Here is a 115,343-nt window from a genome sequence, read left to right as displayed (position 1 = left end):
CCAATCGACGATATCCTGTTCCCGATTCATCACGGGATTCTGTACCACCCGGGCTTCGACGTGTTGCCGCCGTTCTTGATCTATCAGACCGGCAAGATGGACCAGGCTCGCTACACAGCCACTTGCGAAACACTGGGGCAACGTCTGGACACGCTATGGACGGTGTCGCCCATTCCATTTCATCCGCAGAATGGCGGGGCATACGAGATTCCCGCCCTCACGTTGCGCGACGATATCGCGCCCGGCAAAGCGGGATTTGCCGCGCATCTCGGGTAAAGATTACCCTCATGCATTGACCCCGGTCAATTCCGACAGTCGCGCCCTATGCGTGATGCGTCATATTTACGAAATATGCTGCGTTATTACATCGCCTTTCGCATCGAGAAAATATTTCTGATCCCTATTATGCTATAACCGGAATGTGAGCCAAAACTAGCGATCACTCCGATCTCGATGCGATATGGCGTTTTACTATGTCGAACCAGAAGTGGCTGGCGGCCTTGGAAAGAATACGGTGCTGGAGCCAGACATCCATCCGCCAACCGTCATCAAACTGCACTACCGGATCATCAATTGGCTGGGCGATGCGCTACTGGAGAGCTTCCCTGCGTTGATCATCACGCGCGAAGCCGCCAATGCGCTGAATGAGGCCGGTGCAAGCGGATTCGAATGCCGCGAAGTTGAAATTACGGTTAGCGACTCCTTTAAAGAAATTTATCCCGAGCGGATATTGCCGGAATTTCTATGGCTATCCGTGACGGGCACGGCGGGACGCAACGATTTCGGCATTGCCGACGACTCGCGGCTTGTCGTCTCCGACCGCGCGCTCAAGACCTTGAAGACATTCGGCCTCGATAACGCCCTTGTCGAAGATTACTGAAGTCGCGCATTGCGGTCCGCCAAAAGCCAAAGGCCCGTCAATCGACGGGCCCTGGTTGCCTTTTTTGAAGAATAACCTTGAAGCGCTGCTCAGAAGCGATACCCGACCGACACAAATGAAACGATAGGATCCACGTGGAGTTTCGACGTGCTCGTCACCGTGCCGACGCTCGAATGTGTGGTCAGCGTTGCGCGCGTCGATAGCCACATGTAAGACAGCGACACGCCCGCTGACCAGTGCTTGTTGAAGTTATACGTGAAGCCCGCGTTGATGACAGGCGCAAACGAACTGCTCAACTTCGCCGATGTCTGCCCTTCGAGCGCGGTGCCATACGTCGACGAGTAAAGAAATGCGCCGCTCGACATCGCCGAACCGAGCTTCACGCCGCTATACCAGACATAGGCCACGCCCGCACCGAGATAAGGACGGAAATGGCTTTGCGCATCGTTGAAATAGTACTTCAGCAATAGCGTCGGGCTCCACTCATACGCCTTGCCCAGTTCGCCGAGTCCCGCGAGCGTGCCCGTGCCCGACAGCGTGAATTTCGGCGGCACGCCGAACACGCCTTCTGCTGCGATATGGTCGGTGATGAAATACGTCGCAGTCAGCCCCACGGTATCGGCGCCGTCGACACTGGCGCCCGACCCGCTCGCGGTCGTCGTCGAGCCGAGCGCACTGATGCTGAACGGTTGGCTCGACGATTGCGGCGCGAGATGGAACCAGCCGACATTCGCCACGAAACTTCCCGCGCTCTGCGCATGCGCGGCCGAGCCCGTCAGCAAGGCGGCCGCAAGGGTGATAGCCCGATATGGCCTCATCGATCTCCTCCTTTGTTGTGTTGGTCTGGAGGCGATTCTATGCGTACGACCGTGCTAATCGGTAGGGCGAGTCTGGTGAGTTGTCTCTGGAATCTGGTAAGGATTGGCCCTGCTAACCCGCCAGTTCGCGATGCAGCGCCAGATACTCCAGCGAGAGCTTGTGACGCGGGTCGAGGTGGATCACGGGCTTCGCATGCTGGTGCGATTCCTTGATCTTGACGGACGACGACAGCCTCGCATCGAGCACGGGCAAGCCTTCGGCCACCAGTTCGGCGACCAGTTGCTGCGGCAGGCTCGCGCGCGGCTGAAACTGGTTGATCACGATGCCTTCGACGTGCAGTGCATCGTTGTGGTCCTGCTGGATTTCCTTCACGTTATCGAGCAGCGTATAGAGCGCGCGGCGCGAGAAGTCGTCGCAGTCGAACGGAATCAGACAGCGCTCGACAGCAATCAGTGCGGAGCGCGTGTAGAAATTCAGTGCGGGCGGCGTGTCGATGTAAACCGCGTCGTACATGTCGAGCTCGTTGAGTGCGTCGCGCAGCTTGTAGATCTTGTAGCGCGATTCGAGCTTGCCGTGCAGCGTGTCGAGATCCGCGTGCGCGGGCATGATGTCCAGATTGTCGAATGGCGTCGGATGAATGAACGACGTCACGTCGACGGGCTTGAAGCTGAACGTCAGCGCCGTTTCGAAGAAACCGGCCACGGTAGGATTGACTTGGCTCGCCCGCGAGCCGAGCAGATACTGGGTCGAATTGCCTTGCGCATCCAGATCGATGACGAGCGTGCGCAGCCCTTCACGCGCGCTGATCGCCGCCAGGTTGCATACGATCGTCGATTTGCCGACACCACCCTTCTGATTGAATACGACGCGCCGCATATGTCCCCTCTTGCTGTCGATCTGCCCGAAAAACCAGCAGCATACATCAGCCGCACTACCGGGCGAGACGCGCCATAAAACGTGTGAACTACATGCAGGTCGTGCGACGCGTTTTCATGGCCTAGAATCGTTTCAGGCGCATCGCGGCCGAACGTCTGCGCAACACTGTGCCGGGCCTCGGTCATGCTGGATGTGCGCCATCTATCGCGCGAATTTTCAGGAGGTCACGATGAAATCAGATGAAAAGGGCCATGTGCAAGCCTTCGTGCAAACGGCCGAACAGGCGGGCGATTATGTGTGGGTGATTGCGCTGATCGATTTCGGTGCACGCGAAGTGAAGCGCACGCTCGTTTCCGACGAAAAATACTCGACCCGAGCGGCTGCGAAAGACGCAGGCGACGCCCGCCTGAAGGCCATCACCGAGGACCGTCACGCGCACGCGTAACAGCCCTCGCCCGCTGCGGCGGACAAGACCCGCACGACGCGCTGTTCGAAGCCGGCGTCGGCCTCGACGGCTCGTCGTGCTGCCGAATCAGAAGAATCACAACTGTGACGGACACGGACATGCCGATGATCAAGTTCTGCGTCCGCCTCGCGCTCGTCGCGTACCTGGTCGCGCTGATCGCGCTTTACCTGATGCAGGATCGCATGCTGCTGCCTGCGCCGCTCGATACCACCGGCACGCCGACAGGGCATCACGGCGCCTACGACGTCGAGCCGTGGCATGTCGACGGACTCTACGCGGGCTATGTCGCAACGCCTGCCGCCGCCGCGCCGCGCGGCACGTTCGTCCTCTTTCACGGCAATGCCGAGACCGCGGAGAACAAACTGCCCGTCGCCGAAGTCTTTGTCCGCGATGGTTTTCGCGTCGTGATGGTCGAATATCCGGGGCAAGGCAACCGTCAAGGCAAGCGCACGATGCTGGCGGCACTGGCGGCATCGCGAGACGCGCTTGCCGCAGCGCGCGCGCAATGGAGCGGACCCGTTTATCTGGTGGGCGAATCGCTCGGCGCGGGCATGGCGGCACAGGCCGTGAAAGGCAATGAAGCCGTGGTTGCGGGCGTCGCGCTCATTACTCCATGGGACACGCTCGCGAGCGTCGCAGGAGAAAAGTACTGGCTGTTTCCCGTGCGCTGGATGCTGCACGATCCATTCGATTCAGTGGCAGCCCTCCAAAGCTATAACGGACCGCTTGTCGTGATCGGTGCGCAGCAAGACTCGCTGATTCCCATCGTTCACGCGCAACGGCTGGCGAGCGCGCGTCCCGGCGCCCAGTTGATGGTGTTGCCCGATGCCGGTCACGACGACTGGTTTAGCGCCATGCACGATATGCAATGGCGCCAGGTGCTGCGCTGGCTGCATGCGGATTGAACGCGCTTTCGGGGCGTGTCAGATGCGCCACGCTCCGCGCACGCGCTCGCGGATATCCGCAAGACGCTCGACGGATTCGTTGGCGAACACGAAGCGCAGATACCGTTGCGCTTGCGGGCCCCAGCCGTTCATCGGCGTCGCGGCGACTTCGCCTTTTTCGAGGAGCAGCCGTGATGCATCGGGCGGCGCGATGCCGAGCTGCGCCGTGTCGACAAGCAGCGACCATCCGCCATCGGGACGTACCAGCGGCAGATCGCCCAACGCATTGAGCAGAAAATCGCGCCGTGCCTGCCAGACGGCGACCGCCTGCGCGACGCCATCGTCTGCGCAGGTCAGCGCCGCCGTCGCGCCGGGCATGCCGATACCGACCTGGCAAACAACATTCGACAGACTGGTCAACCGCACGTCGTGCATGATGCGTTCGGGACCGACGATCCAGCCCACGCGCCAGCCGATCATCCGGTACTCCTTGGATACGGAGCCGACCGTGAAGGTACGCTCGCGCATCTGCGGCAACGACGCGGGATGAATCACGCTGCGCCCGTCGAACAGGATGCGCTCCATTGCGGCGTCGTAAACGAGCCATGCGTCCGCGTGGCGGCAATGCCCGGCGATTGCATGCCACTCGGTCTGGTTGGCCACGAAGCCGCTCGGCATCGACGGCGACATGATGAGGATGGCGCGCGTGCGCGGCCCCACGGCGCTTGCCAATGATTCGATGTCGAGCCGCCAGCCATCGTCCGAAGGCAGGAGCCGCGCGAACTTCGGCACACCGCCCGCGAGCAGCACGCGATTGATGAGGCCCGCGTACGTCGGGTCGGTCAGCACGACTTCGTCGCCCGGTTCGAGGATCGACAACAGCACGTTGAGAATGCCCGCAAGTCCGCCAGCGGAAACGATGCACTCGCTGCTGGCGTCGTAGTCGATGCCCGTCGACTGCTTCATCCGCGCAACGACGGCCTGACGCAATGCCGTCTGGCCTGTGAACGGCAGATAGCTGTTGGCGTCGTCATCGTCGACGGCCTCGTGCGTGCGGCGGATTGCTTCGGCGGGCGGTCTCAGGTCGGTGTCGAGGTTCTCCAGCCGCAAGAGGTTGCGATTCTTCGTCGCGTCCGCAGCGTCGCCCATTCTGTCGACGCCGATGCCCGGGATGTTGCGCAAACGGGAGACTGTCACGGTGCCCTCCTCGCATCAGGCTGAGTTGATCGATGAATCAACGGATATGCGGGGTAGCATACTATTGCGTGAGGATGTCCTCGTGATCGGCGCGTTGCAAGCGCCCCTACCCGCGCCTCGCCATCAACTCATTGCGAATCAGCGCGTGCAGATCGTCGGCACTCGGCTGCGTGCCCCAACTGCTCGCGCCCGCCACCGATGCAATCGCGAACCACGAATGCGGCGGAAACCATTCCTGCACCATCACGCCGTCCTGTCTCAGGCACAGTTGCCCCGTCAACTCGCTGTATTCGGCCGACATCGACTTGCCGTCCGCCTGCACCGTCACGCATGTGCCTTTCGACGACGGTTGCTCCTCGACGCTGACGACCATGTCGCCGTCAAATAAATGTTCGTATGCGCCCGCCATGATCAGCAGCGTCCGGCAAGTGCGCTTCGACGCGGGCGCGCGGCCATCGTCAGGGTGATTGTTGCTTTCATCGTGCTCTCCCAGCTTCGGATCTCGGGAGACACTCTATGCAAATCGCACCGCGAAGATGTGTGCGTGTGTAAGCAAACGTGAATTCCGCGCCGCGAATCGCCGTGTGCGGGCGGCAAGTGTAACGTCGGCGCTCAATTGCCTTGCCTTGTGTGCGCCGTTACAACACCCGCGCCGGCCGCAAACGTGCAAGCGTCGTGATCGGGCTGTCACAGCGAGGTAACAGGTTTGGGAATATCGTGTCGCCGGAATCACGTTTTCTTCCCGTTCCTTTCCGGCGCCGACGCGCCTGCGCCGCAGCCTGTCCGCGCGTCGCTTGCCCTTCCGAAGCGAGAACAACAGACATGTCGAAAAACAACGCCCCCGACACAACGCCCGACGAACCGGACAACACGCCGTCCGCCACCCAGTCCGCCACTTTTTCGCGCCGTGGCTTTCTGAAGCTCGCGGGTGCGTCGGGATTCGCGACGGCCGCCAGCACGTTTGCGGGCTCGGCCAAAGCCGATCCGTCGACGCCTGACGGCACGCCGGAGCAGGTCCATCTCACGTGGGGCGAAGATCCGACGAACGAAGTCGTGGTGTCGTGGGCATCGATGGCGGCTGCGGCGAATCCGCACGTGCGCTTCGGCGCGGCCGGCGACAGGAAGGACATTGTGCATGCCGTTCAACGCACCTACACGGACGGCCTGAATGGCGAAGTCGTGTTCACGTATCACGCGCGTCTGCACGGCCTGAATGCGGGAACCACGTACGAATACGAAGTCACGGCCGATAACGACAGCCGTGCGGGCACGCCCTTCTCGGCGTCCTTCAAGACGGCGCCGCGCGGCCGCGCGCCGTTCCGCTTCACGAGCTATGGCGATCTGGCGACGCCCAACACAGGATGGGTGCTGTCGTCGCCGCAAAGCCGCTTCGCGGTGCAGGCCGTCGAGCGTTTCCAGCCGCTCTTTCACCTGCTCAACGGCGACCTGTGCTACGCGAACCTGAACCCGGCGCAGCAACCGGCTGTGTGGCGCGACTTCGGCAACAACAATCAGACGTCGTCGGCGAATCGTCCGTGGATGCCGTGTCCCGGCAATCACGAAATCGAATTCAACAACGGCGCGCAAGGCTTCGATTCGTACCTCACGCGCTACACGCTGCCGCACAACGGCACGCGCTTTCCGGGCCGCTGGTACAGCTTCCGCGTGAGTTCCGTGCTGTTCATTTCGCTCGATGCCGACGACGTCGTGTATCAGGACGCAGCGGCCTTCGTCGCGGGCCCGGCGCCGCTGGTGCCTGCCGCGAGCACGGGCAACCCGGCGATTGTGCCGGGCACGTCGTTCTATGTGCGCGGCTACAGCAACGGCGAGCAGACGCGTTGGCTGGAGAAGACGCTGCGCCATGCCGCCGACGACGACGATATCGACTGGATCGTCGTGCAGATGCATCAGGATGCGCTCAGTTCGTCGAAGACGGGCAACGGCTCCGACAAGGGCATCCGCGAGGCATGGCTACCGCTCTTCGACCGCTATGGCGTGGACCTCGTGCTATGCGGCCACGATCACGACTACGAGCGCAGCTATCCTGTACGCGGCTGCAACCATCACGCGGGCATCGACGCGGTCACGGGGGAGAAAGTCGACACGCTGCAACCGAAGCCCGTGGTTCACTCGCACGCGAGCAACGGCAACGCGTTCGACACCAGCCACGGCACGATCCACCTGATACTCGGCGGCGGCGGCACGAGCGCGCCGCTCGACGTGTACGGCGTCGACACGGGCAACGGCAATCCGCAGGCGAAGGTGTTCACGAAGCCCAACCGGCCGATGCCTGGCACAACGGCGGGCACGTTCACGCGCGCCAGCGCCGACGCCCTCGAAGATGCGATCTGGTCGGCGCAGCGCGACACGGGCACGGGCTACGGCATCGCGGTATTCGACTACGAGCCGGGTCCACACGGCGGCAAGACGACAATCACGATGAACTACTATCACGCGCCGGGCGCCGACCAGACGCCGACGGCGAACTACGAGCTATTCGAGACGATCACAGTATCGAAGCACCGGCGGAGATGACCGTCACGCGTGGCGCGAGACGCCACGCTACCCACCCCGGAGCGGCACGCGCCCGACGAGAAAGCCTACACACAGTTTGCCACCTGGGCGGCGGCGAACTGTGCGGCACGGCGTGCTGCGACGCGGGCACAGGAAGTGGGTGAGGCGTACAGAGAGAACGTTGGCAACGACCGCGAACAGGTGCGCTGCGGTGTGAAGCGCGGGGACGTTGGGGGCCCGTGGGAAAACGTCAAGCACTGGCGGTGTGAGCCGCTTTCTTTTGCCTACTTTTCTTTGCGGCGGCAAAGAAAAGTAGGTGCCGCCCCGCACAGGGGCAACGCGTGAAGCACGCTAACGAATCGCGGATGCCAGCGAAAGCGAAAGCAAAAGCAAAAGCAAACCGCGTATGCCCGCACCGCAAAGGCGCCCTCATCCGTACGATCGAAGTAAATCGGCGTCACCGAAACGCACCCGGCCGCGACCACGGCGGTTTCGAAATCAGCCGAATTCTCCCGCGCTCCGCGCTGAACCCGCAACCAGTGATACTCGAGCCCCCGCGGGTTGACTTTCGGCAACAAATCAATCCCTTCTACGAGCCCTACACCCTGCTTAGTGGGCGTCAGCGGCCCGGCATCTACCGCATCCACATCAGGAAAATTCACATTCAGGCAAACACGCAGACGTACACGCCGATAAACAGAACAGATGGCAAGCGAATCAAGTCACAATGGGTTGTGAAGGCGTTGTTGCGCGATCATGAGCGCCGTTATACTGACCAGCCGATGAGTAGAAACACATGAACGAGACAACCCAGCGAGCGATCGTGCAACTGGCACAATACGCTCGTCAATGGCGAAGGCGCGTGCGTCGACGCGCTCATGAAGGAACACAGGCATTTATCGAAGGAAAGCCTCAATCTGTCGCTGCCCACGCTACATCTGATCGCAGGCGCGGCATGATGGCGATGGCGATGACGATGGCGGCTTTTAGTACTTTTTTGTGACCCATTCCGTGAGCAGCAACGATCTTCTCAACATCGCGCAGCTGCGCGCCTTCAAACTCGTCGCGGATACGGGCAGTGCAACGCGCGCGGCTTCCGCGCTATTTCGTGCGCAATCGGCCGTGACGCGCTCGGTGCAGGAACTCGAAGCCGCGCTTGGCGAACGGCTGTTCGACCGCAAGCCTTCCGGCATGCTGCCGACACCCGTCGGCCGCGCCGTGCTGCATCGCTGTGAACGGCTTTTCACGGAACTCGAAGAGCTCGCGCAATGGTGCGACGCGCGCCAGGCGCGCCGCCGTCCTGCCGCCGAAACTTCATTGCCCGCCTATCTGCTCAATACGCGGCGGCTGCAACTGTTCGCGGCGCTCGCGCGGCATCGGCATATGCCGAGCGCGGCAAAGGCCTTCGGCATCAGTCAGCCAGCCGTGAGCACCGCGATTCGCGTGCTCGAAAGCGGCTCGGGACTGCAACTGTTCCATCGCCATCCGCGCGGCATCCTGCTGACCACGGAAGGCGAAACGTTTCTGCTGCACGTGCGCCGCGCGCTGAACGAATTGCGCAACGTACCCGACGATATCGCCGCGTTGCACGGCTACATTCAGGGCGCGGTGACCGTCGGCGCGTTGCCGCTGGGGCGCACGCTAATTCTGCCGAAAGCCATCGCCAGCATGAGCGCGAAACATCCGGGCGTGCGCATCATCACCGACGAAAGCGCGTACGAAACACTGGTCGCGGGACTGCGCGCGGGCGACATCGATTTCGTTCTCGGCGCGTTGCGCGAGAACGATGCTTCGAGCGGGCTGCTGAACGAGCGTTTGATGTCGGACGATATGGTCGTGCTCGCGCGGCGCGCGCATCCGCTAGCCAATGCGCGCAGCCTGACGCTCGCCGATCTGCAGAAAATGCAATGGATCGTGCCGCGCAGCCACGCGCCTGCACGCGGACTGTTCGAAGCGCAATTCAAACGGCTCAGACTCAAGCCGCCCATGCCGTCCGTCGAAACGGCAGACCTCGCGGTGATTCGCGGGCTGCTGCTCGGCACGAACATGCTCGCGGCACTGTCCGCGCAGCAATTGCACTACGAGTGTCAGTCGGGTGAACTGGTCGTGCTCGACGTGAAGCTGCGCAACACGCGGCGCGATATCGGTCTCACGATGCGCAGCGCGGGCACGCCGTCGCCGGCCGCGCGCGCATTGATCGACGCGATACGGCTTGCCGTCGTCGAAGTCACGCGCACGATCAGCATGGCGGAAGCGTGAGCGGAAAAGCCGCGCGATGCACCGCGCGGCAGTTGCCCGACATCAGCGCCGCACGCGCGAGAAGCGGCACCAGCTATGGTGATCGAGATTCTTCAGCAATTCCGCGCGCGAGCGCTCGCGACGGTAGTGCTGCACCACCGACAGCAACGCAATCAACAGCACGGATCCCCCAAGCGCAGTCACAATCCATGTTTCGTTCATTGCCATCCCCTGTAACAACTACGCCAGCAACATCGCCCCGTGTTTTCAGAGCGGGCATTGCCCCGCCTTCGGACAATTGCCTGCACTCATGCATTGCTCGAAAACCAGTTCGCGGTATCGACCGGCATCGCGATCCGCAGGCGTACGCGGCCCGAAAGTCCGGTTCACGACGACGATCTGGTTCGTGCACCGGCATTGATAAAGCTGTTGTTTTGTCTCCACCACTTCTTCCTTATCGGGCCCTTTCCGCTTTCTTCGGACTTGCGTGGACCCTGTTCCTGTCGATACAGAATCAGTTCATATGCTGGCCGCCGTTCACGGCCAGGTTGGCACCCGTAATGAAACCCGCGTCTTCCGAACACAGGAACGCGACGAGCGCGGCCACTTCTTCCGGCTTGCCCAGGCGGCCGGCGGGAATCTGCGGCAGGATCTTCGTGTCGAGGATTTCCTGCGGAATCGCCGTGACCATCTTCGTGGCGAGATAGCCGGGCGAAATCGTGTTGACGGTCACGCCCTTGCGCGCCACTTCGAGCGCGAGCGCCTTCGTGAAGCCGTGCATGCCCGCCTTCGCCGCCGCATAGTTGGTCTGCCCAACCGAGCCCTTCGAGCCATTCACCGACGAGATATTGATCACCCGTCCCCAGCCGCGCTCCATCATCATTTCGCACACCGGCTTCGTCATGTTGAAGACGGAATCGAGATTCGTGCGCATCACGGCGTCCCAGTTAACCTTGTCGAGCTTGCGCAGCGTCATGTCGCGCGTGATGCCCGCATTGTTCACGAGGATGTCGACAGGACCGATCTCCGCCGTGATCTTCGCCACGCAGGCGTAACACGAGTCGTAATCGGCGACGTCGACGGAATACGCGTAGAACGCGCGCCCCGAGGCTTCCATCGCGGCGAGCCATTCGTCCGAGCACGTGTTGCCGGGCGAGCACGTCACGACCACGCGATAGCCGGCATCGTGCAAACGGACACTGATAGCCTCGCCCAGACCACCCATACCGCCCGTTACCACAGCAATTCGATTAGTCATCCTTTGCACCTGTCAGTCGTTCATTGCGAAACTTCCCGATCGTCAACCGGCTGGTTCGCAGATACAGCCGTTAACTGGTCTCCCCGACTGATCCTTTTATGCCGCCGCTCACTGCGGCGCGCGCGTTTCGCGAGTCACTGCGACGTCGCGTGTCGGTAGATGGTTCGGCGTGTGCCTGTGCTTTGGTGATTAATCGACAACCGCTTTGTGGGGACGCGTATCCGCCTCGGTTCGCGCAGCGCGCGCGATCGCCTCATTAGTTTGCTGTTGCGCGAGCGCTTCGGGCGTTGGCGCAGTGGAAAGCGCCGTCGCGACAGCCGACGTCATGGCAGATGCAGCCGCTTGCGTGCGGCTCTGGAATGCATCGACGGCGCAGCGCAACTGGATGTCGTTCTTTTTCGCTTGTGTTTGTCCGACTTCCTGAAGCGCCACATTGAGCCGCGAAACGATACGGCCCAATTCATGGCCGTACTCCGCGAATAGCGACACGCCGCTATTGACCGCACTCCGATGGATAGCGGCCCATGCGTCCGGCGTGCGAGCGTTGCTGACCATGCTCATGGTTTTCAGCGCTTCGCCATTCAGTTGGCTAATCGTCTGCAGATTCAGCGCGACGATGGATTGCACTTCGCGAACGAAGGGATTGGCCCATGCGTGGAGAGCGGAGATGCCCGGCTCCCACGCCGAAATGACACCTACGGAATTCCGTGTGTTCATTGACGCGACTCCGTTAGTCTTACTAATTAGATTAATGCCACATGCACAGCGGGGCCGCGCTGTTTCATGCGAATAGCATGTGTGTTCGCAATTAACGCTTGTTTGTGCGAAGCACAATTTGAAGCGTCATTCTAAACACATCATTTGACAATTAATAAATGGTCTTTTGTAGGTAGTTACCCTAGGTTTTAGGGCCCATTTCCCACATGTTGATACAAAACATGGCTGATTACGTTTCAGCGGCACGTTATAGATGCATCCAATACATCTCAGGAATGGCCCGATCTTCGTCGGATAGAAAAGGATTATCCAGACGAATGATTTTTCGACTCGCCAGATTGGTTCGCTTTAACGCGTTCTGGATATACGGATGTGTGTTGAATAACTTCAGATACGAGCCATCGCGCCAGGCCGCCGCGAAGCCTCGTGCGATCGTCGCCGCGAGCCGCTCCTGATTGGGCGACACATAGAACAGAAAATCCGAGCGATACGCGAGCAGCAAACGGTTCTCGACAGCGAGGCTCGACTCGGTCTCCTTGCGCGACTCGATCTCCGGATACGCTTCGATCACGCCGCGCGGAAAATAGTCGACGCGCCGGCCTTCGACCATCTTGAAGATCGTTTCGTAACTCGATGTCGTCTGCACGGCGAGACCTGCGTTGCGCATGATCTCGGTATCGATCCAGCCAAGCCCTTGAACACCCGTCATCGAACGCAGATCGTCGAGCGTTTCGATCCGGTCGAAATCGGGCTGCCTGTCCTGCCGGATCAGAAACACCCGGTACCCGATCAAGCCGCGATGAATCGGAATATGCACGACGTTCAGGCCGCGCTCGGCCTGCGCGTCCATGCTGGTCCAGTGCAGATTGATGGTCGTGCCGCTCGCGAGTTCGGCGAGCGCACGGCCGCGCTCCATCACGATTTCGACCTGCCGTGTCGAATAGGACGCGTTGGCCGCTTTCATCGCGAGATCGAGCGTGGCGAGCGCGAATGCGGCATGCACGTCCCTGCCCGGCCGGATCTGTGGATAGATGATTTCGAAGTGCTCGCCCGGTGCGGCCAGTGCAGCGAGCGAGGCGCCCGCAGCACTGGCCGCGGCGAAAAGGAAACGCCTGCGATGCATAAGTACGAGTGACGAATACGGGAACGTGCGGATCGCGCGATATCGAGCCCTGCTCAGATCGTGTCACGGAGCATGGCGGCATCGACATTCGGACAAACCCGCTGACATATTGCAAACGCAATATTTACTCGAAGCCTTCAATCGCTTCGGGCATGTGCAAGCTGTTTCTGGCGCTATTCGACGATCAGCCCGTGACGGATCGCGTAACGGATCACCTCGGCGTTGTTGGCGAGCCCGAGTTTCTGCATCAGCCGCATCTTGTGGGTACTGATCGTCTTGGCGCTGAGCGCGCAGGTGTCGGCGATTTCGTTGATGCTCTTGCCCGCCGCCAGCATCTGCAGCACCTGAAATTCACGGTCGGACAGCACTTCATGAGGCGGCATATCGCCGCGATGCGTTTCGAACACCATCGCGTCCACGAGCTTCGGGTCGATGAAGCGTCCGCCGTCCGCGAGCTTGCGGATCGCCGCGAGCAGGACATCGGGATCGCTGTCTTTCGTCAGATAGCCCGTCGCACCAGCGCGAAGCGCGCGCGATGCGACCTGCGCTTCGTCGTGAATGCTCAGCACCAGCACGGGCAATGCAGGCTGCTCGGCACGCACGCGTCGAATCAGATCGACACCGCTGATGCCCGGCATCGTCATGTCGAGCAACAGCAGATCGACGCCGCAACTGCGCAACTTGTCGACGACTTCCGCGCCGTGCGCTGCTTCCGCCGCGACGATCATGTCGCTCGTGGTCGCGATGATCTGCCTGAGTCCGCCGCGCACGATCGCGTGATCGTCTGCAATGAGTATCCTGATCATGGTTTGAGTCCGCCATCGAGCGGAATGTGAATCGAAACTGTCGTGCCGGTGCCCTGCGCGCTGTCGATCGACAGCGTTGCGCCGATCAGCCGCGCGCGCTCGTTCATGCCGAGCAGGCCATACGAATAGTCGCGGTGCGCCGCCTGCAGGTCGAAGCCGCAGCCGTTGTCGCGCACCTGCAGTTCGAGCCTGTCCGCTGTTGAAATCAGCGACACGTCGACACGCGTCGCGTTCGCATGACGCGCCACGTTAGTCAGCGACGCCTGCACGATGCGGAACACGGCCGTCGCGTGTGCGTCCGACAGCGCGGGTTCGCCGCCTTCGATGCGCAGTTCGCAGGGAATCGCGTTGCGCCGGTTGAATTCGTCGACGAGCCATTCGAGCGCCGACACGATCCCGAAGTTGAGCGCGGCGGGCCGCAAGTGGCTCGCGACATTGCGCACCATCCAGATCGTGCCTTCGACCAGCTCGCGCATGTCGTCGGCTTTTTTCAGCGCTTCCGGGTCGTACGCGAGGCGCATTTTCAGCAGCGACACGTCCATCTTCAGTGCGGTCAGCAACTGGCCGAGTTCGTCGTGAATCTCCATCGCGATGCGCTTTCGCTCCTCTTCGCGGATCGCCTCCATGTAGGCGGAAAGCTCGCGTTGCTGCTCGCGCGATTCGACCAGTTCCTGCTCCATCTGCTTGCGCCCGGTAATGTCGTTCAGCCCGACATAGATGGCGGGCGAGTCGTCGTAGGTCGCGACGCGCGCGGTCACCATCGCCCAGAACTGCGTGCCGTCCGGGCGGCGGAACCGGACCTCGGTATCGCGCAGGCTGCCCTCCGTTCGCAGATGCCCGATCAGCCGCTCGCGCGCCGCCGGGTCCGCGTAGAAGTCGGCGATGTTGGCGACATTCAAGGCGGTGCGCTCGCCCATGCCGAACAGCGCGCGCATCGGCGCGTTCGTGTACAGGATGCGTCCATCCGGCATCGACGTGATGCACAGCGGCACCGGACTCGTTTCGACGATCGCACGAAAGCGCGCTTCGCTCGCCTGCAGGCGCGCCTCCGCGCGGCGGCGTTCGTCGATCTGCGCCTGCAGGTTGGCATTGGCGCGCGCCAGTTCTTCGGTGCGCAACGCGACGCGCCGTTCGAGATCGTCGCGTACCTGTTCGAGCGCCGCTTCCGTCTCCTTGCGCACCGCGACTTCATCCAGCAGTTGCCGGTTCTGCGCAACGAGTTGCTTGTGCATCGCGCGCAGTTCGAGATGCACGCCGACGCGCGCGAGCATCTCGTCGACGCGCAGCGGCTTGGTCACGTAATCGACACCGCCCGAGGAAAACCCTTCGACGCGGTCTTCATGGCCCGTCAGCGAGGTCATGAAGATCACGGCGATATCGCGCGTGCGTTCGTCACGCTTGAGCCGCCGGCAGGTTTCGAAGCCGTCGATGCCGGGCATCTTCACGTCGAGCAGAATCAGATCGGGCTGCGCGAAGGCCGCGCGTTCGAGCGCCTCCATACCGTCGAGCGCAACCAGTACGCGGATGCCGCGCGCCTCGAGACTGTCGACGACCACGCCGACATTGGCGGGCGTATCGTCGACGATCAGGATCGTGCCCGACGGCACGGCGGACGCAGCGACGTGGCTCATGATGCCGTGTTCCCTTCGAGATAGCGCTCCACCAGTTGCAGGATCGCCTTCGACTGCCAGGCACGCGCCAGTTGATGCAGCCGTGCCGCAAAGGCGGCGTGCGCCGGATCGCTCGCCGCCATCCGCTCGGCCCATTGCACGATGCCGCTCATGTTGCCGTCGCGCGCAAGCTGATGCAGCTCGCTCATTGCGTCGGCGGGAATGTTGACGGGAAAGGTCGCCGGCATCGGCGCCCCGGCGGGCGGCTGGACAGCCTCGCGAATCCAGTCGATACCGAGCAGCGCCGCGATTCGCGCGAGCAGCACGTCGAAATCGAGCGGCTTGCTGATGAACGCGTTCGCGCCCGCTTCCAGACTCCTCGCGCCGTCCACGCCGAACGGCGACGCCGAGATCGCGATGATCGGCGTGCGCGCGAACGCGGGCATCGCGCGGAAGCGGCGCGTCACAGTCAGACCGTCGATGCCGGGCATCACGATGTCCGTGAGTATCAGATCGGGAGATTCCGTTTGCGCAAGCGCGATGCCATCGGCGCCGCTCGCGGACTCCACGGTGTCGAAGCCGATCCGCGTCAGCAGCTCGACGATGACCGCGCGGTTGATCTGCACGTCGTCGATCACCAGCACCTTGCGGCGCGGACCTTCGTAACCTGTGATGATCGCGGCGCCGCTCGTCACGTGGAGAATGCGCGGTTCCACGAGCGCGGGCGGCAGTTCGAACCAGAACACGCTGCCACGCCCGACGTCGCTCTCGACCGTCACCTCGCCGCCCATCGCGCGCACGAACTGGCGGCTGATCGCGAGGCCAAGCCCCGTGCCGCCCGCGCGGCGTTCGGCGCCGCCTGCCTGTTCGAAGGGCATGAAGATCTTCTCGTGATACTCGGCGGCGATGCCGATGCCCGTGTCGTGCACCTCGAAGCGGGCCGCGCCGTTTTCCGCGCGCCCGATGAACAGGCGCACGCTGCCTTCATCGGTGAACTTCACCGCGTTCGACAACAGATTGAGCAGCACCTGGCGCAAGCGATGCTCGTCGGCTCGCACGCCGCCCGGCGCATCGGCCGCAACCGTGCATTCGAACGCGAGCTTGCGCTGTTCGGCCTTCACGCCGATGATCTCGCGAATCGTATCGACGAGGCCCGCCAGCGGCACGTCGCAAATCTCGATGCGCAGCTTGCCCGCTTCGACCTTCGCGAAATCGAGCGTCTCGTCGATCAGCGCCAGCAGGTGCTCGCCGCTCTGCTGGATCACGGCGACGCCGTCGCGCTGACGCAGGCTGAGCGTGCTGTCGCGCCGGAGAATCTGCGCGTAGCCGAGAATGCCGTTGAGCGGCGTGCGCAATTCGTGGCTCAGGTTCGCGAGGAACTCGCCTTTCGCGCGATTGGCCGCTTCCGCCATGTGCCGTGCTTCGCGCTCGACGGTTGCTTCGCGTTCGTCGAGATACGCGCGATGCAGCCGCATCGCCATTGCGTTGAACGCCGACACCACGCGGTCGAGCTCGTCCGGCTCGCGCGGCGGCTTGCGTTGCAGAACGAACGGCGAGGGCGGCTCGTGGAAATCGTAGTCGCTGACGCTGCGCGCGATCGCCGCGAGGTGCCGCGTGAGCAGCCGCCACAGAATGTAAAACGTGAACAGCGCGACGAGAAACGTATTCGCGCCCTGGCTCACCAGTATCACGAGCGCCGTGCGCGTCAGATCGTGATAGAGGTTGGCGAGTGTCGCCTCGACATACAGCGTGCCGATCTGCTCGACCTTGTCCTGCACGCGGTACACGATCGGGAACTCGCGGGCGACTGTCATGCCGGGCATGCGCCGGCCCACGCTCACGACCATCGCGGAGCTGACGGAAGGCAACTCGCGCACTTCCGCCGCGCGGATATCGGCGAGACGCAGCATGCCTTCGAGTTCGAGCTGGAGTTGCGGCTGGTCGAGCCGCCAGAGCGCTTCGCCAAGACTGTCGCGATAGCTGCGGTCGATATCGACGAGGCGGTTCTCGATCTGCTCGACGCCGCGCTGATAGTCGCGATACAGCTGCACGGCCGTGAGGATCAGCGTGATCGCGCAACTGAACGCGAGCACCGTCCCGAGCAGCCGCAGCACTACGCTGCGCCGCACATAACGGAGTCCGCTCCACCCTGCGTCGAACCTGTCGAGAGCCATATCTCCCTTCGAGTGCTGCCGTTCTGGTTGTCTTATTCTGCACTCGATGCCAAAGCGCGGTCCACCGGCCGGCCCACCGGACATGCGGCTGAAACGTCTGTCCTGCTAACCCGCCGGTTCCGGCAGTTCGCCAGGCACCCTCAGTCTGACCGTGCCCACCGGCCGCCCGACGAGTTCGTCGATCAGATCGGCCATTTCGCACAGCACCTGAAAACCGTGTGCATCGAGCTGGTCCGGGTGATAACGCCGCAAATCGCACATCGTTTCGCCCAGCCGTCTCAGCGCGGCGGGCGTGCTTTCGATCAACGGCCAGCAGTGCATCAGATACGCAAGCGCCGTCACGCTGCGCGATTCGCACCATGTGTCGAACAATTGCAGACAGAGCGAGTTGACCTGCTCTACGACGTTCTCACGCTCGGACAGATAGGCGATCATGAAGCACCGGCTCGACGTTGCATTTCAATGGCTCACATGATCCGCGACCACTATTTGTGTCACAGTCAGCACGCGCTGCAAAACCCGCGTGTGACATCCTGATTCGCGCGTCAGGAAATCCTTAACGCCGGGGCGCGCCGGCAAGCCGCCGCCGATACGTAAAAACCCTTGTACGCCAGCGATTCGTGCTGCGCTTCCCAGGGAAATCCTGACGCTGCAAATCAGCATTTCCTGAATACACAATCCGCCGCCGCCGATTGGTCCTGCATCGCATTGGCCCTAGCATTGGGTCATCGGGCATGGGGGGAGACGCACATGTATGACGACGCTTCGAACGCACTGCCGCTGTACGTGATCGATTTGCGCGCGTGGATCAGCGACTGGTACGACCATGCGTTCAAGGTGGGACTCGTTCACCCGCCGTTTACGCTCGACGAATCGACGGCCGACCGGCTCGAAGGATATTTCAAGGCTGGACTGACGCCAGCGGAGGGCGCGATTGCGTTCTTCGGCGTCGTGCACTGAGGGCCGGGCATGAGATTCGACGAATTCGACGCGCGGCTGTCGCGGCTGCTACGGGCGATGCCCGACGGAACCATTGCCGAATTGACGGACGGCATGATCGCGTGGTGGGACGGCGCGCGGACCGTCTACGCCTGGATCGGCGACGGCGACCGCGACCATCCGGGCGGGCGCGAACTGGATCTTGCCGACGACTGGGGCCAGTTTCACGACTGGCTCGCGGCATGGATCGACGAGCCGCGCTTCAGCACGCGGCCCGAGAAACTCGGCCGCGATACCGCGCAAACGGGCGCGTAAGGCGCGTTCCGCGCAACGCGCGTTCTTCACGCGCTTCACGCACTTCACGCGCCGCGCCTGCGTTTCCGGCTTCACACGAACGGCGCTTCATCCGCCGCATGCTGCGCGGTCTTTGCGACGCGCTTCTTCATCGACGCCGGATCGCGCACGATCGTCACCGCACATGGCGCGTAGGCGAGCACCTGACGCGCGACGGAGCCGATCAGCCAGCGGTCGAACGGCGTATGCCCGCGATGGCCGACGACGAGATGATCGATGTCGTGCTGCTCCGCGTAGAGCACGATCTCTTTCGCCGGCTGGCCGATCACGAGATCGAACTCGGCGCGATCGTTGGATGACGTGAGCTTCGCCTTGATGTCGTCGAGCACTTCGTTCGCGTGACGCAACTCGTAGTCGACCATTTCTTTTCTTTCGAGCTCGATGGCGCCCCAGTCCGGCGCGCGCGCGACGACGAGCACATGCAGGCGCGCATCGAAGCGCTTCGCCAGATCGACCGCGAACGCGACGGCGTGCCGTGCGGACGGCGAGCCGTCATAACCTGCCAGGATGTTCTGCATGATTCGCTCCCTTCCGGTTTGAACCGGTGCGAGCCTTGATTGAGCGGCAGCCTTCGCTGCTGGTCAGTTGTCGTCGCTGCGGGTCGGAAGATGCTCGTGCGGGACGGGCTCGGCCGCGTCGGCGTCGGGAAGGTCGTCTTTCGCGGGCCTGGCGGGCTGCGTGCCGGCTACGGTTTGCGCGGGGTCGAGAGATTGGGCGGTCGGCTCAGCGGACGGATCGGAGGGCATGGTGTGCTCCTGCGCTGATGGGTATCGTAGTTCCATGATAGACCGCATTGCGGCGGCTGTTTGCGCGAACCACGGAGCCAGGCACGATGCGCTTTGCTGCACTGCGTAAGACGGCCTGCACGGATGCGCAGATGAACGGCGTGCGCCTGTCGTAGCAGGATCGTCCTAGCCTTCGCGCCGACCCGATGCCAAAGTGACGGGCGTGTCCAGCCAGAGGAGCTTTCGTGTCCACGCCCGAACCGCTTTCCGCCCATTCCAAGCGTTCCACCTTCGCCACTGTTACCTTGCGTCCCTTCGCGCCGGACGACATCGCTGCTGCGCACGCGCTGTCGCTGGAGGTCAAGTGGCCGCATCGCGCCGACGACTGGCGGCTGGTCGCCGATGCCGGCAGCGGCTTTGTCGCGTTGAGCGAGGGTCGCATCGTCGGCACGGCACTGTGCTGGAAGTTTGGCGAGCATGGCGCGTCGCTGGGGATGGTGATCGTCTCGCCGGACCAGCAAGGCCGAGGCATCGGACGCGAGTTGATGGGGCGTCTGCTCGAGATACTCGGCGGACGGACCACGGTGCTGCATGCCACGCCCGCTGGCCAGCCGCTGTACGAAAAGCTCGGCTTCCGTGCTATCGGCACGATCAACCAGCACCAGGCCACCGATTTTCGCATCCCGAAGATCGTGCTGAAACCGGGCGAGCAACTGCGCCCGCTGCGCGCCGCCGACACGCCCCGTCTGATCGATCTTGCTTCGCGCTCGAGCGGGCTCGATCGCAGCGCGCTGTTGCCTGCGCTGCTCGACGTTGCGCAAGGCGTTGCGCTGGAGCGGGATGGCGAAGTGTCCGGCTTCGCGTTGTTGCGGCCGTTTGGCCGTGGACACGCGATCGGGCCGGTTGTCGTCGAGCACGCCGCAGACGAATCGACACGTCGTGCGCAAGCGCTGATCGCGCATTGTCTTGCGGCGAATGCGGGCGCATTCACCCGCATCGATACGCCCGGCGACGGCGGCATGACGCCCTGGCTCGAAGAACTGGGCCTCAAACGCGTCGACACCGTCATCAAGATGTCCCGCAACGGTGCGCCCGCGGGCGATCCTTCCGTCGTGCAGTTCGCCATCGTCAATCAGGCACTGGGTTAAATCATGACGCTTCTCTACAAGGCCGATCCCGAACGCGGCAAGTTGTGGGCGCAGCACTTCGCGCAAAAGGCGCCCGAGATTCCGTTTCGCCTGTGGCCGGACGTCGGCGATCCGGCGGCCGTGCGTTATCTCGCCGCGTGGCAGCCGCCTGACGACCCGGTGCGCACGCTGCCGAATCTCGAAGTGATCTTTTCGGTAGGCGCGGGCATCGATCAGTTCGATCTGTCGCGGGTACCGCCGCATATTGCCGTGGTACGGATGATCGAGCCGGGGATCGTGGAAGGGATGGTGGAGTATGTGACGCAGGCCGTGCTGACCATTCATCGCGATCTGTTCGATTACGCTTTGCAGCAGCGACAGCGGGTGTGGCGTGAGATGCCCGTGCGGGCGGCTTCGACGCGGCGCGTCGGCGTGCTCGGGCTCGGGATGCTGGGCACTGCCGTGCTGGAGCGTTTGCGCCTGTTTGGGTTTCCCTGTGCGGGGTGGAGTCGCTCGGAGCATCGGATCGAGGGTGTGGAGTGTTTTGCGGGCGTTCAGGCGCTCGATGCGTTTCTTGCTCGTTGCGATGTGCTTGTCTGTCTGCTGCCGCTTACCGATGCGACGCGCGGGCTGCTCGACAAGCGTCTGTTCGGCAGGCTGCCGAAGGGCGCTTCGTTCATTAATGTGGGGCGCGGTGCGCAGGTCAATCAGCAGGATCTGCTCGAGGCGCTCGATAGCGGGCAGTTGCAGAATGCCATTCTTGATGTGACGGATCCGGAGCCGTTGCCGGATTCACATCCGTTCTGGACGCATCCGCGGGTGAGGGTTACGCCGCATATTGCTAGTGCTACTCGGCCTGAGGGCGCTGTTGATGTGGTTTTGGAGAATATTCGGCGGCGGAGTGGTGGGTTGGCGATGGTTGGGGAGGTTGATCGGGGGCGAGGGTATTAGGTTTTTTTTGTCTGCGACGCTAGGGCGTGGGTTTTGGTTTTGGCTGCGCAGGCGGTCTTTTTTGCGTTTGCGGTGGAATCCGCGATTTGCTTTTTGCTGTCGCTGGCATCCGCGATGCGTTAGCTCGCTTCACGCGTCGCCCCTGTGCGGGGCGGCACCTACTTTTCTTTGCCGCCGCAAAGAAAAGTAGGCAAAAGAAAGCGGCTCACACCGCCAGACCTTGTTCTTGCCTGAGGGCCCCCAAAGGGTCTTACGCTTCACACGGCAATCACGTGACACACGTTCGTTGCCAACGCTCTGAATGAGCGCCTCACCCACTTCAAGCACCCGCGTTTCGGCATGCCGCGCCAGCCAGTCCACCGCCGCCCAGGTGGCAAACTGTGTGTCGGCCCTCGGTGCTCCACACGCTTCACTCCAGACCGATTGCGCATGCATCTCACCCTGTAAGAGCGCCAGGCTATACGACGCGACAACCTACACACAGTTTGCCACCTGGGCGGCACATACCATTCGCTGCCGCTGGCTCATGTACGGGTGTTTGAAGCGGGTGAGGCGTCCATTCGAAGCGTTGGCAACGGGCACTAACCACGGCACTGGCGTGTGAAGGATGGGGACGTTGGGGGCCCGTGGACAAAGGTCAAGGGCTGGCGGTGTGAGCCGCTTTCTTTTGCCTACTTTTCTTTGCGGCGGCAAAGAAAAGTAGGTGCCGCCCCGCACAGGGGCGACGCCTGAAGCGAGCTAACGTAACGCGGATGCCAGCGCAAAGGCCAAAAACACCGACCAGCGCCACATCCACCACAAAGGCAACCCACGACCGCCACCGCCACCGCCAGGCACAGCGTCGCAGACAAAAAAAACCAAACCACAGCACAAAATGCTGCCCCCACCCCTAAAAAAACCACATCCACGTTAATAAAGGATTTATTTGGCGAATCACTCGCCATCCCCCTCTCTGTAGTATGAAACGGTCCGCTCCCACTCGCGAAGCGAAGAACCGAGACCCCGCCCCATGCAAAAACGTCAATCCCTGACCGACTCCGACCGCAAACACCTGATCCACCCGGTAATCAGCTATCGCGCCCACGAAGCACGCGGCGTCACCGTGCTGGAATCCGCGCAAGGCGTCTACCTCCGCGACATCGACGGCAATGAACTGCTCGACGCCTTCTCGGGCCTCTGGTGCGTGAACACCGGCTACGGCCATCAAAGCATCGTCGACGCAGCGACAAAACAGATGGCCCGCCTCCCCTACGCGACAGGCTACTTCCACTTCGGCTCCGAACCCGCCATCGAACTCGCCGCAAAACTCGTCGAACTCGCGCCCGCATCGCTGCAACACGTGTACTTCACGCTCGGCGGATCGGATGCCGTCGACTCCGCGCTGCGCTTCATCACGCACTACTTCAACGCGACAGGCCGTCCGTCGAAGAAGCACATCATCGCGCTGCAACGCGGCTATCACGGCTCGTCGTCCGTCGGCGCCGGACTCACCGCGCTGCCCGCGTTCCATCGCAATTTCGATGTGCCTCTGCCGACGCAACATCACATCCCGTCGCCCTACGCGTACCGCAATGATTTCGCCGACGACGCCGCCCTGATCGCCGCCTCCGTCGCCGCGCTCGAATCGAAAGTCGAAGCCCTCGGCGCGGACAACGTCGCCGCCTTCTTCTGCGAACCGATTCAGGGCTCGGGCGGCGTGATCGTGCCGCCTGTCGGCTGGTTGAAGGCCATGCGCGAAGCCTGCCGCAAGCTCGGCATCCTGTTCGTCGCCGACGAAGTCATCACAGGCTTCGGCCGCACAGGCCCGTTGTTCGCATGCGAAGCAGAAGGCGTCGAACCGGACCTGATGACGGTTGCCAAGGGCCTCACGGCCGGCTATGCCCCGATGGGCGCCGTGCTGATGTCCGATGCCGTCTATCAGGGCATCGCCGACGGCGGCGACGGCGCGGCACCGATCGGCCACGGACACACCTATTCGGCGCACCCCGTAAGCGCGGCGATCGGCCTCGAAGTGATGCGCCTTTATCACGAAGGCGGCCTGCTCGCGAACGGCATCGCGCGTGCGCCGCGCTTCGCGCAAGGGCTCGACGCGCTGCTCGCGCACCCCCTCGTCGGCGATGCGCGGCATCGCGGCCTGCTGGGCGCGCTCGAACTCGTCGCCGACAAGCAAACGAAACAGGGCTTCGACGCAGCACTGAAACTGCCGGACCGCATCGCTGCCGCCGCCTACGCGAATGGCCTCGTGTTCCGCGCATTCGGCGACAACATTCTCGGTTTCGCTCCCGCGCTGTGCTACACCGAAAGCGAGTTCGACCTGCTGTTCGAGCGCCTCGAAAAAACGCTGGACGACGTGCTCGCGCAAGCCGACGTGCGCGCCGCACTGAAGGGTTCGATCGAATTTAAACGCCGCGCGGCTGCGTGATAACATCGACCGACCCTTCGACATGCGGGACCAACCGACTCACGATGAGCACCGACTGCAAGCTGGACCGAATCGATCTGCGCATCCTCTCGCAGTTGCAAAAGCGAGGGCGAATCACCAACGTCGAGCTGGCCGACGCAGTCGGGCTGTCGCCGAGTCCTTGTCTGATCCGCGTGAAGCGGCTGGAGAAGGCGGGTTATATCGTCGGGTACGGCGCGCAGATCCAGCTCGAAAAGCTCGGCGACGTGCAGATCGTGTTCACCGAGGTCACGCTCGCCGACCATCGCCGCGAAGACTTCATCAAGTTCGTCAACGCAATCAGGGACGTCGACGAGATCGTCGAATGCCATCTGGCGAGCGGCGGCTACGACTATCTGCTCAAGTTCATCACGCGCAGCGTCAGTCACTACCAGAGCATCGTCGAAGGGCTGCTGGAGCGCGATATCGGCATCGAAAAGTACTTCAGCTACGTCATCATCAAGACGCCGTTCGTCAAGACGCACTACCCGCTCGAAACACTCTTCTCACAGAACCATCATTGAGGCGCAGCGGGTGCGGCGAGGCGGCCAAACTCATCCGCCAGAAAATCGACGCACACGCGCACCTTCGCCGACGACGCCAGCCGCGCCGGATACACCGCCCACACATTAGCGGGCTGCGTGACGCCGGGCAGCACCTGCACGAGCGCGCCCGAGTCCAGCAGCGCGCGCACGTCCCACATCGAACGCAAGACGATGCCGCGCGCCGCAAGCGCCCATTGCACGGCCACTTCGCCGTGATTAGTCGACAGCGGCCCCGTCACCTTGACGGAGACAGTCTCGCCGCGTTCCGTCAGACGCCAGATGCCGAACGGATGGTCGCGCTCCTTGATCGCGAGGCACTGGTGCGTGCCGAGGTCCGCGAGCTGACGCGGCGTGCCGTGACGCTTCAGGTAGTCCGGCGACGCGCACAGCACGCGATGGTTCTCCGCCAGACGCTTCGCGATCAGATGCGGAGCGATGTCGTCGCCGATACGAATGTCGAGATCGAAGCCCTCGCCCGCCACGTCGACGATGCGATCGAACAGGTCGAGCCGCACGCTCAGTTGCGGATAGCGCTCGGTGAGCCGCGCCAGCGCCGGCGCCACGACATGCCGCCCAAAGCCGAAGCTGCTCGAGATGCGCAAGGCGCCGCGCGGCACGCGGCGCGTGGTCGACACGTCTTCCACCAGCCGGTCGACGTCGTCGAGAATCTTTTCGGCCCACGCGTACACGCGCTCGCCCGCTTCCGTGATCGCGACGCGGCGCGTCGAGCGATGAAAGAGCCGCGTGCCCAGATCCGCTTCGAGCATGTTCACGCGCTTGCTGACATACGCCGCCGACACCGACAGCGCATCCGCCGCCGCGCTGAAGCTGGCTTTGCGGGCGACGGTACAGAACACGCGCAGGTCGTCGAGGTTCGGCGATTTATTCACAGTTCGTGCATAGTGGCTTAACCGAAAGCGCGATTTTATGACGGTTAATCAGGAATAGACTAGTCGTTATTGAACGCTGGGTCTGAATGACCCGAACCCTTTCCCGCACATTCCCGGCACATTCCCGACGAGGAGACGCATATGACCCGCAACTATCGCATCGCAGTGATTCCCGGCGACGGCATCGGCAAGGAAGTGATGCCCGAAGCGCTGCGCGCGCTCGACGCCGTCAGCAAGCGCTATGGCATCGGCATCGACTATCAGCATATCGGGTGGGCGAGCTGCGACTACTACGCGCAGCACGGCCAGATGATGCCCGACGACTGGAAGCAGCAACTCGAAGGCGTCGACGCCGTGCTGTTCGGCGCGGTCGGCTGGCCCGACACCGTGCCCGATCACATCTCGCTGTGGGGCTCGCTGCTCAAGTTCCGCCGCGAGTTCGACCAGTACATCAACCTGCGTCCCGCGCGCCTGTTCGAAGGCGTGCCGTCGCCGCTCGCGGGCCGCAAGGCGGGCGATATCGACTTCATGATCGTGCGCGAGAACACCGAAGGCGAGTACTCGTCGGTGGGCGGCACGATGTTCGAAGGCACCGAGCGCGAGTTCGTGATGCAGCAGTCGATCTTCACACGCAAAGGCTCCGAGCGCGTGCTGAAGTTCGCGTTCGATCTCGCGCAGCGCCGCGAAAAGAAAATCACCGTCGCGACCAAGAGCAACGGCATCTCGATCAGCATGCCGTGGTGGGACGCACGCGCTGCCGAAATGGCCGAGCGCTATCCGGACGTGAAGTGGGACAAGCAGCACATCGACATTCTTTGTGCACGCTTCGTGTTGAATCCCGATCGCTTCGACGTGGTGGTCGCGACCAATCTGTTCGGCGACATCCTGTCGGACCTGGGCCCGGCCTGCACGGGCACGATCGGCATTGCGCCGTCGGCGAACATGAACCCGGACCGCACGTTCCCGTCGCTGTTCGAGCCCGTGCACGGCTCGGCGCCGGATATCGCGGGCAAAGGCATCGCCAATCCGATCGCGATGATCTGGTCGGCGGCGATGATGCTCGATTTCCTCGGCAACGGCGCGGGCAAGGAACGCGAAGCGCACGACGCGATCCTCGGCGCGATCGAAGCCGTGCTCAAGGAAGGCCCGCATACGGGCGATCTGGGCGGCAAGGCGAATACGGCTGAAGTCGGCGCGGCGATTGCGCATCGCCTCGCCTGAACCACAGGAGTCTTTAGATGACCAAGCGATATGAGTTGAGCGAACTGATCCGCAGCGACAATTTCATCGACGGCAAGTGGGTTGCGTCGGCAAAAGGCAAGCGCTTCGACGTGACGAACCCGGCCACGGGCGAAGTGATAGCGCAGGTCGCCGACAGCGACGCCGCCGACGCACGCGCCGCCACCGATGCCGCCGCCCGCGCCTTCCCCGCATGGCGCGACGCATTGCCGAAGGACCGCGCGGCCGTGCTGCACCGCTGGCACGCGCTGATGGTCGAGAACGCCGACGCGCTGGGCCGCCTGATCTCGCTCGAACAGGGCAAGCCGCTCGCCGAGGGACGCGGCGAGGTGATGTACGGCGCGTCATACGTGGCGTGGTTCGCGGACGAAGCGACGCGCATCTACGGCGACATCATTCCGCAGCAGCAGCGCGGCAAGCGCATGAGCGCGGTGAAGGAACCCGTCGGCATCGTCGCCGCGATCACGCCGTGGAATTTTCCGCTTGCGATGATCGCGCGCAAGATCGCGCCCGCGCTTGCAGCGGGCTGCACGGTCGTCGGCAAGCCTGCCGAAGACACGCCGCTGACGGCCCTCGCGCTCGTGATGCTCGCGCATGAAGCGGGCGTCCCGGCGGGCGTGCTGAACCTGATCTCGGCGTCGCGCGAGAACGCGGTGCCCGCCGTCGGCGACTGGCTCGAAGACAGCCGCGTGCGCAAGATCACCTTCACGGGTTCGACGCCCGTCGGCAAGTATCTGGCGCGCGAATCGGCGCAGACCTTGAAGAAGCTGTCGCTGGAACTGGGCGGCAATGCGCCCTTCATCGTCTTCGACGACGCCGATCTCGACGCCGCCGTCACGGGCCTGCTGGCCGCGAAATTCCGCAACGGCGGGCAGACCTGCGTGTGCCCGAACCGCGTGTACGTGCAGTCAGGGGTGTACGAGCGCTTCGCGGACCTGCTCGCGACCCGGGTCGCCGCGCTGAAGGTCGCGCCTGCCACCGACCCCGCCGCGCAGATCGGCCCGATGATCAACGCCCGCGCAATCGACAAGATCGCGCGTCACGTCGACGACGCCGTGAGCCGCGGTGCGCGCGTGCTGACGGGCGGCAAGCGCCTGCCGGAGCTCGGTCCAAACTACTACGCGCCGACCGTGCTCGCCGACGCGACGCCCGACATGAACCTGAGCTGCGAAGAGACCTTCGGCCCCGTCGCGCCGCTGTTCCGCTTCGACGACGAAGCCGAGGCGATCCGCGCCGCCAACGACACGCCGTTCGGCCTCGCATCGTACTTCTATAGCCAGGACGTGCGGCGCATCGACCGCGTCGCGCGGCAACTGGAAGCGGGCATCGTCGGCATCAACGAAGGCGCGCTCGCGAGCGAAGCCGCGCCGTTCGGCGGCGTGAAGGAATCGGGCTATGGCCGCGAAGGCTCGAAATACGGCCTCGACGACTACCTGTCGATCAAATACCTCTGCCAGGGCGGGCTCGAATGAACGCGCATGCCTATCCGATTGAAGTCGCGTTTCCCGACATCGCCATACACGAACGCAGCGACACGGGCATCGCGTACGTGCATACCTTCGATTCGGGCGTCGCCGGCCCGCACGTGATGATCAACGCACTCACGCACGGCAACGAGGTGTGCGGCGCGATCGTCGTCGATGCGCTGCTGCGCGCGAAGCTGCGTCCACGGCGCGGCAAGCTGACGCTCGCGTTCGCGAACGTCGATGCGTATGCGCGTTTCGACCCGTCGAAGCCGGATGCGGCGCGCTTCGTCGATCAGGACTTCAACCGCGTGTGGACGGCGCAAACGCTCGACAACGCCGCGCTCGATTCGAGCGAACTGCGCCGCGCACGCGCGATGCGGCCCGTGATCGATAGCGTCGATCTGCTGCTCGACCTGCATTCGATGCACGAAAAGAGCAAGCCGTTGATCGTGGCCGGGCCGCTCGACAAGGGCATCGCGCTGTCGGACAAACTCGGCACGCCTGCTACGGTGATCTGCGACGAAGGCCATCCCGAAGGCCGGCGCATGCGCGATTACGAAGGCTTCGGCGATCCGCAAAGCACGAAGAACGCCTTGCTGATCGAATGCGGACAGCATTGGGAAGCAGGCGCGGTAGCCGTTGCGCGCGATGTGACGGCGCGCTTTCTGCTGCTATCGGGCGTGGTCGATGAAGCCGACTTGCCCGAAGGCTGGACGCTGCCGCTGCCCGACGAAATGCTGATCGTGCGCGTGACGGAGCCGGTCGTCGCAAAGAGCCTCGACTTTCGCTTCGCAGGCGACTACACGGGCCTCGAGGTGTTTCCCGAAGCGGGCAGCGTGATTGGCTGGTCGGATGGCGAAGCGGTGCGCACGCCCTATCCCGACTGCATGCTCGTCATGCCATCGCTGCGGCAGCTGCGCGCGGGCGTGACCGTCGTGAGGCTCGGCAAGATCGAGCAGCGCATCCGGCGCGCGCAATAACCAGCGTCGTCGTCAATTCCAACCATCGTCAACGAAAACACGAGATGAAAGTCCAGCAGATCAAACAAAGCATTGCATTGCAGGGGCTGGAAGACTGGGGCACGGCCGGTCTTCCAGGCACGCCGGAAATCCACGTATCGGGCGTGCAGAAAGTGATTCGTGGCAGCGAGGCGATCGATACGGGCATCTTCGAATGCACGCCCGGCACGTACCGGCGCTCGGTCAAGCAGGCCGAGGTGATGCACTTCCTCAGCGGCCGAGGCCGCTTCACGCCTGACGGCGAAGACACGGTTCACTTCGCGGGCGGCGATACGCTGTTCTTCGAGGCCCATACGGAAGGCACATGGGAAGTCGAAGAGACGATGCGCAAGGTCTACGTGATCTTCTGACCGCCTGCGATCGGTAAGAGCCCTGGTGACCTGCGCAGCAAGCGTCTGACATAACACTACGTCATGGGGACTCCAACAATTCCGGCGTTGCTCCGTCGAAATTGACTCACTATATTTTCAATCAATCCCGCGTTGTTCTGCTTCCTGCGCCACGCCGGAAGCGCGACAGCACGACCTGGAAGATGTCTTTCGCTTCAACCGTGTCGAGGAAACAGTCGTGATCAATAAAACGAAGTTGCGCCCATTAGTTATGACGCTCGCGTTGAGCATCGCGGGGTTGTCGCCCGCGTTCGCGGCGGGGAAAATCACTTTCGTCTCACAAGGCGGCACGTATCAGGAAGCGCAGACCAAGGCGATCCTCGATCCCGCCGCGAAGCAGTTGGGCATCACGATCAACCAGGACAGCATTCCCGACGCGTGGCCGCAAATCAAGGCCCAGGGCGCAACGGGCAAGCCGATCTGGGATGTGGTCGATACGCCCACTTCGAACTGCCTGCGCGGCGGCCGCGAAGGCCTGCTGGAAAAGCTGGACTTCTCGAAAATCCCGAACGCGGCAGCCGTGCCGGAAAAATACCGTACGCCGTATTCGGTTGCGTACGAGTTCTATTCGACCGTGATCGGCTACAACAAGAAGAACCTCAAGAAGGTGCCGCAAAGCTGGAAGGACTTCTGGGACGTGAAGAACTTCCCCGGCACGCGGGCGCTGCGTAACGATCCGCAAACGGTGCTCGAAGCGGCGCTGCTCGCCGACGGCGTGCCGCGCGACAAGCTCTATCCGCTGGATGTGGATCGCGCGTTCAGGAAGCTGCAGCAGATCAAGCCCGACATCACCGTGTGGTGGACTTCGGGCGGCCAGTCGGCGCAATTGCTGCACGACGGCGAAGTGGACATGACGATGATCTGGAACGGCCGCGCCAGCGCAGTGAAGAAGGATGATCCCGATGTCGACTTCACGTTCAACGACGGCATTCTGCAGAACACGCAGTTGTGCGTGCTGAAGAACGCGCCGAATCTGCCCGACGCGATCAAGTTCGTCAACGCTGCGTTGTCGCCGGATTTGCAGGCGAATCTGCCGCTCTATATCGACTACGGTCCTGGCAACCCCGCGGCGTTCAAGACGGGCAAGATCACGGCGAAGCGCGCTAGCGAATTGCCGAGCTCGCCGGATAACGCATCGAAGCAGGCGCTGATGTCGGAAGAATGGTGGGCCTCCGACGCCGGCATCGAGGCCAAGGCACGCTGGCTGAAGTTCATGCAGTAACGTCTGGCCAGGCAGGTCAGCGCATGCGCCCGCAGGAACGTTGTTCGTCGCGGGCGCTTTTCATTTGATTGCTGTTTTCACGCACGGCCGGCGACGCGCCGCACACCATTCGACGTGATCGACTATCTGATACTGGGCGGCGGCTCGGCGGGTTGCGTGCTGGCCGCGCGACTGTCCGAAGACATGGACAAGACCGTGTGTCTGATCGAAGCGGGCCGCGACATCTCGCAGACGAGCATGCCCGCTGCGATCCGCAGCCGCTATCCGGGCCGCGCGTATCTCGACACCAGCAACATCTGGCAGCAACTGAAAGCACGCATGAGCGCGCCAGCGGCGCTGCGCCGCTATGAACAGGCGAAGCTGCTGGGCGGCGGTTCGGCCATCAACGCGCTGATGGCCAATCGCGGCGCGCCCGCCGATTACGACGAATGGGAAGCGCTCGGCGCGCGCGGCTGGAACTGGCAAGCGTGTCTGCCCTACTTTCGCAAGCTCGAAACCGATTGCGACTTCGGCGGCGAGCTGCATGGCGCGGATGGGCCGTTGCGCATCCAGCGCACGCGCTGGCCGCGTATCTCGCCGTTCGTGCAGGCCGTGCTCGGCACACTGCAACAGCGCGGACATGCGTTGCGCGACGATCAGAACGGGCCGTGGGAAGACGGAACGTTCGTGGGGTCGATCGCCGTGAGCGCAACGGGCGAACGCATCCCGACTTCCGTCTGTTATCTCGACGGCGCCGTGCGTGCGCGCAAGAATCTGTCGATACGCACGGGTCTCGTCGTCGATCGGATTCTGTTCGACGGGCAGCGTGCGACGGGTGCGCGGCTTTTGCATGCGGACGGCACACATGAGGATCTGAACGCGGCGCGCGTGATCGTGAGCGCGGGTGCGATTCATAGTCCTGCGCTGCTGCTTAGAAGCGGCATCGGTCCCGCCAGCGATCTCGCCGCGCTCGGCATCGAAGTGCGCGCGGACCGCGCGGGCGTGGGACGCAATCTGATGGAGCATCCGTCGATTGCCGTGTCGGCGTTTCTGCCGCGCGGTGCGCGCACGCCGTTTCCCGACGAGCATCACGAACAGGCAATCGTGCGTTTTTCCTCCGGCTTGCCCGATACCGTGCCCGGCGACATGCACGGCGCGATTCTGTCGCGTTCGGGCTGGCACTCGGTCGGTTATCGGCTGGGGACGATTTTCTTCTGGGTCAACAAGTCGTATTCGCGCGGGTCGGTGAAGCTCGCATCGGCGAATCCGTTCGATGAGCCGCTGGTCGACTTCGCCATGCTGTCGGACCCGCGCGATCTCGAACGGTTGAAGCTTGCGTTACGGTTCGGTGCGCAGACGCTGGCGGCGCCTTCGATGGCCGCCCATCGCGATGCGATTTTTCCGTCGAGCTATTCGCCGCGCGTCGCGGCGGTGGCCGTGCCGGGCATGTGGAACGCGTTGCAGCGTGGGGCGTTGAGCGCGCTGCTCGATATCGCCGGGCCGTTGCGCGGGTCGCTGATCCGGCGCGTGGTGACGCAGGGTGTTTCAATCGATGAACTGCTGGCCGATGATCAGGCGATGACCGGGTTCGTCACGCGATCGGTTGGCGGAACGTGGCATCCGTCGGGGACGTGCAGAATGGGCGCGCCCGATGATCCGCTGGCCGTGACCGACGCGGACGGCGCGGTGTATGGCGTGGAAGGACTGCATGTGTGCGATGCGTCGCTGATGCCTTCGATTCCGTGTGCGAACACGAATGTGCCGACGATCATGGTGGCGGAGAGGGTGGCCGAGATGATAAGAGCGTCGGGAAGCCGAGCTGGGTCCTATGCCCCGATTTGCCTTTAAGAAAAAATACAACAATTTTGTTGCACATATCCACTTATAAATATAACATTAATGTTGTACATTTCTCCCTTCACAACAACATAGGGAGAACATGAAATACAGCGAGTTCAGGAAGTGGCTGAAGCAGCAAGGTGCGACGTTCGAAAGGCAGCGAAGCGGCTCCAGTCACTACCGGGTAACGCTCAATGGCAGGACCACCATCTTCCCCGATCACGGTGCGAAGGAAATGGGTAAAGGACTGGTGGAAGCCATCAGAAGCAACTCGGTATCAGGTGAAGCAGAGAGCCCTGCGTGGGCTCTCTCACTCGCGTATCACGTCCATGTTCTTTGCAAGAATGGCCAACCACGACACACGTATGCTCAGCTACCCGATTAGCCTGACACCCGACGACAACGGAACGTTGCTCGTCACGTTTCCGGATGTTCCCGAAGCCATCACCGTCGGCGACGACGAAGAAGACGCGAAAGTGCAAGCGCTGGATGCGCTCGAGGCCGCGTTCGAAATCTACTTCGCGCAGAAGCGAAGCATCCCGATGCCGTCAAAGGCCAAACGGGGGCAACCCGTCGTCACGCTGCCGGCGCTCGTCACCGCAAAAGTGCTGCTGGCGGATGAAATGCTCCGCCAGAACGTACGAAAGGCCGAACTCGCACGGCGGCTCAGCGTCAACCAGGTGCAGGTGGATCGACTGCTGAACTTCGGCCATTCATCGAAGATCGAAATGGTCGAGTCGGCGTTTGCGGTATTGGGTAAGCGTCTTGATGTTCGCGCGGTGTAATCAGCGCCGTATTTCCCGGGATGGAAGGCCCGCGTCAATGGCGCTTTCCATTCCGTCTCTCACGCGCCAAACCCCACTACCCCCTTCACCTCCAGAAACGCCTCCAGCCCCCACTCGCCATACTCGCGCCCGTTCCCCGACTGCTTGTACCCGCCGAACGGCGACCCCGCATCCCAGGCGGGATAGTTCAGATACACGCTGCCCGCTCGCATCCTGAACCCAACCCGCCGCGCCCGCCCGATATCCGCCGATTGCACATAAGCGGCCAGCCCGAACGGCGTATCGTTGGCGATCGCGATCGCCTCTTCTTCGTCGCGATACGGCATGATCGCCAGCACGGGGCCGAAGATCTCGTCGCGAGCAATCGTCATCGACGGGTCCACGTTCGCGAACACCGTCGGCTTCACGTAGTAGCCGCGCGTCAACCCATCGGGACGCCCAACGCCGCCCGTAACCAGTTGCGCACCTTCGTCGATGCCGATCCCGATCAGCCGCTGCACGCGCCCGAACTGCACGTCGCTGACCACCGGGCCCATGGTCGTATCCGCGGCGTCGGCGGGACCGACACGATGGGCATCCGCCGCGCGCCGCGCGATCTCGACCGCTTCGTCGTGCCGCGACGCGGGCACGAGCATGCGCGTCGGCGCATTGCACGATTGGCCGCTATTGCCGAAGCACGCATTGACGCCCGCTGTCACCGCCGTGTCGAAATCGGCGTCGTCGAGCAGAATGTTCGCCGACTTGCCGCCCAGTTCCTGGTGAACGCGCTTGACGGTCGGCGCAGCGAGCTTCGCAATCTCGATACCCGCGCGCGTGGAACCCGTGAACGACACCATGTCGACGTCGGGATGACTGCACAGCGCCGCGCCCACGGTCGGCCCATCGCCGTTGATGAGATTGAACACGCCAGAAGGGACGCCGGCGGCATCGATAATCTCGGCGAACAGCACGGCATTGAGCGGGGACACCTCGCTGGGCTTCAACACCATCGTGCAGCCTGCGGCGATGGCCGGCGCGACCTTGCAGACGATCTGATTGATCGGCCAGTTCCACGGCGTGATCAACGCGACGACACCGACAGGCTCGTGATTGATCAGCGTCGTGCCCTTCTTGCGCTGCCATTCGAAAGTCTCGCAGGTGCGCAGCACTTCTTCCAGATGCCGTTTGCCAAGACCCGCCTGCCACGCATGCGAGAGCTTCGCGGGCGCGCCGATCTCGCGCATAATCGTCTCGGCCATCTCGTCATAGCGTTCGAGATACGCCGCGAGAATGCGCCGGATGAACGCAACGCGCTCTTCTGGCTGCGTTTGCGAGAACGACGCAAACGCGCGCTTCGCCGCCGCCACCGCGCGCTCGACATCCTGAGCATTGCCGAGCGCCACTTCGGCGAACGGCTCTTCGGTGCAAGGATCGATGACAGGCAGACGCGCGGAGCTGGACGGCTCGACCCACGCGCCGTCGATATAAAACTTCAGTGAATTGGACATCCGGTTTCCGTAGAAAGACCTCAGGCCCGCGCGACCGCCGACGAACGGCGGCTCACGACCACGATCATCACGAGGCACAGCGTCAGCGCGGTCAGCATCGTGCTGATCGCGGCGATGGTCGGATCGATCTCGTCGCGCAACGTGACGAACATGCGCCGCGTCAGCGTCTGGTTCGAGCCGCCCGAAATGAACAGCGCGACAACCGTTTCGTCCAGCGCCTGAATGAACACGAACACTGCGCCGGAGATGACACTCGCCTTGATCTGCGGCAGCGTCACCATCATGAAGCTGCGAAAGCGGTTCATGCCGAGGCTGCGCGCGACCATTTCCTGGGTACGGTCGAAGGTCCGCAAATCCGCGCCCACCGAGATCAGCACATACGGCAAACCGAGCATCGTATCGGCGACGATCAGCCCGGTCAGCGTATTCACATACCCTGCCTGCGTGAACACGAAAAACACGCCCACTGCGACGATGATGATAGGGACCATCAACGGCAGCATCAGCAGCGTGCGCAGATAGCGCATCGACCAGTGCGAGCCGTGCTGGATACCATACGCCGCCGCGATGCCCAGCGGCGTCGCGATCAGCGCGGCGCACACGGAGGCCGTCAGCGTCACGCGCGCCGCGTCGATCCATGCGGGGTTGTCGAAAAACGAGTGATACCAGCGCAGCGAATACGCAGGCGGCGGAAACGTCATGAAGCGCGTATCGGAGAACGACAGCGGCACGACGATGACGACGGGCAGCATCAGAAACACGAGGATGAGCACGACGCCCGCACCGAGCGTCAGCCTTCCGAATGAGAGCTTGTTCATTTCGCGCCCAAGGTCTTTTCGAGTGGAATCACGCGGCTCGCTGCATAGAAGATCGCGAACACGCAGACCAGCAACACGACGCTCACCGCGCTCGCCGCGCCCCAACTGTTGTATATCTCGACATTGCGGCTCACCACCATCGACACCATGATCGACTTGCCGCCCCCCATCAGCTCGGGCGTGATGTAGAAGCCGAGGCACAGCACGAACACGAGCGTCACGCCGGCGACCACGCCGCTCATCGACAGCGGCAGGAACACGCGCCAGAACACGTGCAACGGCGAACCACCCAGGCTCGCGCCCGCCTGCGACAGGTTGCCGGGAATCTTCTGCATCGCGGAGTAAAGCGGCAGCACCATGAACGGCAACAGGATGTGCACCATCGCGACGATCGTGCCGAACTGGTTGTACGAAAGCTGCAACGGCCTGTCGATCAGCCCCATCGACAGCAGCGCCTTGTTCACGAGCCCCGTGCGTTGCAGCAGCACGAGCCACGCATACGTGCGCACGAGCACGCTGGTCCAGAACGGCAGAATCACCATGCCGAGAATCAGCGCGCTCCATTTTGGCGGCACGGACGCCGCGAAATAGGCCACGGGATAACCGAGCAGCAAGGTAATGCCCGTCACGATGATGCTCAGCTTGAACGTCATCAGAAACGTGTCGAGATACGTGCCCGTGAAAATCCGCCGATAGTTGACGAGCGTGAACGCGCCGTCATGGTAGATCGATTGCCACGAAAGCCACGCCAGCGGCAACACCAGCAGCACCACGACGACGAGCAGCGCGGGCGCCATCAGCAGCAGCATCGCGCGGTCTTCGCGCTGCTGGTGGCGTACCGACGGATCGATCGTAGTGGCGTGCATCACAGTCTGTTCCTGCAAAACGTGTTTGGCTGTCGTCATCATGCACCCACTGCGTCCAGAAACTGATACCACGCGGCGACGAGCCTGACGCCCGGCGCGCGCAGCGAATGAAACGGCACGGGCCGCAAGCCTTGCTGGGCCAGCAGCGCCAGCTCGGGCTTCTCGCCGAGCGCCAGCGCAGCAGCATGCTGCCCGATCAGGCTCGCCATCGCGACACCTGCCCCGTTATACCCGAGACAGAACGTCGTGACGTCGTCGCTGCGCCCGACATGCGGCAACGCGTTGAACGTCATGCCCACATATCCCGACCAGCCGTACTCGACACGCACGTTCGCGAGATCGGGAAAGAGCGCGACCATGGCGCGCTGCAACGCATCGAAGCCCGTTGCCTGCCCTTCCTTGCCGAACGCATCGCGGCCGCCGAACAGCATACGGCCGTCCACCTTGCGAAACCACTTCATCATCCGACGTGTTTCGGTGTAGCTGCGCCCGTTGACCATCAGCTTCGCGTCGAGTTCCGCCGGCAACCTTTCCGTGGCGATCATCGCGCTGCGAAACGGCACGAGTTCGCGCTGATACGACGACGTGGCCTGCGTGAGGTTCGAGTACGCATTGGTCGCGACGATCACCTGCTTCGCGCGCACGCTGCCGCCGGGCGCGCGCAGCATCACGCCTTCCTGCACGCGCGTCATGTCGAGAATCGGCGTCGCTTCGTAGATCGGCACGCCGCGCGCCGTCAGCGCACGCGCAATGCCGCACACGTATTCGAGCGGCAGGATCGTGCCGGCATCGGCGCTCAGCACGCCGCCGACAAAACCCTTCGAACCCGTTTCGTGCGTGATTGCCTCGCGCGACAGCACGCTCATCGAGTCATCGCCAAGCTGCGTTCGCACCCAATCCGCTTCCGCGCGAATCGACGCGAACGCCCGCTCGGTGTGCGCGCAGCGCAGGCTGCCCGTATGTTCGAAGCGCGCCCGCTCCAGCTTGAACTCATCGACGAACTGCTCGACCACGCGCACGCCGTCGTGCGCGAGCCGGTGCATGCGTCTCGCGGTGTCGAGGTCGTAGGTGCTTGCTATCGACGGAAACGACAGCCGGAACTTCGACGACACCACGCCGCCATTACGCCCGCTCGCGCCCCAGCCGACGGGATTCGCGTCGAACACGGCGCAATCGACGCCGCGCTTTTGCAATGCGTACGCCGCCGCGAGCCCCGAGTACCCCGCGCCGATGATCGCCACCTCGACGCTTAGATCGCGCGCAAGCGGTGAGCCCGTGCTGACGGGCGCATCCGTGACGGGCGAGCGCGCAGCCATCGCCCGCCAGAGCGAGTCCGGCTGCGGCCGGTGCGGTGTCGTCGGTGCGAGCATGATCAGGCGGCGCGCGCTTCGGCTTCGACGGCGTCGGCGAGCGCGGCGAGCGTCGCGAACTTGAACGTTGGCTCGGTGACGGCTTCGGGGACGGGCGTCGCGCCGAATCCCTTCAAGCCCTGACGACGCTCGATCCAGCAGGTCGCATAGCCGAGCTTCGTCGCGATGCCGATATCGTGATACTGGCTTTGCGCGGTATGCAGGATTTCGCTGAACTTGTAGCCGAATGCCGCCTGACGTCCGCGGTTGTACGCGAAGAACTGCGGATCGGGTTTCGCGACGCCCGTTTCGTCGCAGCAGACGGTGTCGTCGAACGGATCGCCGAGCGTGTGCGCATACGCCGACAGCGCGACGCGGTCTGCGTTAGTCATCGCCACCAGACGATAGTGCTTGCGCAGGCGCTTCAACGCCGCGACGGAATCTTCGAATGCGGGCCAGTCGAGCACGTCGCGCTGGAACGCGGCGGCCGATTGCGCGTCGTCGGGCAGGCCCAATTCTTTCGCGACGTACAGATAGACGTTGGCCATCTCATGGCTCGAGCGTCCCGGATACGTTGCACGGCCGCGCATGTACGGCTCGAAGATCGCTTCGTCGGTCAGGTCTTTCGCTTTCGCGCCGCCCAGACGCCGTATGGAGGCGAGCACGCCCTTTTCGAAGTTGATCAGTGTGCCGACGACATCGAACGTCAGGACCTTGAAATCGGTGAGCTTCATTGCATCATCCCTTTGCAGTTTGCGTGAATCGCGTAAGAAGGCATGCCCGTGCACAGGCGGTGAGTGAAATCAGGCGGGCACGACGATCGTGTCCTGAGGGTCGAGCGCGACCGTCATCTGCGCGCCCGGCGATGGAATGCGCCGGCGCGCTTCGTGGCTGCCGGGTTGTCGAAGGCTGATGGCCGTGCCGTCGGCGAGCGCGGCGAACACGCGCAGGCTCTCGCCCTGATACAGCACTTCGGTGACGCGGCACGACAGGCGGTTTGCGTGCGCGACGCCCTGCCCGTGCGCGCCGTCGATCACGAGCTTCTCCGTCTGCACCGCGAGCAGCAGCTTGTCGCCACGCGGCAGCGGATGCGCGGTGCGCAAGACAGCGTCGCCGAGACGCACGGCGTCGTCGCCGGCGCGGCTGACGTTGAGCAGTGTCGCCTCGCCGATGAAGCTCGCGACGAACGCATCGCACGGACGGTCGTAGAGACGCTCGGGCGTATCGATCTGCACGAGCTTGCCGTCCTTCAGCACGGCGACGCGGTCGCTCATCGTGAGCGCTTCGCGCTGGTCGTGCGTGACGTTGACGATGGTTGCGCCGAGCTTGCGATGCAGACGGCGCAATTCGATCTGCATGGTTTCGCGCAGTTGCTTGTCGAGCGCGGAGAGCGGCTCGTCCATCAGGATCAGTTGCGGCTCGAACACCATGGCGCGCGCGAGCGCCACGCGCTGACGCTGGCCGCCCGACAGCTGGCTGATATTGCGTGACTCGTAGCCGTTCAGTTCGACCATGGCGAGCGCGTCGGCGACTTTCCTCGCCCAGCCTGCTTTGGGCTCGCGGCGCGCGCGCAGCGGGAAGGCCACGTTCTCGCCGACGGTCATATGAGGAAACAGCGCGTAGTTCTGGAAGACGATGCCGATGTTGCGCTTGTGCGGTGGCGCAAATGTAATGTCGCGCTCGCCGACCCAGACCGTACCGGAACTTGGCTGCACGAAGCCGCCGAGGATGCCGAGCAAGGTCGTCTTGCCCGACCCGGACGGCCCGAGCAGCGACACGAATTCACCCGGTGCGATATCGAGCGATACGTCGTCCAGCGCGACCACTGGACCATAACGCTTCGCTGCCGACCTGATCGATACTCCCGTTTTCGCTCGTGCGTCCATGACGTGTGTCTCGCTGGAAATGGGTGTGTTGAGAAAAATATAAGTCTCGTTCTTTTTGACAGCAATTCCCAAATTGTTGGATCGGGCATAACATCAGGTCATGCCCAACCTTCGCAAGAAACTGCCGAGTGCGAATGCGCTGTTCGTGTTCGAAGCGGCCGCCCGCTGCGGCAACTTCACGCGCGCTGCGCAGGAGCTCTATGTGAGCCAGCCTGCCGTGAGCCGCATGCTTGCGCGCATGGAGGACCATATTGGCGTGCGCCTGTTCGAGCGGGTGCGCGGCGGCATTGAGCTCACCGAGAGTGGCAGGATTTTGTATCGCGCGATCTCTGAAGGTTTCAATGGCGTTGAAAACGCAATCAGGGAAATCGAGGCCCGCGCGACGGGGGTGGAGTCGGTGACGTTATCGGTTTCCACCGGTTTCACCACGCATTGGCTGATGCCGCGCATGAGCCGGCTGAATCAGGCTTTCCCTAATATCGATTTGCGGTTTCAGCTGATATCGGGGCGGATTGGCGGACCGCTTCACGATGTCGATCTCGGGATGCGGTTTTTGCACGATGGCGAGATTGACGAGCACGCGGTGCTGGTTATGCCTGAGACGCTTTTGCCTGTTTGCAATGAGCGGTATCGGGAGAATGCGTTAAGCGATGCAGGGCGTGCGCATGGGGACACGGTGATCGTCATGGACGACGAGGAGCGCGGCTGGCATGAGCGATTCGGCGCGTTTGTCGGGCATGGGCGGCATGTTGCCGGGATGCTGAGCTTTAATGATTATGCGATTGTGGTGCAGGCGGCGCTGCTTGGGCAGGGGATAGCGCTCGGGTGGTTGAATGTGGTTTCCCACTGGCTTGCGCAAGGGGCGCTTTTGCCCGCTGAGCAGGAAGTTATTGTTACGAGTCGGCGGTGCTGTTTGGTGCGGCCTGCTAATAAGCCTTTGCGGCCTATTGTGGATGAGGTCCGCGATTGGCTTATCGAGGAAACTCGTAATGATTTGCGGATCATTGAGAAGAAATATCCCGGGCTTGGGTTGGGGGAGGCTATGAAGCTCACTGGGCTAAGGTTTGGGTAGCTTTTTTGTCTGCGACGCTGGGGTGGTTTTTCTTGTGTTTGCGCTGGCGTCCGCGTCGGGGTGGTTTGCTTTGGCTTTTTCGCTGGCATCCGCGATGCGTTATCTAGCTTCAGGCGTCGCCCCTGTGCGGGGCGGCACCTACTTTTCTTTGCCGCCGCAAAGAAAAGTAGGCAAAAGAAAGCGGCTCACACCGCCAGCGCTAATTCTTGCCTGAGGGCCCCCAAAGGTTCTTACGCTTCACACGACAACCACGTGACCCACGCCCGTTGCCAACGCTCTGAATGAGCGCCTCACCCGCTTCACGCACCCGCATTTCAGCATGTCGTGCCAGACAGTCCACCGCCGCCCAGGTGGCAAACTGTGTGTCGGCCCTCGGTGCTCCACACGCTTCACTTCGGACCGATAGCGCACGCCTCCCACCTTGTAAGAGCGCCAAGCCATACGACGCGACAACCTACACACAGTTTGCCACCTGGGCGGCACGTACCATTCGCCGGCGCTTGCCCGAGTGCGGGTAATTGAAGCGGGTGAGGCGTACATTCGAAGCGTTGGCAACGGGCAGCAACCGGGGCGCTGGCGTGTGAAGTGTGGGGCCGTTGGGGGCCCGTGGGCAAGAAGAAGAGCTGGCGGTGTGAGCCGCTTTCTTTTGCCTACTTTTCTTTGCGGCGGCAAAGAAAAGTAGGTGCCGCCCCGCACAGGGGCGACGCCTGAAGCTAGATAACGCATCGCGGATGCCAGCAAAAGCAAAAGCAAAAGCAAAAGCAAACCACCCCGACGCGGATGCCAGCGCAAACACGAAAAAAAACCACCCAGCGTCGCAGACATCAAAAAAACCCAAACCCCTACCCCATTCCCTTAGCATTCGACAAAAACCGACTTGGCGTCACGCCACAAAACCGTTTGAAGTGTCTGGCCAGATGGCTCTGATCAAAAAACCCAACTTCAGTCGCCACAACGGCGCCTGGCACCCCTGCCAACAACAAGGTCTGCGCGCGCCGCACACGCACGCCACACAAATATCGATAAGGCGAAAGCCCGACCTGCTGTCTGAACACGGTAGCAAACCGCGAAACACTGAGCGCCGAAATCTCGGCTAATTGCGCAAGGCTCACAGTCTTATCGAAATTCGCATCGATATAAGCAAGCGCGTCCCGCAGCAAGATAGAAGATGATTGACGGGTACTCATGAAGAAGCCTCGACAGAAGCAGATGCAGACGCAGACTGCAAAGCCATACCATTCCCAAACCGCCGAATCGAAAACGCATCCAATGCCATCGACGTAGTCCCCGTATCGATCAACTCGGCGAGCGTCTCACCCACACCCGGCCCGATCTGAAACCCCGATCCGGAAAAACCAAACGCATAGAACAGCCCATCGGTCGTGGAACTCGCCCCGATCACCGGCTCGGAATCCGGCAAATAACTTTCGACACCGCTCCACACCCGAATCACATGCAACGCCGCAAGCGCAGGCACAAGCCGCCGAAACTGCGCCATCTGCTGCACCGTGTTCTCCGGCAACACCGATGCCCGGCATGTCACCGCATCGGCAGGACCCGCAGGACCACCACCCAGCACGATATTGCCGCGCGGAATCTGCCGGAAGTACACGCTCTCCTCCTTGATCGACGTGTAAACACCCATCGACGACCCGAACACATACGGAACCGGCTCGGTCACCGCCATCTGCGGCCCGCGCGCAACGAGCGGCACCGGCTCGCCAAATTGCATCGACAGCGCGTTCGCCCACGCGCCCGCGCAGATCAACACCTGTTCCGCGCGATAGACCTCGCCCGCCGCGCTCTCGACACGAAAGCCGCCCGCCTCTTTCTCGACACGCACGATCTCCGTGTTCTCCACGATGCGCGCCCCCAGACGCGCTGCGGCACGCCCAAACGCCGGCGCCGCCAGACGCGGATTCGCATGCCCGTCGAGCGGCGAAATGGACGCCGCCAGGACTTCGCGCCCCAGAAATGGAAAGCGCCGAAACATCGCCGCGCCGTCCAGCACTTCGAGATCGAGACCGTACGCGCGTGCCTCGGCGGCATAGCGATGAAAGTACTCGGCGTCGTGCGCGTGATAACAGACCCGCGTATGGCCGGACGGCAGGAACTCGACGTCTTCACCCAGCAACTCTTTCGAACGCTGCCACGTAGCGAGCGCCCGATTGGACATCGCGAGTTGCGTCAGCGCCCGCCCCTGACGCCGCACGCCGCCGAAGTTCACGCCGCTCGCCTGTTGCCCCGTCAATCCGCGTTCAAGCAGAATCACCGAACGTTGTCTGCGCCGCAAAAAAAACGCGCTCGACGTCCCGACGATCCCGCCGCCGATCACGATCACATCGGCACGATCACTCATTCGCTGTACTCCTGTGCGCGTGTGTTGGGTTCTTCTGCGTCTCGCGAGACCGCGCACGTCGATACCAGTGCCATCGGCAGCGGCTTGACGGGCGCCTGCCCGCGCAACCGCCCGACCGCTTCGAGCGGCACCCGCGCCTCGGCGGCAATCACTTCCGCGCCGGCATGCGCGCAAAAGCGCCCCTGGCAACGGCCCATGCCGACGCGCGAAAACGCCTTCGCCCGGTTCGCTTCTCTGGCGCTCATCTCGCGTACCACGCGCCGCAATTCGCCCGCCGTGACCGCTTCGCAACGACACACGATCGTCTCGTCGGGCAGCGCGGCCGCGAAGCGCGCAGGCCACGGAAACGCCGCGCGCAAGCCTGCCGCAAAACGCGTATAGCGCGCCAGCTCGGCACGCAATCCTTCAGTGCCTTCGCGCCCGATGCCCGCGTCACGCAACGCCGCCAGCGCAGCAAGCCGCCCCGCCCGTTCAGCGGCATCGGCGCCGCGCACGCGCGCGCCGTCGCCCGCCAGATAGACGCCCGCAACGCTGCTGCGGCCATCCGCATCGATATGCGGAAGCCACGTTTGCGTCGCGTGATCGAAACGGAATTCGCAGCCGGCGAGATCGGCAAGCTGCGTTTCGGCACGCAAGTGATAGCCGAGCGCAACGGCGTCGCAGTGCACTTCGAGCGGCGCGCCATTGGCCAATTTCACGCGCACGCCCGTCACGCCATGTTCCGGCGAACCGTCGATCGCAACGGGCGTCACGCCGCGATGAACCGGCACGCGCGCGCGGCGCAGCACGCTCATCAGCGCCATGCCCTTGCGCAGCGTCGCGGGAATCGCGAGCAGTTGAGGCAATGCGCGCACACGCTGTGCCAACGTCGACGTATCGAGCACGGCGCTCACCGTCGCGCCCGCCTTCACGTATTGCGCAGCCACCAGATACAGCAGCGGCCCCGTGCCCATCACCACCGTCCGCGCACCCACCGCGCAGCCCTGCGATTTCAACGCGACCTGCGCGCCGCCAAGGCTGAACGTGCCCGCATGATGCCAGCCCGGCACGGGCATCAGCCGGTCCGTCGCGCCGCTGCAAATGATCAGCGAATCGAATGCGAGTTCATCATGGCGTGTGCCGCTCACCACATGCACCGCCTTCGGCGCGATATTCCACACGAGCGTGTCGGGCAGATAGTCGATCTGCGCGCGCAATGCATCGAAGTCGCGGTGCAACGACGCGGCCCGCGCCGCCTCCGTCCCATACAACGCCTCGTACGAACGCGAGAAGCCTTCCGGTTGACGCCGATAGATCTGCCCGCCGTCACGTCGTCCTTCATCGATAACCACAGGTCGCAGCCCCGCTTCGACGAGCGCCTGCGCGGCGCGCACGCCCGCCGGCCCTGCGCCGATCACGATCACCTTCGGTCGCTTCAGGTCCCGATGCGCGGCCATACGCCCTCCCCGCAAAGCGCGATGCGCGTCACGATCGACATGCCCGGCGCAGCGGGCGTCGTGCAGGCACGCACGCGCTCGCCTTGCGCCGTCCACACCCAGCAGTCCTGGCACGCGCCCATCAGGCAGAAGCCCGCGCGGCGGCCGTCGCCGAATTCGGAATCGCGCAGCGTGTCGTGCGCGGTCAGCAGCGCGACCATCAGCGTGTCGCCTTCGGCCGCCTGCGTGACGATGCCGTCGACGCTGATGTCGAAGGTCTTGCGCCCCGTTTCCGCTACTCTCACGAAGCGCGCCTTCATGCCGCCACCGTATCGGCCGTCTGCATGCGGATCAGCTCGGCAGCCGTGTGATGGCAGCGAATCTCCGCGCCCGACGGCAGCTTCTTCATCGAAGGCGGCGTGACATTGCACTTGCCGTCGATGCGCGCCGTGCACCGCGCGCGGAAACTGCACAGTTCTTGCGAATCCGCAGCGGGGCCCATTGCCGGCAATGCCCCCGCCGTCAGCGCGCGCCGCGAGTCGAGCCAGCCTGGCCGCAATGCAGGCACGGAATCGATCAACAAGCCCGTGTACGGGTGATACGGCGGCGCCGACAACACATCGCGCTGGCCCGCTTCGACGCATTGCCCCGCGTACAGCACGATCACTTCGTCGCAGATCGCGCGCACAGTCGAAATGTCGTGGCTGATGAACATGTACGACACACCAAGTTCGCGCCGCAGTTCGCCGAGCAGATCGAGGATCGCCGCGCCGACCACGGTATCGAGCGCGGACGTCACTTCGTCGCAGAGAATCAGCGCCGGGTTCGCCGCGAGCGCGCGTGCCAGATTCACGCGCTGTTTCTGTCCGCCCGACAAACCGCCCGGCTGACGCGTCGCCACGGAAGCAGGCAGCTTCACCAGATCGAGCAGTTCGAGCATGCGCTTGTGCGCGGCGGCCCCGCGCAGGCCGTGATAGAAGTTCATCGGACGCGCGAGAATGTCGGCGATCGTGCGGCTCGGATTGAGCGCCGTATCCGCGTTCTGAAACACGATCTGCACGCGCCGGTATTGATCGAGTGTGCGCTCGGAGAGTTTTGCGGGCAGCGGCTTGCCGTCGAGCAACACCTGGCCGTGCGCGCGATCCACCAGCCCCGCCACCACGCGCGCGAGCGTCGTCTTGCCGGAGCCCGATTCGCCGATCACGCCGAGCGTGCTGCCGCGCGCGATCTTCAGGCTCACGTCGTCGAGCACGCGCACGGCGGGCACGCCGCGCGCATCGATACGTCCATAGCCCGCGCTCAGGTTGCGGATTTCGAGCAGCGGCGGCTGGTCGCCCGCGACGCTAGAGGCAAGCTCGGGATCGGGACGCCGCGTCGCCGCAAGCAGTTGCTGCGTGTATTCGTCGGCGGGCGTGTCGAGCACTTGCGCCGTTGCGCCGTTCTCGCGCACCGTCCCGCCGTTCAACACGACGATGCGGTCCGCCATCTGCGCGACCACGGCCAGATCGTGCGACACATACACGGCCGTCGTGCCGAGTTCGCGCACCACGCGCTTGAAGGCGGCGAGCACCTCGATCTGCGTGGTGACATCGAGCGCCGTGGTCGGTTCGTCGAACACGACGACGGCAGGATCGGTGATCAACGCCATGGCCGCCATCAGGCGCTGCAACTGCCCGCCCGACACCTGATGCGGATAGCGCGCGCCGATCGTCTCCGGCGCCGGCAGCGCGAGCGCGCGGAACAGATCGACGGCCTTCGCGCGCGCGGCGGCGGGCGTCATCAGCTTGTGCAGCAGCGCGGGTTCCGTTACCTGATCCAGGATCGTGCGCGCCGGATTGAAGCCTGCCGACGCGCTCTGCGCGACGTACGCCACCGTACGCGCGCGCAACGCCCGCCGGCCTTTCTCGTCGAGCGACAACACATCCACGCCGCCGATCTTCACCGCGCCGCCCGCAATCGAGCATCCGCCGCGCGCGTGACCGAGCAGCGACAGCGCAATCGTCGTCTTGCCCGAGCCCGACTCGCCGATCAGCGCGAGCACTTCGCCTTTCTTCACGGTGAAGTCGACGCCCTTGACGATTTCGACGACAGGGTCGGGGGCCGTGCCCGCGACCACCCGCAGGCCTTTCACTTCGATCATGTTCATTGGGCGCCTCCGTGAGCGCGCGCGCCATGACGATGCAGACTGTCGATCAGCAGATTCACGCCGATCGTCAGCGTCGCAATCGCGACGGCGGGCATCAGCACGGCGGGCGCGCCTTCCGCCAGACCGCCGATGTTCTCGCGCACGAGCGAGCCCCAGTCGGCGTTCGGCGGCTGCACGCCGAGACCGAGAAAGCTCAGGCCGCTCAGCAGCAACACGATGAACACGAAGCGCAAGCCGAAGTCCGCCAGCATCGGATGGATCATGTTCGGCAGCACTTCGACACGCGCGATGTAGAACAGCCCTTCGCCGCGCGCCTTCGCCACCTGCACGTATTCAAGCGTCATCAGATTGACGGCGAGCGAGCGCGAGATGCGAAACGCGCCGGGAATGTAGGCGAGCGCGGCGACCATGATCAGCATCGGCACCGACGAGCCGAACGCCGCGATCACGACGAGCGCGAGCACCTTGCTCGGAATCGAAATCAGCGCATCGAACAGACGGCACAGGATTTCATCGAACCAGCGCCCGGACACGGCGGCCACGAGACCGAAAAACGTGCCGACGCAACTGGCGAGCAAGGTCGCGGCGAGCGCCAGCCCGACCGTGTATTGCGTGCCGAACAGTACGCGGCTCAGCATGTCGCGGCCCAGATAATCGGTGCCGAGCGGATGCGCGGCGCTATACAGGCCGAAGATTTCCGTCGACGTCACCGCGCCGCCCTTGTACGGCGCGACGAGCGGGCCGATGAAGGCGACGCCGAGCCAGAACACGACGATCGCCAGTCCGATCAGGCCGAGCACGGAAGAACGCTTCACGAAGCGGCGCAGCGGGCCGCGCGTGGCAGCTTGCATTTCGACGGGTGCGTCCTGCACGGCGTCGGCGCAAGGCTTGCCGCCTTCTTCGGGCACCGCGTACAGAACGGTCGTTGCATGAGATGTGGCGGGTCGGTTCATCGTTGACGCAGCCTCGGGTTAGAGATGATTTGACACAGGTCCGCGATCAGCACGAGCGCGAGATACGCCGCGCAGAACACCATCACGCAGCCCTGCACGAGCGGCATGTCGCGATTCGTCACGGCGTCGACCATCAGGCTCGCAAGACCCGGATAGTTGAAGATCGTCTCGACGATCACCACGCCGCCGAACAGATACGACAGGCTCAACGCAACCGCATTGGCGATCGGGCCGATCGTGTTGGGCAACACGTGGCGCAACACGATCCGCATCGGCGATGCGCCCTTGAGCAACGCCATTTCGACATATGACGCGTTCAGTTGATCGAGCACGGCAGCGCGCGTCATGCGCGCCATCTGCGCGACGATCACGCAGCACAGCGTCATCACGGGCATTGCATAGATACGCAGCAGCGCGCCGAGCGACGTGACCTCCGACAGATACGACAGCGCCGGCAGCCAGCGCAGCTTCACCGCGAAAATCAGGACGGCGATGGTCGCGATCAGGAACTCGGGCACAGCCACCGTCGACAGTGTCAGCACGTTGAGCGCGCGGTCGAGCAGCGAGCCGCGATACATCGCCGACAGAATGCCGATGAAAAGCGCGACGGGCACCGATACCAGGGTTGTCAGCCCCGCCAGCACCAGCGAGTTGGGCAGGCGCGTCGAGATCAGTTCGCTGACGGGCAGGTTGTTCGACAGCGACGTGCCGAAATTGCCGCTCACGACATGCATGAGCCATTGCAAGTAACGCTGCAGCGCGGGCTGATCGAGGCCGAACTGATGGCGCAAGGCCGCGACCTGTTCGGGCGTCGCTGCCTGGCCGAGCGCCTGCTGCGCCGCGTCGCCCGGCAGCAGGCCCGTGATCGCGAACACGATCGCCGACACCAGCAGCAGCGTGAGCAGCGCGAGACCGAGGCGCGCGGCGATGAGTCGTTGCGCGTGGGCTTTCATCGGATACCGCCTCCTTCGTTGAAACCGCGCGCCGCTGTCAGCGGCGCGCGCAGTGGCAAGGCATGCTCACGCTTCGAGCCAGACGTTTTCCGCAAACATGAAGCCCATCAGGCCCGCGAGCGGAATCGAGCCAAGACCTTTGAGCTTCGACGAGTGCGCGTCGAGCGAGCTCTGGAACATCGGAATGCCGATGCCGCCGTCGTCGTGCACGAGTTGCTGCATGTCGCCGTAGATCTGCTTGCGCTTCGTATCGTCCGGCTCGCCGCGCGCGGCGATCAGCATCTGGTCGAACTTCGGGTTCTTCCAGTTCGCTTCGTTCCACGGCGCATCCGACTTGAAGAACTGCGTGAACAGCACGTCGGCGCTCGGGCGCGCGTTGATGTTGCCGTAGCCGAGCGGATGCTTCATCCAATGGTTCGACCAGTAGCCGTCGGAAGGCACGCGCACCACCTGCAGGTTCAGCCCCGCTTGCGGCGCGACCTGTTGCAACAGCATGGCCATTTCGACGGAACCTTCGGCTGCCGGCGACGCGTAGAGCTGCACGGGCGCGCTGCCGAGCTTCGCCTTCTGGAAGTAGAACTTCGCCTTTTCCGGATCGAACGGGCGTTGCGGCAGGCCCTTCAGGTAATACTTGTTGGTCGGGTCGATAGGCTGGTCGTTGCCGATCGATCCATAGCCGAGGAACACCGCGCGGCGAATCTGCTCGCGATCCATCAGGTGCGTCAGGCCACGGCGGAAGTCCGTGGTGCCCGTAATGCCGCCTTCATCGCGCATGATCAGGTCGGTGTACTGGCCGGTCTTCGTCTCGAGCACGGAGAAGCCGGGCGTGCCCTTGATGCGCGCCGTCGAACGCGGGCTGACGGCGTTGATCAGTTGCACGTCGCCGGAAAGCAGCGCATTCACACGCGCCGATTCCTCGCCGAGGCCGATCAACTCCACTTCGTCGAGATGCGGCATGCCGGGCTTCCAGTACTTCTCGTTGCGCACGCCGACCGTGCGCACGCCCGGCGCAAACTCCTTGAGCTTGAACGGCCCCGTGCCGACGGCAGTCTTGAAGTCGGTCGTGCCGTCCTTGACGATCAGGAAGTGCGACGTAGCGAGAATCACGGGCAGGTCCGCGTTCGCGCCTTCGAGCGTGATCGTCACTTCGTTCGGGCCCGTCGCCTTCGCTTCCTTGATCTGGTCGGCGAGCGTCTTCGCTTTCGACGCAACGGCCGGGTCCTTGTGACGCATCAGCGAATAGATCACGTCGTTCGGCGTGAGCGTCTTGCCGTCATGGAATTGCACGCCGCTGCGCAACTTGACGACCCACACGGTCGCGTCCTTCGTTTCCAGCGACTCTGCGAGCGCCATCTTCGCGCCGAGGTGCGGGTCGAGTTCCGTCAGACCGTTGTAGAACATGTTGGCGCGCACATAGTCGGTGCCGAGTGCGCCCTTCGCGGGGTCGAGCGTATCGGCCGACGACGACGACTGCGTCGCCACGCGAATCTTGCCGCCCTGCCTGGGCTTGGCCTGCTGTGCGAATGCGGCGCCGCTGGTCGCGAGCAGACCTGCGCCCGTCAGCGACATCAGTCCGCCCGCCGCCATCGCGCGCAGGACCTCGCGCCGCGATGCGCCGCGCCGCGTCAACTCTTCGAGCCGGATGCCGGCGTGGGCGACTGCTTCAGGCGATTTATCGTTGCTCATGAAACTCTCCGCGTGAGATGGCTTGTGGGAAATCAATCGGCAGCTTCGTGCTGTCTGTGTGCGTGACGTCGAAATACGACGTCAATAAAAAACGTCTTTGATCTGGTAATACGCGCCGACGAGCGGCAGGAACCACGGCTTGCCCGTATGTCCCGGAATCGCGGGCCAATCGAAATCGCGCCACGGGTTCGCCGCCGCATTGCCGCCCATCACGTCGGCCATCACCTGGCCCATGTGCGTCGACATCTGCGTGCCATGGCCGCTGTAGCCCATCGAAAAGTACAGGCCGTCGTGCTGTCCGGCGCGCGGCAGACGGTCCGCCGTGATATCGACGAGTCCGCCCCAGCAATAGTCGATGCGCGCGCCCGCGAGGCTCGGAAACGTCGCCGCGAGATTCGCCTGCAGGATGCGGCCGCTCTTCGCGTCGGACGGCTGCTCGGAAGCGGTGAAGCGCGCGCGCCCGCCGAACAGCAAACGCGAATCGGGCGTGACGCGGAAATAGTTGTGCATCAGACGGCTGGTCGTGTACGAACGGCGCTGCGGCAACAGGCGCGCAAGGTGATCGGCGGGCAGCGGCTCCGTCACGACGATGAACGAGCCGACGGGCGCGAGCCTGCGCCGATACCAGCCGAACGGTCCGTGCCGCGAAGGCCCCGTCGCGATCAGCACCTGCTGCGCGCGCAACGTCCCGCGCGACGAATCGATCCGATACGCGCCGCGATCCTTCGCGATCGCCGTGACGGTGGCATGCTCGAATAGCCGTGCGCCGTTGCGTGTTGCCGCGTTCGCCAGCCCGGCGGCGAACCTGCCCATGTGCATCTGCCCGCCACGCTTTTGCAGCAGGCCGCCGTAAAAACTGTCCGAATCGACTTCGCTGCGAATCCGGTCGCGCGTGACGATCTCGACCTGGGGATCGACTTCGCGCTGGATCAATTCGGCCGTCTGTTCGAGATGCGCGAGATGGTGCGGCCTGGCGGCGAGCTTCAGCTTGCCCGACGCGAGATAGTCGCAATCGATCTGCTCGTCGCGGATCAGGCGTTCGACGGTATCGACGGCGGCCGCATACGCGCGATAACAACCCTGCGCGCGTTCGACGCCCAACTGCGCACGAAGCGCCGCATAGTCCTGCGCGACGCCCGTGTTGCACTGGCCGCCGTTGCGCCCCGACGCGCCGCCGCCGATCCGCCCCGCATCCAGCACCGCCACCGACGCGCCGCGCTTGCCGAGCGCCAGCGCGGCGGACAGCCCGGTGAAGCCGCCGCCGATCACGGCGACGTCGACATGGCCTTCGACGGGTCCCTCGCTCACCTGAATGCCGGTGGGCGCGGTGTCGAGCCAGTAGGAGTCGAGTTTCATCGGGTGCCTTTGCGCGGATGCGTGGATCAAAGGCCGAGCTTCGTGGCGAGGCCGCCGATCGTGTCGACTTCGTAGTACTCGTAGTACGGCGTGCCGGGCTCGTGGCCGCGGTTGACGAAGGCCTTGTGCTTGATGCCCATGTCGTGCGCCGTCATCAGGTCGTAGCGTAGGCTCGACGACACATGGAGCACGTCTTGCGGATTGCAGTTCAACTGGTCGAACATGTATTCGAAGCCCTGCATGCGCGGCTTGTACGATTGCGCCTGCTGCGCGGTGAACACGCGATGGAACGGTGCGCCGAGCTTGTCGACGTTGCTCTGGATCTGATCGTTCGAAGCATTCGACAGGATCACCAGCTTGTACTTCTTCGCCAGCCGCGACAGGCCTTCAGGCACGTCCGGGTGCGGGCCCCAGGTCGGCACGGCCAGATAGAACTTTTCGGCTTCCGCTTCATTGAACTCGATGTTCATGCGCTTGCACGCACGGCGCACCGAGTTGACGACCACGTCGCGGTACGGCTTCCATGCGCCGAGCACTTCATCGCGGCGATAGCCGGCGAAGAAAGCGACGAATTGCTCCAGCTCCGCGCCGTGCAGGCGGTCGGCAAACATTTCGCGAGCCATGTCGGCCATGCGGAATTTCGTCAGCGTGCCGTAGCAGTCGAACGTGATGTACTTCGGCTCGAAATCGATCATGGTGTCAGTCCTATCGTGTTGTGAACCCATGCGGGGTTCAGTGGCGAAAACAGGAAATGCATCCCTGTGGAAAATTTAAACAGTGCAAAAACTTCGGTTGTCGCTGATTCGAGTGGCTCCGACGATACAAACCACGCGTTTTGAGGGGCAGCGGCAGCAGACTATGCGGCGGCTTTTCTGGCGTTATCGCGTCCTAGGTAATTGCCCTGATTCGTCAGACGCGAACGTCGATCAGCACGCTCTTGAAGCGCAGGTTCGCTTCGTACGCCTGCCGCCCCAGATCCTTGCCCAGCCCCGAGCGCTTGTAGCCGCCCGTCGGGATCATGAAGTCGCTGGTGCGGCCGTAACGGTTCACCCATACCGTGCCCGCCTCGATGCCGCGCACCATGCGCAGCGCGCGGCCGAGATCCGCCGTATGCACGCCCGCTGCGAGGCCGTAGTCGGGATGCGCGGCGAGTTCGAGCGCTTCGTCTTCGGTGTCGAAGGTCTGCAAGGTCAGCACCGGACCGAAGATTTCGTCGCGCACGGCGTCCGTTTGCGGCGTGACGTGGGTGAGCAAGGTCGGCGTGTAAAACGCGCCCGGCACCGACGCGTCCGCGCGATGCCCGCCGCAACGCAAAACCGCGCCGCTCGCGACGCTGCGCTCCACGATGGCTTCGATGCGCGCCGCTTGCGGTTCGGAAATGATCGGCGGCAGCGTCGTGCCTGGCGTCCAGGTCGCGCCGGCCTTCAGTTCGCCGAATATGCGCTGGATGCATACGGCCAGTTCGTCCGCGATCGACCGTTCGACCAGCAGCCGCGAACCCGCGACGCATACCTGCCCCGCGTTGGTTGTGATCGCGCCAGCAATACGGCGCGCGACATCGTCGATACGCGGCGCGTCGGCGAATACGATCTGCGGGCTCTTGCCGCCCAGTTCGAGCGTGACGGGCTTCGTGCCCGTCTCGGCGCAGGCGGCCATGATCGCCGCGCCCGTGCGCGTCGAGCCGGTAAACGTCACCTTCGCGATGCGCGGATGGCGCACGAGCGCGTCGCCTGTCGTGCGCCCGTCGCCTTGCACGACATTGAAAATGCCGGGCGGCACGCCTGCTTCGACGGCCAGTTCGGCAAGCCTCAGCACAGAAAACGGCGTCATCTCCGAGGGCTTCAGCACGACCGCGTTGCCCGCCGCGAGCGCGGGGGCGATCTTCCACGACGCCATCACGAGCGGAAAATTCCACGGCGCGATTGCGGCGACCACGCCGTACGGTTCGGCGATGGTCATGCCGAGATGATCGTGATCGGTGGCGGCAACGTCGCCGCCGACCTTGTCGGCGAACTCCGCGTAGAAGCGGATGCCTTCCGCGGTGAACGGCACGTCCCAGTTGAACGCGTCGCGAATGGGCCGCGTCGAGCCGAGTGCTTCGAGCGGCGCGAGCGTCTCCACGTCCGCGGCGACGAGGTCGGCGAAACGCCGCAGCACACGCGCACGTTCGCGCGGCGCGATGCGCGCCCAGCCGCTCGTGCGCCATGCCGCCCATGCGTTCTGCACGGCGCGGTCGATGGTGGCGGCGTCGGCGACAGGCACCGATGCGTACAGCACGCCATCGGATGGGCGCGCTACCTCGATGCGCGGGCCAAGGTCATCATCGACATAGGAGCCGCCGATGAAATGTCCACTGCGCACGCCGATCGTTGCGGGATCGAAACGGTCCATTTTGCGTGAGTCCTCGATTGCTTTCGATGCAGGAAATCGTAGGCTCACGGACGCGGCATATTGCACCGACAAAAAAACGCGCACAGCACATTTGACGCGTTATCGCCGCCGGAACCCCGCGTTTTGCGTTGCATCATCTGCCGCGCGTTTGCGACGCGCGCGGCAGAAGGATCGTCCTAGTCAGACGCGCCATACAGTGAGAGAGTCACGGTATGTGTCTTCAGAACGAGGAGGCCGGCGTGCCCGACCCAAACAGGAACGATGTGATCGACTATCGCCCTTTCACCTCCGACGACATCGCGGCAGGGCACGCGCTATCCAGCGCCGTCCGATGGCGGCATCGTCCCGACGACTGGCGCTTCGCGGCGCGCATCGGCCGGGGCTTCGTCGCCGAAGACGCGAGCGGCGTGATCGGCACCGCGCTTGCGTGGCGTTTCGGACGTGAAGCGGCGACGCTCGGCATGATCATCGTCACGCCCGAGCGGCAGCGAAGCGGCGTCGGACGCAAGCTGATCGAGCTGTTGATGAACGAACTCGGCCCGCGCACGTTGCTGATCCATGCGAGCCCGGCGGGCCTGTCGCTGTGCGAGACACTGGGCTTTCAGCGCATCGGCACGATCAATCAGCATCAGGGCGCGGCGTTCCAGCCGCCGCTCGTTTCGCTGCCGCCGGGCGAGCGTCTGCGCCCGCTCGGCGTCAACGACGCACCGCGTCTAGTCGAACTCGCTTCGCGCGCAAGCGGACTGGACCGGAGCGATCTGCTGCCGGCGCTGCTCGATATCGCAAGCGGCATAGCGCTCGATCGCGACGGCGAGCTGATCGGCTTTGCACTGTTCAGGCGTTTCGGCGACGGGCATGTGATCGGGCCCGTCGTCGCGCCCGACTCGCCGGATTTCAGCCGCGCGAAGGCGCTCATCAGTCACTGGCTCGCGCTGCACGCAGGCATGTTCGTGCGGATCGATACGCCCGCCGAGTTCGGCCTTTCGTCGTGGCTCGAGGGACTTGGGCTGCCGCATGTGGATAGCATCGAGAAGATGATGCGCAATGGACCGCTTCCTGTCGATGCGCAGTTCAAGCAGTTCGCGCTTACGAGCCAGGCGGTGTGGTGAAATGCAACGGCGAAAAAAAGTCCGCTACGCTCGATACGGCAATCGAGCATAGCGGACCATGTGAGCTTACTTCAATTCAACGCGCCTGATTTCTCCAACGATCACCAGGTAGCTGACGATCGCAACGAGCGCATTGCAGGCGACGAACACCAGCGCGCCGCTAAACGACCCCGTCGCGTTGACGATATAGCCGATGATGATCGGCGTCGTGATGGCGGCGACGTTGCCGAACATATTGAACATGCCGCCGCTCAGACCCGCGATCTGCTTCGGCGATGTATCTGCAACGACCGCCCAGCCGAGTGCGCCCAGGCCCTTGCCGAAGAACGCAAACGCCATGATCGCAACGACCACGGCTGAAGAGTCCACGTAGTTGCACGCGATCATGCTCGTCGACAGCAACATGCCCACGACGATCGGCACCTTGCGCGCAACGGTGAGCGAGAAGCCCTTACGGATCAGGAAGTCGGAGAAGATGCCGCCCAGCACGCCGCCGACGAATCCGCACACGGCGGGCAATGCGGCGACGAAGCCCGCATTGAGAATGGACATGCCACGCTCTTTGACGAGATACACAGGGAACCACGTCAGGAAGAAATACGTGAGCGTGGTAATGCAATACTGGCTGATGTACACGCCAAGCAGCATCCGGTTGCCGAGCAGTTGCTTGACGTACGACGCTTTCGCCGCTTCGTTCACGTCTGGCGACGATGCGCTGGCGGGCGTTGCGGCCTGATTCGCGGCGCGGCTCTTCTTCGGCCGGTCCATGTCGATGAGCGCGCCGCCCTCCTGGATATGGTCGAGTTCCGCGCGGCTGATGCGAGGATGGTCCTTCGGGCTGTAGACCGTTTTCATCCAGACGAGGCTCACGACGATGCCTACTGCCCCCATGAAATAGAACACATAGGGCCAGCCGAAGCGGTGGGTGACCCAGCCCATGATCGGCGCGAACAGCACAGTTGCGAAGTACTGCGCGGAGTTGAAAATGGCCGACGCCGTGCCGCGCTCCGCAGCGGGAAACCACGAAGCGACGATGCGCCCATTGGCGGGAAACGACGGCGCTTCGGCGAGGCCCACCAGAAAGCGCAGTGCGAACAGCACGCTGACGGCGAGCGACACGCTCAGAAAGGTCACCGTGCCCTGCATGACCGTGAACAGCGACCAGATAAAAATGCTGGCCGCGTAGACGCGCTTCGAGCCGAAGCGGTCGAGCAGCCAGCCGCCCGGCAACTGGCCGATCACATACGACCAGCCGAACGCGGAGAAGATGAAACCCATGGCCACGGCATCCAGACCGAGATCTTTCGACATCGACGTCCCCGCCATCGAAAGCGTTGCACGGTCTGCATAGTTGACGGCCGTGACGAAGAACAGCATCGCGACAATCCCGTAGCGGACGCGGGTTCGCCGCTCAGCGCTCACGCCTTGCACAACGTTGGCCATGCAATGTCTCCTCCCTGCGCACCAGCGTTCAGCCGGCAAGATTGTGCAACCGACTTCGTGGAGAATGCACGAATACATTCCGTCTCATAGGTTGTCTGATGACAGATTGAAGCGTCGCACCATTTTTGACAATCCGGCGTTTACCCTGGCGGAATGCATCAACTTGGTTAAGGCTGTGCACGGGATATTCCAGCTGTCCACTGTGGTTCGAATATGGATCGTTAGACGAATGTTGTACGACGACGTATTTCAGCGAACCATTCGATTCGTCGAAGCCCGCACCGCCACCCATACTTTAAAATCGCGCGATGGAATCAGCCTGCCCGATCATCCGCCCCTTATCCGCCAGCGACGCTGCCGCCTACGTGTCGCTGCGTCTGTGCGCGATCGACGAGGACCCGGCGTCTTTTCTGTCGACACGCGAGGAAGAAGAAAAACGCTCGATCGATGAAATCGAGGCGCGTATAGGTGCGACGGCGAATCAGGTGGTGTTGGGCGCATTCGCTGGCGAGACGCTCGTCGCCGTCGCGGGACTGCGGCGATATCCGCTGCGTCCCGTGCAGCAAAAGGGCTTTCTGTGGGGGCTGTTCGTTGCGCATCCGCATCGAAGGAACGGCATCGCGCGGCGCCTGATCGCGGCTGCCGTCGACCAGGCGCGCGCGATGGGCCTGACCCAGATCGCGCTCAACACGGGCAGGGCGAACGCCAGCGCGATCGCGCTGTACCGTTCGGCGGGCTTTGAAGCCGTGGAAGACGAGCCGAGCGACGATGCGATCGACGACGACACGGATCGCGAAGTCGAGATGGTTCTGCGGCTCGATTGAGCGAGGTGCTAGTGCGGGTCAGTAGTCGATGAACGAACGCAGCATTCTGTTGAACGCGGCCGGATTCGCGACGTTCATGCCGTGCGAAGCGCCCGCTATCGTGGCTCGCTCTGCGAGATAGATCCAGCCTTCGAGGCTTTCGACGTTATTGCGGAACATGCGCGGACTCTTCTGGCCGTCGATCAACAGTGTCCGGCATGCGATCTGCGACGCCGTATCGCGCGAATAGGCGGGCAGAGGATCGAGAAACTGCTTGGGGAGCGTGCTGGCGTTGTCGATCGCCATCGTACGGAACGCGTCGGTGCTCTTTTTCCAGGCGCCTGGCACGCTGACGGAATCGACGAACAGTTCGAGGCCGGGCTCCACGACGCCCTCCTCGATCATGCCGGCGACCTTGGCGCGCAATGCGTTCATCGCCGAGGGCAACGACGCTTCGCGCATGCCGTCGAGTTGCAACGGGCCGCCCGGATCGGCGAGCGTCAAGGTTTTGACGAGACGCGGATATTCACGCGCGAGCTGGAATGCGATAGATCCGCCGCGCGAATGGCCCACGAGGTGAACGGGCGCGAGATCCATTGCGACGATGAATTCCGCCAACTCGGCGACGTGTTCCTGCCAGCCGAACTCATTTTGAATGCACGCTTCGGCGGCGGGCCAATAGTGGCTGAGGCTAGGGGCGATACAGCGAAAATGCGCGGACAAGGGCGCGATCTGGGCGTCCCAGTAGCGGTAATCGCAGAGTGAACCGTGCACGAATATGACGGGCTCGCCCGTGCCGCGTTCGATGTAGGGGATGCAGATTCCCGATGCGACGGTCGCAAAGCTCAGTTGCGGGTTGGCGAGCAATGCGGGATCGGTTCGCATGTTCATGGGAGGTGTCGCTTCGCGTGGATTCGTGGTGGAGGTACTATGCAGGATTCTTTGACGTAAGAAAAACGCGTAATTTGGATCGGAGGGATCAGGTTTTCTGATAGGTGTGGGGGGGTTTGGTTTTTTGCTTTTGCTTTTGCTTTTGCTTTTTGGTGAGAGACAAACGAAACCAGCTCCGGGACAATCAGACCTGCGCTGACGAAATAAGACAAACAAATCTGCGCCCCACCTCCTAAACAGCTGGCGTGAAGCTGACCGGCATTGCATCCGCTAGCGACTCATATGCAAACCATGCTGGATATCTATCCGAAAAATGGGCCCGCGTCTGACAGACTCCATGTGAGGTGCACATTCACGTACGAACCATCAGAAAGAGCCACGAGGACGTCATCGTTGTCAATGCGTCGACCAATGACGGTGGCTACCTGACCACAAAGGGGATGGCGACCAGTCACTTCCCTATTAACTGACGTCGCAGTCCTACAACTTCTCCTTCCTTGGAAAGCGAATGCCACGGAGCCGTCCAGTTCAGTTCGTCGATTTTCATTCGTACGTTGCCGTAGGCACGTTGGAAGCGGCCGGCTGATCGGAACCGCCGACCGAACGCGGCAACGGCTCGATTGTTGACAATGTAGCGCGAACGTCGATTGTCCGAAAGAGTGGCCGACTCTACGCATTCGTCGCCTTCGTCGTTCCCGGACCGACGGCGACCGCACCAAACCGCCCCCTATGCAGAGGTTTACATAGTGCCCCATTGCTGACGGTCGAGCCGTCACTGTTCATGGGGCGGTCATTGCGCGCCGTCGCGAGCGAACCTGTACCCCGCGACGGTTTCACCCGCCCTGCAGGTCGCTTCGCTTGACCCAACGCACCAGGTCGTTGCCGCGCGCGAAGTAGTCGACCTGCACCCAGTCTCCAATGCGCGCCAGCACCGCGACGACATCGTTCTTCACCAGATAGCCCTTCGTGCGTGCGCTATCTTGCGATGCCGAGAACAACGGCGCGCGCTTGCTCGCGATCATCGCAAAGCCGATCCAGTTCCGCTCCGACTTGAAGGTCAGTGAATCGCCGCTTTCGATGGTCGGCACTTCGCAATTCGGCAGATCGCCGTCGACTTTCACCGCCCACGATTGCTGGCTGCCCGGAGAAAGACTGATCTTGCCGCCCTTCTCGTCGGCGAAATACGTGGAGAAGGTAATCGTGTTGCCTTTGGTATCGCTGCTCTTGAGCAGAAAGCGGCAAGTCGGATCGCGATCGGGATTGTTGGCCGCCGGCGCCGTAAACGGATTATCGAAAAACCCTTGCACCTCGCCTTTTTCCACGACGAGATACACCTTGCGGTAATCCAGTTGCGTACCGGGAACCGTGCGCAATTCATACACGCCGGAATGCAGTTCGTCCGCATTCGCCCAGTTGGGCATCAACATGCTCGTGGCCACTACCCATCCCAAGCGTAAATCTCTGATCACTTTACTTTGTCCTTTTGACTCTTCTTCGCGGCGTCGGCTTTCTCGAACGCATCGAAGTTATTCTTCATCTTCGTGTCGTAGTCGTTCTCTTTGTACGTCGGACCATTGTAGCGGGACGCAAATGCAGCAAAGTCTTCGTTCTTCGCGGCTTTCACGAGCGCCGGGTCCGCCTTGACGAAGTTGACGAAGCCCTTCAGATGCGGACGCTCCGACCTCGACATATCCTTCACCATCTCCTGCACGGTGGCATAGCCCAAGGTCTTGTAGTTCGAGCCCATGATCTGGAACGCGCCCCAGGAACACGCCTGCAATGCAGCGGACGCATCGAGCTTGAACGCCTTGCGCAAACGCCGGTAGCTCAGCGAACCATACGTATCGCGCTCTTTCGTCAACACGCCATCGTCGATCAGTTCCTGCGCGGTTTCGGCATCCTTCGCGTGATCCTTGTCCTTTTTCGCGTTGTAGCGTACCCAGACATCGACGTCGCGCGTCTGGCCGTCTTCGCCTTTGAGCTGCATCGTCTTCTTGATGTACTTCGTCTTCAGACGGTAATAGCCCGTGGGCCAGGACAGATCCGGATTGGTGTCCCAATACTTTCCGCCCGACAGCTTGTAGAAATAGTGCCGCTCGTAAAGAATCTTCGGCACCGTTCTGCCATCGACAGTCGTGAAGCTGCCGCCGCCCACTTCCGTCTGGTGAACGGCCTTGATCACGTTGACCTTGCAGCCGATCTCCTTGGCGGCATCCTCGAAATCTTTCTCGGTGATCGGGTCGCCCGTGTACTTGTCGAGAAACTCATCGAGCGATGCGTCATCGCTCGTGACCTTCACGGCGGCCGCGCCTGCCGCGTCGGCCGTCTGCGTCGTCTTGACGCCTTTGCCCGGTGCGAATGACGAATCGGTCTGATCGCCGGCAGGCGGCGCCTTTGGAGCCGGCTGCGGCGGCTTGCTCCGCGCTTCGCCGTTCTGGGGATGCGGCTGCGTCTGCATGGAAATCTTCAGCCGAGGGCTGACCAGCGTGACCAGCTTGTTGGTCTCTTCCGCGACTGTTTCATACACCTTCTTCCACTCGCCATTGAGCTTCTGAAAAAAGATCTCGACAGTCTGTCCTTCGAAGTCCGGCCAGAACGCTTCCAGCTGCCCCGACTTCGATGTCTTGCCCGACACGAGCTTGTCGCCGCTGCGAATACGGTACGACGCATTCGGCAGCGGGTTGTGCTCGGCGTCGAGCGTGTTCGTGGTGATCTTGCCGGCTCTCTTCGGAATGCGCAGTTGCTGTCCGACCTGTAGCGAACGCGGGTCGCCGATTTCGTTGGCACGCGCGATGTCTTTCCACGGCACGCCCCTCTTGCCGGCGATAACGCTCAAGGTGTCGCCAGGCTGAACCGTGTAGATAGAAGAATCATCCGTCATGTCGATTGCCTTGGAAATGCATCATCTTCACTCGTGCTCACTTGCCCGCCGCAGGACCCGACGTGACGTGTTCCAGAAACGTATGGCCGGGACCATACACCGAACTCGTAATCGAATACGCGTCTTTGGGCGCGACAGGTCGTCCGGTCTTATCGACCGACACCGTTTCGATCTCCACGACGGGAATACACCACGCGGCATTGTCCCGTTCACTGGGATTGCCCTTGGCGTCGCTGCAGCGGAACGTGAAGGCATCCGGCAAGTCGGCGGCTTTCACTGTTTCCGTCGAGCCGTTCCACGCATACTTTATGTTGATCGAACCCGGATGCGGGTTGTGCGGATCTTGCGCGCCTGGGGGAATGGAACTGGACATGCTGTTGGCTCCCAATGTGCCTGCACAACCGCACACGAGCAATGCGTACGAGGCGAGGACTGCCGATTGTCGGCAAAGTTTATTTAGCAATTTTGTCGAAGTAGTCATAACGGGCCGGATAGCGTTTTCGTCCTTCCTGCTCGCAAGGCGTGCCCTTGCTTGACCAGTACATATTGGCAGACTCGGCAAAGTCTTCTGTCGGATTGTTCGCGCCGTAGGCCGACGGCGGTTTGCCGTCTTTGGCGATTGCATCCAGATAGCTCTGCCTGGATGCGGCATCCTTCCACAGCGTTTCGCTCCACAAATGCCCCGTTTCATGCGTCATCGTACTGTCGACATATTGCTGCGGAATCGTCTTCCAGTCTTTCCATGGATAAAACGCCACGCCCTGAGAAACACTCGCCGTTGCCGCCGAGTAAAAGTCGGGCTTGTTGTAGATCTTCTGCCACACGGCGTCCTGTGGGTTCGGCGCGGGGTTGATCGACACACGGCTCAACTGTTCGAGTTGCTGCGAGGGAACGGTTTCCAATGCCTTCGCGATCGACTGCTGGTCCGGCAGCGCTGCACCCGTCGGTGCGCCGCTTTTCGGCACGAAGATGTCGAGCGGATGGTCGTTGACCATCGCGTGATATTGAGTCGCATCCTGTTGACCGCCGCCCGGAAACTTGAACTTCGTTTCCTTGCCCGAATCGAGCGTGACGGCGTTCTTCTTCGTATAGAAATCTTGCGGCGCGTCGATGCGCCCTTTGAACCCGTCGAGATACGAGCAATCCGGCGCAGCGGGAGCAGGAGCTGTATCGGGCGCGCCGGACTCAGCCTCGATTTCCTCGCTGCTCAGCCATTCGTCCTTTTCCATCCAGACATGCACATCCTCGGATTCACGCGTGAAGAAGCGCGACCCTTGTCCAACGCTGTCGGTCACGCCGCTCGTGAGCACCGTGCCGGCAGCATTGGTGACGTAGTACGGCGTATTGCCCCAAGCATGGCTCACGCCGTCCTGCTGGGCGATCGCGTCAAGCCCCGACATGTCGACCTTGTTGCTGTAGCGCTGCATGTCGGCCGGTAATGGCATGGACTGCAACGGATACGACTGCTGCGTGGGGCCGCTGAACTGATGCGTGCTACCCTTGATATCGATCGTACCGGGCGCGTGAATCTGGATGTTGCCGTCCTTGATGCGGATATAGGCGCCGCCCGATGTGAGCAGAATCTCCTGCTGCGCGGCGGCCTCGATGTTCTGCGTCGCCGACAACAGCTTCACGCTTTTTTGCGCAGTCAGTTCGACGTTGTCCGAATGGGCCTGCACTTGCACTTTGCCCTTGCCGGCAAAGAGTTTCACGCCCGCGTTCTGCGCGAACAGGCTAATCTTCTGCGCAATGCTCGCCACCAGCGACCCGCCCGTCGCGATATGCGTGCTTTGCCCGCTGACGAGATTGATCTGCCGATCCGCCGACACATGCACCGACTGTTGGGTCGACAGTCCGATCCCCGCCGGACTTGCAAACAGCATGGCCGACTCCGCGAAGGCGTTCGCGCTTCCGGTTCCACCACCCGCCGTCGCTCCGTTCGACGACGCACCCGTCACCCGTTTCTGTGTGGCATCCGTGAACGACTTCAGCGCGTCGTAGCCGTCCTTGAGGTTTTCCGCCTGATGCGTCTGACTTGCGGACGACATCGCATCGATCACCCCTTGCGCATTTGCGAGTTGCTGGCGCGGCTCGTTGACTTCCATCTGCTGGCTGTCGGCTTGCTTGGCGTACGTCGTCACATACAGGCCTTTCGCCGCCCGCACCGCGCCGTAGCTGTCTGTACCAAGATCGAACCCGCTTCCCAGATACGCACCGCGCGCGTTGCCGTTGTGTGCAATCAGATAACCCAGATGCAGATAGCTGTTTGCGCTGCTGCTATAGAGTTGTACGCGGTTCTGTCCGGTCGCGTCGTCCATTACCATCTGGTTGTAGCCGCTGCCGGCGAACTCCTTCGACCGATAGCCCGATAGCAACCCATTCGAATGCCAATGTGGCGCGTTTGCACTGTTATAGACGCGGCCGACCACGATCGGCCTGTCGCAATCTCCGTCGATGTAATCGATCAGAACTTCTTCGCCGACGCGCGGCAGATGCACGCCGCCGTATCCGCTGCCTGCGTCGGATTGCGCGACTCGCACCCAGCACGACGCGCGTTCGTCGCCGCTGTTGAGCCGGTCCCAGATGAAACGCACCCGGATGCGGTTCAGATCATCGGTATAGATCTCTTCGTTCTGCGGGCCGACGACGATCGCCGACTCCATCTGCACATCCGGCTTGAGATGTTCGAATGGGCTGCGATAGGGGACGCTCGTGCGCTGCGCTTCGATATCAACGCGATAGAACCCGTTCGAGCCATCGGCCGACGCCAGCTCGAAGCTCCGCTCGCTCTCGTGGCTCGCACGCACGGCCGACACGGTACGCTGCAGACTATGCGGAAACACGGGTGCGTCGCCGGCAACGGGCAAGTTGTTCTCGATCGTCCAGACGCTTTCGATTACCGCGAACTCCAACTGGTCAGCCGCATCGCGATCATGATCCGGATGGCCACTTAGCGTGAAGCGCTTACCCGCACCGATATGACGCACGCCGCCCACGCCGTGAAAGCGCTTCGCGCGCGATTCCCATTCTTCCATGCGAATTCGCGAGAGCGTATCACCGCGATCCTGCTGTCCATAGGTATAGGCTCCCGTGTACTCGTAAACCTCGGCTTGGGCAGGCAACGCGCCGTGTGTGGGCAGAGTGGGCGTACTCGTGCCCTTTGCGTTATATGGACTCGACGGGCTCTTGTAGTCGAACGTGCGCGTGGTGAGCAACGTGCTTTGCAGCGTGCGCGTACTGGACCATTGCGTGAGCGCGTCTGTTTCACTTTTCGTGCCTGCGCGATAGAAGCTGACGGCCTGCGGTGACATGGCGTCGAGGGTCGACAGACTGTCCGTGATCACGAGCGTATGCGACTTTCCGTCGTCGGCCTGCTGCCAGAAGCCGTACAAGCCTTCCGTCTCGAGCAGCCTGTGCACGAAATTCCAGTCGAACTCATTCTGACGGCAATACGAACGTGCCGGCAGCGGTTTTGACAGCGCGAAACGAAACCATCCTTGCGCTTGCGGATGCGCATTAAACACGTCGCTGATAATCTGATCCGCGCTTACGTCCTGCCAGATGCGTTGATCGCGACGGAACTTCAGGAAATGCATCCACGATGCAAAGCTGATCTGATAGGTCGTCAACGCGCCATCGGAGCCAAGACGGCGTGCCGTATGCACATAGCCGTTATGCGGCGCATAAGTCTGATCGGATTGCTGTATCCACAGCGTGACCGGTTGAGCAATCAGCTTTTTCAGTTCGATGCTGGAAAAAGTCGATATCGCGTCGACCGCGAACTCGAATTGCCGCCCGATGCGCGATTTGCCAACTACGCGTTGCGGCACGAGTACATCGCTGCCGATCGGCGTATCCAGTTTCAACAGCCGGTCGCCCTGTGCAAGACGACCTGTAATGGCCGCGATAACGTCCTGCGCCCCCATAACGCCTCTTTTTGTCCGTTATTAATCAACCCGCGCGATTCTACAAGAATATAACGAGCAAACCGTTTACCGGATTTTAAAAAATCTTTAAATGGGAATCGAGAAAAGTTAAATATGCGGCGGGCATTTTAAATGGCGCGAAGATTTTACTTATGGTTTATGTACTCGGCAACGTTTACCGGGTGCTTTCGCGCGAAGATAGCGAGCCAGCACAAAACACTTCTGTTCATGGCTGAAAGACCGTTCCGTCGATCATCATGGGACTTCCTTTGGTCGAGACCAAACGAGCATTGCCAGCAATTCATTTCAACGCGTCGAATGGCTCTTATTGGCCGACTGTACGCATTCGTCGCCTTCGCAGAACCCGGACCAACAGCGAACGGGTCAACCCGACCCGTTGCGGGCAACGGATCCGGCGCCGGTTCCAAGGCGGCTTTCAAGGTGCAACAGCCGTTAGGTCGGGTGTCAATGTTCACATGATCGTTACTACGACGCCCCCAGCTGCCGCTTCGCACCCGTTGAAAGCGGAGCGGCGGCGCTCACGACCAAGACGCGGCCGCCGGGATTTAGGCCGGCCGATGACTTACTAGGGTTCGGCGACGGTTCACGGCGTCGGAGTCGCGCGCCACGCGCGATTTGATCCGATAGCGCCCGGGACTCACCCCGGACATCCGCCTGAAGGCGAGGCTGAACGCCGTTGCAGAGTCATAGCCTATTTGCCGCGCAATCGCGGCCAGCCGTTCGTCCCCGGCCTTCAATGCACTACACGCCAGCGTCAAGCGCCAGCGCGTCAGATAGGGCAGCGCTCTTACAGGGTGGAACGCGTGTGCTAACGGTCCGGAGTGAGGCGTGTGAGGCACTACGGCCTACACACAGTTTGCCACCTGGGCGGCCGTGGACTGTCTGGCGCGGCGTGCGGTGACGCAGGTGCGTGAAGCGGGTGAGGCGCTCTTTCAGAGCGCTTGCAACGAACACGAATGACGTAATTGCCGTGTGAAGTGTAAGAACCTTTGGGGGCCCTCAGGCAAGAATTAGCGCTGGCGGTGTGAGCCGCTTTCTTTTGCCTACTTTTCTTTGCGGCGGCAAAGAAAAGTAGGTGCCGCCCCGCACAGGGGCGACGCCTGAAGCACGCTAACGCAACGCGGATGCCAGCGAAAAAGTAAAAGCAAAAGCAAGGCAAAGGCAAAAGCAAAAGCAAAAGCAAAAGCAAAAGCAAACATCACCCCCCAACCTCATACGGCAAAACCTGCTCCATCTCATCAGCCCGATTCCGCGCCACGACGGCGCGCGCCGGCATCGTCATGCTGAGATTAAAAGGCTGATGCGGCACCCCCGGCGGAATAAACAGAAAGTCCCCTGCTTCCGCGATAATCGCCTGACGCAGGCCAGGCCCATACCGCGTCTCCACGCGCCCTTCCAGCACATAAATCCCCGTTTCATAACCGCAGTGAATGTGCGGCTCGGCATGTCCCCCGGGCGGAACGACGACAAGATGCATCGACAGGCCCTGCGCGCCCGCCGTTGTCGACGAAATACCGACGAAGTACGGCAAGCGCTGCATCGTGGCAATTTCCCTGTCGGGACGCACGACGACGAGTTGCGCGACTTCGCTTTGTGAATCGTCTTCCATATGCGACTTCCCCCATTCAATGGGACGCTGAATACCGAGCGATTCTACGCCCGAGCATCACGAGAAAAAGCACCCAGCCCGCACTTCATGAAGCGCTCACTGAACATGCTGCCGGCAACGCCAGATACCTGTTGCCGATGTATAAGATTCGAAAATCAAACGACGACCTCCGCGGAGCCATTGAACATGAATAAACGTCAGTTCCTGACCAGCGCCGCTGCCATCGGCGTCAGCATCACGCCAGCACTTGGCGCTACGAATGCGAAAACGGCCGCATGCGCTGCGGCTCCCGCAATACTCACCGTGTCCGGTGCGATCAAGCGCACGAATCGCGGCGCGCTCGACCCGGCATTCGATCCACTGATGGCCAGGCATCTCGTCAAATTCACATCGGCCTATACATTCGACTATCCGTCTATCACCAGCCTGCCCACCGTCACCATCAAGCCAACCATCGAATACGACGCGAAGCAGCACACGCTAACCGGCCCATTGCTCGCCAATGTACTCGAGCAGGCCGGCGCGCCCAGCGCTGGCGACACCAGGATTTCGTTGCGCGCCGTCGACGGCTACGCGGTGCTGACCACGCTCGACAACATCCGCGCATGGCGCTTCATCGTCGCGACGCATATGGACGGGAAGCCAATGCCCCTGGGCGGCCTCGGTCCGCTATGGGCGATCTACGATGCCGACAAGATTCCGGAACTCGCCGCAAAGCCGCTCAAGGATCGCTTCGTATTGTCGCCGTGGGGCCTTTACCAGATCCAGGTATCCGAGACGTAACGGCATGTTCATGCCGCTGTGCGTCCTTGATTGGCCAACGCGAGTGCCAGCCGCGCGCCGACCTCGGCATTGTGCTTCACCAGCGCGATATTGGTTGCAAGGCTGCGCCCGCCCGTCAGCGCCTTGATGCGCGCCAGCAGAAACGGCGTCACGGCCTTTCCTGTGATCCCTTGCGCAGCCGCTTCTTCCAGCGCCTGCCGGGTCAACGTGTCGATCTCGTCGGAGGGCATCGCAGCCGCCTCGGGCACGGGCGTGCTCAACACCACGCCGCCCGCGAGACCCAGGTCCCACTTCGTGCGAATGAAGCGTGCCTGGGCTGCCGCATCGTCGAGTCTGAAATCCGCGCGAAAGCCGCTGTCGCGTGTATAGAACGCAGCGAAATTGTCCTGTTCGCAACTGAGCACGGGCACGCCATGCGTTTCCAGATATTCCAGTGTCAGCCCAATGTCGAGAATCGATTTCGCGCCCGCGCACACGACGGCAACCGACGTCTTCGCCAGTTCCTGCAAGTCCGCTGATATGTCGAAGGTTTCCGGTGCGCCGCGATGCACGCCGCCAATGCCACCCGTGACGAACACTTCGATCCCCGCCAGCGCCGCACATATCATCGTGCCCGCCACCGTCGTCGCGCCGAGTCCACCGCTTGCCAGCACGGCCGGCAGATCGCGGCGGCTGACCTTGTGCACGTTGTCGGAGCGCGCAATCAGTTCGAGTTCGTCGTCCGACAGTCCAATGCGGATGCGCCCGCCGATCAGCGCGATGGTCGCGGGCTGCGCGCCGGAATCGCGGACCGCCGCCTCGACTTCACGCGCCGTGCGCACGTTCTGCGGGTACGGCATGCCATGAGCGATGATCGTCGACTCGAGCGCCACGATCGGGCGGCCAGCCGCCTGCGCGGCCGCCACGGGGGCGCTGAACGTCAACCACGAGCGTGCGAGCTTCGCATCCATATCGACAGGTTCCGCAATGTGATGCGCTCAAGTATGCAGCAGAATGCTCGCGCGAAATGACAACGCTGTACCGCGACGGCCCTCAACGGATAGCTACGCCCTTCGATCGCCATGCAGCGCGTTGGCGCATATCATCATGATTCCGTTCGCGCACGCCGCGCTCAGGACGGAAAAGCACAGACGTTCATATCCGGAACGTGTCGGACGATCGATGTCGGCCGGGAGGTGCCATGCAGCCTGCAAGCGCAATCAATCTGCTCCAGTCGAAGGAAGGTTCGCGTCTTCATGGACCGGACCTCGCGCGTTGGCGCCGCTGGGGTCCCTATCTGAGCGACCGTCAATGGGGCACCGTGCGCGAGGACTACAGCGAATACGGCACCGCATGGGACTACTTTCCGCACGACCATGCGCGCAGCCGGATGTATCGCTGGGGCGAGGACGGTATCGCCGGCTTCGGCAACGATCCGCTCGACTGGTGCGTGTCGCTCGCACTCTGGAACGAACGCGACCCCATCATCAAGGAACGACTGTTCGGCCTGACGAACGCGCAGGGCAATCACGGCGAGGACGTGAAGGAGCTCTACTTCTATCTGGACGGCACACCGACGCACTCGTACATGAAGATGCTCTACAAGTATCCTCACGACGCGTATCCGTACCAGGACCTGATCGACGAAAACGCGCGGCGCGGCGCCGGCCAACCCGAATATGAAGTGCTCGATACGGGCGTGTTCGACGACGACGGGTACTTCGACGTCTGGGTCGAATATGCGAAGCACACACACGACGATATCGTCATGCGCGTGACTGTCGAAAACCGCTCGGACCTACCCGGCACGCTGCATGTGCTGCCGCAGTTCTGGGCGCGCAACCGCTGGGCGTGGTCGGGCAAGCCCGGCAAGCCGTCGCTCACGCTGGAGCCGAATGCGGCAGAAGGCGCGCGGGTCATCGCACGCCATCCCGCACTCGACACGATGATCGTAACGGCAACCGCGCAGCAGCCCATCGAATGGATCTTCTGCGAAAACGACACCAACGTGCGCCGCATTTTCGGCATCGATGGCGAAGGGCCGTTCAAGGACGGTTTCAACGACTATCTCGTCGATGGCAACGAACGCGCGATCCGCCGCGACAAGGGCACGCGCGCCGCCGCGCATACGGTTCTCCAGCTTGGCCCGCACGAACAGTCGGTACTGTATCTGCGCTGGCGTCCCGAATCCGTTGCCGAGTCCGCGCCGCTCGACATGCCGGCGCTCTTTGCACGCCGCCAGGCTGAGACCGACGAATTCTATGCGGCGCTTCAGCACGACATCGCCGATGCCGACGCGCGTCTCGTGCAACGTCAGGCGCTCGCCGGGATGTTGTGGTCGAAGCAGTACTATCAGTTCGACGTGACGCGCTGGCACGACGGCGATCCCGGCCAGCCTGTGCCGCCGAAAGGCCGCAGGCGTGGCCGCAATGCGGACTGGCGACACATGTGCAACGGCGACATCGTGTCGATGCCCGACAAATGGGAGTACCCGTGGTATGCATCATGGGACCTCGCGTTTCATGCCGTCGCGTTCGCGATCGTCGACCCCGACTTTGCGAAGAAGCAATTGCAACTGCTCGTGAAAGAGCGCTACATGCATCCGAACGGGCAACTGCCCGCCTACGAGTGGGCATTCGGCGACGCGAATCCGCCCGTGCATGCGTGGGCAACGTGGCGTGTCTACGAACTCGACCGCGAGATCACGGGTGTCGGCGATCACGAGTTTCTCGAAGTGATGTTCCATAAGCTGCTGCTCAACTTCTCGTGGTGGGTCAACCGCAAGGACGCCGACGACCGCAACATCTTTCAGGGCGGATTTCTCGGGCTCGACAATATCGGCATCTTCGATCGCTCGTCGCCGCTGCCCACGGGCGGCCGCATCGATCAGGCAGACGGCACCGCGTGGATGGCCTCCTATGCACTCGATCTGATGCAGATCGGCCTCGAACTCGCGATGACGAACCCGGCGTACGTCGAAATCGCGGTGAAGTTCTTCGAGCACTTTCTGTATATCGCGGAAGCCGTCAGTTGCGGCGAAGGTTGCAATACAGGACTGTGGGACGGTCACGATGAATTTTTCTATGACGTGCTGCATCTTCCCGATGGAACGCGCGTGCCGATGCGCATCCGGTCGATCGTCGGATTGATTCCGCTTTTCGCGGTGCATGTACTCGACGAGCAGATACATGGTCATTTGCCGGGATTGCGCGAGCGGCTCGCATGGTTTCTCGATCACCGGCCGAATCTGGCCAAACTCGTCTCGCGCTGGACAGAATCCGGCAAAGGCAACACATCCCTGCTCTCGCTATTGCGCGGACACAGAATGAAATCGCTGCTCAAGCGCGCGCTCGACGAAAACGAATTTCTCTCGCCCTTTGGCGTGAGGGCGCTCTCGCGTGTGCATCTTCATGAACCGTATGTTTTCGATCACGACGGCGTGCATGTCTGCATCGAATATCAACCTGCCGAATCGGATTCGCGCGTGTTCGGCGGCAATTCGAACTGGCGCGGCCCCGTATGGATGCCCGTCAACTATCTGCTGATCGAATCGCTATACGAATTCCATCGCTACTATGGCGACGAGTTCCGCATCGAGCATCCGACAGGATCGGGGCACAGTTCTTCGCTCAGCGAAGTCGCCGACGATCTCGCGCGGCGTGTCACGACACTGTTCATGAAGAACGAGCAAGGCGTGCGGCCCGTGATGGCCGCGTATCCGATGCTGCAGGCGGACCCGCGTTCACAGGACCTGATTCTCTTCCATGAGTACTTTCACGGCGACAACGGACGTGGTGTGGGCGCTTCGCATCAGACGGGGTGGACGGGACTCGTTGCGCTGCTGTTGCAACCGCGCATGATGAGGCTGTCCCATGTCGCGCCCGATGCAATGCCCGTCGCAACGCAAATGAAGGAAGACACGATGGCGGCCGCATTGGGACGTTAGCGCGTTAGCGTTATAACTACGGCAAGCAAAAGGCTCTTCGACATTTCGAATCAAGGAGTGAGTGGATGGCTACCGAATCGCCTCCAGGTGAACTGGGTACTGCAGCGCCCGCGTTCCTGCTGCCCGCTACCGACGGCCGCACCTATGAACTCGCCGACGTGCGTGGGCCGAAGGGACTCGTCGTGATCTTCATGTGCAACCATTGTCCGTACGTGCAAGCGGCGTTGCCGCGTATCGTGCGCGACGCACGCGATCTCGCGACACTGGGAATCGGCACCGTCGGAATCAACTCGAACGACAGCATGACCTATCCAGAAGATTCGTTCGAACGCATGGTGGCGCTTTCTGCCGACTGGCAGTTGCCCTTCCCCTATCTGTTCGACGAAACGCAGCAGGTCGCGCGCGCCTACGATGCCGTCTGCACGCCGGAGTTCTATGGCTTCGATGCCGGACTGCGGCTGCGATATCGCGGCAGACTGGACGCTTCCCGCAAAGACCCGCTTCCCGATGCGCGACGCGACCTGTTCGAGGCGATGCAGCAGATCGTCCAGACGGGTGCCGCACCCGACACGCAGTATCCGGCACTCGGCTGTTCGATCAAGTGGAAGATGGAGTGAGCCGGCCGCCTCCGCTAGCGCACATCAATATCACGACTTGCAAAAGTTGCGCTTCGCAACTATAGTGGTTGCGAAGCGCAACTACAGCACAAATCATGGATATCATCGACACACCCATCCAGTCGCGTGAGTCAACCATCCTGGAACTGCGCGAGTTCTCGCGCAAACTCGTGCGCGAACTGGGTTTCATGCGTTCCACGCTGGCCGACAGCGATCTCGCGCCGTCGGCGGTGCACGCCATTCTTGAAATCGGCGCAACGCCGGGCATTCAGGCACGCGATCTCGCTCATCTTCTGCGGCTCGACAAGTCGAATGCGAGCAGACAGGTCGCCAAACTGGAAACGTCCGGGCTGATCGAACGCATGGCGTCGAGCGATGATGCACGCTCGTCGGAGCTTTATCTGACCAAAGCGGGTCAACAACTGCGCAAAAAGATCGACAAGTTCGCGACGGATCAGGTGTCGAGCGCGCTACGCAAGCTTGCGCCATCCGATCAGCAGTCGTTGGTGCGCGCGCTCTCGCTGTACGCGAGCGCGCTCGAGCAGGACAACGATGCCAAAGAGGCGCAGCAGGCAACTGCATCCGGCCTGCAAATCGTCGAAGGCTATCAGCCCGGTTGCATTGGCGACATCGCGAGTCTTCACGCGCGCTATTACTCGCAGCATTCCGGCTTTGGCGCGTACTTCGAGAAGCTCGTTGCAACAGGGTTGGCCGAGTTTGCGGAGTCGCTTCCCGATCCCAGCCGACAACTGTGGCTCGTGTCCGACAACGGGCGAGCGCTGGCATCCATCGCCATCGACGGAAACGCGAAGAGCCGCGTTGCGCATTTGCGCTGGTTCATCGTCGACGATTCGCTGCGCGGCCTGGGCATCGGCAGGCAGTTGATGACGCGCGCCATGGCGTTCGTCGACGAACGCTTCGACGAAACGTATTTGTGGACGTTCAAGGGCCTTGATGCCGCGCGTCACTTGTACGAAGCGTTCGGCTTCCAGCTGGCCGAGGAGGCCGAGGGCACGCAATGGGGAGAGGCTGTCGTCGAGCAGCGCTTCATCCGGCGCAAATCGCCGGCTGGACAATCCCGCGCTAAAGCAGATTGAAGCGCGTCAGTTCTTCCGCCAACGCGCGGGCAGTGGTGAACTTGCAGGCGCGTAGCCCTGCGTCGAGGGCGCCCGTGACATTGGCATCGGAGTCGTCGATGAAGAGCGTCGCGTCGGCATCGATACCAAGCTGACGAACGCAGCCCAGATAAGCCTGGGCGGCGGGTTTCGCCGCCCCGAACGCCGCCGACGGATAAACGTGCGCGCCAAACAGCCGCGCGACGGGCGGATTGAGATAGCCGATATGGTCGGTGACGAGCCGGCAGTTGTTGGTCAGCACGGCGATCGGATGGCGATCGGCCACCTGAGCGGCGAGCGCTAACGTTTCCGTGTCCGGCGTGATCGACGCGTGCCGCGCCGTCAGCCAGTCGTCGCGGCTGACGGCGCAACCCAGCATGTCTCCAAGCTCGCGAAGATACGCGTCGTCGGTAATCTCACCGGCATCGGCACGCGCTTCGAGGCCCGACTCCCAGATGGCGTGGCGCACGGCTTCGGGCGGCTTGCCCGTCAACTGCGCCATGCGTTGCGTGCGCGCCGCGCGATCGTAATGCGACAACACGCCTTCCATATCGAATAGCACGAGCTTGATCGATGACCTCATGGTGCCGGCTCCACACAATGAGCGCATTCCGCCGTGTTGCGTCGAACGCGCGACCTTCCGATTGTGCCTTGATGTGCGGCTGCCTGGTAGTTTTCAAAAAATGCCGCGATGCACGGGGCCGCGCTAGACGAAATTCAACGCAATGCCGCCAAGCGGACCGTAATCGACATGAAACGTATCGCCCGCGCGCGCAGCAATGGGACTCGTGAATGAGCCGCTGAGAATCACGTCGTTCGCGTTCAGCATTTCGTCATAAGGGGCGATCTTGTTCGCGAGCCACGCAACGCCCGTCGCCGGATGATTGAGCACGGCAGCGGCAAGACCGCTCTCTTCGACGGCACCGTTCCTGTAAAGCAACGCGCCGACCCAACGCAGGTCGACATCCATCGGACGCACGGGACGACCGCCCATCACGATGCCGGCATTCGCCGCAAAGTCGGAGATCGTATCGAACACCTTGCGAGGTGCCTTGGTCTCGCGGTCGAACTGCTCGATGCGCGCGTCGATGATCTCGACAGCGGGCGTCACATAGGCCGTCGCGTCGAGCACGTCGGTGAGTGTCACGCCGGGCCCTTTGAGCGGCCGCGCGAGAATGAACGCCAGTTCCACTTCGACACGCGGCGCGATGAAGCGATCGGCGCGAATGTCCTGTCCGGCTTCGATGAACATGGAGTCGAGAAGCGGCGCGTAGTCGGGTTCGTCGATCTGCGACGACCGCTGCATGGCGCGCGACGTCAAGCCTATCTTGCGGCCTTTGATCACATGCCCTTCCGCCAGCTTCATCTTCACCCATTCGCGCTGGATTGCGTAACCGTCCTCGATTGTCATCTCGGGATAGGCAGCGGAAAAGTGCCGCAACTGCGTACGCGTTTTCTCGGCCTGATCGAGTTTCCCGGCGAGTTCGCGGATAGTCGTCTGATCTAACATGTCGAGTTCCCGATGGTCGCGCGCAGCCCTTTATCAGCTCTTCAGCCGGGCGTGCAGATTGTTGTGCTTCCAGGTACCGGCTTCGCTGAACTCGTTGATCTCCAGCGAAAGCGCTAGCCCGTATTGCTCGAAGGCATCGGCAAAATGCTGCTTGATGACGTCGAACAGCGCGTCGCCTGTCGCCTTCTTTGCATTCTCGGAGCGGCCCGCGCCGATCTTCAGGTTCGCGTGCAAAAACGCGGCATCCGGCCTGCCGTCCGCGATGCAGTACTGTTCGCAGCGCACCGCGCGCACGCGTATGCCACCGGGTGGATACACACGTTGATCGTTCTCGCGTTGCGCATCGAGGCATTGCGCAAGCTTGCGGCAAAGCGCTCCAATGCTGTCTTCGCTCGCCAGATTGGCGCTGTATTCGAGCGTGAGATGTGGCACGTCAACTCTCCATTGATCGATCAGGCGGACAGCGGCGTAACGGGAAAAATTGCATTGATCTGCCCCGTGCCCGAACTGCCGAAATAAGGCGTCACCACTTCGACCTTGCCTTCATAACGATCCCAGCCGAGCGCACCTAGCAACATCGCCGTGTCGTGCATGCCGCCTTCGCCCCAGCATTTTTCATTGTAGAGCGGCAGCATGCCGCAAAACGCTTTCCAGTCGCCCTGTTCCCATAACGACACCACGTGCCGGTCAGTCTGTTCGAGAAACGGGTCCCACACCTTGTGCATGAACTGCTCGGCCGTGCCGTTGTTCGCGAAGTGATGACTCAGCGAGCCGCTCGCGAGAATCGCAACCGTGCCTTCATAGCGTTCCTCGATGGCCTTGCGCACGGCGAGCCCGAAGCGCGCGCTGGTTGGCAGGTCGTGCCACATGCACCACCCTGCAATCGATATGGTCCTGAAGCGCTGGTCTGCATTCATGTATCGCATCGGGACCAGCGTGCCGTATTCGAGTTCGAGCGAGGTTTCGCTATGGGCGCGGCTTTTCACGCCCATCTCGTTCGCGACTTCGGCAATCAGCTTGCCTAGCTGCACATTGCCGGGATACGCATAGGCCATGTTATTGATGAAATGCGGCAGTTCGTTACTCGTATAAACGCCTTCGAATTTCGGCGCGCAGTTGATGTGGTATTCGCTATTCACCAGCCAGTGAACATCGAACACGATGATCGTATCGACGCCAAGCTGGCGGCAACGCCGGCCGATTTCATGATGCCCGTCGATCGCTGCCTGGCGGCAGCCTTTATGCGGCCCATCCAGTTCCGACAGATACATCGAAGGCACGTGGGTCACTTTAGCGGCCAGTGCGAGCTTGCCCATCGTGCTCTCCTTTCAGAAACCAATGGCTGGAATCGCGTGTCGTGCGGAAAGCTCAGACGCCCCAGCGCGGAATGTGATGTGAGCCGAGCGATACGCAGATGTTCTTCGGTTCGAGAAACACTTCATAACTCCATGTGCCGCCCTCACGTCCCACGCCCGATGCCTTCGTGCCGCCAAACGGCTGGCGCAAATCGCGCACGTTCTGGCTGTTCACGAAGCACATGCCTGCCTCGATCGCGGCTGCGACGCGATGCGCGCGGCCCGTGTTTTCCGTCCACACGTAGCTGGAAAGACCATATGAAATATCGTTGGCGAGGCGAATCGCTTCGGCTTCGTCATTGAATGGAATCAGGCACGCGACGGGTCCGAAGATCTCTTCCTGCGCGATTCGCATGCGGTTGTCGACATCGACGAATACGGTCGGCGTGACGAAATTGCCGCGCTTCAATGCATCGGGCAGCGCTGGCGCATCGAGCCCGCCGCACGCGAGCGTCGCGCCTTCTTTCGGACCCAGCTCGATATAGCTGCGCACTTTCGCCAGATGCGCCTGGCTAATCATCGGGCCGATGATCGTCTGCTCGCTAAGGGGATCGCCCACGCTCAGACGCTTCGCGCGTTCGATAAAGCGTTCCGCGAACCTCGCGTAGATCGACTTCTGCACGAGAATGCGCGAGCCCGCCGTGCAGCGTTCGCCATTGTTCGAGAAGATCATGAACACCGCGGCATCGAGCGCGCGTTCGAAATCCGCGTCGTCGAAAATCACGAATGGCGACTTGCCGCCCAGTTCCATCGAGAACTTCTTCAAGCCCGCTGTCTTGACGATCCGGTTGCCCGTGGCGGTGGAACCGGTAAAGGAAATTGCGTGCACGTCGGGATGCGCGACGAGCGGCTCGCCCGCGTCCTTGCCATAGCCGTGCACGATGTTCAGCACGCCCGCAGGAATGCCCGCCTCCAGCGCAAGATTGCCCAGCATCGACGCCGTCAGCGGCGACAGCTCGCTCATCTTCAGCACGGCCGTATTGCCGAATGCGAGGCATGGCGCCACTTTCCATGTCGCCGTCATGAATGGCACATTCCACGGCGAGATCAGCGCGCACACGCCGACGGGATGAAACAGCGTGTAGTTCAGATGCGAATCGGTCGGATACGTGTGGCCGTCGACGCGCGTGCACATCTCGGCAAAGTACGTGAAATTGTCGGCGGCACGCGGCACCAGCTGCTTGCGCGTTTGCGAAATGGTTTGCCCCGTGTCGCGCGTTTCCGTATCGGAGAGTTCGGGCACGTTCTTCGCGATCAGTTCGCCAAGCTTGCGCACGAGCTTCGCGCGCTCGCTGGCGGGCTTTGCGGCCCACGCGGGAAACGCGTCTTTCGCGGCGCGCACTGCGGCCTCGACATCCTCCGCCGTACCGCTCGCGACTTCGGCGAGTACTTCCTGCGTGGCCGGGTTCACCGTTTCGAAGTAATCGCGCGCGGCCTTCGGTTTGCCGTTGATCAGATGTTCGATTCGCATGACGGTTCCTGAATGATCAGTCGCGGTTGAAGTCCGCGTCGGAAGCGATCGCGTTGACGAGACGGCCCAAGCCGTCTATTTCGCAGACGACTTCATCGCCCGCATTCACATTGACGACGCCCTCGGGCGTTCCCGTCAGAATGATGTCGCCGGGCGCGAGCGTCATGAAACTGCTGAGGTATTCGATCAGCGCGGGAATGCTGATCACGAGATCGCGCGTGTTGCCCTTCTGATGCAGCGTGCCGTTCACATACGTGCGCAATTCGAGTTGCGCGACATCGTCGATATCCGCGGCATCGACGAACCAGGGGCCCAGTACCGTGCCGCCGTCGCGATTCTTCACGCGCAGATTCGGCCGATAGTAATTCTCCAGGTAGTCGCGAATCGCGTAGTCGTTCGCGATCATGTAGCCCGCCACGTATTGCATCGCTTCGTCGCGGGTCACTTCTTTCGCTGGCCGGCCAATGACGACGGCCAGCTCGCACTCGTAGTGCATGAACGTCACATCCGCAGGACGCCGCGTGACGCCGCGATGACCGATCACGCTGCCAGCGCCCTTGAGAAACACGAGCGGCTCTTCCTGTTTCGAGAACTGCAGTTCCTTTGCGTGCTCCGCGTAATTCAGTCCGAGCGCGAAGATCGTGCCGGGTTGAACGGGCGCGAGCCACACGACGTCATCTTCACGGCACACGCGGCCATCGGCGAGACGCACGCCGCGTTCATGCGGATACGCTTCATGAATCGCGCCTGCGTAGGCAACACGGCCGCGCATCATTGTCCGCCTCCCTCTTTCGCGGTCATCGAGAAACACAACGGCGGCCAGTCGCCAATTGCAACGCCGATCTCGTCGCCCACATGGGCGGTCGGCGCGCCGTGCGGGACGCCCAATGTCAGCACGTCGCCGGGAGTGAGCGTCATGAAGTCGGTCACGTCGGCAATCAGACGCGCAACGTCGCGAATCGACGTGGACGTGTTCGCGACGAACGGCTCTGTTCCTTCGATACTGATCGCGACACGCAGCGCATCGGGATCGCTCACATGCCGGCGCGCGACGACAGCAGGGCCGATCACACAAAAGCCATCGCGTGCGCGGAATCTCACCGAGGGGCGATACACGCTTTCGTGAGGCACGCAAAGGTCGGCCACGACCGTATAGCCCGCGACGTAATCCAGTGCGTTCCCGACGTGGACACGGCATGCCGTGCGCCCGATCACGACGCCAAGCGAGCCGCCCACCTGCACGCCTTGCTCATCGTCCGGAACCACGACGCGGGCACGATGACCGGCAAAGGTATTGCGCGGCTTCACGTACAGCACGGGCGCTTTCGGCGGCGCTTTGTAGGGCGCCGCGTTGACCGCGCCGCCGAGTGCATCGAGCGTGGCGCGGTCGTTCAGCAGCGTTCCGTAAACCGTCCCGTCGACAGGCGGCCTGCACGCCGCCCCACTCGCAAGCAATGCGCTCACGGACCGCGCATCGACATCGCGTGCAAACGGCTCGGCTGCGAGATGAATCCGGTGATCGTCGAGTGCGAACATGGGTTGCCTGCATTCACCATTCACTAATATCTTAGTAGTATTCGCGCCGTGCCGTCTGCGGTCAAGCGCATCGACTTGCAGCGCGGGTTTTCCCTGGCGCAACGCCTGCCAGCGCTTCGAGCCGAAAAAAGAAACAGAAAAAACTGGTATGACCAGTGTTCCACCGGGTCGACAAGTCGCCAGGAACCCGGAACAATGGGCACCAAGTCATATATAAGACTGGACCTCGCATGCACGTTCGCAGTGCGCGCGCACGTCGGCCGACATGTGCATGCGCGGCTTGCGGCCGGTCTGTCGGTGGAATTCATTTCAATCGTTTCAGGAATCGCAACATGCAGACAAAATCCGTGCTGACGGTCGCAGAGTCGACGAAAATCATCGAAGCGGCGCGCGCCGAAGCCGAACGTAACCAGTGGGCCGTCACGATCGCCGTGGTGGACGACGGCGGCCATCTGCTGTCGCTGCTGCGCCTCGACAACTGCGCGCCCGTCGGCGCCTACATCGCGACGGATAAGGCCCGCACCGCCGCGCTCGGCCGCCGCGAATCGAAGCAGTACGAGGACATGATCAACAACGGCCGCACTGCATTCCTGAGCGCGCCGCTGTCGGGCACGCTGGAAGGCGGCGTGCCCGTTGTCGTAGATGGCCAGGTGATCGGCGCCGTCGGTGTTTCCGGCGTCAAGGCCGATCAGGATGCGCAAGTGGCAAAGGCCGGTGCCGCGGCCGTTGCCAGCCACGCGAACGGCTGAATGCCGCGCTGACAAAAATAATTTGCCCCCCCGAATTTGCCCCTCTTGGAACAGCCCATGACTCAATTGACCCAACGCGGCGGATTGCAGGTCGCCGCGAACCTCGAACAGTTCATCGAAAAGGAAGCCCTGCCTGGCACCGGTGTCGATAGCGCCGCGTTCTGGGCCGGTTTCGATGCCCTCGTGCACGATCTCGCGCCGAAGAACCGCGCGCTGCTCGCCGAACGCGACCGCCTGCAGGCCGAACTGGACAAGTGGCATCGCGCGAATCCGGGGCCCGTGCGTGACCTGCGCGCGTATCGTGGCTTCCTCGAAAGCATCGGCTATATCGTGCCGACGCCGGCCGGCGTAAAAGCGACGACCGACAACGTCGACCGCGAAATCGCCGAACAGGCGGGCCCGCAGCTCGTCGTGCCGCTGTCGAACCAGCGTTACGCGCTGAACGCGGCGAACGCGCGCTGGGGCAGCCTGTACGACGCGCTGTACGGCACCGACGCCATCGACGAAACCGACGGCGCCGAACGTACCGCGAAGTTCAACCCGGTGCGCGGCGCGCGCGTGATCGCGTTCGCGCGCCAGTTTCTCGACGACGCCGCGCCGCTCGCGAATGCCTCGCACAAGGACGCGACCGGCTATCGCGTCGAGAACGGCAAGCTGAGCATCGCACTGAAGAATGGCACGGCCGCACTGCAGGACGAGGCGCAATTCATCGGCTATCAGGGCGACGCGAATGCACCGACGGCCGTGCTGCTCAAGCACAACGGCCTGCACTTCGAAATCCAGATCGACGCGAACGATCCGATCGGCAAGACCGACCCCGCGCACGTGAAGGACGTGCTGATGGAAGCGGCCGTGAGCACGATCATCGATTGCGAAGACTCGGTCGCCGCCGTCGATGCCGACGACAAAGTACTGCTCTATCGCAACTGGCTCGGCCTGATGGTCGGCAACCTGACGGAAGAAGTCACGAAGGGCGGCAAGACGTTCACGCGCCGTCTTAACGCGGACCGCGAGTATCAAGGCGCAAACGGCCAGCCGGTGAAGCTGCATGGCCGCTCGCTGCTGTTCATCCGCAATGTCGGCCATCTGATGACGAACCCGGCCGTGCTCGACCGCGAAGGCAATGAGATTCCCGAAGGCATTCTCGACGGCGTCGTCACCACGCTGTGCGCGCTGCACGACCGCACGCACAAGCTCAATTCGCGCACGGGTTCGATCTACATCGTCAAGCCGAAGATGCACGGCCCCGCCGAAGTCGCGTTCGCGAGCGAGCTGTTCTCGCGCGTCGAGGATCTGCTCGGGCTCGCGCGCAACACGATCAAGATGGGCATCATGGACGAGGAGCGCCGCACCAGCGTGAACCTCGCTGCATGTATCGGCCAGGCGTCGGCGCGCGTCGCGTTCATCAACACGGGCTTCCTCGACCGCACGGGCGACGAGATGCACAGCTCGATGGAAGCGGGCCCGATGCTGCGCAAGGGCGATATGAAGTCCAGCAAGTGGATCGCCGCCTATGAGCGCAGCAACGTGCTCGTCGGCCTCGCTGCGGGCCTGCGCGGCCGCGCGCAGATCGGCAAGGGCATGTGGGCGATGCCCGACCTGATGAAGGCGATGCTCGAGCAGAAGATCGGCCATCCGAAAGCCGGCGCGAACACGGCATGGGTGCCCTCGCCCACGGCCGCGACGCTGCATGCGCTGCACTATCACCAGGTCGACGTGCAGGCGGTGCAGAAGGAACTGGAGCGCACGGATTTCGCCGCGGTGCGCGACGAACTGCTGGACGGGCTGCTGACGATTCCCGTCGTCGAGCGCGCGCAATGGAACGAGCAGGAGATCCGCAGCGAAGTCGAGAACAACGCGCAGGGCATTCTCGGCTATGTGGTGCGCTGGATCGATCAGGGCGTCGGTTGCTCGAAGGTGCCGGACATTCACAACGTCGGCCTGATGGAAGACCGCGCAACGCTGCGCATTTCGAGCCAGCACATCGCGAACTGGCTGCGCCATGGCGTCATCAAGGCGGATTTCGTGCGCGAGACGATGGAGCGCATGGCAAAGGTCGTCGATCAGCAAAACGCAAGCGATCCGGGCTACAAGCCGATGGCGCCGAACTTCGACAGCTCGATCGCGTTCAAGGCGGCGTGCGCGCTGGTGTTCGAAGGTTGCGCGCAGCCCAGTGGTTATACGGAGCCGCTGCTGCACAAGTTCCGTTTGCAATTGAAGGCAGCGGGCAAAGCGTAACGTCACACGCTTATTCGCTGCACGAAGTTAAAACGCCGGCCGGGTCTCGAAAGACCCGGCCGGCGTTTCTGTTTTCAATGGCAAAGTTCTTCTAGCCGCTTGCCGTTCGTCTTCGGACCGAAACCGCCAATCGAGATCATCACCACGAGCATGCACGCCGTGATTCCGACGAACACGCCCGCCACGCCGAACTCGCGCAGCAGATGCGCGATCATGAAACCCGACATCATCGCGCCGACGCGGCTCGCGGAATAGACGATCCCATTCGCCCGGCAGCGGACGCGTGTCGGAAACAGTTCCGCCTGGTACGCGTGATAGCAAACGGAAATCGTCTGTCCCGCGAGGCTGATGAGCACGCCCAGCACGATCAGCGGCATGACTGTTTTCACCTGGCCGAACATCAATCCGAACACGACGACCGCAAACGCGGAGCCGACGATCAGCCATTTGCGCTGCACCTTGTCGGCGAACAGCATGGCGAGCAACGGCCCGCAAGGGAGCGCGATCGCGATGACAAACGAATACAGCAGGCTCTTCGTCACCGTGATGCCCTGTCCGATCAGCAGCGTCGGCACCCAGTTCGCGAATCCGTAGTATCCGATCGCCTGACAGAAGTTGAAGACGATCAGCATGATCAGGCGCGAGCGGTACGGCGGCTGCCACAATTCCGCCAGCGAAGCGCGGCGATGCACAGGCTGCTCGACGATGGGGAGTGGCGCGGAGAGCGCGCGGCCCGTCTGCTTCACAGCCATCTCTTCCATTTTCCTGACCACGCGCTCGCCGCGCTCGACATGTCCGTGACTTGCCAGCCAACGCGGACTTTCCGGCACGGCCAGCCGGATGAACCACACGATCACCGCCCCAGCCGAGCCCAGCAGCACGACCCAGCGCCAGCCGTCGATACCCGCCAGCGTGACCGGCACGAGCCAGTACGAGAGGATCGCGGCGGCAGGCGCGGCGGCGAACATCACGGCCTGATTGAATGCCATCGCGCGGCCGCGCATATGCTGGGGTACGAGCTCGGTGATATAGCTGTCGATCGTCACGATCTCGATGCCAACGCCGATACCCGTAATAAAGCGCCACAAGATCAGCCCTTCCGGCGAGGTCTGAAACGCCATGATCGCAGAGCCGATCGAATACCACAGCAGCGAAACGGTGAAGACCTTGCGCCGGCCAAATCGATCCGGCAACCAGCCGAAACAGAACGTGCCGACAAACAGGCCCGCGAAAGTCGATGCGATGAATCCAGCAATGCCCTGAAGGCCAAAGAACGATTCCGTCGTGGTCTTGAGCAACCCGCTCTTCGCCATGCCCGGCGCGATATAGCCGGTGAAAATCAGATCGTAGACTTCGAAGAAGCCACCAAGCGAGATCAGCAGCACGAGCATCCAAAGATGCCGCGTGACAGGCAAGCGGTCCATCCGCGCCGACAACGACGCAGCGGCACGCAAATGGGGCTGTGTATCGGAAGGCGCAAACGGGGGATGGTCTGCTGTGATCGTGCGCTGCATGAATGTCTCCTGAAGTTCACCATCGGTCTGTAATTGCTTTGGATACCTGATGGTCTTCAATTCTTTCCTATCTTTGCCTGCCCGGCCACTACGCGTTCAGGCGGCCGCTCTGCCTGTCAGCCGCGCGAGTATCTCCTGCGTATGCTCGCCGACCTTCGCCAGCGCCTGACGCACGCCGGGCCTGCGGCCGCCCATCGTCAGCGGAAGCAACACCACTTCCGTCGTGTCGCCGTCGTCGGTCTGCATCGGCACGAGGCCGCCGCTTTGCTTCAGATGCGGATCGTCGAACAGTTGATCGGGACGCACGATCGGCGCGTAAGGAATGCCCGCTGCTTCGAGCTTCGGCGCGAGTTCGTCGATGCGATGCTGTTTGAGGATGTCGCCAAGCCGCGCAAGCAGTTCTGGGCGCACGGCGACGCGCATCGCGTTATCCGCGAATTGCGGCTCATCGGCGAGATCGGGCCGGCCGATCACGTCACAGAGCGTGACGAACTGCTTGTCGCTCACTGCGCCGATAAACAGTTGCTCGTCGTTCGCCAGCGTGAACACGTCATACACGCTCCACGCCGAGACGCGCGACGGCATCGGCGGCGGTGCTTCACGCGTCATCGCGTATTGCTGCATGTGCTGGCCAGCGAGAAACACGCAGTTCTCAAACAGCGCGCTTTGCACTTCCTGACCGCGCCCGGTGAAATCGCGCTCGCGCAGCGCAGCCAGCACGCCGATCGCGCCGAACATGCCGCCCATGATGTCGTTGACGGACGTACCTGCACGCAACGGCCGCCCCACTGGCCCCGTCATATAAGAGAGCCCGCCCATCATCTGCACGACTTCATCCAGCGCGAGGCGTTTTTCATACGGACCCGGCAGAAAGCCCTTGTGCGATACGTAAATCAAACGCGGAAATTTCTTCGACAAGATGTCGTAATCGAGCCCGAGTGTCGTCATCAGGCCGGGCCGGAAATTTTCGAGCATCACGTCGCACTGACCGATCAGTTCTTCAGCGGCTGCATGGCCTTCGGGCGTGTTGATATCGAGCACGACGCTCTTCTTGTTGCGATTGAACGTGCGGAAAAAGCCAATGCCCAGTCCCGGCAACCTGCGCGTCTTGTCGCCGCCCGGCGGCTCGATCTTGATGACCTCCGCACCGAGATCCGCGAGGATCATCCCGCATGTCGGGCCCATGACCATGTGAGTGAATTCGATGACGCGCACGCCGTCGAGAGGCAGTCGAGTGGAAGCGTTCATGGCGGCCCTCAGGCAATAGCAGTGTGATTAGCAAAGGTTTTGGGCAAGCCCGCGAGCCACAACGAGCCGCGCAGCGTTTCGTCCGGCAGCCAGCGCGCGACCTTCGCACGCAACGCGAGAAGCCGTTCGATGTCGATGCCCGTTTCGATGCCCATGTCCGCGAGCATGAACGCGAGGTCTTCGCTCGACGCATTGCCGCTCGCGCCCGGCGCATGCGGACAGCCGCCGATACCCGCGAGCGTCGCATCGAAGCGCGCCACGCCCGCTTCCAGCGCCGCATAGACGTTCGCGAGCGCGAGGCCGCGCGTGTCGTGGAAATGGCCGCAGCAGAAGCGCTCGCCCGCGATGCGCCGCGCCTTCTCGAACAGATCGCGCACGGCGGCCGGGCTCGCATAGCCGACGGTGTCCGCGATGCTCACGCAATCCGCGCCTGCATCGAGCAGCGCCTGCATGCAACGCAGCACGTCGGACGGATCGACGGCGCCCTGAATCGTGCAGCCGAACGCCGTGCCGATGCCGCCTTCGATCCGCGTCTTCGAACCCGCAGCGTCGCGCGCCGCCCGCATACGCGCGACGTCGGCGATCACTTCGTCAGGCGTCTTGCGCAGATTCGCGAGGCTGTGGGCGCGACTCGCCGAGAGCGGCACGAGCATCAGGTCGGCGCGTGAATCGATGGCGCGCTCGGCGCCTTTCAGGTTCGGCACGAGCACCGACACGCGCAAATCCGGCAGGGTCTTCGCGTACGCGACGAGTTCCGCCGTATCGGCCAGTTGCGGCAACAGACGGGCGGGCACGAACGAACCGACTTCGATTTCGCGCTGACCGGCGGCATACGCATCGGCGATCCATTCGATTTTCCGTTGCGTCGGAAGAATGGTCTGGATGCTTTGCAGCCCGTCGCGCAAGCCGACTTCGCGGATCACGACGCTCGATGGGAATGGGGGCATGGAAGGTGTCTCCAGTGTCGACAGGAGTTAGCGCTTCAGCGCTTACTTCTGTCCCATGCAACAAAGTTGCGTGCGTGCCGGTCGTGGTCATGCCGGCGTTGTGCTAACTTTAGACATTCCATCCGATACATAAAGCGCTATTTTGGAAGCGCCAGGTTTCCGAAACGGAAACCCACAAGGAGACGCAGCGCATGCGCGACATCGACCTGAAAACCTTGCGGCTCGTGGTGGCCGTGTGCGAGCACAAGAACATGGCGCGCGCAGCGCACGACCAGCACATCGAGCCTTCCGCCGTCAGCAAGCGGATCGCGCAACTGGAAAGCGATCTGGGCGTGCCGCTGTTCACGCGCTCGCGGCGTGGCGTGCAACCCACACCTGCCGGCGTCGCGCTGCTCGAACATGCGCGCAGCGTGCTGTTTACGATGGACCGGATTGCCAGCGACGTCGCCGCGTTCGGCAGCGGCCTGCGCGGCAGCGTGAGCGTATGCGCGTCGGCATCGGCGATTGCGGAAAGCCTGCTCGACGATGTCGCGTCGTTCATGAGCATGCCCGCGCATGAAAACATTCGCGTGCATGTCGAAGAGTGGCTGTCGCACGATCTCGTGCGGCGCTTGCGCGAAGGCGCCGCGTCCGTCGGTGTTTGCTGGGACAACGTGGATCTCGAAGGACTGAAGCATCGGCCGTATCGCGAGGACCGGCTCGCGCTCGCCGTGCATCCCGATCATCCGCTGGCGAAGCGCTCGACGCTCCGCTTCACCGAAACGCTCGGCTACGAGCACGTCGGACTGCCGCCGACGACATCCGTGCACATGATGCTGCAGCGCGCCGCGGCACGCGCGGGCGGCACGGTGTCTTACCGGGCCGTGGTATCGAATTTCGATGCCGCGTTTCGCGTGGTGGCCGCGAAGCTCGGCATCAGCGTGATTCCGCAGGTGGTCGGCGACACCTACGCGCGCATTCTCGACGTGCGCGTCATTCCGTTGACGGACGAATGGGCGAAGCGGAATTTCGTGGTCTGCTTTCGCGATTTCGAATCGCTACAGCCTGCCGCGCAGCGCATGGTGGATCATCTCGTCGAGCGCGCGCGGAGCACGCACGCGCCACGATGAAATGCGCATCAGCGTGCCGTGCGCGCCGCGACGGCAGGCCGCGCAGGCGCAACATCGAGCCGCCGGAACACGAGCGCCGACAGCAGCGTGATCACGCCGACGCAAACGAAGCTCAGCATGAATCCCGTCGACGCCGAGCCCAAGCCCGTCGAAAACAGGTTGACCAGCCCGCCGCCGATCGACACGCCCAGCGCGATCGCCAGCATCTGCACCATCGAAAACAGGCTGTTGCCGCTGCCTGCATCCGCATGCGACAGGCCCTTGAGGGTCACGCTGTTCATCGCGGCGAACTGCATCGAGTTGGCCGCGCCGAACACGGCGAGCAGCGCGATTTCCAGCAGCGGCGTCGACTGTTTCGACACGAGCGCGAACGCGATGATCGTCGAGCCGACAATCATCGTATTGACGAGCAGAAACGCCGAATAGCCGAAGCGCTTGATGAGCGGCGCGATCCATCGCTTCGACACGGTGCCGGCGATGGCGGCGGGCAGCATCATCAGCCCCGAGCGCAGCGGCGAATAGCCAAGCTGCACCTGCATGAGCAGCGGCAGCATGAACGGCACCGCACTCGATCCGATCCGGCACAGCAGGTTGCCGATCAGACCGACGCTGAAATTCGGTTCGCTGAATAGCGCGAGCCTGAACAGCGGCCGCGCGCTGGAGCGTGCATGCGGAATGTAAGCCAGCGCCGCGACGACGCCCGCCATCGCAAGACCCACCGACCATTCGACACGATAGGTGCTCATCGGCGGATCGATCGCGAGCGACAGCAGGATCATCGCAAGCGACAGTAGAGCGCAGCCGATGAAATCGAACGGCGGCGGGTGGCTTGCGTTGTCGTGCGGCAGAAAGCGCTGCACGGCGATCAGCCCGATTGCGCCGACGGGCACGTTGACGAGGAAAATCCAGTGCCACGAAATGGCTTGCGTGAGCCAGCCGCCCAGCGTCGGCCCGACGATCGGCCCGACCTGCCCCGCAATCGAAACGAAGGCAAGCGCCGATACGTACTGCTCGCCCGGCACGCTGCGCAACACGGCAAGCCGCCCGATAGGCAACAGCATCGAACCGCCGACGCCTTGCAGCACGCGCGCAATGACGAGTTGATCCAGCGTGTGCGCGCACGCGCAGCACACCGAGCCAAGCACGAACACGAGAATCGCGGCGAGGTACACGCGGCGCGTGCCGAAGCGGTCGGCGAACCAGCCTGAGGCGGGTGTGAGAAGCGCCATCGTCAGCGAGTACGAGACGACGACGGGTTGCATGGCGAGCGGCGACGCGTGCAGGCTTTGCGCCATCGAAGGCAGAGCAGTGTTGACGATGGTCGTGTCGAGCGCCTGCATGAAGAATGCAGCGGCGACGATCCAGAGCAGTGCGGTGTGTGAGGAATCGCGGGTCATGATGATGTTCGGAGAGGCGCGGCGGAAGCCTAAAACACGGCATTGCCATCACAGCGCCTCGGAAACGGGCGTTTCGCCGAACCGGCGATCGGGCCGATTCGTCCAGATCCAAATGCAGCGTTCATGGTATCGGTTTCACCGGCAATCGGGAAGTCACCTGAAGGTGTTGATTGTCATCGCCGTACGCAGACACGCGATTTATCCCAATTCATGCCTTTGGAATATAAGCGTGTGGCAACAGCATGCCCTGACTTTGCTGCCTTCCAGAAAAATATGGCCGCACTTGGCCTGCCCGCACCGAAGAGTCTTTTCGGAAACGGTGCAAACGGCAACTGCAAACGTCGCTGCAATGCTTGACGGATTTAAGTCGGTCGGTACGCGCGCGACCATGTCCGAAATCATCGGCGATCGCATTAACATTTACATGGCACGCGGCGTAGGCTTTTACCAACTCTGGACCAGACGACACGCACGTTCCCGCCGGCCCTTCCGCCGCAGAGACAGGCCAGGTGGTTTGCGCAATGCGAGCATTAGAGGGATATCGCAAGTTATTATTTTGTAAGCGCAGTGCTCGCGCGAAGAACAAGCAAAAGCTCGGACAATTCGATTCTTGATGTCATATCGTTCTTCTACATCTGAAAATCCAAGCCCCCTGAGCCGATAGCGAGTCTTACCGACTTTCTGTTTTGTTGCTCATTAGATGGATTAATACTCAAGTTTTCAGTTCTGCATCCGTTTACATCTATAGCGCGAGTCCGCCGTGTAACTCATGGCTGGCAAATACGCATTATCTTGTCCGGTGGCGATGTGAAAAGGGACAAGGACTGCTTCAGCGGTGGATTCGTGCTTTTCTACAATCTATAAACGGAGTGCGCGACGGAAGAGAGTCCGTCCGGATTGAACATGAACACGAAAATACAGACCCCGTTCCTGCTTTCCCTTATCGCAACTGTTGCACTGACCGCTTGTGGTGGCGGTGGCGGAGATTCCTCGACCGCAAGCAAATCGACGACGCCGGCTCCTACGTCGACACCCGCCAGCACGCCCTCGCCCACCCCCGTTGTGGACGGCGAATCGCTGCCCGATCTGGCGCATCCGCAAACGGGTTCAACAGCCGATGCGGGCAATGGACTCGAAGGCATCTGGTCCACATCCGGTACCAGTCACACGTACGCGACCATCGACCCGACAAATAATCTTCAATACGTCGATGGTATCGCGACTATTGCGACAACCGAGTTCTTCGGTTCGATTGTGCCAACGAGTTCAACGTGGGTGCTCAATACCGGCGTCAAATATTCCGGGGGATTCTTCTACACGGCCTCATCGGGCAGCGGCGCGTTTGCGGCCAAACAGACGTTTAGCGGCAGTTACGTTGCAAACGGCACCACGGCGAACCTCGCCTGGAACTACGACGCGGCGAATGCACTTGCAGTGACCCAATCAAGTGTCACCGGTACCTGGACAGAGACTAACACCTCGCTGACCGTGGACAATGCAGGTGCGGTATCCGGAACGATGTCGAACTGCCCTGTGTCAGGCACGCTTGTGCTGACAACGCCGTTGTCGAACAAGAACCTGTACACGTTTACGGTGACCGTAAGCGGGACGGCGAGCTCGTGTTCGGCTCCGTCGGGAACAACCTTTAATGGTCAGGCAGCAATCGTGTTCCTGCCGATTTCGGGTAGCAGCTTATACAAGCGGACAATTTTTTACGCGGCCAAGACAGCGGACAACTCCCGATATGCGATTGGGCAGGTGGCGAAGCCGTAAGGTTAGCGGCTATTTCACCTGAGTCCAGGATCAGGCTGTTGTTCTCTTCCACACAGTTGTTGGGAGTGAAAGTGTTCAACAGCCTGCCTGCCGTTGTCGAATCGGCTCCTGAAGGAGATCTGGTGCCGCCACTGGCGATATCTTTTCAGAATTGAGCTGTCATCTGAAATCCTACTGTTACGCGAGCCGTTGGAAACCCGTCCGGCTTGTAAATGGGCGTGCCCGCAAACAGATCGTACGCAAACCCGGCGACACGCGTTGGCAAGCTGCCGCGAATGCCGATGACTGCGCCCGCCAGTTGGGTCCCGGCGAGAAATGCCGTGTTCTGACCGTAGACGTGTCCATAGTCGATTCCGGCATACAGTGCTTGCCCCGTCTGTCCAATCGCCCATTGCAGTTCATTGCGCCAGTAAAACCCCTTTTCCGCCGCGAGCATCGTCTCGCCATCGAAACCGCGAACCGTATAGCGGCTGCCGATAGTCAGGTCGTCGATATAGAACAAGGTGTCGTTCGTGAACTGGCCGTGCACTGTGCTCACGTAACGGAAGTTCTGCTTTGCAACGGCGAAGGGTACGGAAAGATTCGCGTCGACCACGGCCATATGGAAGCGATACGTCGGACCATCAGGATACGGATCTGAAGTCGCGCCCAGACCGCCGACGCCCTGACGATACGCAAGCGTGCCGTCGAATTGCGCAGCACCAAAGTAATGACGATCAGTCAGGCCAGCTTCGATGAAGGTGTTGTCGCGCTTCTGCGTCGGAATGCTTGTGTCGTCGATAAAGCTTTCGCCGAAGCGCTTCGATAACTGAAGCTGCATGCCGAACACATCGTTCTGGCTGCGAGAGAGAACGCGCGCCAGCCTGAACGCTGCAGTCTGCGAATTGCCGCTCGACACAAACGTCTGGTTCACGCCGGCGATCTGCTCGTAGTAGGTATTGGTATTGCCCGAGAGCGTCGCTGTCCAGTAACCCCATGGCACGGAGTAAGAGCCATTGAATCCGTGCGAGCCCAAATGTTTATCGCCCAACTCGAGATCCTGATTAGCGCTCAGTGCAAGCACGTCGTTAAGACCCAGTGGATTGTCGAGGCCCAGGCTCAGATTGCCCTGCAGTTTGCCCGTCGCGCGCGTGCCCGAGTTGTCGACGGATACGACGACATTCCATGGCTTCGTGCGCTTCACGTCGATCACCACATCGCTTTCTCCAGGCGATGAAGTTGGCTCGACCTTCATGTTAACGTCCTGACTCGCGACGCGCTTCATCTGTTCGAGGCCCTGTTCCAGGTCGCGCAGATTCAGCATATCGCCGTCGCGAGCGGGGAATGCAGATTTCCATGTCCCGCGCGTGTCCGGATTCGCGAAACGAAGATGACGGACGACTCCGGGTACGAGTGCGACTGCCAGCGTGCCTTTCGATACGTCCTGCTCGGGCAGTAACACGCGGGTCGTGACGTAACCGCGACTCAGGATGAGTTGCTGCACGCCCTTGGTGAGAATGTCGAAGCCCTGCTTTCCGATGCATTGGCCCGCGTAGTGATTGAGCCATTCCCGCGCGAATGCAAAGCGGTCGAGTGGCAACGCTGATGCGCCCTGCTTGCGGATCGCGTCGGGTAATGTGTCGGGCACGTCGAGCGCGAACGTATCGATGCGAAAGCATGGTGATTCGGTTGGAAGCACGGGATAGCCGTCGGCTTTCGGTGCCGTCGAGCGTACTGCCGGCGCGTTGACCGCCTGGGCTCGCTGTTGTGCGTCGCGTTGCTGCTGCACCTGCTGGTTCTGTTCAGCGCTCGCGCGTGCGGCGGCAGCTGTGTCCGCAGGAGTTGGCGCCTGCTGCGCCTGGCCCGTTAGTGATATCAAGGCTGTGAGCGGGAGTGCCGCCAGCCTCTTTCTGGTTTTCATTACTTGCGTGTATGGCGTGTAGCGGAAAGGCGGGAGATACGTGTGCCCGCCTTATCTCTGCGTCGTTCAGGGACCAGTCTTGACGGGCCGGGCGGCTCGCACGGCGTCATCTTCCGGGCATTTCGATGCAGGTGACAGCTTCACGGGTTCGTCCATGCCGTGACCATCGATGCGGCGAGCCGAAAGCCAGCACTGTCTGCCGTTGGAATCCTGGAAGACGTCGTAGTCCTGGCCTGCGACAGGTGTGAAGGTCATCGCAGGCGGTGAGCAGGAGTAGGAAACCGTCCCCGTCGACGACTGCACATTCGACGAAATCGTGAGTGGCTTTCCTGCTTCAACGACGTATTCCTTGATCATGTCTTTGAAGTTCAAACCCTCGACACGCATGAAGGGACGCGGACTGGATGACATACCGATGGTCACGCTATGTGACGAATACTTCCATGCAGCGAGGTATCCGTCATCCACCCGGACTGCATCAGGGTCATTCTCCCAGGCACTGCGGTAGCAGACGCTGTTCGGGCGGAACGACGTGCTTTTCGTGCCGTTTCCGGTTAGAAATCGGATGCGAGATGAAACCGCTGGATCGTAGCTCGGACTTGTTTCCGTAACGTGATGCGCGGGTTGGACAAACGTGCATGCTGAGACCGAAACGATGACAGCTACTGTGAAGAGCGCCGCTGCTGCTCTGTGCGATTCTAAATACATTATTCTTCCCCGAAACTTGGTTTATTTGTATAAAGCGGCTTAGAAATTGGGTCACTTTGACGTCGTGCGAGCGTCATTCGCTTCGACATTGACGTAAGAACAGTCCGTGTCGGCAGCGGAACAGAACAACTGGCGATGCTCACATGCCCGCGCTATCCCAATGTCAGAAACGATCGATTAACTTACTTTACGACGCCAAACTCGTCTGCACTTAGATCGCAGCCAGGTAAGTGCCTGATGACACCGTAATCCACGCGCGACAAAGTCGCAGTACAAAGGAAAGATTCTTGCTCGCAAGGATGCGCTCCGAGTCGTAGTCTTCGCAGCGCCGCCCATTCTTTTTCATCGTGGGTAATTGATTAATCTACGGCAACATCGAGCGATTCTTTAAGCGGCTTTAGCGAAATTTGATGCAAGCAATACCGGCTTGCTGTGGGCGCAATTCCTTTACCGTGACCGGTTTGACCGGCAGACCATCTGCATCGACCTCCACCACACTCACGATGCATTGTCGGTCATGTATGTGCATCATCGACTGCAGGAAAGGGACACCCGGATTGGATGGCTTGTGACCCTCCACCGCCACCAGCCGGTAATGAACGTCTCTCTGCGGCGTGAACGTAGCAGGCAGCATGCATACGTTCTCCTCGTAGGAGATCACAAGCGGCTTGTCAGGGACAACCTTCACCGGCATCGCACCTGGGCTTCCGTCGACGTAGGTCTTACCTGTGTAACAACCTTTCTCGTTCAAAGTCAGAAGGTAGACGGCCTTGCTTTGAATCTGAAGTTCTGCGGATGGCTCCGAGTCCTTGGGGAAAGGATACGGATGGCCTACGGTGCTGCATCCGGCAAGTAGAGCGAGCGCATATCCGGCGAGTACTGTCTTTGGCGTGTTATGCATCTCTATTCGTATTTGAGTTCAAGCGAGTATTTACCGGCCTCGACATCGACAGTAAATTTGCATCTTTTCCATCGTGGCTGATTCTTTGCAACGAAGAAGCGTCGATGCTCGACAAGCAGCTTGAGTAACTGACGATTCACGTTAGCACCGCCGGTAAACCACGACTCGTTACCGATACCGTCTACGAAGTCGAAAGCAAATTGCGCGCGATCGTCTTCGTCACTCAGGTCCGCTTGCATCACGATGATTTTTGCTTCGTCTGGCGCTGCCGAATAAAGCAACTGCCCGATCTCGTTGCAAATCTGAACGTCCCTGCTGTCCATCACTTACCTCCCGATGCGCTTTTTAAATGCCGTTACACCGTCCACTCCGTAACGAAGTTGCATGCGGCACATCATATTCATAAATAAATTCAGCCATTTGAAATTCTCAATGAAATCGGTTTTCAAACGATAGCTAAATCTTCTAGAAACCGATAAGGATCGACATAGTGAGACAGAGGCGAAACCGGCAACCACTCGTCAGGAATCCAAGGAGAATTGACTTTCAATTTGAATCCATGTCGCCATGCGATTTTCGCGTAAATGACCGCGTGTGTACCGATCAACTTCTCCGTAAAACCAAACGCTTGTTCGCTATTACGCACTTTTGCGATTTTTGGTGACGTCAGTTCTTGTAGAACGGATTCCATGCCATCGACGTCGTGCCGTGACAAAGCAAGGTAGAAGCGATGATCGATCTCATATTTCTTCATCTTTGCTGCCGAATGGCCGATGACACTGAGGCTACGCTCCTCGAGTGCTTTCCATTCGCCTCTCAGTGCCAGTAGCGCCTGGTACGCGTGGAACTCCGCCGTTCTTGAATCACTTACCTTTCCCATATCAAAGGAAAGGTCGTTGTGCATAAACCACTGAATCAGCGCCTCGTTGTCGGACATCAATGGCATCAATAGCAGGTATGCCGGAAACCAGCGCCCGGGGTTCCGCTTGAACTGCACGTATTCCAGCTTCCCGCTCACATAGGACCATTGCTTGAACAATTCCAGATCACCGTTCAAATACCACGATGTCAGCGCGGTTGCCGAGGCATGCGATGCCAACCTTAACAAGCAAAAGTCAGGATCCCCTTTGGCTCCGTCGATAATGCTGAGAAAAAAATCCAGCTTTTCAGAGAGGGCCCGCTGATGCGCCTGTACATGCTTGATTCCTTGCTGGATCATCGTCGCTTCGTTCATTGTCGGCTTCATCTCTCGCTTAACGAATGTTGATTTTCACTGGAACAGCAATAATCTGTCCCGTTGTCTTGTCGACGCCTGCGATGGCGGTGGTCAGCGTACCCGTTGCCTGTGCGCGCTCGATCGCCTGATAGGCCGGCGACATTGGATCCAGCTTGTTCAAAACGGCATCGATCCATTCTTTTGAAAGCTGCATGTTCCCACCAGCACCGTCTGGCGATAGTTTAAATGTCCCGTTGTTTATCTGCTTGCTGTCGATAACCAACGTGACATCCCCGGAAGCACTTTCGAATACGTGATCGAAACCGTTGTTCGCGCCATACTTCCCCCCCGATAAGACCGTGTACCCTTCGCTCGCTCCAATCGAATTGATCAACTTCTCAGTCAACCGACCCTCACGGTCACCGTCCCGGAGAATCGTTTGTACGAGAGCTTGCTGCTCCGAGGTCTGCGCAGCCAAGACACAACTGCTCTGACAGACCTTGGTTGCGTTAACGTACCCTGAAGCAGTGGGCGAAACGGCGCTGGTATCTCCAAGACCTGCTAATCCCTTCGCACTCCCCGTGTGACTGGCTACGGCTCCGGCCGTCGACGCCCCTGCCTGAGCAACAGAGTCCGCCGCCTTGCCTCCGCTCACCCCCAGTCTTCCCAATGCACCGGCGATATCACCCGCCAGCGCAGGAGCACTGACGAATCCAAGCACCTCGATCAATGTGGACTGGTCGGCCTGCGCCAGCTTTGCACGCTGCCATTCAGCGCTTGTCACACCGCTCAGAAGCTGTTGCTCTTGTGCTTCGATCTGCTGCTTTTTCGCTGGATCATCTCCATACAACGCTTTCTCCTGCTGCAGAGCCTGGATTGCGGATGTAACCTCGTCGACTTTTGCCCCACAGGAATATGCATCGGCGCACGGTTGCTGCGCCAACTTCAACACATCGGAATATTGTTTCTGTCCGTTTGCGCTCGGATTTTGAGTTCCCCAGCGAGCCTGTTGCTCTGGCGTCATGGATCCGTCGGCATTTCCGCCCCACAACGGGTGAGCGCGCTCTTCCGGAGTGGCATCAAAGATCCCTGGTGCCGCATTTTGAGCAATGAATTGCTTTGCCTTTTCATCACTGCCTCCCGTGCTCTGTGCATAGTTGTCCACGATGGCGTATCCCGCCGACAGCAAACTTCGGTACGCGTCTTCCTCACTGATATCGCGACCAGTCTGAGATTTATAGAAATCCGCGTACTTCTTCGCGTTCGCCTTAGCCCAGTCTCTTTCTGACTGGTGTAGTTGTCGGTTGTACAGGTCCGCCCCGAGCGCACCGTTCGCCCCACTCATCGCACCGCCGGCACCGCCCAGCGCGCCCCCTGCCAGCGCGCCCGCAAGCCCCGACGCTATGTTCGAAGCCAGACTGCCACCCGCTGAATCGCCCATTGCGCCGGCTACCGCGTTGCCGGCGATGTCGCCCGCAACGGTGCCGCCCACCGCACCCGCCACGTTGCCCCCGCCCAACGCGGCGCCTACGCCAGCGATAGCGGCATGCGCCGCGATTCGAGCAGCGCCGTCATTGCCCCAGAGCGCGAGTTGCTGATTCGCCGTGTCGAGATCGGCCTGTGCCTGAGCTGCGGCCTTGGTGTCACCCGCAGCTATTGCCGCATCTTTTGCCTCTTGCGCTTTCTCGGCCCTTTTCGCTGCGTCGTCTTCGAGCTTCGTCGCAATATCCCCGACAACCTGCATCCCGACCTGTACGGCGCCCTGCTGAACCGCCATGTCGTTTTGCACTTTCTGGGCATCGAACGTGTTCTTCACCGCGCCATCGTTCGCACTTGCAGCGTCACGGCTTAGACCCGCCGTGCTGTCGTGACCAGTCCCAGCATCGCCGCGCACCACGATCGTTCCCGCACTCACCGCAGCGTACGTCGTTCCGGACTGACTGCCGCTCACTCCGGCCATACCGAAACCGGACGGCCCGAGTTGATTGGGACTTGCGCCTGCGACACCGTTAGGCTGGACGGGTGCGCTGAACGTCGTGCCTTGCGGCGCGCTCTTGCCTGCTGCTCCGCTCACGCTAAGGCCCAGCGTCGCCCCGGAGTAGTCGGACGTGTTCTCCAGGTTCGTGTAGCCGAACGTCTGCGTCGACAATACATTCTTGTCTGCCGTCGCCGTGCTTCCAATCACCCCGCCGTCGAGCTGCGTGTGATTGCCAACCTGGACGTTGAACCCACCGCTGCCAGCATAGATACCGCTCTGCTGATCGACCGAGCGGTAGTTGTCCTTGATCCATTGATCACTGACACTTGCGCTTCCGCTAACCGTCGTGCCATAGCAGATCGGCGGCACGCAGATGCTCATGTTGAATCCGCCGCTCACCTGTTTGCTGTCGTAGGTATTGGTGTCCTGCACACTCTGGATGTTCAGGTCACGACCGACATTCGCATCGACCGTTTTGCCCGAAACTTCCGCGCCACGCAGGTTCGTATCGCGCCCGCTCGTAATGGACAGATTGTCGGCAGCGGCAATCTGGGTATCGCGATTCGTTACGCTGTCGCCATTCGCATGGCCCTTGGCCGCACTTGCTGCGAGTTCGATGGTGAAGCCGTTCTGCTGTCCGCCCAGTGCGAATCCGACGCCGATGCTCGCATTACTGCTGCTATTGCTACTTGACTGATGCGTCAGATCCTGGGCGCTTTGGAGGTTGATGTCCCGTGCTGCGTTGAGCACGACGTCGTTGCCGGAAATCAGCGTGCCGCGAGAATTGATGTCCCCATCCTCAGCAAACCCGTGGGCATCCTTCGCGCCGCTGCCAGTTGCCACCAGTTTCACGGTGCCGCCCGCGTCGAGCGTGCTGCCACTCGTCGCAATCGAGCTTTGCTGCGATTCGCTATGGCTACTGCCCCCGCCGATGCTCACTGTCGCCTTTACGAGCGCCTGATTGCTCTTGCCCGAACTCGCAAACTGCTCCGCTGCGTTGACGGCGTCGTAGGTGGCCAACGCCGCCTTCGCGTCATCCAGCGCACTCAAGCGCGAATCGCTCGACCGGTTCGGACCTGTCGCCTGATTGACGGCCGCAACTGCGTTGCCCGCCGCGCCGCCGAGCGCGAGCGTCACGCCATACTGGCTCGCGCTCTGGCTGAGGCTGCTTTGCTGCGCATCGGTGCCCGGGTCAAGATTGAGGTTGGCACCGATTAGCGTCAGATCTTTACCTGCCGACAGGTCTGATCCCTGAACTGTCACGTCCCGCTTCGCATCCAGGGTCACATTGCCGCTCTGGCTCACGATCTGACTGCGGATCGTGCTTTGCGTCTGTCCGGCCTGATCCTGCATCGAATGGCTGTTCGCCACGCCGACCGAGAACCCCGTACCCGTGCTGTTGCTGCCCAGACTGCCGAACTGATGCCCGCTCTGCTCCTGATGGTTCGAATTGGTATCGGTGCCGGCGAGCACGTTGATCGACCCTTGACTGGCGATCAGATCGACGCCTTGCGTGCCGCTGATGCCCGAACCGATCACATCGATATCGCCTGTATGGCTCTTGACGATCACGCTGTTACCCCTGACAACCGTCGCGTTCTGCTGTGTCGAAGCAGACGCGCCATTCGATGCATTGCTGCTCGCGTTGTAAGGCGACGGGCTGATGCCGCTGCTGTTCGGCCCACCATTTACCCAGCGCGACAGGTCGCCGAGACTTGGACTTGCCAGTTGGAATCCCGTGCTGGAACTGCTCGACTGCATGCTTTGCTGGTATTGATCCGTCGACGCCTGGAAGATCACGCTGTGGTTCGCGTCGAACGTCGCTGTGCCGCCCGCCTGGATCAGTGATCCCGTCACGGTGATGTCACCGTCGATGGGCGCGCCACGCATGCTCACCGCACCGCCCGTAGCCGTCAGCGTCACGTTGCCGGCACCGCGAATGGTACTGCCCGTGTTCGTCACGCTGGAGACGTCGCTCGAACTCGAACTGCGGGTACTTCCATAAGACAGCGTGACGGACGGTGTATCGAGCGCACTGGCAGCAAGCTCATTGCCAATACCCTGCGCCCGCTTGAACGCCGTCCCGGAGTCGTTCGCCTTCGACAGGTTGCGAGCGGTGTCGAGCGGCGTGCCCGTAATACCAGCGGTGAAGCCGCTTGAGCGCGACTCCTGCTGCTGATGGACCTGCGCTTCATCGTGCGCGGGGTCGATCGTGATGTTCTGCGCGCGCAGGGCGATATTGCCCGTCGCGCCGGACACGTCGCCCGCCGCCTTGCCGGCAACGATGTCGCTGCCGCCGATGTGCATGTCGCCACCCGCGACGATCGATACGTTACCCTGCACGCTGCCGACCGTACTCCCCGAACCACTCTGCGTAACCGAGGTGCCCGAGTACGAAGACTTCACATCGCTCGATCCGACGGAGAAACCGATACCACCCGACCCCGACAACCCCGACTTGTGCTCGTGATGGTACGAGCTCTCTTCGTTGGTTTCCGTTGCCGCGACGATATTTACATCGTGTCCGGCGTTCAGCGCGACATTGCCGGTCGCGGCGAGGGCGCTGCCCACTACGTTGAGATCGTTGCCTGCCTGCGCTGTGACTGATCCCGCCGATACCAGCGAGCCAACCGCCAGCGTCTGCTTCGAATGTGACGCATCTTCGGTTTCCTCGTGAGACATCAATCCCGAGTGACTGGTCTTCGACCAGCTGTCCGCGACGTGTGTCTCATCGACGAAGCCAAGCGTGATGTCGCCCGTCGCCGCCAGAGTGGCGCTGCCGCCACTTGTGGTCTTCCCATTCGCGTCGGTCGTGCCCGTCACAATCGTGGAGCCGAGCACGGTCAGATTGCCCTTGCTATCGATGGCGGCAGGCGCGTCGATTCCGGCGTAGGTCTTGAGCGCCGCGCGCGCCAGATCGGATTGCCCTGCGCCAACCGCTATGTTATTGCCAGCCTCTACGTTCGTGCCGCGAACCGCCTCGTCGTATGAAGACTTGCTGTAGTTGGCAATCGAGCCGCCCAGCGACGCTTCGCTATGAGAATGCGTGTCCTTCGATGCTGACAGCGTGAGGTCGCCGCCTGCGATGAGGGTGGCATCCTTCGACGCCCTCACGTTCGCATCGATGAAAGTCGCGTTCTGCCCAGCGACGGCGAGCAGCGTGCCGCCCGAAGCGATCTCGCTGCCGAGGCTTTGCGTCACGGTGTCGTGACCATAGCTTCTGCCGCCATCGGCCACGACGTCCTGCGACGTCGTAGCCGTATCGGTCTGCAGCGTCAGGTTGCGCCCGGCCCCGACAAGTGCGTCGCCGCCAGCCTGGATGTTCGCGCCCGTCAGCGTCACGTCGCGTCCCGCAACCACTGCGACGCTGCCTGTTGCGCTGATCGTCGCGACGGGTCCGACGACCGTGCCTGTCGCCGTCGACGTGAAGTCGCCATCCCGCAATGTTCTGGACACGCTAGCCGTCTGGGTCTCGCTGATGACATCGCGACCCGCCTGCACGATCACGTCCGCGCCGCCGATGCGCCCGCCGACGTTGCGCACATCCTGAACCGCCGACACGGTCGTCGTCCCGGCACTGCCGATCACGCCGCTATTCGTAATGTTATTGCCGATGATCGTGGTCGCCACATCGCTGACAATATGGCCACTGTTGTTCACATCGCCGCTCGCGTTCAGGCTCACGCTGTTGCCGGCGACGAGCGCGCCGCTTGCCGAAAGGTCAACCGTATCCGACTGCGCAAGATACACCTGCGGCACGAGCACGCTCTGATGCGAACCGTCTGGCAACGTCACGTCCTGCGAGACGAGCCACACCATATCGGTTGTGAGTTGCGACATCTGTTCGGGCGTCAGCGCAACGCCCGCTGTCAGCCCGAATTCCTTCGCATACTTCACGCCGTTGTTCATCAACGCCGTGTATTCGTCGAGGTTGTCCGTATAACCGGTGAGGAAGGTGCGGCCAGTCAACTGCGTGATCTGGTTGCGCACGAGCGTCTCTTCGTACATACCGTCGCCCACACGCTTCTCGACCTTCGAAGGATCGAGGTCAAGCTGGTTGAGCATGTAATCGCTCGATACGAAGTTCGTGTACTGGGTGAAGCGCGGGTCCGTCGCGACGAGATAGGTCGCGCCGGGTGCCGTGTTGTATTTGTACAGGCCATTCGACGGCAGCTTCAGATTGGGAATGCCGCCTGACAGACCACCCACTGTTTGCGGCCGGATCGGACCACCCGTCACGCCGCCCGCCTGTGCACCGCTCAACGACTGTGGATTGGCAGACTGCCCGGCGACTGAACCCGTCTGCGTTCCATTCTGCCCGCCCGGTTCGAGACGTCGCCCGACGTCGTGATGCCGAGCGCACCATTGCCCGCATGCTGGATCGAGCCGCTATCGTTGACGACGCTATTCGCCGCGACCGTCAAGCTGTTTGCATTCGATGAGACTGCGCCGCCCGTGTTGTCGAAAGCGCCGCCCGCGTGAATTGTCTGGTCCGTGGTGCCGTATTGTGTGAGCTTGCCGCCACGATTCGTCAGATTGCCGGCGGCCGACACGCTCAACGCATCGCCGTCGATGCTGCCGTTCGTGTTGTCGATGGATGCGGCGGATATACGGGTTGTCGTACTGGAAAGCGTGCCGCCGGTATTATCCAGCGCGCCCGCCGCAGACGCATCGAGCGCACCGCCGGCAGTGATATTGCCGGCGCGGTTATCGATTGACTGCGCCTGAACGTTTGCGTCGCTCGCCGCATTGAGTTGCCCCTGGTTCGACAGCGCTCCCGCCGATATCTGCAAGGCACCGTTCGTACCGATCACGCCACCAGAAGCGCCCGACGCTGTCGTCCCCGTCGCGTTGACCAATGCACCCGTAGTGGTCAGCGACATGCCATCGCCATTCAGCGACACGAGCCGGCCAGCGGTGTTGTCAATCGAACCCGCATTGACAGATGCACGCGCGGCCGACTGAATGACGCCAGTACGATTGTCGAGTGCGTGCGATGCGCTCAGATCGAGCGCCGACTGCGAGACGATCTGCCCGCCGACGTTCGAGACATCCGACGCGGCGAGTTGCATTGCGCCGCCGCTCGACAGCTTGCCCTGCGCAACGGACAGCGTACCGGCTGCGTTTGCGCTCAACGCGCCGCCTGCCACTGTCGTCGTGCCTGACAGGTCGATATCAGAACCGCTCGCATTGAGCGCGAGATTGCCGCTGCCAGCAACTGTGCCATCGCCGTTCACGCCTGCGCCTAGCGTACCGCCTGACTTGATGCTCGCTGCACTGAGGGACGCGCTTTGTTGCGCCGCGAGCGTCCCGCTGTTCGTGAGCGCGCCCGACGTGCTGGCACTAATGTTCTGCTGTGCGTATGTCGTGCCGCTGTTGTCGATGCCGTCCCGCGCATTCGCGCTGATGTTGCCCGTCGCGTTGGTTTGTCCGGCGAGCACCAGCTTGCCTTGTGTGGTCAGAACCAGATCGCCCGCCTGCGCGGCAAGCACACCCTTGTTCGACACGCCGACGCCGTTCTCCGTGCCGACCAGCACGATACGGTTCGCGTACATGCCGCCGAGACTGCTCACATCGATCGACACACCCGGCGCCGGGCCGTCGCCCGCGATGGGCGTGGCGTTGAGCGTATCGTGATCGACGCTGTTTGCGCCCGTCACGACATTGAGGTTCTTTGCATAGATCGCGGCGTTCGCCTGCACCGCGCGTGAAATCAGATCGACCTGGTCGACGTTCGACGCATTCAGGCCCGCACCCTGAATGCTGATGCTGCCGCCCGTTACGTTAAAGCCCGTCAGCGACCCATCGGGACCGTAGTTCGGCGTGCCTGTCGTCAGAATCGCGCGCGACGTGTTGATGAATCCGCCGCCATTCACCGATATTCCCGAGCCGTTCGCGATGACGACTTCAGCCCGGTTGCCCGCGACTTCAACATAACCGTTGATCTGGCTGGCCGCGCGGCTATTGACCTGATTGACGATGATCTTCGCGGACTGGTTCGCCCCGAAGTTCGGATTGCCGTTGATGTACCCCGCCTGCTGCGTGTTGACGATGGTGGGCGAGTTGTTCAGGACCACGCCCGCCTTCGGCACATCGAACTGCGTATAGCCGTTGATCGATACACCCGCTGCCGAAGGGCGCGTGACGTTGACCTGCTGGATGCCGTTCGCGGTCTGGATGACAGTCGGACGATGTGCGCCCGCGTTCGGATCGGCCACGACCTGCGCAAAGGCCGTCGCCAGCCCGAAAACGGTCAGGCCCGTTGCCGCCAGGACGGAGCGCAGTACCGCGCCGACAGCGGCGCGCGTCGCTGCCGACACGTCGCCCGTCGTTTCGCCCTGATTCTTTTTTCCCGTCGCAGCGGCGGTTTCCTCAACTGCGACGAGCATTCCCCGGAACCGGCTGAATACCAGCCGGTAAGCTCTCTTGTTCATTTTTTATGCGCTGCCGTAGTGCTAAAAGCGCGCGTAATGTATCAGATACATTTAGTAACAACTGTCAAACCGTGCAAGGTTGATGCGAGGGCGCAACATTTCATGCAAAGCGCATGATGGGCAAAACCGTGTCCGCGCGCGGGACGCGCGCCGCCCATGAACAGCGCGAGCCTGCCCGCATTGCCCAACGTCGTATTCATCGCGCTGGCGGCGAAGCGGCTCAGTCAGCCGCCGGGCACGCTCCTGGAATTGCTGCCAGGCAGCGATCCGAGCGGCAAATGGATGAGTGAATAGCTGGCGCTTCCGCTTCGCCTATCGACGCCCCTCTGCCGTCAATGCATCGAAGTCGATCGACGTCAGCTCGCCGATTCTTTCGATCGTAATGTCGGGGTCGGGATACTTCGCGATCTCTCTGGCATCGAGCGCATAGTGGCCCTGGCGCGGGAAGATCGTCGTCAGGCGGTCGCCCCATTGCTCCTTCATCGCGGTGAGGATGCGCAGCTTGTCGTCGACCATCACGTAGTGGCGCGCCGGATAATGGGCGATCACGTCGTCGAGCATCAGTTCCTTGTGAATGTAGATCAGCACGCGCCCTTCCACTTCGTCCCACAGGCCCGAGCGCGAAACCTTGCGCGGCTGGAACACGACGTCGCCATCGGAAAGGATCGCCGTCTTGCCGAACTCGCTCGCATAGCGCAGCGCATCGAGCGCACCGGGAAACACGCGGTTGGCAAACGGGTAATCGATCAGATAGCACGACATCAACAATAGCTGCGTGTCGTCGTCGTGCACGGTGCGATAGCGCTGCAACGCGCCGAGATAATCCGCATAGCCGAGCTCGCTGCGTAGATCCTCGAAGATCTGCCAGTAGCGCGCGCTATTTTCTTCGCCGAACTGCCGCGTCATGTGCGTGCGCAGGTCAGTCAGCACGTGATCGTTGTCGAGCAGCGTGTTATCGACGTCGAACAGAAAGACGACGTCGTTGTTTGATGGTGTGTTCATGCACGTTACCTCGCCTCGGTCGTCTGTGCCCGTCGAGCACGGTGGACGGCGCCGCGCCCGGGCGCAGATGCGCGCCGCGACACGTCGTCGTTTGCGCTAAGAGCCGCGAAGCGCGATGAAGTTCGCGACGGCCGGTATGCGCGATCAGCGCAAAGACTAGCACTGTCGATCGACGCGCGCCGCCGATGGTGCGTGCACGCGTTGCGCGGCCGCCCTTTGCCGGGTCGGCGCTTGCATGTTCAAGGAAAGGCGTATATCGCCGTGCGCCTGTAGACAGACGTTGCGCGGAAGGCGTCGGGGGCGCCGGGGGCGGCAGACAGTTAGTTGCGAATTAACGAACCACACGGTTGCCCCCGCCGATGAGCGTCCTCACCCGTGGTGAACCGCCGCCTGGCGCGCGTTCACGCAACCGCCGTCAGTCCGTCACCAGGCGCTCATCAGACGAAACCCCGCCGATCCGAGTATTGGTGTTTGCATCGATCGAATCGCGGCTGCCATCCAGACCCTTGCCGCGTCGCCAGCTGGCCGGCGGCATGCCGAACTCCCGCTTGAACGCGCGATTAAACGCCGCCTCCGATTCATACCCGACCTGCTCGGCCACTGCCGCCAGCGTCTGGTTCCCGTCCCGCAACGCCTGCGCTGCGACCTGCAGACGCCATCGGGCAAGGTACTGCATGGGCGGCTGGCCCAGCAGTTCCGTGAAGCGCTGCGCCAGCGCCGAACGCGAGAGGCCGACCTTGCGCGCGAGCTCTTCGACCGTCCAGCCATAGGCGGGTTGCGCGTGCAGCATGGCGAGCGCGCGGCCAACGAAACGATCGCCCACGCCCGCCAGCCAGCCCTTGCGATCCGCCGGCAGCGCCTCGATGCAACGTTGCACCGCCTTCACGAAAAGCAACTCCGAAAGCCGCGCCAGCACGATTGCGCTGCCGACGCGCCAGTCGGCCGCTTCGTTGGCCGCGAGCTTCAACGACGATTCGAGCCACGCCGATTGCGGATCGTTGCGCATGTCGACCTTGAAGAGTCGTGGCAATGCTGAAAGGACCGGATTCGTCAACGAATCGTCGCAGGCAAGAAAGCCGCAGATGATCCGCGTGTGCGCGCCACCGCCACCGTAGTTCAACGTCATCACTTCACCCGGCGAGGTACTCAGATACTTCGACATCAACTCGTCTGAAGGCGCGGGCTCGACGTCGAGTGAACTGCCCATCAGATGCGCTTCGCCTTGCGGCACGACAAGAAGTTCGCCCGCATCGACACGAATCGCAGAAGCAGGATCGTCAACAAGGGCAGCCCGGCAACTGCCTTCAGTGATGAGGTGATAGGACACGATGCGTTCGGCGCGCGGCAGAAACGTGGCGCACAGCTCCGATGTGACTTCCCCGACGACACACCAGGGTGCGGTTAAGTCGGCGTTTAGATACACCGCCCCTCCGAGACGCACCACGCGAAGGACATCCGAGAAAGCATCCATGACAGCGCCCATCAGTTTCGGCGTCCTGCGCAAAACATCTGGACGCCTGGTCATTCCTCGAACCAGCTTGCGTGCCGATACTGGCACTCACGCAATTCTGCAACAAAGAACGGTGAAGCGCTCATGAAATGTCGAACGAGCGGCCACCGCTTTATCCGGAGACAAACATGAGTCACGCGGATATCTATCGAGGCCAGTGCTTTTGCGGCGCCGTCCAGTTCACGTTGATTGGCAAGCCTGCGGGAATGGGCTATTGCCATTGCGAGTCGTGCCGCCGCTGGTCGGCCAGCCCGATCAATGCATTCACGCTGTGGAGCCCCGACGCTCTGTGCGTCACGCATGGTGCCGACGACATCAGCACGTACAACAAGACACCGCACAGTTATCGCAAGTGGTGCAGGTTGTGCGGTGGACATCTCTTCACGGTGCATCCGGGACTCGGCCTGATCGATGTCTATGCCGCGGTTGTAGACGACTTCCCCTATGCAGCGGGTGTGCACGTTCACTACCCCGAGTCCGTGCTCCCTATGAACGATGGCCTGCCAAAATTCAGGGACCTGCCTGGCGAAATGGGCGGCTCGGGCATCTCCGCAGTCGAGTAAACGTCGCGTAGCTGTCGCGTCTTCCAGATCAAGTCCGACTTGCCCGTTCGCCGCGCGGGCACGCTCGCAGCAGGCATTCGCGGCGTCATCCGACACGCAGCAGAACCATGCAATTGCGCATCGCTGCCCTGGCCTTTCAGGAGTTCTTCATGTCCGCTGTTGATTCCGCTCTCGCACCCGTTGCAGACTTCGCCGCCGTCAAGGTTCGCCAGCAGGCGGCCTGGTCGACGGGCAACTATGCCGTTGTCGGCACCACGCTGCAAATCGTTGGAGAGAACCTCTGCGAAGCGCTCGATATGCGTGCCGGTAGTCGCGTGCTCGACGTTGCCGCCGGTAACGGCAACGCGACGCTCGCCGCTGCGCGCCGCTATTGCGACGTCACGTCGACCGACTACGTCGCCTCGCTGCTCGATGCCGGCCGTGCGCGCGCGCAAGCCGAAGGGCTTGCCGTGCAGTTCCAGGAAGCGGACGCTGAAGCGCTCCCCTTCGCGGATGCCTCGTTCGACATCGTGATGTCGACCTTCGGCGTGATGTTCACACCAGACCAGCAGAAAGCGGCCGCCGAACTCGCGCGTGTTTGCAAACCGGGCGGACGGATCGGTCTCGCGAACTGGACACCGGAGAGTTTCATCGGACAGCTATTCAAGACGATCGGCAAGTACATCCCGCCGCCGGCAGGCGTGAAGTCGCCAGCACTCTGGGGCACGAAGGCACACGTCGAAGCGCTTTTCGGCGCCAACGCCCGGAACATCATCGCAGCGAGCCGCGATTTCACGTTCCGCTACCGGTCGCCTGAGCATTTCGTCGACGTGTTCCGCACCTTCTACGGGCCGATGAACAAGGCGTTTGCCGCACTCGAAGGCGAGCCGCAGGCGGCGTTTCTGCGCGACCTGATGACACTGATCGAGAGCCGTAACCGTTCGAACGACGCGACGCTCGTCCTGCCGAGCGAGTATCTCGAAGTCGTAGTGGAACGCGCATGAGTGGAGTCTGACGCCGGGCGTCCCGTCGATTCATCCGGACACCGCTTTTCCTGTATCGACTGACTTCGCTGCGCTTCGCGCGCGGCGAAGTCCCGCGATGCGCCGCGGCACGGCACACGTGTCTGTTTCAGTCCAACTTCCACTCAAGGTCTGTCGGCCGCGCGACGACGCTTCCGCCCGCCGCGAACCCGCAGAGGCAGCTGAAAGGTCCACCAGACAAGGCTTGCAGCAATGTGGCATGGACTCTGCGAGTACACGGCATTCATGCCGCTACGCAATCGGTCACACGATCGAACAGAGGACATCATGCTCATCTATTTATTCCAGTTGTTGAGAAAGGCACTCGACCGTGCTGAACATAGCCGCCGTGACGCGTACCTTGCAGCCTCGGTCGACATCGTCGAACTCGAACGCCGCATGCATGCGAGCGAATATGACTGAGGCACGCGCGCCGACGTCCCGATCCAACTTTCGAACTGTCTGAACAACATGGACATCACAGTCGCATCGCAATCCTCTTCATCCGTCACATCGGTGATCGCACTGCATTGCTCCGGCTCGGGAGCGGCGCAATGGCGCAAACTCGGCGAAGCCCTTGGCGCGCGTCACGCGTTCGTCGCGCCCGAGCACTACGGCTGCGACAGCACGGGGCCGTGGAGCGGCGAGCGCGCGTTCACGCTCGCCGACGAGGCCGCGAAGACACTGGGCATCATCGACGCATCGCGCGGCAAGGTGCATCTCGTCGGCCACTCGTATGGCGGTGGCGTGGCGTTGCGCGCGGCCGTCGAGCGGCCCGAGCGTATCGCGAGTCTGACGCTATACGAGCCCTCGGCGTTTCATCTGCTCAAGACGATGGGCTCATACGGAGCCCACGCGCTGGCGGAAATCGTCGCAATCTCGAAGCGCACCGCCGATGGCGTGAACTGTGGCGACTATCGGGGCGCGGCTGCTTCATTCGTCGATTACTGGGGCGGCCGGGGCGCATGGGAAGCATTGCGCCCCTCGGTGCAGGACGCACTCACGCGCTGGGCGCCGAAGGCGCCACTCGACTTTCGCGCGCTGCTCGACGAACGCACGCCCGCCAGCGCGTACACCGGTTTGCGTGTTCCGGCGCTGATCATGCGCGGCCAGCACGCGCCCATTCCGACCCGCGCCATTGCCGAGCGATTGCCGATGTTGCTGCCGGCGGCGCGACTTGCGATCGTCGAAGGGGCAGGACATATGGGCCCCGTCACGCACGCCGACAAGGTCAATGCGGCCATCGTGCGGCATATTGCGGAGGCAGATGCGATCGCTTGATCGCGCCGACGTCGACGCCGATATATCGATATCGATGTCGAGCTGCCGCGACCTGAAATACAAAGCGGCGCACGCGGCGCCGCTTCACACGACACAAGAAACATTCACGCTCAGGGCTGCCGTGCCTGCGCCGCTGCCGGACAATGCGGGTCCTTGCCCCAATGTCCATCGCAAACGCGCCAGCGGCACAGTTGCTCTTCGAAGAAACCGTGCTGGCCACATTCGTTGATGCGTTCGGCGAGCGTCGCTGTGGGATTGCCAGCCGCGCCCACTTTCTTCGCCGCGGCCTGGGCATCGGCGGGCTGGTCGGATCGGGTCGAAGCGGGCTTGGTGCGCGCGACGAGCGCGGCGAGCAGATCGGCATCGGAATCGTCCTTCGATTCCTGCTTGCCGTTCGGCTTCTTCGCGCGCGACGCCACGGCCGCTTTGCTTTCCTTCGAATGGCGCTCTTCCGCGAGCTGCCGCTTATCGTGTTTACCGTGCGCCGCTTTCGATGCCGTGTCGGCATGCTTCGAGCTCGCGGCACTGGCGGGCTTCGCAGTATCGTCGGTGTTCGTGCCTGACACGATTGCCGCTGATGCATGCTCGTCCGATGCGCCCGCACCATCCGCCAACGCACGCGACAACCGGCTGCCGTCGTCATTCGATGCCTGTGCGCGCGGCATATCCTTGCTCGCATCGTCAGCGGCGACGATGGTAGCGGGCGCCGCAGCCGGCACGGCGGAAGCCGACACACTCGCCGTCACACCGCTCGCGAGCCGGACGCTCGACGCCACGACAGTGGACGCTCCATTCGCCGCATCCTTCTGCGCGGCGGCCGCTGCAACCTTCGCCGCCGAAGCACGATGCTGCAACTGATAGGCACCCACACCACCCGCGGCGATCACCAGCGCCGCCACGACGAGGGGCAGCGCGCGCGAACGCTTCGGCTTCTGGTTCGCGGAAGGATCGACGCGTCCTTCGAGATTGGCAAGAATGCGCGAACCACCCGCTTGCCCATCTTTAGCCGGCTCGGATAGCAGACTGGGTGGGACTTTTGAGTTCGATTCAGGCGCACTCATTCACTGTCTCTTGGAAACTGGTTAATATTCGAGAGGAAAATGTGTAAAAGCCCCTCCTCGGGGCACGCCTGATTCTAAGATCAAGCATTACAAAAAACAATTGCCGCGAATTTCCGGGGTTTCCTTTGATTGCCGTCGCACTCGTCGTCTATTTCGCCATTGCTGTTCTACTTGCGGCAATCGTCCTATTGCCGCCAGTCCGTTTAACAATTCTTGGCGGCATAGCAGTTTGGCATGCGCGATTCATGCGGCGCGCATCAAATAACGTACTGAAAGCTAAAGCGCAATTAAGCTATTCGGCAAAAATGTCTCAAACGACAATTGCCGATATGCAAAACTTACTGGCACGCCGGCGCTTGCTGATTTTAACCACCACAGGTATTCTTGCGACGCCGCCATTAGTAGCCGTCGCATTACGCGGCAAACAGTTATTCCAGTTCGATGACGTTTCCAGGTCACCGGACGAAAAAATCGCCCAATTGCTCAATGGCGAACAGCTGGTGCCGCCTCCGCCGCTGCCGCCCGAAGCCTTTGCGACACAAGAGGTCGAGCAGATCCGGCCCGCGCTGAAAGACGCGAGCCGCGACTGGAATATGCTCGATGCCGATTTCCGGACGCGTCTGTTGCTCGTTTATAAAATCATGCGTGAGCAACATGGCTATGAGATGGCTTTACTGGAAGGTTACCGGAGTCCGGAAAGGCAAAACCGCCTTGCGCAAATGGGTAGCAATGTCACAAACGCAGCCGCATTCCAAAGCTATCATCAATACGGTCTCGCTGCCGACAATGCCTTTTTGCGCGATGGCAAGATCGTCATTTCCGAAAAAGATCCGTGGGCCATGCAAGGCTACCAGTTATACGGACAAGTCGCCGAGCAAGTGGGGCTGACCTGGGGCGGGCGATGGAAAATGATGGACCTCGGACACGTCGAATATCACAAGCCCGGTTTCGTGCTCGGCCGCAATCGATAAAATGTTAAATCGCACTTTTTACCCGCCATCCAACACATGAATTGCGGCATTTCCAATCTTACTCAAGACGCATTGAAACGATCGGTCGAATGATCGTTAAAGGCTGATTAAGCCGCATTAGACGTCTTTTCACACGCTATTCCTATCATCAAGACCTGACAGGCTTATGCAACGCTTCCTCAACGGGTTGACCTCCAGACGCACGCTGACCGTCATCGGCGTGCTCGCGCTAGCGGCCGTGCTATTCGCCGGCGCGGACTTCTTCCAGATCGATCCCGTTTGGCCGGCCATCGCGGTCGGCGCGCTGATTGCGCTATTGCTCGTCACGTGGCTCGTCAGACGCCTCCGCATTCGCCGCGCGAACAGCAAGCTCGGCGAGATGCTCGAACAACAGGCGCAAGCAGGCAGCGAAGCGACGGCCGCCGCGCCCGCGCGTGGCGCGGATCTCGACGTGCTGCGCACGCGTCTCGTCGACGCCGTGAAGACGATCAAGACGTCGAAGATCGGGCAAACGTCGGGCGGCTCGGCGCTCTACGAATTGCCGTGGTACATCGTGATCGGCAATCCCGCAGCGGGCAAGAGCAGCGCGGTGCTGAACTCGGGCCTGCAATTTCCGTTTGCCGACAAGAACGACGCCGTCGTGCATGGCATTGGCGGCACGCGAAACTGCGACTGGTTCTTCACCACGGAAGGCATACTGCTCGACACGGCGGGCCGCTATTCGGTGCATGAAGAAGACCGCACCGAATGGCTCGGCTTTCTTGGCCTGCTCAAACGTTTTCGTCCGAAGGCGCCCATCAACGGGATCATCGTCACCGCGAGCATTGCGGAACTGACGGGCAACAAGCCGGAGTTCGCGATCAACCTCGCGAAGAATCTGCGGCAGCGCGTGCAGGAACTGACCGACAAGCTCGAAGTATTCGCCCCCGTCTACGTGATGTTCACGAAGGCGGATCTGATCACCGGCTTCACGGAATTTTTCAGCGGCGGCGAGCGTCACGAGTACGACCGGGCGTGGGGCGCCACCCTGCCCTACCAGCCCGACGAGAAGCGCGATGTGGTCGCGCAGTTCGACGAGCACTTCGAAGAGCTCTACGAAGGCCTGAAAGAAATCAGCGTGGCACAACTGTCGATCAGCCGCGGCAACAAGCTCTCGCCCGGACAATTGAGCTTCCCGCTCGAATTCTCGACGATCAAGCCATCGCTGCGCGCGTTCATCGCCACGCTGTTCGAGAACAACCCGTTCCAGCACAAACCGATTTTTCGCGGCTTCTATTTCACGAGCGCGCTGCAGGAAGGCGAGACGAACAGCGCCGCCGCGCAGCGCATCGCCAATCGCTTCGGCCTCAGCCCGGACGCATTGCCGAAGCCTCACAGCACCTTTTCGAAGAACGGCTTCTTCCTGCGCGACCTGTTTTCAAAGGTCATTTTCGCGGACCGTCAGACGGTGCGGCAGTTCGCCAGTCCCGCCAAGACCCGCTTGCGTTATGCGACGTTCTTCAGCTTCGTCGTGATTTTGGCGCTTGCGCTGGGCGGCTGGACCTGGTCGACGATCGGCAACCAGCAACTCACCGCCAACGTGCAAGCCGACCTCGACAACGTCACGCGCATGCAGCAGGGCCGCAACGATCTGCAATCGCGCCTGCAAGCGATGGACGTGCTCGAAGACCGCATCGAGCAACTCGAACAGTTCCGCCGCGAGCGGCCGCTTTCCGTCTCGCTTGGCCTGTATCAGGGCGACCGCCTCGAACAGCGCCTGCTGACCGAGTACTACAACGGCATCAGGCAGATCATGCTGGCGCCCGTGTCGCAGAGCCTCGCGTCGTTCCTGAAGGACGTGGATGCGCATCCCGAGCAGCTCGCGCCGATGACGCACGCGCCCGACTCCGGCGCCATTCCCGTGTCCGCGCACACGGCGATGACGTCGGCGAATCAGGGCGGCCTCTACAGCGATGCGTCGCCGACCAACGTCGAGGATGCGTACAACGCGCTGAAGACCTATCTGATGCTCTCCGACAAGCGCCACGTCGAAACCGCGCATCTCACCGATCAGGTCGCACGCTTCTGGCGCGGCTGGCTCGAACAGAATCGCGGCAACATGCCGCGCGACGAGATGATCAAGAGCGCCGAACGGATGATCACGTTCTATCTGTCACGCGTGAGCGACGACGACTGGCCGATGATCGACGCGAATCTGTCGCTGGTCGACCAGACGCGCGACAACCTGCGCCGCGTGGTGCGCGGCATGCCCGCCCGCCAGCGCGTGTATGAAGAGATCAAGGCGCGCGCGTCGACGCGCTTCGCGCCGATGACGATTGCGCGCATCGTCGGTGAAAACAACACGGGGCTGATCGCAGGCAGCTATGCGATTCCGGGCACCTTCACGCGCGACGCGTGGTTCCAGTACGTGCAGCCCGCGATCCGCGACGCCGCGACGAAAGAGCTGCAGGCGAAGGACTGGGTGCTCAACACGTCCGCGCGTGACGACCTCACGCTCGAAGGCAGCCCCGAGCAGATCCAGAAGGCGCTGGTCGGCATGTACAAGACCGAGTATGCGCAGCACTGGCAGAAGTTCATGCAGGGCATTGCGGTGCAGAGTTTCGGCAACTTTAACCAGGCTGTCGAAGCCATGAACCGTCTCGGCGATCCGCAAGACTCGCCGATCCGCAAGGTACTCGAAACCGCGTATGAGCAAACCTCGTGGGACAACCCGTCGCTGGCGAATGTTGCCTTGAAGAGCGCGCAAGGCGGCGTCGTGAACTGGGTCAAGCAGTGGTTCTCGCGCACGCCCGCCTCGCAACTGAACGCGAACGTCGATATCAACGGCAAGCCTGTCGATCTCCCCATGGGCCCCGTCGGCGCGGATTTCGCGGGGCTCGCGCGCATTGCCGTGAAGAACGGCGACGTGTCGTTGCTGCGCGGCTATATGGACTCGCTGTCGAAGGTACGCACGCGCTTCAACGTGTTGAAGAACCAGGGCGATCCGGGTCCGGGCGCGCGTCAACTGATGCAGCAGACGCTCGACGGCAACGGCTCCGAACTCGCGGACTCGCTCAAGTACGTCGACGAACAGATGCTCACGGGCCTTACCGACGCGCAACGCAAGGCGCTGCGTCCGCTGCTCGTGCGTCCGCTGATGCAGGCGTATGCCGTGGTGATCCAGCCTGCCAGCGCCGAAGTCAACAAGGTCTGGAACGCGCAGGTGTATCAGCCGTTCCAGGCGTCGCTGGCGAGCAAGTATCCGTTTGCGGGCGACGCGAAGGTCGAGGCAGGCGCGAGCGAGATCGCGCAGATCTTCGGGCCCGATGGCGCCGTCGCGAAGTTCGTCGGCAGCACGCTCGGACCGCTCGCGGTGCGGCGCGGCGACACGCTCACGGCGCGCACGTGGGGCGACATGGGCCTCGCGCTGGCGCCCGACTTCACCAACGGCTTCGCGCGCTGGGTCGCGCCGCTTGCAGGCGGCGCGGCGGGCGGCGCACAGGGTGCATCGGAACCGCAGACGGTGTTCCAGATCCTGCCGCAGCCGAGCAGCGGCACGACGGAGTACACGGTGGCCATCGACGGCCAGCAACTGCGCTATCGCAACACGCCGCCGCAATGGACCAACTTCGTGTGGCCGAATCCTTCCGGCTCGCCGGGCGCGACGCTGTCGGCCACGACCTTCGACGGCCGCACCGTGCAACTCGTCAACGAGCCAGGACGCTATGGCCTCGAAAAGCTCATCAACACCGCGCAACGCTCGCGCCGCCCGGACGGCACCTTCGATCTCACGTGGACGCAAGGCAGCGTGAGCGTGTCGGTGAGCATGCGGATCATCAGCACGTCGCAGGCGACGGCAAGCGGCGACGCGCCTCAACAACAATCTCTGCGCGGCCTGAAGCTGCCTTCATCGATTGCCGATGTGGGTACGCCCACAGGCGCTGCGGCGACGGCCTCGACGGCCTCGACGCCCGCGGCCACGTCGCCGACGGCGACGGCAGCCGTTGCCGCCACCAACAACGGGAGCGCGCAATGAGCCAGACCGTGCAGGCGCAGATCGCCTATTTCGGCAAGATTCCGTCGCGCGGCGACTTCGTGAAGAGCGCGCACAATCCGCAGTTGCTGCAAACGCTCGACCGCTGGATCGCGCAAGCCATGGAACTGCTTGCGGAAGATCCGCGCTGGAAGATCGTCTATGAAAGCGCGAAGCCGATGCACTTCGCGTTTCTCGGCTCGCGCAGCAAGCTCGCCATCGCGGGTCATATGGTCGCGAGCCAGGATCAATCGGCGCGGCGCTTTCCGTTTCTCGCGGCCACGGCGCTCGAAGTGGACCGGCCGCTGGCGTTCTTCGCGCGCAGCCCGCTCGCCTTTGCACGGCTATGGTCGCGCGTTGCCACGCAGATGAAACCGCTGCTCGATTCGACGGAACCGGCGGGCGCATTGCAGGCGCTCGGCGAAACGCAAGTGCCGATCGAAATTGCGGGGCCGGGCAATCCGCATGACGGCACGTTCAACGACTTCGTCGAACATCAAACGCTGTCCGGTCTCGAACAGATGCTGCTCGCAAGCGGACACCCGGTGCGGCTGCGCGGCGCGATGCTCGCGCTCGGTTCGCTGCTGCGCCCCGTGATGACGAGCGGAACATCGCACCTCGAACGCG

98 protein-coding genes and 6 pseudogenes (2 of these 104 running past the window's edge) are annotated in these 115,343 nt (G+C 62.1%); 40 read left to right on the top strand and 64 right to left on the bottom strand.

Translation table 11 applies throughout. From position 1 onward, the window contains the following. Both C2L66_RS32035 and C2L66_RS32030 read left to right on the top strand, forming a co-directional pair. Positions 1-276, top strand: partial view of an NAD(P)H-dependent oxidoreductase gene (locus C2L66_RS32035; RefSeq protein ID WP_060607384.1) — the 3' portion only. Its footprint begins 501 nt before the window's first position; 276 of the gene's 777 nt are visible here — the last part of the coding sequence; its start codon lies off the left edge, out of view; it ends in the stop codon at positions 274-276. A gap of 184 nt (positions 277-460) precedes the next feature. After that, positions 461-880, top strand: a complete 420-nt coding sequence (locus tag C2L66_RS32030; protein ID WP_054931835.1) for a hypothetical protein — start codon at positions 461-463, stop codon at positions 878-880. Positions 881-969: 89 nt separating this feature from the next. On the opposite strand, the gene C2L66_RS32025 is transcribed toward C2L66_RS32030, so the two are convergent. Beyond that, a complete protein-coding gene (locus C2L66_RS32025; RefSeq protein WP_060607381.1) occupies positions 970-1,698 on the bottom strand; it encodes an OmpW/AlkL family protein in 729 nt (242 codons plus the stop codon). A 112-nt stretch (positions 1,699-1,810) separates the two neighbouring features. After that, positions 1,811-2,575: a ParA family protein gene (locus C2L66_RS32020; RefSeq protein WP_060607378.1), complete on the bottom strand. Its 765-nt coding sequence runs from the start codon at positions 2,573-2,575 to the stop codon at positions 1,811-1,813. 229 nt (positions 2,576-2,804) lie between these two features. Here C2L66_RS32020 and C2L66_RS32015 point away from each other — a divergent pair, with 229 nt between their 5' ends. Together C2L66_RS32015 and C2L66_RS32010 are read left to right on the top strand one after the other, a co-directional pair. After that, positions 2,805-3,020, top strand: coding sequence for a hypothetical protein (locus C2L66_RS32015; protein WP_060610336.1), 216 nt, complete (start codon positions 2,805-2,807; stop codon positions 3,018-3,020). A gap of 119 nt (positions 3,021-3,139) precedes the next feature. Next, positions 3,140-3,946: an alpha/beta hydrolase gene (locus C2L66_RS32010; RefSeq protein WP_060607375.1), complete on the top strand. Its 807-nt coding sequence runs from the start codon at positions 3,140-3,142 to the stop codon at positions 3,944-3,946. A gap of 18 nt (positions 3,947-3,964) precedes the next feature. Here C2L66_RS32010 and C2L66_RS32005 read toward each other — a convergent pair whose 3' ends face one another. Further along, positions 3,965-5,122 carry a pyridoxal phosphate-dependent aminotransferase gene (locus C2L66_RS32005; protein ID WP_060607371.1) on the bottom strand — a complete coding sequence of 386 codons (1,158 nt, stop codon included), beginning with the start codon at positions 5,120-5,122 and terminating at the stop codon, positions 3,965-3,967. A gap of 106 nt (positions 5,123-5,228) precedes the next feature. After that, the gene (locus C2L66_RS32000) at positions 5,229-5,531 is read right to left on the bottom strand and encodes a hypothetical protein (protein WP_060607368.1); all 303 of its coding nucleotides are present in this window, start codon (positions 5,529-5,531) and stop codon (positions 5,229-5,231) included. Between the two features lie 413 nt (positions 5,532-5,944). On the opposite strand from C2L66_RS32000, the gene C2L66_RS31995 reads away from it, so the two are divergent. Continuing rightward, entirely contained in the window at positions 5,945-7,657 is a 1,713-nt protein-coding gene (locus tag C2L66_RS31995) for a purple acid phosphatase family protein (RefSeq protein ID WP_060607364.1), read from the top strand. Between the two features lie 395 nt (positions 7,658-8,052). On the opposite strand, the pseudogene C2L66_RS41925 reads toward C2L66_RS31995, so the two are convergent. After that, positions 8,053-8,307: pseudogene (locus tag C2L66_RS41925) on the bottom strand (5'/3'-nucleotidase SurE); the annotation flags it as partial. 165 nt (positions 8,308-8,472) lie between these two features. Between C2L66_RS41925 and C2L66_RS42315 the strand changes: the two are divergent. Together C2L66_RS42315 and C2L66_RS31980 are read left to right on the top strand one after the other, a co-directional pair. Then, positions 8,473-8,595: pseudogene (locus C2L66_RS42315) on the top strand (GntR family transcriptional regulator); the annotation flags it as partial. Between the two features lie 52 nt (positions 8,596-8,647). Further along, on the top strand, positions 8,648-9,895 hold the full coding sequence (locus C2L66_RS31980) for a LysR family transcriptional regulator (RefSeq protein WP_060607359.1): 1,248 nt from the start codon (positions 8,648-8,650) through the stop codon (positions 9,893-9,895). Positions 9,896-9,937: 42 nt separating this feature from the next. Here the strand turns inward: C2L66_RS31980 and C2L66_RS41385 are convergent, their stop codons facing one another. The 9 genes from C2L66_RS41385 to C2L66_RS31945 form a co-directional block, all read right to left on the bottom strand. Further along, positions 9,938-10,096, bottom strand: coding sequence for a hypothetical protein (locus C2L66_RS41385; protein WP_167352384.1), 159 nt, complete (start codon positions 10,094-10,096; stop codon positions 9,938-9,940). A gap of 45 nt (positions 10,097-10,141) precedes the next feature. Continuing rightward, the gene (locus C2L66_RS40940; RefSeq protein WP_156516761.1) at positions 10,142-10,318 is read right to left on the bottom strand and encodes a hypothetical protein; all 177 of its coding nucleotides are present in this window, start codon (positions 10,316-10,318) and stop codon (positions 10,142-10,144) included. A gap of 70 nt (positions 10,319-10,388) precedes the next feature. Beyond that, positions 10,389-11,132, bottom strand: coding sequence for an acetoacetyl-CoA reductase (gene phbB, locus C2L66_RS31975; RefSeq protein WP_060607355.1), 744 nt, complete (start codon positions 11,130-11,132; stop codon positions 10,389-10,391). Positions 11,133-11,321: 189 nt separating this feature from the next. Then, positions 11,322-11,849: a phasin family protein gene (locus C2L66_RS31970; RefSeq protein ID WP_060607352.1), complete on the bottom strand. Its 528-nt coding sequence runs from the start codon at positions 11,847-11,849 to the stop codon at positions 11,322-11,324. Between the two features lie 247 nt (positions 11,850-12,096). Next, positions 12,097-12,972 carry a hypothetical protein gene (locus C2L66_RS31965; protein WP_060607349.1) on the bottom strand — a complete coding sequence of 292 codons (876 nt, stop codon included), beginning with the start codon at positions 12,970-12,972 and terminating at the stop codon, positions 12,097-12,099. A gap of 173 nt (positions 12,973-13,145) precedes the next feature. Next, entirely contained in the window at positions 13,146-13,778 is a 633-nt protein-coding gene (locus tag C2L66_RS31960; protein WP_054931821.1) for a response regulator, read from the bottom strand. Beyond that, positions 13,775-15,409: a hybrid sensor histidine kinase/response regulator gene (locus tag C2L66_RS31955; RefSeq protein WP_060607346.1), complete on the bottom strand. Its 1,635-nt coding sequence runs from the start codon at positions 15,407-15,409 to the stop codon at positions 13,775-13,777. The genes C2L66_RS31960 and C2L66_RS31955 overlap by 4 nt, the downstream gene beginning before the upstream one ends. Continuing rightward, complete coding sequence (locus tag C2L66_RS31950) at positions 15,406-17,562, bottom strand: hybrid sensor histidine kinase/response regulator (protein ID WP_060607343.1); 2,157 nt, start codon at positions 17,560-17,562, stop codon at positions 15,406-15,408. The genes C2L66_RS31955 and C2L66_RS31950 overlap by 4 nt, the downstream gene beginning before the upstream one ends. A gap of 105 nt (positions 17,563-17,667) precedes the next feature. Next, a complete protein-coding gene (locus C2L66_RS31945) occupies positions 17,668-17,997 on the bottom strand; it encodes a hypothetical protein (protein ID WP_054931820.1) in 330 nt (109 codons plus the stop codon). Positions 17,998-18,312: 315 nt separating this feature from the next. On the opposite strand from C2L66_RS31945, the gene C2L66_RS31940 reads away from it, so the two are divergent. Both C2L66_RS31940 and C2L66_RS31935 read left to right on the top strand, forming a co-directional pair. Then, a complete protein-coding gene (locus tag C2L66_RS31940; protein ID WP_007583220.1) occupies positions 18,313-18,522 on the top strand; it encodes a hypothetical protein in 210 nt (69 codons plus the stop codon). 9 nt (positions 18,523-18,531) lie between these two features. Further along, on the top strand, positions 18,532-18,816 hold the full coding sequence (locus C2L66_RS31935) for a hypothetical protein (RefSeq protein ID WP_054931819.1): 285 nt from the start codon (positions 18,532-18,534) through the stop codon (positions 18,814-18,816). 71 nt (positions 18,817-18,887) lie between these two features. Here the strand turns inward: C2L66_RS31935 and C2L66_RS31930 are convergent, their stop codons facing one another. Together C2L66_RS31930 and C2L66_RS31925 are read right to left on the bottom strand one after the other, a co-directional pair. Next, positions 18,888-19,373 carry a universal stress protein gene (locus C2L66_RS31930; protein ID WP_054931818.1) on the bottom strand — a complete coding sequence of 162 codons (486 nt, stop codon included), beginning with the start codon at positions 19,371-19,373 and terminating at the stop codon, positions 18,888-18,890. Between the two features lie 63 nt (positions 19,374-19,436). Then, the gene (locus tag C2L66_RS31925) at positions 19,437-19,637 is read right to left on the bottom strand and encodes a hypothetical protein (protein ID WP_148654632.1); all 201 of its coding nucleotides are present in this window, start codon (positions 19,635-19,637) and stop codon (positions 19,437-19,439) included. Positions 19,638-19,825: 188 nt separating this feature from the next. Here C2L66_RS31925 and C2L66_RS31920 point away from each other — a divergent pair, with 188 nt between their 5' ends. From C2L66_RS31920 to C2L66_RS31905, 4 genes are all read left to right on the top strand, one after another. Next, the gene (locus C2L66_RS31920; RefSeq protein ID WP_060607337.1) at positions 19,826-20,728 is read left to right on the top strand and encodes a GNAT family N-acetyltransferase; all 903 of its coding nucleotides are present in this window, start codon (positions 19,826-19,828) and stop codon (positions 20,726-20,728) included. A gap of 3 nt (positions 20,729-20,731) precedes the next feature. Continuing rightward, positions 20,732-21,658 carry a 2-hydroxyacid dehydrogenase gene (locus tag C2L66_RS31915; protein ID WP_054931815.1) on the top strand — a complete coding sequence of 309 codons (927 nt, stop codon included), beginning with the start codon at positions 20,732-20,734 and terminating at the stop codon, positions 21,656-21,658. Between the two features lie 1,009 nt (positions 21,659-22,667). Then, entirely contained in the window at positions 22,668-24,080 is a 1,413-nt protein-coding gene (locus C2L66_RS31910) for an aspartate aminotransferase family protein (RefSeq protein ID WP_054931813.1), read from the top strand. A 44-nt stretch (positions 24,081-24,124) separates the two neighbouring features. Continuing rightward, positions 24,125-24,622 carry an Lrp/AsnC family transcriptional regulator gene (locus C2L66_RS31905; RefSeq protein WP_054931812.1) on the top strand — a complete coding sequence of 166 codons (498 nt, stop codon included), beginning with the start codon at positions 24,125-24,127 and terminating at the stop codon, positions 24,620-24,622. Here the strand turns inward: C2L66_RS31905 and C2L66_RS31900 are convergent. Next, complete coding sequence (locus C2L66_RS31900; protein ID WP_060607334.1) at positions 24,616-25,533, bottom strand: LysR substrate-binding domain-containing protein; 918 nt, start codon at positions 25,531-25,533, stop codon at positions 24,616-24,618. The genes C2L66_RS31905 and C2L66_RS31900 overlap by 7 nt on opposite strands. Positions 25,534-25,674: 141 nt before the next feature. On the opposite strand from C2L66_RS31900, the gene C2L66_RS31895 reads away from it, so the two are divergent. From C2L66_RS31895 to C2L66_RS31860, 8 genes are all read left to right on the top strand, one after another. Then, positions 25,675-26,754 (top strand): tartrate dehydrogenase, encoded by a 1,080-nt coding sequence (locus C2L66_RS31895; protein WP_060607331.1) that lies wholly within the window; start codon positions 25,675-25,677, stop codon positions 26,752-26,754. A 17-nt stretch (positions 26,755-26,771) separates the two neighbouring features. Beyond that, on the top strand, positions 26,772-28,244 hold the full coding sequence (locus C2L66_RS31890; RefSeq protein WP_060607328.1) for an NAD-dependent succinate-semialdehyde dehydrogenase: 1,473 nt from the start codon (positions 26,772-26,774) through the stop codon (positions 28,242-28,244). Continuing rightward, positions 28,241-29,218 carry a M14 family metallopeptidase gene (locus C2L66_RS31885; RefSeq protein WP_060607325.1) on the top strand — a complete coding sequence of 326 codons (978 nt, stop codon included), beginning with the start codon at positions 28,241-28,243 and terminating at the stop codon, positions 29,216-29,218. Before C2L66_RS31890 ends, C2L66_RS31885 begins: the two co-directional genes overlap by 4 nt. A gap of 44 nt (positions 29,219-29,262) precedes the next feature. Then, the gene (locus tag C2L66_RS31880) at positions 29,263-29,607 is read left to right on the top strand and encodes a cupin domain-containing protein (protein WP_054931807.1); all 345 of its coding nucleotides are present in this window, start codon (positions 29,263-29,265) and stop codon (positions 29,605-29,607) included. A gap of 250 nt (positions 29,608-29,857) precedes the next feature. After that, a complete protein-coding gene (locus tag C2L66_RS31875; RefSeq protein WP_054931806.1) occupies positions 29,858-30,868 on the top strand; it encodes an ABC transporter substrate-binding protein in 1,011 nt (336 codons plus the stop codon). A 114-nt stretch (positions 30,869-30,982) separates the two neighbouring features. Next, positions 30,983-32,695, top strand: a complete 1,713-nt coding sequence (locus C2L66_RS31870) for a GMC family oxidoreductase (protein ID WP_060610333.1) — start codon at positions 30,983-30,985, stop codon at positions 32,693-32,695. A gap of 91 nt (positions 32,696-32,786) precedes the next feature. Further along, the gene (locus C2L66_RS31865; RefSeq protein WP_103323735.1) at positions 32,787-33,071 is read left to right on the top strand and encodes a type II toxin-antitoxin system HicA family toxin; all 285 of its coding nucleotides are present in this window, start codon (positions 32,787-32,789) and stop codon (positions 33,069-33,071) included. Further along, positions 33,052-33,471, top strand: coding sequence for a type II toxin-antitoxin system HicB family antitoxin (locus C2L66_RS31860; protein ID WP_054931814.1), 420 nt, complete (start codon positions 33,052-33,054; stop codon positions 33,469-33,471). The genes C2L66_RS31865 and C2L66_RS31860 overlap by 20 nt, the downstream gene beginning before the upstream one ends. 59 nt (positions 33,472-33,530) lie before the next feature. On the opposite strand, the gene C2L66_RS31855 is transcribed toward C2L66_RS31860, so the two are convergent. The 6 genes from C2L66_RS31855 to C2L66_RS31830 form a co-directional block, all read right to left on the bottom strand. Beyond that, the gene (locus tag C2L66_RS31855; RefSeq protein WP_103323734.1) at positions 33,531-34,958 is read right to left on the bottom strand and encodes an aldehyde dehydrogenase family protein; all 1,428 of its coding nucleotides are present in this window, start codon (positions 34,956-34,958) and stop codon (positions 33,531-33,533) included. A gap of 20 nt (positions 34,959-34,978) precedes the next feature. Then, a complete protein-coding gene (locus C2L66_RS31850) occupies positions 34,979-35,776 on the bottom strand; it encodes an ABC transporter permease (RefSeq protein WP_103323733.1) in 798 nt (265 codons plus the stop codon). Beyond that, positions 35,773-36,684, bottom strand: coding sequence for an ABC transporter permease (locus tag C2L66_RS31845; protein ID WP_054931803.1), 912 nt, complete (start codon positions 36,682-36,684; stop codon positions 35,773-35,775). The genes C2L66_RS31850 and C2L66_RS31845 overlap by 4 nt, the downstream gene beginning before the upstream one ends. Beyond that, positions 36,681-38,012 (bottom strand): NAD(P)/FAD-dependent oxidoreductase, encoded by a 1,332-nt coding sequence (locus C2L66_RS31840; RefSeq protein ID WP_054931802.1) that lies wholly within the window; start codon positions 38,010-38,012, stop codon positions 36,681-36,683. Before C2L66_RS31840 ends, C2L66_RS31845 begins: the two co-directional genes overlap by 4 nt. Positions 38,013-38,014: 2 nt before the next feature. Next, on the bottom strand, positions 38,015-38,725 hold the full coding sequence (locus C2L66_RS31835) for an HAD-IA family hydrolase (RefSeq protein WP_062917730.1): 711 nt from the start codon (positions 38,723-38,725) through the stop codon (positions 38,015-38,017). Positions 38,726-38,794: 69 nt separating this feature from the next. Next, positions 38,795-39,877, bottom strand: coding sequence for an ABC transporter ATP-binding protein (locus C2L66_RS31830; protein WP_103323732.1), 1,083 nt, complete (start codon positions 39,875-39,877; stop codon positions 38,795-38,797). Positions 39,878-39,977: 100 nt separating this feature from the next. Here C2L66_RS31830 and C2L66_RS31825 point away from each other — a divergent pair, with 100 nt between their 5' ends. Then, entirely contained in the window at positions 39,978-40,949 is a 972-nt protein-coding gene (locus tag C2L66_RS31825; RefSeq protein WP_054931799.1) for a LysR family transcriptional regulator, read from the top strand. An 842-nt stretch (positions 40,950-41,791) separates the two neighbouring features. Here the strand turns inward: C2L66_RS31825 and C2L66_RS31820 are convergent. The 11 genes from C2L66_RS31820 to C2L66_RS31770 all read right to left on the bottom strand — a co-directional run bounded on the left by C2L66_RS31820 (position 41,792) and on the right by C2L66_RS31770 (position 54,208). Further along, positions 41,792-42,136, bottom strand: coding sequence for a helix-turn-helix domain-containing protein (locus tag C2L66_RS31820; RefSeq protein WP_062917728.1), 345 nt, complete (start codon positions 42,134-42,136; stop codon positions 41,792-41,794). Then, positions 42,133-43,308, bottom strand: a complete 1,176-nt coding sequence (locus C2L66_RS31815) for an NAD(P)/FAD-dependent oxidoreductase (protein WP_103323731.1) — start codon at positions 43,306-43,308, stop codon at positions 42,133-42,135. Before C2L66_RS31815 ends, C2L66_RS31820 begins: the two co-directional genes overlap by 4 nt. Then, entirely contained in the window at positions 43,305-44,744 is a 1,440-nt protein-coding gene (locus tag C2L66_RS31810) for an FAD/NAD(P)-dependent oxidoreductase (RefSeq protein ID WP_060610330.1), read from the bottom strand. The genes C2L66_RS31815 and C2L66_RS31810 overlap by 4 nt, the downstream gene beginning before the upstream one ends. Then, a complete protein-coding gene (locus C2L66_RS31805) occupies positions 44,723-45,043 on the bottom strand; it encodes a (2Fe-2S)-binding protein (RefSeq protein ID WP_054931797.1) in 321 nt (106 codons plus the stop codon). Before C2L66_RS31805 ends, C2L66_RS31810 begins: the two co-directional genes overlap by 22 nt. After that, entirely contained in the window at positions 45,040-46,869 is a 1,830-nt protein-coding gene (locus tag C2L66_RS31800; RefSeq protein WP_060610327.1) for an ABC transporter ATP-binding protein, read from the bottom strand. The genes C2L66_RS31805 and C2L66_RS31800 overlap by 4 nt, the downstream gene beginning before the upstream one ends. Further along, on the bottom strand, positions 46,866-47,822 hold the full coding sequence (locus C2L66_RS31795) for an ABC transporter permease (RefSeq protein WP_054931795.1): 957 nt from the start codon (positions 47,820-47,822) through the stop codon (positions 46,866-46,868). The genes C2L66_RS31800 and C2L66_RS31795 overlap by 4 nt, the downstream gene beginning before the upstream one ends. Next, on the bottom strand, positions 47,819-48,775 hold the full coding sequence (locus tag C2L66_RS31790; protein ID WP_054931794.1) for an ABC transporter permease: 957 nt from the start codon (positions 48,773-48,775) through the stop codon (positions 47,819-47,821). The genes C2L66_RS31795 and C2L66_RS31790 overlap by 4 nt, the downstream gene beginning before the upstream one ends. 66 nt (positions 48,776-48,841) lie before the next feature. After that, positions 48,842-50,461, bottom strand: coding sequence for an ABC transporter substrate-binding protein (locus C2L66_RS31785; protein ID WP_054931793.1), 1,620 nt, complete (start codon positions 50,459-50,461; stop codon positions 48,842-48,844). Positions 50,462-50,542: 81 nt separating this feature from the next. Next, positions 50,543-51,817 carry an NAD(P)/FAD-dependent oxidoreductase gene (locus C2L66_RS31780; RefSeq protein WP_060610325.1) on the bottom strand — a complete coding sequence of 425 codons (1,275 nt, stop codon included), beginning with the start codon at positions 51,815-51,817 and terminating at the stop codon, positions 50,543-50,545. A gap of 26 nt (positions 51,818-51,843) precedes the next feature. Continuing rightward, positions 51,844-52,512, bottom strand: coding sequence for a haloacid dehalogenase type II (locus C2L66_RS31775; protein WP_060610322.1), 669 nt, complete (start codon positions 52,510-52,512; stop codon positions 51,844-51,846). Positions 52,513-52,726: 214 nt separating this feature from the next. Then, complete coding sequence (locus C2L66_RS31770) at positions 52,727-54,208, bottom strand: aldehyde dehydrogenase family protein (RefSeq protein ID WP_060610319.1); 1,482 nt, start codon at positions 54,206-54,208, stop codon at positions 52,727-52,729. A gap of 212 nt (positions 54,209-54,420) precedes the next feature. Between C2L66_RS31770 and C2L66_RS31765 the strand changes: the two genes are divergently transcribed. Next, positions 54,421-55,317 (top strand): GNAT family N-acetyltransferase, encoded by an 897-nt coding sequence (locus C2L66_RS31765; protein ID WP_060610316.1) that lies wholly within the window; start codon positions 54,421-54,423, stop codon positions 55,315-55,317. Positions 55,318-55,383: 66 nt separating this feature from the next. On the opposite strand, the gene C2L66_RS31760 is transcribed toward C2L66_RS31765, so the two are convergent. Beyond that, positions 55,384-56,760 (bottom strand): MFS transporter, encoded by a 1,377-nt coding sequence (locus C2L66_RS31760; RefSeq protein WP_060610313.1) that lies wholly within the window; start codon positions 56,758-56,760, stop codon positions 55,384-55,386. A gap of 308 nt (positions 56,761-57,068) precedes the next feature. Here C2L66_RS31760 and C2L66_RS31755 point away from each other — a divergent pair, with 308 nt between their 5' ends. Continuing rightward, on the top strand, positions 57,069-57,584 hold the full coding sequence (locus C2L66_RS31755; RefSeq protein ID WP_060610310.1) for a GNAT family N-acetyltransferase: 516 nt from the start codon (positions 57,069-57,071) through the stop codon (positions 57,582-57,584). 18 nt (positions 57,585-57,602) lie between these two features. Here C2L66_RS31755 and C2L66_RS31750 read toward each other — a convergent pair whose 3' ends face one another. The 7 genes and pseudogenes from C2L66_RS31750 to C2L66_RS31720 all read right to left on the bottom strand — a co-directional run bounded on the left by C2L66_RS31750 (position 57,603) and on the right by C2L66_RS31720 (position 66,891). Next, positions 57,603-58,454, bottom strand: coding sequence for an alpha/beta fold hydrolase (locus C2L66_RS31750; RefSeq protein ID WP_060610307.1), 852 nt, complete (start codon positions 58,452-58,454; stop codon positions 57,603-57,605). Between the two features lie 833 nt (positions 58,455-59,287). Then, on the bottom strand, positions 59,288-59,875 hold the full coding sequence (locus C2L66_RS31745; RefSeq protein ID WP_148654661.1) for a hypothetical protein: 588 nt from the start codon (positions 59,873-59,875) through the stop codon (positions 59,288-59,290). A gap of 44 nt (positions 59,876-59,919) precedes the next feature. Continuing rightward, on the bottom strand, positions 59,920-61,335 hold the full coding sequence (locus C2L66_RS31740; protein ID WP_054931786.1) for a LysM peptidoglycan-binding domain-containing protein: 1,416 nt from the start codon (positions 61,333-61,335) through the stop codon (positions 59,920-59,922). Between the two features lie 37 nt (positions 61,336-61,372). Further along, the gene (locus C2L66_RS31735; protein WP_054931785.1) at positions 61,373-61,708 is read right to left on the bottom strand and encodes a hypothetical protein; all 336 of its coding nucleotides are present in this window, start codon (positions 61,706-61,708) and stop codon (positions 61,373-61,375) included. Positions 61,709-61,787: 79 nt separating this feature from the next. Further along, the gene (locus C2L66_RS31730; protein WP_060610304.1) at positions 61,788-65,261 is read right to left on the bottom strand and encodes a type VI secretion system Vgr family protein; all 3,474 of its coding nucleotides are present in this window, start codon (positions 65,259-65,261) and stop codon (positions 61,788-61,790) included. Between the two features lie 566 nt (positions 65,262-65,827). Then, a pseudogene (locus C2L66_RS31725) lies at positions 65,828-66,064 on the bottom strand (helix-turn-helix domain-containing protein); the annotation flags it as partial. 416 nt (positions 66,065-66,480) lie between these two features. Continuing rightward, complete coding sequence (locus C2L66_RS31720) at positions 66,481-66,891, bottom strand: cupin domain-containing protein (protein ID WP_060610300.1); 411 nt, start codon at positions 66,889-66,891, stop codon at positions 66,481-66,483. A 186-nt stretch (positions 66,892-67,077) separates the two neighbouring features. Here C2L66_RS31720 and C2L66_RS31715 point away from each other — a divergent pair, with 186 nt between their 5' ends. Then, positions 67,078-67,674: a putative pterin-binding protein gene (locus C2L66_RS31715; RefSeq protein ID WP_060610297.1), complete on the top strand. Its 597-nt coding sequence runs from the start codon at positions 67,078-67,080 to the stop codon at positions 67,672-67,674. A gap of 8 nt (positions 67,675-67,682) precedes the next feature. On the opposite strand, the gene C2L66_RS31710 is transcribed toward C2L66_RS31715, so the two are convergent. Further along, complete coding sequence (locus C2L66_RS31710; RefSeq protein WP_060610295.1) at positions 67,683-68,624, bottom strand: pseudouridine-5'-phosphate glycosidase; 942 nt, start codon at positions 68,622-68,624, stop codon at positions 67,683-67,685. Between the two features lie 230 nt (positions 68,625-68,854). Here C2L66_RS31710 and C2L66_RS31705 point away from each other — a divergent pair, with 230 nt between their 5' ends. The 3 genes from C2L66_RS31705 (at position 68,855) to C2L66_RS31695 (ending at position 73,313) form a co-directional block, all read left to right on the top strand. Continuing rightward, positions 68,855-71,599 carry an MGH1-like glycoside hydrolase domain-containing protein gene (locus C2L66_RS31705; protein WP_060610292.1) on the top strand — a complete coding sequence of 915 codons (2,745 nt, stop codon included), beginning with the start codon at positions 68,855-68,857 and terminating at the stop codon, positions 71,597-71,599. A gap of 65 nt (positions 71,600-71,664) precedes the next feature. Further along, a complete protein-coding gene (locus C2L66_RS31700; protein ID WP_060610289.1) occupies positions 71,665-72,216 on the top strand; it encodes a thioredoxin family protein in 552 nt (183 codons plus the stop codon). A 95-nt stretch (positions 72,217-72,311) separates the two neighbouring features. After that, a complete protein-coding gene (locus tag C2L66_RS31695) occupies positions 72,312-73,313 on the top strand; it encodes a bifunctional helix-turn-helix transcriptional regulator/GNAT family N-acetyltransferase (protein ID WP_060610286.1) in 1,002 nt (333 codons plus the stop codon). Here the strand turns inward: C2L66_RS31695 and C2L66_RS31690 are convergent. From C2L66_RS31690 to C2L66_RS31660, 7 genes are all read right to left on the bottom strand, one after another. Next, positions 73,300-73,914, bottom strand: a complete 615-nt coding sequence (locus C2L66_RS31690; RefSeq protein WP_054931774.1) for an HAD-IA family hydrolase — start codon at positions 73,912-73,914, stop codon at positions 73,300-73,302. The two genes, C2L66_RS31695 and C2L66_RS31690, sit on opposite strands and share 14 nt — an antisense overlap. A gap of 123 nt (positions 73,915-74,037) precedes the next feature. Then, on the bottom strand, positions 74,038-74,841 hold the full coding sequence (gene hpaH / locus C2L66_RS31685) for a 2-oxo-hept-4-ene-1,7-dioate hydratase (protein ID WP_060610283.1): 804 nt from the start codon (positions 74,839-74,841) through the stop codon (positions 74,038-74,040). Positions 74,842-74,874: 33 nt separating this feature from the next. Further along, complete coding sequence (locus C2L66_RS31680) at positions 74,875-75,273, bottom strand: 5-carboxymethyl-2-hydroxymuconate Delta-isomerase (protein ID WP_060610280.1); 399 nt, start codon at positions 75,271-75,273, stop codon at positions 74,875-74,877. A gap of 20 nt (positions 75,274-75,293) precedes the next feature. Further along, positions 75,294-76,157 carry a 3,4-dihydroxyphenylacetate 2,3-dioxygenase gene (gene hpaD, locus C2L66_RS31675; RefSeq protein WP_060610277.1) on the bottom strand — a complete coding sequence of 288 codons (864 nt, stop codon included), beginning with the start codon at positions 76,155-76,157 and terminating at the stop codon, positions 75,294-75,296. A gap of 52 nt (positions 76,158-76,209) precedes the next feature. After that, positions 76,210-77,667 (bottom strand): 5-carboxymethyl-2-hydroxymuconate semialdehyde dehydrogenase, encoded by a 1,458-nt coding sequence (gene hpaE / locus C2L66_RS31670; protein ID WP_060610273.1) that lies wholly within the window; start codon positions 77,665-77,667, stop codon positions 76,210-76,212. A gap of 16 nt (positions 77,668-77,683) precedes the next feature. Next, positions 77,684-78,442, bottom strand: a complete 759-nt coding sequence (locus C2L66_RS31665) for a fumarylacetoacetate hydrolase family protein (RefSeq protein WP_060610270.1) — start codon at positions 78,440-78,442, stop codon at positions 77,684-77,686. Then, positions 78,439-79,203 carry a fumarylacetoacetate hydrolase family protein gene (locus tag C2L66_RS31660; RefSeq protein WP_060610267.1) on the bottom strand — a complete coding sequence of 255 codons (765 nt, stop codon included), beginning with the start codon at positions 79,201-79,203 and terminating at the stop codon, positions 78,439-78,441. The genes C2L66_RS31665 and C2L66_RS31660 overlap by 4 nt, the downstream gene beginning before the upstream one ends. A gap of 332 nt (positions 79,204-79,535) precedes the next feature. On the opposite strand from C2L66_RS31660, the gene C2L66_RS31655 reads away from it, so the two are divergent. Further along, positions 79,536-79,952 carry a heme-binding protein gene (locus C2L66_RS31655; protein ID WP_054931768.1) on the top strand — a complete coding sequence of 139 codons (417 nt, stop codon included), beginning with the start codon at positions 79,536-79,538 and terminating at the stop codon, positions 79,950-79,952. Positions 79,953-80,009: 57 nt separating this feature from the next. Continuing rightward, complete coding sequence (locus C2L66_RS31650) at positions 80,010-82,190, top strand: malate synthase G (protein ID WP_060610264.1); 2,181 nt, start codon at positions 80,010-80,012, stop codon at positions 82,188-82,190. Between the two features lie 74 nt (positions 82,191-82,264). On the opposite strand, the gene C2L66_RS31645 is transcribed toward C2L66_RS31650, so the two are convergent. The 3 genes from C2L66_RS31645 to C2L66_RS31635 form a co-directional block, all read right to left on the bottom strand. After that, positions 82,265-83,704, bottom strand: a complete 1,440-nt coding sequence (locus C2L66_RS31645; RefSeq protein WP_060610261.1) for an MFS transporter — start codon at positions 83,702-83,704, stop codon at positions 82,265-82,267. A 96-nt stretch (positions 83,705-83,800) separates the two neighbouring features. Next, on the bottom strand, positions 83,801-84,952 hold the full coding sequence (locus tag C2L66_RS31640; RefSeq protein ID WP_054931765.1) for a CaiB/BaiF CoA transferase family protein: 1,152 nt from the start codon (positions 84,950-84,952) through the stop codon (positions 83,801-83,803). Between the two features lie 8 nt (positions 84,953-84,960). After that, positions 84,961-85,899: a hydroxymethylglutaryl-CoA lyase gene (locus C2L66_RS31635; RefSeq protein ID WP_054931764.1), complete on the bottom strand. Its 939-nt coding sequence runs from the start codon at positions 85,897-85,899 to the stop codon at positions 84,961-84,963. A 191-nt stretch (positions 85,900-86,090) separates the two neighbouring features. Between C2L66_RS31635 and C2L66_RS31630 the strand changes: the two genes are divergently transcribed. Then, positions 86,091-87,008: a LysR family transcriptional regulator gene (locus C2L66_RS31630; RefSeq protein ID WP_060610258.1), complete on the top strand. Its 918-nt coding sequence runs from the start codon at positions 86,091-86,093 to the stop codon at positions 87,006-87,008. Between the two features lie 8 nt (positions 87,009-87,016). On the opposite strand, the gene mdtD is transcribed toward C2L66_RS31630, so the two are convergent. Further along, a complete protein-coding gene (mdtD, locus tag C2L66_RS31625; protein ID WP_060610255.1) occupies positions 87,017-88,405 on the bottom strand; it encodes a multidrug transporter subunit MdtD in 1,389 nt (462 codons plus the stop codon). A gap of 903 nt (positions 88,406-89,308) precedes the next feature. Between mdtD and C2L66_RS31620 the strand changes: the two genes are divergently transcribed. Continuing rightward, positions 89,309-90,178 carry a hypothetical protein gene (locus C2L66_RS31620; protein WP_060610252.1) on the top strand — a complete coding sequence of 290 codons (870 nt, stop codon included), beginning with the start codon at positions 89,309-89,311 and terminating at the stop codon, positions 90,176-90,178. A 145-nt stretch (positions 90,179-90,323) separates the two neighbouring features. On the opposite strand, the gene C2L66_RS31615 is transcribed toward C2L66_RS31620, so the two are convergent. The 7 genes and pseudogenes from C2L66_RS31615 to C2L66_RS31585 all read right to left on the bottom strand — a co-directional run. After that, complete coding sequence (locus tag C2L66_RS31615) at positions 90,324-92,078, bottom strand: ShlB/FhaC/HecB family hemolysin secretion/activation protein (RefSeq protein WP_060610249.1); 1,755 nt, start codon at positions 92,076-92,078, stop codon at positions 90,324-90,326. Between the two features lie 66 nt (positions 92,079-92,144). Then, positions 92,145-92,786 carry a hypothetical protein gene (locus C2L66_RS31610; RefSeq protein ID WP_224099858.1) on the bottom strand — a complete coding sequence of 214 codons (642 nt, stop codon included), beginning with the start codon at positions 92,784-92,786 and terminating at the stop codon, positions 92,145-92,147. Between the two features lie 397 nt (positions 92,787-93,183). Next, positions 93,184-93,687, bottom strand: coding sequence for a hypothetical protein (locus tag C2L66_RS31605; protein WP_060610246.1), 504 nt, complete (start codon positions 93,685-93,687; stop codon positions 93,184-93,186). Positions 93,688-93,689: 2 nt separating this feature from the next. After that, positions 93,690-94,010 (bottom strand): hypothetical protein, encoded by a 321-nt coding sequence (locus C2L66_RS31600; protein WP_060610243.1) that lies wholly within the window; start codon positions 94,008-94,010, stop codon positions 93,690-93,692. A 122-nt stretch (positions 94,011-94,132) separates the two neighbouring features. Further along, positions 94,133-94,921, bottom strand: coding sequence for an Imm49 family immunity protein (locus C2L66_RS31595; protein WP_158512202.1), 789 nt, complete (start codon positions 94,919-94,921; stop codon positions 94,133-94,135). A gap of 19 nt (positions 94,922-94,940) precedes the next feature. Continuing rightward, positions 94,941-101,123: pseudogene (locus C2L66_RS31590) on the bottom strand (hemagglutinin repeat-containing protein); the annotation flags it as partial. A gap of 68 nt (positions 101,124-101,191) precedes the next feature. After that, positions 101,192-103,315: pseudogene (locus tag C2L66_RS31585) on the bottom strand (two-partner secretion domain-containing protein); the annotation flags it as partial. A gap of 141 nt (positions 103,316-103,456) precedes the next feature. On the opposite strand from C2L66_RS31585, the pseudogene C2L66_RS31580 reads away from it, so the two are divergent. Further along, a pseudogene (locus C2L66_RS31580) lies at positions 103,457-103,609 on the top strand (LysR family transcriptional regulator); the annotation flags it as partial. Between the two features lie 18 nt (positions 103,610-103,627). On the opposite strand, the gene C2L66_RS31575 reads toward C2L66_RS31580, so the two are convergent. Then, on the bottom strand, positions 103,628-104,317 hold the full coding sequence (locus tag C2L66_RS31575; RefSeq protein ID WP_054931756.1) for an HAD family hydrolase: 690 nt from the start codon (positions 104,315-104,317) through the stop codon (positions 103,628-103,630). 415 nt (positions 104,318-104,732) lie between these two features. Beyond that, positions 104,733-105,788 (bottom strand): AraC family transcriptional regulator, encoded by a 1,056-nt coding sequence (locus C2L66_RS31570; RefSeq protein ID WP_060610768.1) that lies wholly within the window; start codon positions 105,786-105,788, stop codon positions 104,733-104,735. Between the two features lie 167 nt (positions 105,789-105,955). Here C2L66_RS31570 and C2L66_RS31565 point away from each other — a divergent pair, with 167 nt between their 5' ends. The 4 genes from C2L66_RS31565 to C2L66_RS31550 all read left to right on the top strand — a co-directional run bounded on the left by C2L66_RS31565 (position 105,956) and on the right by C2L66_RS31550 (position 108,672). Beyond that, positions 105,956-106,390: a GFA family protein gene (locus tag C2L66_RS31565; protein ID WP_060610235.1), complete on the top strand. Its 435-nt coding sequence runs from the start codon at positions 105,956-105,958 to the stop codon at positions 106,388-106,390. Positions 106,391-106,539: 149 nt separating this feature from the next. Further along, positions 106,540-107,373 (top strand): class I SAM-dependent methyltransferase, encoded by an 834-nt coding sequence (locus C2L66_RS31560; protein ID WP_060610765.1) that lies wholly within the window; start codon positions 106,540-106,542, stop codon positions 107,371-107,373. A gap of 306 nt (positions 107,374-107,679) precedes the next feature. Then, the gene (locus C2L66_RS31555; RefSeq protein ID WP_082670552.1) at positions 107,680-107,814 is read left to right on the top strand and encodes a DUF3563 family protein; all 135 of its coding nucleotides are present in this window, start codon (positions 107,680-107,682) and stop codon (positions 107,812-107,814) included. A 48-nt stretch (positions 107,815-107,862) separates the two neighbouring features. Further along, a complete protein-coding gene (locus tag C2L66_RS31550) occupies positions 107,863-108,672 on the top strand; it encodes an alpha/beta fold hydrolase (protein WP_054931754.1) in 810 nt (269 codons plus the stop codon). 110 nt (positions 108,673-108,782) lie between these two features. On the opposite strand, the gene C2L66_RS31545 is transcribed toward C2L66_RS31550, so the two are convergent. Further along, positions 108,783-109,733, bottom strand: a complete 951-nt coding sequence (locus C2L66_RS31545; protein ID WP_060610233.1) for a hypothetical protein — start codon at positions 109,731-109,733, stop codon at positions 108,783-108,785. A gap of 125 nt (positions 109,734-109,858) precedes the next feature. Between C2L66_RS31545 and C2L66_RS31540 the strand changes: the two genes are divergently transcribed. The 3 genes from C2L66_RS31540 to tagF all read left to right on the top strand — a co-directional run. Next, positions 109,859-110,704, top strand: a complete 846-nt coding sequence (locus tag C2L66_RS31540; RefSeq protein ID WP_060610229.1) for a M15 family metallopeptidase — start codon at positions 109,859-109,861, stop codon at positions 110,702-110,704. Between the two features lie 166 nt (positions 110,705-110,870). Next, positions 110,871-114,719 (top strand): type VI secretion system membrane subunit TssM, encoded by a 3,849-nt coding sequence (gene tssM, locus C2L66_RS31535; RefSeq protein WP_060610227.1) that lies wholly within the window; start codon positions 110,871-110,873, stop codon positions 114,717-114,719. Continuing rightward, positions 114,716-115,343: the 5' portion of a type VI secretion system-associated protein TagF gene (gene tagF / locus C2L66_RS31530; protein ID WP_054931750.1), read on the top strand. Its footprint extends 362 nt past the window's final position; only the first 628 of its 990 coding nucleotides appear in the window; the start codon lies at positions 114,716-114,718; its stop codon lies beyond the right edge, outside the window. The genes tssM and tagF overlap by 4 nt, the downstream gene beginning before the upstream one ends.

The sequence above is a fragment of the Paraburkholderia caribensis genome (assembly GCF_002902945.1).
GTDB lineage: Bacteria > Pseudomonadota > Gammaproteobacteria > Burkholderiales > Burkholderiaceae > Paraburkholderia > Paraburkholderia caribensis.
This window is presented reverse-complemented; position numbering and strand designations above follow the sequence as displayed.

Bases quoted from the DNA above. Each gene is read 5' to 3' on its own strand.
- C2L66_RS32030 (WP_054931835.1), top strand. From the start codon at position 461: ATGGCGTTTTACTATGTCGAACCAGAAGTGGCTGGCGGCCTTGGAAAG.
- C2L66_RS32025 (WP_060607381.1), bottom strand. From the start codon at position 1,698: ATGAGGCCATATCGGGCTATCACCCTTGCGGCCGCCTTGCTGACGGGC.
- C2L66_RS32020 (WP_060607378.1), bottom strand. From the start codon at position 2,575: ATGCGGCGCGTCGTATTCAATCAGAAGGGTGGTGTCGGCAAATCGACG.
- C2L66_RS32015 (WP_060610336.1), top strand. From the start codon at position 2,805: ATGAAATCAGATGAAAAGGGCCATGTGCAAGCCTTCGTGCAAACGGCC.
- C2L66_RS32010 (WP_060607375.1), top strand. From the start codon at position 3,140: ATGCCGATGATCAAGTTCTGCGTCCGCCTCGCGCTCGTCGCGTACCTG.
- C2L66_RS32000 (WP_060607368.1), bottom strand. From the start codon at position 5,531: ATGGCGGGCGCATACGAACATTTATTTGACGGCGACATGGTCGTCAGC.
- C2L66_RS31995 (WP_060607364.1), top strand. From the start codon at position 5,945: ATGTCGAAAAACAACGCCCCCGACACAACGCCCGACGAACCGGACAAC.
- C2L66_RS41385 (WP_167352384.1), bottom strand. From the start codon at position 10,096: ATGAACGAAACATGGATTGTGACTGCGCTTGGGGGATCCGTGCTGTTG.
- phbB (WP_060607355.1), bottom strand. From the start codon at position 11,132: ATGACTAATCGAATTGCTGTGGTAACGGGCGGTATGGGTGGTCTGGGC.
- C2L66_RS31970 (WP_060607352.1), bottom strand. From the start codon at position 11,849: ATGAACACACGGAATTCCGTAGGTGTCATTTCGGCGTGGGAGCCGGGC.
- C2L66_RS31965 (WP_060607349.1), bottom strand. From the start codon at position 12,972: ATGCATCGCAGGCGTTTCCTTTTCGCCGCGGCCAGTGCTGCGGGCGCC.
- C2L66_RS31960 (WP_054931821.1), bottom strand. From the start codon at position 13,778: ATGATCAGGATACTCATTGCAGACGATCACGCGATCGTGCGCGGCGGA.
- C2L66_RS31955 (WP_060607346.1), bottom strand. From the start codon at position 15,409: ATGAGCCACGTCGCTGCGTCCGCCGTGCCGTCGGGCACGATCCTGATC.
- C2L66_RS31950 (WP_060607343.1), bottom strand. From the start codon at position 17,562: ATGGCTCTCGACAGGTTCGACGCAGGGTGGAGCGGACTCCGTTATGTG.
- C2L66_RS31945 (WP_054931820.1), bottom strand. From the start codon at position 17,997: ATGATCGCCTATCTGTCCGAGCGTGAGAACGTCGTAGAGCAGGTCAAC.
- C2L66_RS31940 (WP_007583220.1), top strand. From the start codon at position 18,313: ATGTATGACGACGCTTCGAACGCACTGCCGCTGTACGTGATCGATTTG.
- C2L66_RS31935 (WP_054931819.1), top strand. From the start codon at position 18,532: ATGAGATTCGACGAATTCGACGCGCGGCTGTCGCGGCTGCTACGGGCG.
- C2L66_RS31930 (WP_054931818.1), bottom strand. From the start codon at position 19,373: ATGCAGAACATCCTGGCAGGTTATGACGGCTCGCCGTCCGCACGGCAC.
- C2L66_RS31925 (WP_148654632.1), bottom strand. From the start codon at position 19,637: ATGGAACTACGATACCCATCAGCGCAGGAGCACACCATGCCCTCCGAT.
- C2L66_RS31915 (WP_054931815.1), top strand. From the start codon at position 20,732: ATGACGCTTCTCTACAAGGCCGATCCCGAACGCGGCAAGTTGTGGGCG.
- C2L66_RS31910 (WP_054931813.1), top strand. From the start codon at position 22,668: ATGCAAAAACGTCAATCCCTGACCGACTCCGACCGCAAACACCTGATC.
- C2L66_RS31905 (WP_054931812.1), top strand. From the start codon at position 24,125: ATGAGCACCGACTGCAAGCTGGACCGAATCGATCTGCGCATCCTCTCG.
- C2L66_RS31895 (WP_060607331.1), top strand. From the start codon at position 25,675: ATGACCCGCAACTATCGCATCGCAGTGATTCCCGGCGACGGCATCGGC.
- C2L66_RS31890 (WP_060607328.1), top strand. From the start codon at position 26,772: ATGACCAAGCGATATGAGTTGAGCGAACTGATCCGCAGCGACAATTTC.
- C2L66_RS31885 (WP_060607325.1), top strand. From the start codon at position 28,241: ATGAACGCGCATGCCTATCCGATTGAAGTCGCGTTTCCCGACATCGCC.
- C2L66_RS31880 (WP_054931807.1), top strand. From the start codon at position 29,263: ATGAAAGTCCAGCAGATCAAACAAAGCATTGCATTGCAGGGGCTGGAA.
- C2L66_RS31875 (WP_054931806.1), top strand. From the start codon at position 29,858: ATGACGCTCGCGTTGAGCATCGCGGGGTTGTCGCCCGCGTTCGCGGCG.
- C2L66_RS31865 (WP_103323735.1), top strand. From the start codon at position 32,787: ATGAAATACAGCGAGTTCAGGAAGTGGCTGAAGCAGCAAGGTGCGACG.
- C2L66_RS31860 (WP_054931814.1), top strand. From the start codon at position 33,052: ATGCTCAGCTACCCGATTAGCCTGACACCCGACGACAACGGAACGTTG.
- C2L66_RS31855 (WP_103323734.1), bottom strand. From the start codon at position 34,958: ATGTCCAATTCACTGAAGTTTTATATCGACGGCGCGTGGGTCGAGCCG.
- C2L66_RS31850 (WP_103323733.1), bottom strand. From the start codon at position 35,776: ATGAACAAGCTCTCATTCGGAAGGCTGACGCTCGGTGCGGGCGTCGTG.
- C2L66_RS31845 (WP_054931803.1), bottom strand. From the start codon at position 36,684: ATGATGACGACAGCCAAACACGTTTTGCAGGAACAGACTGTGATGCAC.
- C2L66_RS31840 (WP_054931802.1), bottom strand. From the start codon at position 38,012: ATGCTCGCACCGACGACACCGCACCGGCCGCAGCCGGACTCGCTCTGG.
- C2L66_RS31835 (WP_062917730.1), bottom strand. From the start codon at position 38,725: ATGAAGCTCACCGATTTCAAGGTCCTGACGTTCGATGTCGTCGGCACA.
- C2L66_RS31830 (WP_103323732.1), bottom strand. From the start codon at position 39,877: ATGGACGCACGAGCGAAAACGGGAGTATCGATCAGGTCGGCAGCGAAG.
- C2L66_RS31825 (WP_054931799.1), top strand. From the start codon at position 39,978: ATGCCCAACCTTCGCAAGAAACTGCCGAGTGCGAATGCGCTGTTCGTG.
- C2L66_RS31820 (WP_062917728.1), bottom strand. From the start codon at position 42,136: ATGAGTACCCGTCAATCATCTTCTATCTTGCTGCGGGACGCGCTTGCT.
- C2L66_RS31815 (WP_103323731.1), bottom strand. From the start codon at position 43,308: ATGAGTGATCGTGCCGATGTGATCGTGATCGGCGGCGGGATCGTCGGG.
- C2L66_RS31810 (WP_060610330.1), bottom strand. From the start codon at position 44,744: ATGGCCGCGCATCGGGACCTGAAGCGACCGAAGGTGATCGTGATCGGC.
- C2L66_RS31805 (WP_054931797.1), bottom strand. From the start codon at position 45,043: ATGAAGGCGCGCTTCGTGAGAGTAGCGGAAACGGGGCGCAAGACCTTC.
- C2L66_RS31800 (WP_060610327.1), bottom strand. From the start codon at position 46,869: ATGAACATGATCGAAGTGAAAGGCCTGCGGGTGGTCGCGGGCACGGCC.
- C2L66_RS31795 (WP_054931795.1), bottom strand. From the start codon at position 47,822: ATGAACCGACCCGCCACATCTCATGCAACGACCGTTCTGTACGCGGTG.
- C2L66_RS31790 (WP_054931794.1), bottom strand. From the start codon at position 48,775: ATGAAAGCCCACGCGCAACGACTCATCGCCGCGCGCCTCGGTCTCGCG.
- C2L66_RS31785 (WP_054931793.1), bottom strand. From the start codon at position 50,461: ATGAGCAACGATAAATCGCCTGAAGCAGTCGCCCACGCCGGCATCCGG.
- C2L66_RS31780 (WP_060610325.1), bottom strand. From the start codon at position 51,817: ATGAAACTCGACTCCTACTGGCTCGACACCGCGCCCACCGGCATTCAG.
- C2L66_RS31775 (WP_060610322.1), bottom strand. From the start codon at position 52,512: ATGATCGATTTCGAGCCGAAGTACATCACGTTCGACTGCTACGGCACG.
- C2L66_RS31770 (WP_060610319.1), bottom strand. From the start codon at position 54,208: ATGGACCGTTTCGATCCCGCAACGATCGGCGTGCGCAGTGGACATTTC.
- C2L66_RS31765 (WP_060610316.1), top strand. From the start codon at position 54,421: ATGTGTCTTCAGAACGAGGAGGCCGGCGTGCCCGACCCAAACAGGAAC.
- C2L66_RS31760 (WP_060610313.1), bottom strand. From the start codon at position 56,760: ATGGCCAACGTTGTGCAAGGCGTGAGCGCTGAGCGGCGAACCCGCGTC.
- C2L66_RS31755 (WP_060610310.1), top strand. From the start codon at position 57,069: ATGGAATCAGCCTGCCCGATCATCCGCCCCTTATCCGCCAGCGACGCT.
- C2L66_RS31750 (WP_060610307.1), bottom strand. From the start codon at position 58,454: ATGAACATGCGAACCGATCCCGCATTGCTCGCCAACCCGCAACTGAGC.
- C2L66_RS31745 (WP_148654661.1), bottom strand. From the start codon at position 59,875: ATGCCCAACTGGGCGAATGCGGACGAACTGCATTCCGGCGTGTATGAA.
- C2L66_RS31740 (WP_054931786.1), bottom strand. From the start codon at position 61,335: ATGACGGATGATTCTTCTATCTACACGGTTCAGCCTGGCGACACCTTG.
- C2L66_RS31735 (WP_054931785.1), bottom strand. From the start codon at position 61,708: ATGTCCAGTTCCATTCCCCCAGGCGCGCAAGATCCGCACAACCCGCAT.
- C2L66_RS31730 (WP_060610304.1), bottom strand. From the start codon at position 65,261: ATGGGGGCGCAGGACGTTATCGCGGCCATTACAGGTCGTCTTGCACAG.
- C2L66_RS31720 (WP_060610300.1), bottom strand. From the start codon at position 66,891: ATGGAAGACGATTCACAAAGCGAAGTCGCGCAACTCGTCGTCGTGCGT.
- C2L66_RS31715 (WP_060610297.1), top strand. From the start codon at position 67,078: ATGAATAAACGTCAGTTCCTGACCAGCGCCGCTGCCATCGGCGTCAGC.
- C2L66_RS31710 (WP_060610295.1), bottom strand. From the start codon at position 68,624: ATGGATGCGAAGCTCGCACGCTCGTGGTTGACGTTCAGCGCCCCCGTG.
- C2L66_RS31705 (WP_060610292.1), top strand. From the start codon at position 68,855: ATGCAGCCTGCAAGCGCAATCAATCTGCTCCAGTCGAAGGAAGGTTCG.
- C2L66_RS31700 (WP_060610289.1), top strand. From the start codon at position 71,665: ATGGCTACCGAATCGCCTCCAGGTGAACTGGGTACTGCAGCGCCCGCG.
- C2L66_RS31695 (WP_060610286.1), top strand. From the start codon at position 72,312: ATGGATATCATCGACACACCCATCCAGTCGCGTGAGTCAACCATCCTG.
- C2L66_RS31690 (WP_054931774.1), bottom strand. From the start codon at position 73,914: ATGAGGTCATCGATCAAGCTCGTGCTATTCGATATGGAAGGCGTGTTG.
- hpaH (WP_060610283.1), bottom strand. From the start codon at position 74,841: ATGTTAGATCAGACGACTATCCGCGAACTCGCCGGGAAACTCGATCAG.
- hpaD (WP_060610277.1), bottom strand. From the start codon at position 76,157: ATGGGCAAGCTCGCACTGGCCGCTAAAGTGACCCACGTGCCTTCGATG.
- hpaE (WP_060610273.1), bottom strand. From the start codon at position 77,667: ATGCGAATCGAACATCTGATCAACGGCAAACCGAAGGCCGCGCGCGAT.
- C2L66_RS31665 (WP_060610270.1), bottom strand. From the start codon at position 78,442: ATGATGCGCGGCCGTGTTGCCTACGCAGGCGCGATTCATGAAGCGTAT.
- C2L66_RS31660 (WP_060610267.1), bottom strand. From the start codon at position 79,203: ATGTTCGCACTCGACGATCACCGGATTCATCTCGCAGCCGAGCCGTTT.
- C2L66_RS31655 (WP_054931768.1), top strand. From the start codon at position 79,536: ATGCAGACAAAATCCGTGCTGACGGTCGCAGAGTCGACGAAAATCATC.
- C2L66_RS31650 (WP_060610264.1), top strand. From the start codon at position 80,010: ATGACTCAATTGACCCAACGCGGCGGATTGCAGGTCGCCGCGAACCTC.
- C2L66_RS31645 (WP_060610261.1), bottom strand. From the start codon at position 83,704: ATGCAGCGCACGATCACAGCAGACCATCCCCCGTTTGCGCCTTCCGAT.
- C2L66_RS31640 (WP_054931765.1), bottom strand. From the start codon at position 84,952: ATGAACGCTTCCACTCGACTGCCTCTCGACGGCGTGCGCGTCATCGAA.
- C2L66_RS31635 (WP_054931764.1), bottom strand. From the start codon at position 85,899: ATGCCCCCATTCCCATCGAGCGTCGTGATCCGCGAAGTCGGCTTGCGC.
- C2L66_RS31630 (WP_060610258.1), top strand. From the start codon at position 86,091: ATGCGCGACATCGACCTGAAAACCTTGCGGCTCGTGGTGGCCGTGTGC.
- mdtD (WP_060610255.1), bottom strand. From the start codon at position 88,405: ATGACCCGCGATTCCTCACACACCGCACTGCTCTGGATCGTCGCCGCT.
- C2L66_RS31620 (WP_060610252.1), top strand. From the start codon at position 89,309: ATGAACACGAAAATACAGACCCCGTTCCTGCTTTCCCTTATCGCAACT.
- C2L66_RS31615 (WP_060610249.1), bottom strand. From the start codon at position 92,078: ATGAAAACCAGAAAGAGGCTGGCGGCACTCCCGCTCACAGCCTTGATA.
- C2L66_RS31610 (WP_224099858.1), bottom strand. From the start codon at position 92,786: ATGTATTTAGAATCGCACAGAGCAGCAGCGGCGCTCTTCACAGTAGCT.
- C2L66_RS31605 (WP_060610246.1), bottom strand. From the start codon at position 93,687: ATGCATAACACGCCAAAGACAGTACTCGCCGGATATGCGCTCGCTCTA.
- C2L66_RS31600 (WP_060610243.1), bottom strand. From the start codon at position 94,010: ATGGACAGCAGGGACGTTCAGATTTGCAACGAGATCGGGCAGTTGCTT.
- C2L66_RS31595 (WP_158512202.1), bottom strand. From the start codon at position 94,921: ATGAACGAAGCGACGATGATCCAGCAAGGAATCAAGCATGTACAGGCG.
- C2L66_RS31575 (WP_054931756.1), bottom strand. From the start codon at position 104,317: ATGAACACACCATCAAACAACGACGTCGTCTTTCTGTTCGACGTCGAT.
- C2L66_RS31570 (WP_060610768.1), bottom strand. From the start codon at position 105,788: ATGGATGCTTTCTCGGATGTCCTTCGCGTGGTGCGTCTCGGAGGGGCG.
- C2L66_RS31565 (WP_060610235.1), top strand. From the start codon at position 105,956: ATGAGTCACGCGGATATCTATCGAGGCCAGTGCTTTTGCGGCGCCGTC.
- C2L66_RS31560 (WP_060610765.1), top strand. From the start codon at position 106,540: ATGTCCGCTGTTGATTCCGCTCTCGCACCCGTTGCAGACTTCGCCGCC.
- C2L66_RS31555 (WP_082670552.1), top strand. From the start codon at position 107,680: ATGCTCATCTATTTATTCCAGTTGTTGAGAAAGGCACTCGACCGTGCT.
- C2L66_RS31550 (WP_054931754.1), top strand. From the start codon at position 107,863: ATGGACATCACAGTCGCATCGCAATCCTCTTCATCCGTCACATCGGTG.
- C2L66_RS31545 (WP_060610233.1), bottom strand. From the start codon at position 109,733: ATGAGTGCGCCTGAATCGAACTCAAAAGTCCCACCCAGTCTGCTATCC.
- tssM (WP_060610227.1), top strand. From the start codon at position 110,871: ATGCAACGCTTCCTCAACGGGTTGACCTCCAGACGCACGCTGACCGTC.